This is a genomic window from Collinsella aerofaciens (genome assembly GCF_039836695.1).
Classification (GTDB): Bacteria; Actinomycetota; Coriobacteriia; order Coriobacteriales; family Coriobacteriaceae; genus Collinsella; species Collinsella aerofaciens_BD.
In genome coordinates, this window is the sequence record NZ_JBDPAC010000010.1 from 1 (window position 1) to 82,077 (window position 82,077).

Sequence of the window (82,077 nt, forward strand, 5' to 3'; positions counted from 1 at the left end):
TAAAGCCGTTTGTCTCCACCCGCGTAGCGGGTGGTTTAAAGCTGGCCGCTGCGCGGCCAGCAGACTAAAGTCTTGAATAAAAAGAGGGCCCCGAAGGACCCTCTCTTGGTAGCGTTATGTATGGTTGCCTTTGGCGGACTTTTCCGCTCTGAGGTCTGGCGCCGTTCTGCCTAGATCTTGCGCACGCTTTGGCGCTCGACAAAATAGGTCGACACGGCCGTTTTGCAGGTATAGCTCTTGGGATTGCGGATGTTGCCCACCAGACGGCGCACCGCGATCTCGCCCACCTCGTGTTTGGGAACATGCACCGTGGTGAGCGGCGGGTTGGAGAAGGCGCCCAAAGACAGGTCGTCAAAGCCGATGATCGAAACATCTTCGGGCACGCGAATACCGTGCTCGCTGAGCGCGCGCATGGCACCCACGGCGAGCACGTCGTTCTCGGCAAAGAAAGCCGTCGGCAGGTCGTCGCGCGAGACGCTGTCGAGCCACGCGCCCATGTCGCGATAGGCACCCTCGAGCGTGGTGCCCAGCGTGACGCGCCATGTCGGATTGGCCTCGAGGCCCGCATCCTCAAGCGCTTGGCGATAGCCGCGCTCGCGGTCCTTGAAGTTGCGGATACGAAGGTCGCCCGCCAGATAGCCGATTTGCTTGTGGCCTTTCTCGATAAGGTAGTCCACGGCACGCAGCACCGAATCGGTGTTGGCAATAACTACGGCATCAAAGTACTGACGATCGCTCCAGCCATCGAGCACGATCAGGTGGGCGGCGGCGTTAGCGAACAGGGCGTAGTCCTCCTCGCCCAGCTCCGTACCCATTAGTACAATGGCGGCGGCCGGATCAGCGATCAGGCCCTCGACCTGCGGACGTACGGCGTCCAAGTCGCTAAAGTCGAGCGAAACAAAGCTCGTGCTCATGCCGTGGCGACGCGCCTGGCGCTCCACACCCTCGATAACCGCGGGATGGAAGGTGCTCTCGTCCAAGATGGCGCCCGTCTTGCGCGCGAGCACAAACTGAATGCTCTCGAGCTGCGTCGACTGCTGGTAGCCGAGCGATTGCGCGCACTCCAGGATGACCTTGGCGGTCTCCTCGCTCACGCTGCGCTTGCGGTTGAGCGCGTTGGACACGGTCGCAGGCGAAAAACCGGTGATGCGGCTGATCTCGCGAACACTTGCTTTGGCCATTGTTCCCCCTAGCAACGGTCGCGGTCGAGCATCGTGGCCTGACCGCCCCGTGGCTCGGCAACTAAACGACCACAAATTCAATCTAAACAGAGTAGTAAATGTTTATGAACTAGTTTAGCCTGTTGTCAAGCGAAGTGGCACGACTATTCCCCCAACGGGCGCATTTACTCGGTAGCTAAAAGAGCCCCGTCCCAAATTGACTGCATGGGGCGGGGCGCGGAAATCATTTAGCCAAGAACACGGGCCATGCGCGTCTTGAACTCGGACAGGAAGCGCGGGGCGTCGACGGTCAGCGCCACGAGTGCGCCCTTGTCGGGGTCGGCCACACGGCGCTCATCGCAGATGGTGCGGCCGCGATACTCGCCGAGCAGATCAACACGCAGGTTGCAGCCGAGCGCACCCACGAGCGTGGGGTCGATCGCCACGGCAACGGCCAGCGGATCGTGCAGCGCACAACCACCCAGGTAGGGGGCGTTCATCTCGTACGAACCAATGTAGTGCTCGACCATGCTCGCAAACGCGCAACCGGCCATGGTGCCCGAGCCCGTCCAGCCGGCAATGTCGCGGCGCGTGAGCACCACGCGATGCGTCACATCCAGACCCACCATAGTGAGCTTGCGGCCCGAGCGCAGCACGGCATCGGCCGCCTCGGGATCGCTTGCCATGTTGGCCTCGGCGCCCGCGCTCACGTTTCCGGGCACGGTAAGCGCACCGCCCATCACGACCACGCGACCGATAGACATCATCGCCGCCGCATCGCGCTCCAAGGCAAGTGCCAGGTTGGAGAGCGGACCGGTCGCCACGTAGATTAGATCGGGGCCATAGGTGCGCGCGGCATCGATCAGATAATCGACCGCCGCGTTACCGTCGGCCGACGTCGCCCCCACCGGCTCGTACGGCGACGCGGGCACGCTCGCCCCGCCAATGCCGTTCTTGCCGTGGATGAGCGTGGTGGACGCCGGCGGTGTATAGGGCTCAGTCGCCTTAATTGGACGATCGGCGCCTAGGTACACCGGAACCTCGGGGCGACCCAGCAGATCGAGCACCGCCAGGCAGTTGTGCGCCGATTGCTCGACGCGCACGTTGCCAAAGCACGTGGTGATGCCCACCAGCTCCACCTCGGGGCTCGCGATGGCATAGGCAAGCGCCATCGCATCGTCCACACCCATATCCAGATCAAGGATCAGCTTCTTGGTTGCCATTGTTCTACTCCGCTTCTCCGTCTTGTACTAAATCGTCTAAATCAAACACGCGCTCAACTTCGGCATGCGTGGGAATCGACTGCTGAGCGCCCAGGCGCGACACCGTCACCGCCGAGGCGCGAGCACCCGCGGCCATGCACTCAAAGAGTGGCAAGCCCTCCAAACGAGCCGCCGCCAACGCGCCGATAAACGTATCGCCGGCGGCCGTGGTATCGACTACCGTGCTCGAAAGCGCCGGCATGCGCAGCAGCTCGCCGCCATCGCCGAGCGTAACCGAGCCGGCGCCGCCCAGTGTGATGACCGCAGCTCCGGCACCTTTGGCGAGCAGGGCATTGAGCGCCGCGACGCAGCTCGCATCATCCGCGGGCAAGATGCCCGTCAGCACCTGACATTCGGTCTCGTTGGGACAAACCAGGTCGACCGCAGGCCAGGCCTCCGCAGGCAACTCGCAGGCAGGCGCTGGATTAAAGACCGTATAGAATCCCAGCTCGTGAGCGCAAACAAGCGCCTCGGCCGTCGCTGCAAGGTCACATTCGCCCTGGGCGATAAAGACGCTTCCGGCAGCCGGGGCAATCTCGCTGGCGTCGCCGTCGAGCTCATCGGCCACCAGACGTCTCAGCGCGCAGGCAACGTCCTCGCTCGCAAGCGCATGGTTGGCGCCCGGTGACAGCACGATGCGGTTGTCGCTCTCGCAGCGAATGATAGTCGCGGTACCGGTCTCCACGTCATCGCGACGCGCCACGAACTCAACGCCCACGCCGGCATCCTGAAGCCCCGCCACGAGCGCATCGCCAAACGCATCGCGCCCGACCGCGCCAATCATGCACGTGCGCGCACCCATGCACGCGGCGGCGACGGCCTGGTTAGCGCCCTTGCCACCGGCGTTGGTGATAAAACCGCTACCACCGACGGTCTCGCCCGCGCGCGGCATGCGCTCGCACGCCACCGAAAGGTCCATGTTCATGCTGCCGAACACCGCAACGATGCCGCGATCTGCCATGGAAACCTCCTCATCTGCGGGCTTTGCACCCACCGTCGGCCGTCGATCGTGCGCTCTCGCACCTCTATAACTTTAGTTCACTTTGATGTGAACGCGCCCTTGAGGTTGCGCCAGCAGCAAGCATTCACAGGAGCAGGCAGCTACAATGAATATGTGCTGATTATTCTCGTCATTGGATGATGTTTTATGGAACAATTCCCGCAATCGAGCCCACGCGGCCCGCGCCGCGCGCCCGATAACCAGGCGCCGCACGAACGCCCGCGCGCCGACCGCCGCACCGGCGAGTCGCGCCACGCCGCAGGCTCCCATCGCGCGGCCGCCAATAAGGGCGCCCACACCAACAGTGCCGCAAAAGAACAGGCGCCCGCTCGCCCCAAATCTCGTTACATTCCTGCGCTCGACGGTCTGCGTACGCTCGCCGTCGTCGCGGTGGTACTCTATCACCTTAACCTTACGTGGGCTCAGGGCGGCCTGCTCGGCGTCACGATTTTCTTTGTGCTTTCGGGCTATCTGATTACGCGCTTGCTGCTCAACGAAGTCGCTAAGACCGGCCGCATCGACCTTAAGAGCTTCTGGATTCGCCGCATCCGTCGCCTGGTCCCCGCTGTGGTAACGGTAGTGTTCGTGACCTGCGCGCTGTGCACCATCTTTAACCACGTGATGCTCACCAAGATGCGCCCCGACATCCTGCCGTCGCTGCTGTTCTTCAACAACTGGTGGCAGATTGCCCAAAACGTCTCGTACTTCAATGCTCTGGGCGACCCCTCGCCGCTCACGCACTTTTGGTCGCTTGCCATCGAGGAACAGTTCTACCTGATTTGGCCGCCACTGCTGTTTGCCATGGTATCCATGCACGTGAGCAAGCCCAACACGCGCCGCGTGGTTCTGGGCCTTGCCGCGGTATCAGCCCTCGCCATGATGGTGCTTTACAACCCTGCCGCCGATCCCAGCCGCGTGTACTACGGCACCGACACCCGCGTGTTCTCGCTGCTGCTAGGTGCCTGGATGGCCTTTATCCCCGATCGCGACCTGGCGCCGGTGCGTCTCGCACATCGTTTGGGGCTCAATCGCCTGGCTGGCGCCGCCAAGCGCAGCAAGAGCGCCGAGGGCAAGCCTGGCGAGAAGGCCGACGAATCAACCGAGACCGCCCCGGCACAGCCGAGCGCCCTCGTGCGCTTTTGGTCCTCGCCCGCATCCATCGATGTGTTGGGCGTCGTGGGTCTGGTTGGCCTTGCCGCCATGGTCGCGCTCACCAACGGCTATACCGCGTTCCAGTATCGCGGCGGCACGCTGTTATGCTCCATCCTCACGCTCATGGTCATCGCGGCCTGCGTGCAGCCCCAGGGAATGGTTGCCCGCGTGCTGTCCGCCGAGCCGCTCGTGTGGGTTGGCAAGCGCTCGTACAGCATCTACCTGTGGCACTATCCGCTGCTGTTGCTCATGAACCCGGTCGCCAACATCAACGATACTCCGTGGTGGCAGTACATTTTGCAGGTGCTGCTGGTGGTCGCCGTAGCCGAGTGCTCCTATCGCTTTATCGAAACGCCGTTTAGAAGGGGCGCCTTCGGCCGCACCGTCACCGAATTCCGCGATGGCACCACCACGCCCGCCAACTGGGTGCGCGCGCACGTCCCTGTCTGTGCAGCCTGCGCTGTCGTGTTGGTCGTTGCGCTGGGCGGCCTGATCTTTGTGCCCGAGACGTCCGCGCTGAGCGGCGAGGGCGCTGAAGTTCTGAACAAGGAAGCCAAAAACACCGCGCCCACCGACCAGCAGGCGGCCGATGACACCGACAAGGATAACGACGGCTTCCCCGATGGCTCCTACGACCTGTTGATGATCGGTGACTCCGTGTCGCTGCGCGCCGTTGATTCCTTTGACGGCGTGTTCCCGCACAGCCATATCGATGCCGAAAAGGGCCGCCAGTTTGATGCGGGCCGCGCGACATTCGAGGGCTATATCCAGCAGAACCTTGCCGGCAAGATCGTGGTCTTTGCCCTGGGTACCAACGGTTTGGTAACGGACGCCCAGGTCGACGCGATCATGGCCGACGCCGGCGAGCAGCGTATTGTCGTGTTTGTAAACACGCGTAGCCCGCAGCCGTGGGTCGGGTCCACAAACCAGGCCATCGGCAACGCCGCCACGCGCTACAAGAATGTACGCGTTATCGACTGGTACGGGTACAGCGCCAACCGCAACGACCTGTTTGACGGCGACGGCACGCACCTGTCGGCCACCGGCGTGACCGAATACCTCAACCTGATCCACGATGCGGTCAAGAAAGACCTGCCCGTGCACCCCGAGGACCACGTCAACGATCCGCAGCCGGCAGCCGTCAAGTCCGCCACCGACGCACTCGTCAATGCCCTCGCCTACAAGCCACACAAGCTCGGCGGCGACAAGTAACGCGCAGTCAAATCCGCTTACAATCCGGCACTTGGGACCACTTCCGCGACTTATAAAGCCGCCTCTGGGCTGTTAATTCACCCCAGAGGCGGCTTTATAGCTGCACATCGGTATATAACTAGCACCCTATAGCAGACAAAAAACAGGCCGCAACCCATCGCTGCGGCCTGTTCGGAGGCAAAAGTGGGCGCTAAGCGCTGTAGCCCATTGCCTGTAGGACAAACATGACGACCGTCAACACCGTAATCACGCCGATAGTCGCCCACGTGAGCACGTTCCATACGCGGCCGTTGCGGTTGGCGCCCATAATGTGGCGATCCGCCGCGATAACCACCTGGAATACCAAGACTACGGGCAGCAGCACGCCGTTGATGACCTGCGAGGTCATCATAATCTGGAACAAATCGACGCCAGGCATGAGCACCAACACAGCAGAAATGCCGATGATGGCCGTAATGATGCCGCGGTAAACCGGGGCCTCGTCCCAGCTGCGATCGGCGCCGCGCTCCCAACCAAAAGCCTCGCAGATGGCACTCGACGTAACGCCCGGCAGCACGCAGGCAGCCAAAAAGCTCGCTGCGACCAGGCCCGAGGCAAACAGCACCGTGGACCACTGGCCCGCGATGGGCTCCAACGCGCGAGCGGCATCGGCGGCATCGCTAATCTGAATACCCGCCGGGAACAGCACCGTACCGGTCGTGATGATAATGAAGCCCGCAATGAAATCAGCAGCGATCGAGCCGCTCACGGTATCAATACGCTGCAGCACGATGTCGTCCTCGCCCGCATTCTTATCGACCACGTTGTTCTGAGCCAAGAAGATCATCCACGGCGCGATGGTAGTACCGATCGTTGCGACCACGAGCGACACGTAGCTGGGATCGTTCTGAATATTGGGGACGACCAAGTCGACCGCGACCTCGCCCCAGTTGGGGCCGGCCATAAACGCAGCGACGATGTAGGTCACGAACACGCAGCTTACCAGCAGCAGAATCTTCTCGATGCGCTGGAAACTGCCCGACATGGTAAGCATCCACACCAGCAGCGCCACGAGCGGCACCGAGATACTCGCCGGAACGCCAAACAGAGCAAGGCCGCTCGCGATACCCGCGAACTCCGAGATGGTCACCGCCGTGTTGGCGATCAACAGCGCCGCCATGGCCAGAACGCTCTTGCGCACGCCAAAGCGCTCGCGAATGAGCGACGCCAGGCCCTTACCCGTAACACATCCGCAGCGCGCCGCGGTCTCCTGCGTCACGATAAGCAGCACGGTCATGACGGGAAGCATCCAGAGCATCTTATAGCCGTAGCTGGCGCCCGCGCTGGAATACGTGGCGATGCCGCCGGCGTCATTGCCCGAAAGCGCTGCCAGAAGACCGGGGCCCATGGCGCCAAAGATAGCCGCGATGGTCAGCTTTTGCTTGGTGCTCGGCTTTTGCTTCGTATTTTGCACGCGACCACCTACCCCATGACCGACATGGTGAGCAGCACCGCAGCAGCACAGTACGCCACACACGAGATCATGACGGCGATGACGTTCATGGCGGTGCCCGACGTATTGAGGTCGTGCTCATCGCGCCAGAACAGCACCATCAGGTAAATCACGGCGCTCATGTTGCCCACCAGGCAGATGATGGCCGCGATGTTAAAGCAGCCGGTAAAGAGCTGCTCCTCAAGCATAGGGGCATCGAGGAACGCGGCGGTGCGCACCAGCTGCGCGCACAGGTAGGTCACGAGCGAAAGGATCAGGCCCATACCCGTGCTCTGGAAGAAGAATCCCAGGTACGGTTTGGGCTCGTCGTCGTGGCCGTCGTACTCGAGGAAGTAGTTCTTGACGAACGACACCATGCGCGAGGCCGCCAGCAGCACGAGCGGCATGGCGCACATGGGGAACACCACCAGATGCGCGGAGCCCAGTGCCGTCCCCAGCACCGTCGCCATAATGCACGAGGCGATGCCCCACACGACGACCCAGTACTGACGATGCACGAACCAGCTGAGCACGTTCGTCGAGTCGTCCGACGCGCTATCGCCCGAGCCGACACCGGCGATCTGCAGGTCCTCCTGATGCTCCTCGGCGATAACGTCCATAGCGTCGTCGAAGGTTACGATACCAAGGATATGACGGTTCTCATCGCAGACAGGGATGGCAACCAGGTCGTACTTGGTCATCTCGTCCGTCACGTCTTCCTGGTCCTCGTCGGGCGACACGTAGACCAGGTCGCGATAGGCGAGCTGGCCCAGCGTGGCGTCGCGGTCGGCCACGATCAGCGTGCGCAGCGAGAGCACGCCCGTCAGCATGCCGCTCGGATCCTCGGTATAGACGTAGTAGACGCTCTCGAAGTCCTCATCGAGTTTGCGAATCGCCTCGATGGCATCGCCGACCGTCGCCGTGGCGGGCAGCGAGACAAACTCCGAGGTCATGATGCGGCCGGCGGTGTTGTCCTCATAGCCCAGCAGGTTACGAATCGCCTTCTCCTCCTTGACGCCCATCAGGCGCAGGAGCTTCTCGGCCTTCTCGTAATCGAGCTCGTCGATCAGGTCGGCGGCGTCGTCCGGATCCATCATGGCCAGCATCGACGATGCGTCGGTATCGGACAGGCCCTCGAGCATCTCGGTCATGAGCTCGTCGTCATCGAACTCCGAGATGGCCTCGGCGGCCTGGGCGGTGTCGAGCTGCGCGAACACCTGCGCGCGCAGGCGCGGGTCGAGCTGCTCGATAATGTCGGCAATGTCGGCAGGGTGCAGCTCGCCAAGCGTCTTGTGCGACACCGAGAGCTGGATGTTCTTAGTCGAGCGATCGAGCAGGTCCATGTAAGACCAGGCGATAATGTCCTCACTGAGCGGCTTGCCCAGGTGCTTCATAAAGCCCTCGACGATATGCTCGAGTGCGGGGCTGATCGCGCGCAGCAGACCGCGGGCGCCCACTTCGGCGCCCAGCAGGCGCAGCTGGTTTTCGCCCGACATGGAAAACTTGATGTCGTTTACGCGCACGACCTTCATGCCCTGCGTGTCGACAATCTGCTTGTTGAGCACGTCGCGGGCAAGCAAGAGTTCGGTCGGCTGCAGGTACGAAAAACGGATTTCGGTGGCCGACGTCTTAAGGTGTACACCCGTCTCGTCGATACGGTCGACCCATTTGCGCCAGCTGATCATAAACGGCGTCTTGCCGGGTCCGCGGAACGCGAGCGACGTCACGTGCGGAAAAACTTCGCCGGTGGCAATGCCAAAATCGTTCACTACGCCGAGCTTTTCGCCATCGACGTCCAAGACCGGCAACTTGAGCATCTCACTCAGATAATTCAATGGTGCTCCCCATCATTATTCCTTCGGGCTGCGGCCGTGATGGCGCACGCTCCGTGGGCTTCTGGATATGTATACGCATGCGCGGGCGGCACGCCGCTCGACGCTTACACCCCGTGCATGCGCAAAAAGCACCTGCATGGGGTCATCGACTGTATGGTCGAGGTTTGGATTTCACCTGTAACCTTTCTCTTGACCCTCATTAACCGCAGTAACTATAGCATCAGCATCGCCCTGCGGCATCGAATTTATGCGCTGCACATTGCAGGCATACCAAACACTGACGCATCCGTGACATAGTCATTGGGGACGTTCTTAAATGACTACCCAATGACTACTCCGTGGTGTCGTCGTCCTCGGCAAGCTGGGGGAACACGGCGTCCTTGGGCATGGTGACCTTCGTCAGCGAGGTGAGCTTTTTGCTCAGCGACGTGTCCGTCTTGACCAGGTCGCTGAGCGTCACGATCTTGTAGCCGTCGGCAATGAGGCCGTCGATAATCTGCGGCAGCGCCTCGAGCGTCTGCTCGGCGCATTCGTCTCTATCGGTGAGCAGCACGATATTGCCCGGCGTCACCGAATCGAGCACCGTCGAGACCTGCTCGTCGGCACCGTTGAGCAGCCAGTCGCCCGAGTCAATATTCCACGAGACCACGGCGGAGACCAGGTCCATCGCATCAATCCAGTTTTGCTCGTCAAAGGCAGCGTAGGGAGCACGCAGCAGCATCGTCTTCACGCCGGTCGCCGACTTAATCGCATCGGTGCCTTTCGTGATCTGTTCGCGTACCGCCTCACGGTCCTGACCCTTGAGCGAATCGTCGCTGTAGCTGTTGGATCCGATCTCGCACCCGGCGTCGACAATCGCCTTGGCCGTGGCAGGCGAGGCCTCGGCCGCATCGCCCGAAAGGAAGAACGTCGCGGTGACGCCCTTTTCCTTGAGCACCTGCAAGATCTGTTTGGTGGCGCCGCTCGGACCCTCGTCAAACGTCAGTGCCACGTACTTTTTGTTGCCCTTGGGCGCCACGCTGGCGCACGCAACAACGCAATCGGTGGCGGGCACAACCTCGCCGCGGTCTTGCGTCTTGCCTGACTGCTCACCAACCCACACCTCGGATCGGCCCTGGACACCCCATGTCTGCACATACTCGATAGCGCCCGTGCCCTCGACCTTGAGCTTGGGCTCGATAACCGTAGCCTGAACCTCGTGCTTCTCGTAAGTGTTACGGCCATCCTTGACCGTCACCTTCTCGCCGCCCTCGAGTTCGCGGCTATCCCATTTGCCCTGCTTCACGCGCTTGCCGTCGACCTTCACCGACAGCTTTTCGCCCCCATGGCGCTTGAGCACGCTGTCATCGACGGCCAGCAGGTCGCCTGCGTCGTAGGTGTCAGTCAACTCCTGGTCGTCGATGAGGTTTTGTAGCGTAGAGCCCACGCGCACCGCGGTCTTCTGGCCGTTGAGCTCCACGTCCACGCTGCGGTTGACGTAGCCCACGACGGCAGCGATAAACAGCACGAGCGCGCAACCCACGGCGATGAGCGCGTAGGGCAGGCGAGACGAACGACGGGGCGTACGGCTGTTGCCGATGCGCGCACTGCGATCGCTAAACCCACGGCTATGGTTGAGGTACATCGCGCCGGGCTTACGGTGACGCTTGCGCTGACCGCTGGGCAGCTGCCCCAGATCGCGGCGCGCCGTCGGACGCGCACCCGAACGCCCGTTTAAGTTGGATCCGTTTTGGCGCATGTGCCCTCCCCCATAAACACAGCAAGCCGGAGCAACAGGTCTCCGGCTTGCCTCCCATCATTTGGTACGTCGCTATTTTGTAGCTTTTGACGAGCCTCCGCTCGCCTTTTGGTATTCGTCCTTAAAGGCCTTGAACATGCCGCGCGTCTTGCCGAGCTGCTTGCCCAGTGCGCGACTGCCCTTGTCCACGGCAACCGATCCCTTGTCGTCGAGCACCTTGGCGCCCTTTTTGACCTTGTCGCCCACCACGACGCTGGCCTCGGCGGCCTTGGCAGCCGCACCGCCCGAATACCCGAGCGACTTGACCTCGTCCGAGACGACCATCGCGCCGTTCTCGTAGCCGCGCAGCATCGTCGGCGGCACCTGCGTGTCACCAACCAAAATACTCGAAGCAGCACCGGCGGTCACATAGAATGCCTGCACGATGCCCGAGCGTGGCTTGAACTCAACGTCCGAGCAATAGCCCACGACGTCGCCCGATTCCGTGCGCACGTCCATACCGACCCAGATGATGCAATCGTCCAGGTTGATGTCGAGGCGCTTGGCAGCGGCGGCATCGTACGTGTCCTTGACGTCATCGACCGCAATGGCGCCCTCGTAGACACCAATGGCGTCGAGCGCTACGAATCGGTCGGGACGCTCGATCATGCCCGCGATATCGGACTGGCGGACCATAAAGCCGACCACGCGCGTACCGCCCGGGGTAAAGACCGGAAAGTGAATCTTTCCGAGCTTTTTAGGGCTGCGCGGCGTGCCGTCCTTTTTGGTGCGCTTGTCCTCGGTAGGCTTGCGATAGATCTTGGCGCCGACAAAATCCCCGGCGCGCATTATGCCTCGGTCGAGGGCTCCGCAGCCTCGGTATCAGCCTCGACGGCGTTTTCGACCACGACGTCGGCGGCAGGCGTCACGTTGCCGCCCGAAATGGCGTCGTTGAGCTGCTCGCGCAGCTGGTCCATGCGCTCGCGGGCCAGGTCGACCTTGGCGCGCAGGTCGTCGGTCTTGGCGTCGACCATCGGGCCAAAGTCATTCACCGCAGCACGGGCCTCCTCGGCGCTGTGCTCGTAGGTGTCGCGCATATTGTCCCAGGCGTCGTTGGCGATATCGGCAGCCATGGCGCGGGTCTCGGCGCCCGAGCGCGGGGCCAGAGCAACGCCGACAATAGCGCCGGCAGCGGCGCCAAAAAGTGCGCCGGAGACAAAGCTGAAAGTCTTACCCATGATCATTCCTCTCCTGCGGGCACGTCGGTGCCCACCGTTTGAATGCTGTCCATTATACCCGCAGCGCATCACTTGCCGCTCCGCTCATCTGCGTACGGCAAAGGCGCAGGTACGTGATGGTGATAAACGCGTAGGCCTACTCCTGAGGCATAGCCGGCATGGCCACCGTGGCACCCGGGTCCTCGCCGGCGCCGTCCACGAGCGGCAGGCCGCCCTCATGCGCAGGTCCTGCCGGAGCCGTCGCCGCACCGCCAAAGACGGCAGCGGAGGCCTCGTGGTTCTCGGCAACCGCACCCTCGGTATCAATCGCCACCTGGGGCTCGTCGTCAAAGTTGGGGACGCCCTGGGGCTCGGTGGGAACGGGCTCGGCGGTCGCATCGGCAACGGGCTCGGCGTCGACCGGCACATCGCCCTCGTCAGCGCCCTCGTCCTCGGCAGCATCTTCGCCGTTCGCAGCGGCGACGGCCTCGTGAGGATCCTTGCCCTCGGCCTCGGCGCGCATGCCCAGCACCAGGTTGCGCAGGCCCGCGACCGTGCCCTCCACGTCGGGGGCAGGCTGGTCGGCGTGCAGATAGGCCCAGTCCATCATAAAGGTGGCCGAAGACAGCGCACCGATGGCCAGCGCGTCGTCGGGGCACGAAAGCTCAACCTCAAAGACGCGCTCGTCATGCTCGCTTACGCGCGTGCGGCCGCACGAGATGCTACCGGCAAGACCGGTCTCGTTCATGAGCTCGACCGTCACATGCTCAAGCAGATGGCAAAGCTCGGTCTGGCCCATGCAGTCCTGGAACTCGCGACCGGAATCACCCAGGCACAGGTGCTTGGCAATCGCCGGCACCAGGTAATACACGCGCGCCGTAGCCTCGATATCCTCCGAGGTCATGAGCGGCATGCCGGGGTTCACCAGCACGTGCGCGCAAATCTTGTCCTCGCTGACGGTGACCTTAAGGATGTTGAACAGGCCTGCCATAACTCTCCCCTACTCTTCCTTGTCCTACTCGTCGCCGTCATGCGGATTCGCGGAACCCGCACCCGACGTCGTCGGCTCGTCTACCGAAGACTCGGAATCCTTCTGATCGGTTTCGGCCGGAGCGATCACGCGAATGAGCGAGATGCGCTGGCCACGCATCGACTGCACTTTAAACTTGTACCCCGCAACCTCAAACACCTCTCCGATGTCGGGCACCGAGTCGCAAAGCTCCAAAATCCAGCCGGCGATGGTCTCATAATCATCGCTTTCCTCGAGCGGCCAACCAAGCTCAATCGCGTCATCGCACGAAAAACGCCCATCAACGAGCCACTCGCGGCGCGAAAGGCGCGTGAGATACTTGTTGTCGGGGTCGAACTCGTCCTCGATCTCGCCGACGATCTCCTCGACGATATCCTCGATGGTGATAATGCCGGCCGTGCCGCCGTACTCGTCCACGACCACCACGATCTGGTCGTGCGAGGTCTGCATCTCGGACAGTAGCGGCAGGATGTCCTTGGTGTCGGGCACAAAGGTGGCGTCGCGCAAAAAGCCGGCGATGGGCTGGTCACCCTTGCCGTCGAGCGCGGGTTGGATCAGGTCCTTGATGTGCGCGATGCCGGCGACGTTGTCGGGGTCCTCGTGATAGACGGGGATGCGGCTGAAGCCGGTCTGGCGCATGGTGGACAGCACGTCGGCGACCGTCTCGTCGTCCTCGCACATGGTGGTGTCCACGCGCGGCACCATGACCTCGCGGGCAACGGTGTCGCCTAGGTCGAAGATCTCGTGGATCATGCGCTTTTCCTCGTCGAGCAGGTCGTCCTGCTCCGAGACCATGTACTTGATCTCTTCTTCCGAGACGTTTTGGCGGTCGTCGGCGCTCTTGATGCGCAGGATGCGGGCCAGGCCATCGGAGCAGGCGCCGGTCAGCCACACGAGCGGACGGGCGATCTTTTGGAAAAACGACAACGGTCCCACGACCTGCTTGGACACGCCCTCGGCATTGGCCAGGCCGATGCGCTTGGGGACGAGCTCGCCGATCACGATGGACACGAAGGCGACCGCGACGGTGATGATGACCGGCGCCAGGCCGCGCGCGATGGCGGAGAGCGGCGCGATGCCAAAGCTCATGAGCCACGTGGCGAGCGGGTCGGACAGACTCGTCGAGGCGACGGCGGACGAGGCGAAGCCCACGAGCGTAATGGCAACCTGGATGGTGGCGAGCAGCTGGTCGGAGTCGGCAGCCAGCTTAATGGCACGCTCGGCGCGCTTGTCGCCCTCCTCGGCCTCGTGCTCCAACACGGCGCGCTTGGCCGTGGTGAGCGCCATCTCGGACATAGAGAAGTAGCCGTTGATGAGGGTCAAAACGAGGGTGGTGATAAGGGAGATGGTTATGTCCATCGGGAGTTTCTCGAACCTCCAAGATTCGGGACGTCAGGTTAAAACGTTGATGGCGGATACGGCAATTGCACCGGCGCCCAAACGAGAACGCGGGCGCGCAGGCGTGGTCGCTAGATTACGAAGAGGATCACCGCCATGAACTGGAAGATGCTGCCGGCGAGCACCCACAGGTGAAACACGCTGTGCAGATAGCGCACGTTTTTGGCGATATAGAACGGCACGCCCGCGGTGTAGCACACGCCGCCGACGGCGAGCAGGGCAAGTGCCACGGGGTTGAGCAGCGCAACAAGTTCGGGCAGCTTAAAGACAACGAGCCAGCCCATCAGCAGGTAGACCAGGCCGCTTACCCAATGCGGCTGGCGCTCGCGTAGGAAGCACTCGAGGGCGATGCCGATGATGGCGATGGCCCATACGGCAAAGAACAGCACAGCGCCGCCGTCGTTTGCGAGCGTGATGAGGCAAAACGGCGTATAGCTGCCGGCTATGAGCAGGTAGATGCAGCTGTGGTCGATGATGCGAAACACGCGCTTGGCGCGCGCGGGCTGAATCGCGTGGTAGAGCGTGGAGGCTAGGTATTCGAGGATAATGCTGACGCCATAGACAATCGCCGCGGCCATATGGGCCGGGCCTCCGCCGCGCAGGGCGGCGAATACGATCAGGAGCACCAGGCCCGCGATACCCAGCAGGCAGCCGACACCATGGGTGACGGAGTTCATGATCTCCTCGCCCACTGTGTAGTGTGGAACGGCCGCGGTCTTGGGTCGCGGCTTAGAACTGTCGCTCGAATCGGACATGCCGGTTACATCCTCCAACGTAAAGAGTTCTCAACACTATATCAAAGCGTCTAGGTACGTGCGAAATTTGCACCATACGTGACCCTTTGTTTACCCATTCTTTGCCTGTTGACGCATCAACGGCGAACGTCCATAATGCGCTTGCATTAAATGTTGATTTATTAACATCTTATAGGAGAATACCGCATGGCTCAAAACGCACGTTCCCATCGAAAGCTCAAGATAGCCGGCGTCGTTGCGCTGGTGCTCGTTGTCGCGCTGCTGGGGTTTGCCGGCAACTTTTTGTTTGACTTTGCCCTGAACCCCCAAGCGCCGTACACCATGAAGATGATGCAGGATGGCAAGGACGCCGAAAAGGGCGAGCAGATGGACGCCGAGGAGGGCGAGGCACGGACGTGGTTTAAGGAAAACCGCGAGAGCAGCAGCCTCACCGCGAACGACGGGACCGAGCTTGCCGCCTGGTATTTTGCTGCGTCGGAGAGCACGCACGACTACGCCGTCTGCCTGCATGGATATACCAACGAGCCCATCGGTATGGCCCGATACGTCAAGCGATTCCACGACCGCGGCATGAACGTACTCGCACCCGCCGCACGCGCCCACGAGCGCTCCGGCGGCGACTATATCGGCATGGGCTGGCCCGAGCGGCTCGATGTCGTCGCATGGATCGAGCGAATCGTTCAGGCTGACCCCGAGGCGCGCATCCTGGTCTTTGGCGAGTCGATGGGTGCGGCAACCGCCATGAACGTCGCGGGGGAATCTCTGCCCGCAAACGTGAAATGCATTATCGAGGACTGCGGTTATACAAGTGTTTGGGACGAGTTTTCTCTGCAGCTCAAGGACGTGTTCGGCCTGCCCAGCTTTCCCTTGCTCGATATAGCAAACTTGGTGTGCAACGTGCGCGCGGGCTACGACTTTCATAAGGCGAGCAGTGTGGAGCAACTCAAACACGCGACGGTTCCCATGCTGTTTATCCACGGCGACCAGGACACCTTTGTACCGTACAGCATGCTCGACCAAAATTACGACGCGTGCGCCAGCAAGGTCAAGCAAAAGCTCACTATCCATGGCGCCACCCACGCCAAGAGCGCGCAGGTCGACCCCGAACTCTACTGGAACACGGTCGACAACTTCCTCGACAAGAATTTTTAGGCAAAAAGCAACGTCTGGGGTTTTGTTGCCAAAAATCGGTTTGTGGTCGGCGGTATTCGATTTTTCACCGCACTTCCGAAAAGCCGCCCGCGGGCACTGTGCTCACGGGCGGCTTTTGCTAACGTTGCGCTACAAAAACGCTTGATTTGTCCAATAGCTAGACGCTACTTGACCTCGATGAGCTCGTACTTGCTCGTGCCCAGGCCGATCTTTTCGGCGTGCGCGATGCACGCGCGCCAGTCGGTGTCGGGATGCGTGATGCAGAAGGGATCCTTGGCCTGCTCGCCCTCCAGATGCTCGTGATTGTGCTCCATCTTGGCCGCGCTATCGGTGAGCTCGGTGTTGGGCAGCGGCTCGGATGCCATGACGGCATCGGCGCAGGCCTGGTCGATGGCGACCGGGTCGAAGCTCGCGAACATGCCGATATCGTTGACGATAGGCGTGTCGTTTTCGGGATGGCAATCGCAGTTGGGGCTGATATCCATGGCGAGCGAGATGTGGAAGCTCGGGCGGCCGTCGACAACGGCCTTGGTGTACTCGGCGATCTTGCAGTTGAGCACGTCTGCCGCGGCCTCATAGCCGGGCTTGATGCAGTCCTGGTTGCATGCCGCAATGCAGCGTCCGCAGCCCACGCAGCGATCGTGGTCGATGGCAGCCACGTGCACCGTGCGAGTAGCGCCGCTGGCAAGCTCGCGCTCGCGGGTGTCGTCGAACGAGATAGCGTTGTGCGCGCAGATCTTTTCGCAGGCACGGCAGCCAACGCAGTGCTCGGGCGCGACGTTCGGCTTGCCGGCGGCATGCTGCTCCATCTTGCCGGCGCGACTGCCGCCGCCCATGCCCAGGTTCTTCATGGCACCGCCAAAGCCGGCCTGCTCATGACCCTTAAAGTGGGTGAGGCTGATCACGATATCGGCATCCATGAGCGCCTGACCGATCTTGGCCTCGTGCACGTACTCGCCGCCCTCGACCGGGACAAGCGCCTCGTCGGTGCCCTTGAGGCCGTCGGCGATGATGATCTGGCAACCCGTAGCATACGGGGTAAAGCCGTTCTGGTAGGCGGTATCAATGTGCTCGAGCGCGTTTTTGCGGCTACCCACATAGAGCGTGTTGCAGTCGGTGAGGAAGGGCTTGCCACCCAGCTCCTTCACGACATCCGCGACGGCGCGGGCGTAGTTGGGACGCAAAAAGCTCAGGTTGCCCAGCTCGCCAAAGTGAATCTTAATGGCGACGAACTTGTTCTCAAAGTCGATCTGCTCAATTCCGGCGTGACGGATGAGGCGCTTGAGCTTGTCGAGCTGGCTCTCGCGAGCATGCGTGCGCAGGTTGGTGAAGTACACCTTAGCGGGTGCTGCGGGTGCAGTTGCGGTCATAGATCTATCCCCTCGGTCTATATGGCGTTACAGACATAGAGGATGGTACCAGTTAAAGCAGAGTTAAAGTCAAGTACGGAACCTAGTCATTGGGGACGTTCTTAAATGACCAGTCGCAAGGGACACTCTTTCGCCGCCCGGCAGTTAGGGACAGTCCTTGCCAGCCGGCCGGCGAGCCGACGAATGGCAAGGACTGTCCCCGATGGCTACTCCTGCACTTTGAGGGCTTCGGCCAAGCTGACGCGCTTGATGGAGCTCGTGTGCAGCAGTGCCACGACCAGGTAGGTCGCAAAGCCGATTCCTGCGCACGCCGCCATGGACCAAGCGGGCACGTAGATCTCGATATTGCCGTTGTAGGCGAGCAACATCGAGCGGAAGATGGCCGTGAGCGAGCCAATAATGACCGGCAGGCTCAGCACGAGTGACGCTGCCACGCACAATGTGATCGAGCGGATGTACAGATGCGAAATCTCGCTATCGCGATAGCCAAAGACTTTCATGTAGCTGATCGAACGGGCGCTGTGGTCGATCACAGCCTTGGTCAGCAGGTACATAAACAGCAAGAAGATGAACACCGCAAGCCCAACCATCATGCCGATCATTTTGCTCATCATGCCGATGAACTGGTCGCCCACGGCGCGCATGTCGTCGGGCGTGGTGTCGCCGGCAAAGTAACGAGCATCGAGGTCGAGCTTCTTGTTGCTCGCATAGCCGTTAAAGTAGGTGGCGTCGTTGTCGAACAGCTCGTTAAAGTCGTCGATGCTCATATAGACATTCATATCCGACTTGGAGCCCCAGGCACAGTCCTTGCCCGCGTACTCAAAGGAATAATGCTCACCCTCGTACTTGTCGCTGAGCGTGACCTTCTGGCCCTCGCTCCAGCCGAACTTGTCGAGTAGGCCGCCGCCAAAGACGACACGGCCGTCGCCGACGTTGAGGTCTTTCCAATAGCGTGAATCGGATGAAATGCCGTAGACGGAAATCGTCTCCTCGCCATTTCCATCGCCGCGGTCGTATTGCAGCTGGTAGACGGCGTATTTCTCGGCTTGCGCAATTGCGCCTGCACCATTGTCGATCGTATTGACCGGGTGGATATCGTCGTTGTCGGTGTCAATCTTAGAGGCCTTATCGATCAGGTCGATGGCCTCATCGCAATCGCAGCCGAGGGCATCGGCAAGATCGTCAAGGCGCGCGTAGAGCGCATTCTTCTTGTCCTGGACCTTGGCGAGCGCGTCCTGCGCCGCGGCCAGGCTCTCGGCAGACGGAGATGCGGTCGCGGCATCGGCTGCCGCCCGCGCCGCATCGGCCGCGTCGTCAAGCTCGTCATCGGCATCCTGAGTGGCGGAAAGCAGCGCGCCGTCAACCGACTGCAAGCGCTCGAGTGCCGACCACTGCTCGCGCTCCTCGGCAGTGCCCTCGAGCTCCAACGGCGCCTTGAGCGTGTACTGGTGCTCGGCGACCAGGCTTGTCTCGAGGTTGTCCGCATAGTGCGTCATCGTGGGCAGAATCGCCAGGCCAAAGAGCAGCAGTAGCGACGCAAATGCAATGCCCACGAAGAGTGTGGCGAAGTTGCCCAGATTGCGCAGGAAGATACGCAAGCGGAAGCGCGAGACAAAGCCCATGCGCTCCGGCAGCCGCAGGCCGCGCTTGGTGCCCGATTTGCCGCTCGACTCGTGACGAAGGAACTGCAACGGCGTCTTGCCCATCTTGCGAAGCAGACCCACCAGCGTGATGAGGACGAGCGCGGCGGCGGGAACCACGGCGCACTTCACAAAGATCTCCCAGCTCCAGTACACCTGGAAGGGCGGCAGGCTGTACGAGCCGTAATAGAGGCTGCGCATGGGCTCGGTAAAGAACACGACGCCGAGCGCAGTGCCCAAAAGCGCCGCGACCACGCCCACGATGGCGGGAAGCGCAAGGTAGTGCAGCACGATCTCGCGTCGACGATAGCCGCTGGCGAGCAGCGTGCCGATGATGGCGCTCTCCTCCTCGATGGTGGCGTCGGTAAGGACCACAAAGACGAACGCCATGATCACGATGATGATGTCGAGCAGCGTCATCCACATCATGGAGTCGCCGTCTACGTCGTCGCGCGCGTAGCCAATGCCCTGGTTGGAATCGGCGTCGATGAGGTCATCCACGCGTGCATCGGCATCGGTCAGCGCCTCGACCATATCCTGCTCGGCATCGATGCGGTCTGCAGTGGAGAGATCGCGATCGGTAAAGGTAAAGGAATAGGTGTAGGCGGGTGCGCCGCCGGCGTCCTCGAGCGCGGCAAAGCCGGCGTCGCTGACCTCGGCCACGCCATAGGTGATGGTGTTCACCGTAAAGTCCGAATTGTTGAGGAACAGCGCCTGGCTATCGGGCTGGGTCATGATGCCGCAGATGGTGTAGGTGCGGCCCTCAAGCTCGACCTTATCGCCCACGGCGAGGTCGTTGTTGGTGGCAAAAACTCGATCGATGGCCACCTCGTCGTCCGCCTTGGGTTCCCTGCCCTCACAGTAGGACGCGATATCGACCTTGGTGCGGTGCGCATAGGTGCGCAGCGTGCGCTTGGTGCCGTCGTCGCCGGACACCTTTTTGCTGATGGCGTCGATGGAGAAATTCTTGTAGAGCGTGACGCCGCCGACGTCGTCTGCCGCGTCCTCGGCTGCCTTGAGCTGGTCTTTGGTGGCCTCGAAGGAGGTGGTCACGCGGCCGTCCTCAATCGTGTACGCATCGCGCATGTCGTCGATAAGGCAGCCGATGGAATGCGCCGCAAGCAAAAAGCCCGATGTAAGGGCAATGCTTCCGCACATAAGCAAAAAGATGCCCAGGTACTTACCGATATTGCGGCGCAGCTCGCGCGGGAGACGTTTTGCGAGAGGTGTCATGGCGCCGCCTACCAATCGAGCTCGGCGGCCGCAACGGGCGACTCGTTGAGCTCATCCTCGACGATGTGCCCGTCGCGCAGGCGCAGCACGCGATTGGCCATGCGCGCGATGGCGGCATTGTGGGTGACAATGATGATGGTGCAGCCGTAGGTGCGGTTGACATCCTCCATGAGCTGCAAGATTTCCTTGGACGTCTTATAGTCAAGCGCGCCCGTGGGCTCGTCGCACAGCAGCAGGCCCGGGTTTTTGACGAGTGCGCGGCCGATGGCACAGCGCTGCTGCTGGCCGCCCGAGACCTGGCGCGGGAACTTGTTGCGGTGCTCGTAAAGGCCCAGCGAACGCAGCAGGTTGTCGACATTGAGCGGGTTTTTGGACAGGTGCGCCGTGACCTCGATGTTCTCCTTGATGGTGAGGTCGGGCACCAGGTTGTAGAACTGGAAGACAAAGCCCAGCTCACGGCGGCGATACTCGCCCAGGTCGGCAGGCTTGAGCACTGTGAGGTCGCAGCCGTCCACCATGATGGAGCCGCCGTCGGCATCCTCCAGGCCGCCGATCAGGTTGAGAAAGGTCGACTTGCCCGAGCCCGAGGGCCCCAGCATGACGCAGATCTCGCCGCGGTTGATGGACGCGTCGATGCCATCGAGTACCGTCAGGCGCGCATCACCGTCGCCGTAATGCTTTTTGAGATCCTTAACCTGGACATAGGCTTCCTGCGTTGCCATGATATCCCCCGTTGTTAGCCTCGTACTACTTTATGAGCGTAATAGTAAACCATGGCCAACTATTTTGGAGCGAGGCCTGGATTTTATTTCAGGCTAGTCATTGGGGACGTTCTTAAATGACTAGCTGTTAGGGACACTCTTTCGCCACCCGGCAGTTGGGGACGTTCCCTTTCTGCCGGCAGCTGAGGACAGTCCTTGGCAACCCGGCCGGCAAGCCGGCGGTTCGGCAAAGACTGTCCCCAATGACTAGTCGTTTAAGCCTGTCCCCAATGACCACTCTTGGTCGTTTAAGTCTGTCCCCAATGAGTACCCGATGACTAGGTGGCTAGGCGTGGGATTTGGTGCGCACGAGGGCTAGGCCTACGGCGGCGATGGCCGCGGCAAAGAGCACGGTGACGCCCAGGTCGCAGGCGATGTCGCCCAACATGGCAGACGTCAGGTCCGACGCGAGCGCCTTGCCGATCGCGTCGTTCACCCAATATGTCGGCACAAAGTGCGCCACGGCCTGCACGGCCGAACCCATGAGCGACAGCGGCATCCAGGCGCCGCCCAAAAACGTCATGAGCATGCCGAGTAAGTTGCCCACGCCGTTGAGCAGCTCCTCGCGCGCGCCCAAGCTCGACAGCGTAAAGCCAACGGCCAGCGGCGTGCACGCCAGGGCAAACGTTGCCGCCAGCGCAAGGCACACGCGGCCCACGCCGACCTCGGCAACCGCGCTGGCAAAGCCCACGATGCCCATCATGCTCGACACGAGCCAGATGCAGACGGTGAGCACCGCGGCAGCCGCGAACACGGCAAGTGAACGCTGGCGCTCGGAGACCGGGCCGGCCTCCATGCGGCGCACGCGCTCGGGCTCGTTCATGCCCGAGAACACCAATCCCACCGATACGATGACCGACGAGATAATCGCGTACGCGCCAAAGTTGAAGTACGACTCGAGCGTGGCAGCAGCAGTCGAGTCGACCTTGACCTGCTCGATCTGGACCTCCGCGCGCTTTGCAGCGGCATGCTCGGCGGCCTTGGCGACGCTGCCGTTAGAAGCGGCGGGCTCAAGCGCCGCCGCAGCGCCCGCGAGCGAGATCCAACGCAAGGCTTCGGCAGACGAAAGCGCCGCCGCCATGGTGCCGGCACCGTAGGTCACATCGAGCTTGGGCAGGGACTCCCCCACGCGGGCGGCTGCAACGAGGTCGTCCTCAAACCCCTCCGGGATAAAGAACACGCAGTCGGCGCTGCCCTTGGCGCTGTTGCTCTTGGAGAGCGCGTCCGCAAGGTCGTACGTGTCGTCGCCGACGCCCGTGACCAGGTCAAACCGCGAACCTAGATGCTTGGTAAGCGCACGCGAAAGGTCGCTGTCGTCGCGGTCGACCACGATCACGTTGGCATCGTAGGGCTTGTACTCGGTGAGCTGCGACGAGTTCCAGCTCACCGATGCCGCGATAAATACGCCCATGAGCGAGATGAACACCGTATAGATGATCAGGTAGAACGGGTGCGCCAGCGCCATGCGAAGCGCGGTCTTAAAGGTGCTCATAGCGGCTCCTTCCAAAGATCAGCGTAGCGGCGGCAACGAACAGCAGCGCCATAAGGACCAGCGCGCCCGCACGGATGACAAAGGGACCCAGGTCCTCAAAGAAATACAGGCGGTTGAACATGTCGCAGATAAGCTTGACGGGGTTGAGCCAGCACTCGGCCGGACAGGCGCGGGCGACGTCGTCGGCAAGCGCCATCGCCGGCTCGCCGTAGAGGCCGGCGAACAAGGCGCACGTGGTAGCAAAGCCCGTGAGGATGCCGGACTTGGACGCCTTGCCGCCCTTAACGGGAAGCGTGCCCACAAAGAGCCCCAGGCCCGTGGCGGCAAGCGCGGAAGCGGCACCGCCCACCAGACACAGCCCCTCGCGCCCGCCAAAGTCGACGCTCACGACCAGGCGCACGTAGCCGATCGCGATCGTCATCGAGGCAAAGGAGACCAGCCACGAGCCGACAAAGATGCCGGCCAGCGACGCTGTCTTGGAAAGACCGCCCACGCAGCGACGTGCACCAAGGCCGGACAGATTGGGCTGCAGGTCGACGACGCTCAAGGCGGCAAACTCGGCAGACATCATCGCGACCAGGCCAAAGAGCGCGTAGTAGTAGATGACCGTGCCGTCGGGCGTGGTGCGTGTCAGGCTTACGCGGCGGGTGCCGCCCTCGAGCGACAGGGCGCGCGCAACCGCCTCCGGGTCGGCGAGCGCCGCCGGATTGTCCTGGGCAATCTGGCGCATGAGCTCGGCATTTTGCGTATACGAGCTTGCCACCGTCTCCAAAATGCTGCGATCGGTGAGCACCGACGATGCGCGCGAGCTGTCGTAGCTCGATAGCAGTGTGAGCTTGGGTACGCCCGCGTCGTCGACCGTATAGATGCCCGCAACCTCGCCGGCCTTAAGCGCACGGTTCGCATCGGCTGCGTCGTCGAGCTCGTAGATCTCGAGCAGCTGATCGTCGCCTTCCTTGGCAAGCGAAGCCGCCGCATCCTTAAAGGTCGAGGCGTCCCAGGCCTCATCCGCTACGACGGCCACTGGCACCGGGTCGATCTTGTCGTCGGAGCTGAGGTTCGCAAACATAAACATAAACATCGTGGAAAGCGCGATGGGAAAGAGAGCGCCCCAAACCCACGTGCTCGGCCGGCGCAGCAGCGTCTTGACCGTAATGATAATGGTGTTGAACATGGCCGCCCCCTAGTCGCGCAGCTCGCGGCCGGTGATCTCGAGGAACACGTCGTTGAGGGTCGGTGGCTCGCTCCACACGCGGCCGAGCGCAACGTCGGCAGCGCGCAGCGTGTCAAGGATGTCGACCAGGTTATGCGGGCTCGCCTCGCAGGCGCAGACGAGCTCGCCGCCGGACAGCTCAACCGAAAGCACGTGCTCAAGGGCGCGCAGCCGCTCGACCGTGGCGGCCTCGACGGCGCCGACCTCGACGGTCACGCGCTCGCCCATCTGAATCATGCGCTTGAGCTCGTCGTTGGTGCCCTGCGCCAGCACGCGGCCACCGTCCATGATCATGATGCGGCTGCAGATTTGCTCGACTTCCTCCATGTAATGGCTGGTATACACCACCGTGGCGCCTTCGTCGCGCAGGCGGCAGATGCCCTCCAGGATGGCGTTGCGGCTCTGCGGGTCGACCGCCACCGTGGGCTCGTCAAAAAAGATGAGCTCGGGTTTGTGCGCGATGCCGCAGGCAATGTTGAGGCGACGCGCTAGGCCGCCCGAAAGCTTACCGGGGCGAAACTTGGTAAAGTCGCCCAGCCCGACAAAGTCGATGGCCTCGTCGACCAGTGCGCGGCGACGCTTTCGATCGTTGACGTAAAGGCTGCAGAAATAGTCGATGTTCTCGCGCACGGTGAGCTCGTCGAATACCGCCACCTGCTGCGGCACCACGCCGATGCGGCGCTTGAGGTCGTAGCGGGCGGGCGTCATGGGCTCGCCGAACAGCTCGATAGTGCCTTTGTCGTAGGCGAGCAACTGCAGAATACAGTTGATGGACGTGGTCTTGCCCGAGCCGTTGGGGCCCAGCAGGCCAAAGATCTCGCCGGGGGCGATGCTCAGGTTAAAGTGGTCGAGCGCAATAAGGTCGTCATAGCGCTTGACGAGGTTTTCGACGTGGACGATGTCTGTCATGAGGCGGCCCTTCTGTTGATTGCGGCCCGGTACGATTGCATCATCGCAGGAGCCGCCGGCGCGCGCCAGTGAGCTTTGTCACGAGTGCGGAGCTTGGCCGTGCGGCCTGCCGATGTCCCCGCTTTGCCGCGTGGGAGGAATGTCACGGTTGCGCAGGCGGTCCCTCCACCACGCGCGGCTTCGCGTACAATACCCGTATGAACAGGCTTTTCGACAAATCAATCGTTCTGGCGTGCTGTATTGCGGCCGCCATGGGCCTTGCTGTGGACGCTCACCTGGTCGCGGCGTTTTGCCTTGGCGTTATTGCCACCTCACTGGCCGAGGTCGCACAGAGAAACCGCGCCCGCCGTGCGAGCGAGGCCGCGAGCTACGCTTACATCATCGCGGCTGTCTTCGTGCCGCCGTTTGTGCCGTTTGCGCCTCTCGCCTTCTATGACATCGCGCGGCGCGTGCGCCGTGAGCACGCCTGGGTCGTACTGGGCATTGGCTCCGTCTTTGCCTTTGCGCTCGTCGCGGACCTTCGCACCGACGCGCTTACCGTCCGAACGCTCCTGCTGACCTCCATCCTTTCGGTCGCCGCCGCCTTGTTATCGCTACGTACCGCCCAGTTGGAGCGCGAGCAGCAGCGCATGCGCCGTACCCGCGACGAGCTGCAGGAACGAGCCCTCGCGCTCGAGGCGCGCAACCGCGATCTTGCTGACCGCCAGGACTACGAAGTCGAACTCGCGACACTCGCCGAGCGAGCCCGTATCGCGCGCGAGATTCACGATAACGTCGGCCACCAGCTCACGCGCGCCTCGCTGCAGGCCGAGGCCCTGCGCGTCGTGCACGCCGACGAGCCCAGGGTTGCCGCCGATTTCACCGACGTCAAACGCACGGTTGACGAGGCGCTCCAACTCGTGCGCGCCAGCGTCCACGCGCTCAACGACAATGCGACTGACCTCTCCGTGCAGCTCGAGCGCATCGTTGAAGGCGCACGCTCGGACAGCGGTCCGCAGATTGAGCTTGAGGTTTTGGCCGAGCATACACCCGCCAACGTCGCCAACTGCTTTGCGGCAGTGCTACGCGAGGCGCTTTCCAACGCCATGCGCCACGCCCATGCCAAAACCATTACCGTGCGGTGCATGGAGCACCCATCGTTTTACCAGCTCATCGTTACCGATGATGGAACGGGCGGGGTTCGAACAGGCGCCCGCAGCGCCACAGGGGGTATGGGGCTCGCCTCCATGCGCGAGCGTGTCGAGGCACTTGGCGGCACTTTCACTGCCGGCTCGCGAGTCGGCGCCTCCGGATGGCGCGTGTTTGCCACCATTCCCAAGCAGCAAGGAGATGAGGGCCGATGAGGCTCATAGTTGTCGACGACGACCATCTGGTGGTCGATTCACTCAAGATTATCCTGGGCGCTCAGCCGCAGATAGAGGTGGTGGGCACCGGTGCCGACGGCGACGACGCGGTCGCGCTCTACGCCGAGCACGCACCCGACATCGCACTGCTCGACATCCAGATGCCGAAGCGCGACGGACTTTCGGCGGCACGCGAAATCCTTGAGCGCGATCCCGCGGCGCGCGTGGTGTTTCTGACGACGTTTTCGGATGACGAGTACATTGTGTCGGCGCTCAAGTTGGGCGCCCGCGGCTACCTGATTAAAACCGATGTCGCCGCCATTCCGCCAGCGTTGGCGCAGGTCATGGATGGCAAACGCGTGCTCGAGGGAAAGGCGATCGAGGACATCGATTTTGACGGAACGGGCGTCGAGGCGGGCACGACCCGCCGGCCCGCGGCCTTTGTCAGCCTGACCGACCGCGAGTTCGAAGTCGCAGAGCTCATCGCCCGCGGCCTCGACAACAAGGAGATTGCCGCCACCGCCTATATGGGCGAAGGCACCGTGCGCAACCACATCAGCTCAATCCTTGCCAAAATGGGCCTGCGCAACCGCACCCAAATCGCCATCGCCTATCTGCGAGGCTAGCCGCTGGCTGCCGCCAATTTGATGCCATTTCAAAACTATGCCGGTTTACTACGATGAACCGCATATCTCCGACCACGGCAAATTGCGCACTTACAAAACCGCAGGTAGAACACTTGCGATATTTGCAAAAATGCGGGTGTGGTCAGGAATCTCGGATTCATCGTAGTAAACCGGCATAGTTTTGTTCGGGCGGCCCTGCACGAGTGTCTCCGCCAGCCTCGCGGGACCAAAATGAGCCGTTTTCCTCCGTCCCCAATGGATCAGCCGAAACCGCCCGCCACGAAATCGGCCCATCTACTACGTTTGACTCGATACCCCTGACCATACCTTCGTTTTGAACAAAACCGCAGGCGTTCTACCTGCGGTTTTGTTTTTGCGCTTTTCGGCATGGTTGGGGGTAAGGGGCTAAACGTAGTAGATGGGCCGGTTTCGTGGCGCGCCCTCCTCCCCAACGCACAAAAGCGCCACCACGGAGGAGGGAGATGCCTCCGTGGCGGCTGGGGGTAGGAGTAGGTCGGGATTTAGCCCTGCCGGCCGCCCGGGGCCTTTTGGCCCCGGGCGCTGTCGACGTGCCTAGCGCTTACGGATACCCCAGACCAGGGCTCCGACGCCGGCCATGGCGATGACAAATGTCATAAGCAGAGCGGCGGCCTGCTGGTCACCCGTGGTGGGCAGGAAACCCTTGACCGTCTTGACGATATTCGTCACGGTCTTGGGCGTGCCGGGATCGGGCGTCGGCACGGGCGTCTCGGGCTTCTTGTACGTGTTGTTGAACACGATACCCTCGACGCTCTTGTCGCCCTTGGCAAAGGCGACGCTTGCCTTGAGGCTGCCCTCGCCGTCATCGACCACGTTGACGGTCGCGGTAAAGACGGACTTGTCATAAGTCATACCGGTCTCGTCGCCCTTGACCTCGCTGATGGTGTAGACGTACGTTCCGGGCTCGTCGTACTCGAACTTGTCGAAGTTGATCTTGCCGTCGGCATCGTTGGTAACCGTAGACTCGATGTCCTCGCCAACGAGCTTAAAGCTAAACTCGTCCTTCTTGAGCTCGCGTCCCTCGAGCACCTTGATGGCGCCGATGGAAACCTGCGTGGGCATGGCGTGATACTTGTTGGTAAAGCCAGCCGACTCGGTGGTTCCCTCGAGCTTGTGCGTCGCGGTCAGCGTGCCGTCGCCGTTGTCGGAGACGGTGGTCACGACGGTGTAGGTCGTGCCGTCATAGGTGACGCCCTTGTACAGGCCGAGCGCGTTGGGGCAAGCCTCGCGCAGCGTGTACGTGTGCGTACCGGGCGCCTCGTAGCGGATCGGGCTCAGCGTAACGTTACCGTTGGCGTCGTTGGTGCCACTAGCGACAGTCACGCCGTCCTCGAGCAGCTCAAACGTGAACTCGCCAGCTGCAAGGTCGCGGCCGGTCAGACGCTTAACCGTCTTGACCTGATCGGTCACGGAAGAATCGGTAGGTGCCACGCCGTACGTGTTGGTGAACGTAAAGGCCGCACCGTCGCCGCCGTCGCGCTTGACGATCAGATGTCCGGCACCGTCATCGGTCACGGTGTAGGAAACCTTGCGCGTGGCGTTGGTGTCGTTGGTCACGCCAGGGGCGCTACCGGACTCGGCCACCGTGTAGGTAAAGGTGTGCGAGCGCGGGGCAGCGGGATCTGCGGGCTCGGACTCGTCGCTGGGCTCGTCGGCGTTGGCATCAGCGTCGGCGTCGGCCTCTTCAGCCTCTGCCTCGTCGGCCTCAGCCTCGTCAGCTTCGTCTGCCTCGGCCTTATCGGTCGCATCGTCCGTCACGCCCAGGGCGCGGTTGAGGTCCTCGAGCGTAAAGTGGATCTTGCCAAAGTCCACGTTGCCGGCCGCGTCGTTGGTTGCGGTCGTGCGCTCGGGCATCGGGGCACCCGCCTCGTCAGCGGTCACGGTAAAGGTAAACTTACCCGCGATGTCGGCCGGGGCCAGGCCCTCGGCTGCCTGGAGCTTCTTGGTGCCGATGAGTGCGGCATCCACGGCCTCGGCGCCGTAGACGTTTTCGAACAAGGGCTCGACGCCACCGTAGTCGACCGTTGCCGTCAGGGTACCGTCACCGTTGTCGACAACGATAACCTTAAAGCCAAAGCTCCACGTTGTAGCGGAAACGCCATTCGGCAGCCCGAATAAATCTTCGTAGGCCGTGTAGTTAATGGTCCAAGCGAGCTTACCGTCCTTGTCGGTACGATGGGCAAGCCCAGCCGCCTCAAGATTGGCAAGCATCTCGGTGTCGTAGTGCAGCGCATCAAAGCTCACATGCCCGCCGATATTAGGCTTGAGGTTTTCGTAGCCCACAAGCTCGCCCTGATAGGCAATGCCGAACCAGAACTCGCCGTCGGCCATCGGACGACCGGTCAGGGTCTTGGTGGCGACAACCTGAGCAGCGGTACCACCAGGCGTATTGGTCGTAGCGCTGTAGCTGTTGTGGAACGGAACCAGGGCACTCTCGACCTTGTTCTCACCGCTCTTGTGGACCGTCGTATGCGTACCCTCGGGACCGCCGGAGACGGTCGTCGTGGCGGTAAGCGTACCGGCACCGTCATCGGCGACGGCGATCGTCACGGTACGCACGGCGTCGTCGTAGGTGTAACCGGGCTTGCCGTCATTCTTCTCGGCTACGGTGTACGTGAAGGTCTTGCCGGCGTCAGCCTGCGTAAACTTGACCTCATGGCCAGCCAGGATGTCGATCAGGCCGACCGTTGCCTCTGCCGTCGCAGGGGACTTGAAGTTGTTGGCTCCGGGCAGCAGGCCAAGCGCGTTGGCCGAGGCCTCGTCGGCAGGCGTCACGGTAAACGTGAACTGACCCTCGGTCATAGGACGTCCGGAGAGGCTCTTGCTGAGCTTGAGGCCGCCGGCCGCGGTGTAGTTAAGCTCAGTGCGGTACGTGTTGGTGAAGCGTCCGTTTTCCTTCTTGGTGACATTGGCGGTCAGCTTGCCCTCGCCGTCCTCAGTCACGGTCACTTCGGCGGTCGCGACATGCCCGTCATACGCCATGCCGGCCGCGTTACCCGCGTTCTCGCGGATCTCGTACGTGTAGGTTCCGGCAGCCGTGTAGCGGATCTTGCCGAACTTGACGGCAGCGATGCCATCCTTCGCATCGTGCTTGTTCACGGTCACGGTTGCAGGATCGGGCAGCGGGGTGCCCTCGGCGGCGGTGATGGTAAAGCTGAACTCGTCGGAGTCCGTCCAGTCGCGACCGTCGATAGCCTTACTCAGATCAAAGTCGAGCTCTGCGTCGAGCGGGGTCACGCTGTAGGTGTTCTTGAAGGTCGCAGCCGTGGCGTCCTTCAGGACATGCTCAGCCTTGAGCGTGCCATCGCCCTTGTCGGTAATGGTGGTCTCGATGGTGTACTTGGCGTCGCCGTACGTGATGCCCTTGCTGGTGGTTCCGCCGTTGACCTCGCGCAGCGTGTAAGTGTGCTTGCCGGGTATGTCGTAAGTGATTTTGTCCATGACAATCGTGCCGTCGGCAGCGTTAGTGCCCTTGGCGACGACCTTGTCGCCCTCGACCAGCTCAAAGGAGAACTCGCCGGCAGCAAGCTCACGCCCGGTCAGAACCTTGTTCGCGGTAATCTGGTCGGTGACGCTCGTCTCGACAGGCGTCGCGCTGTAGGTATTGGTGAACGTAAATGCCGCGTTGCCGTCCGGCTTGCGGGACACGCTCAAATTGCCCTTGCCGTCATCGGTCACGGTGAAGGAAACCTCGCGCGACGGCTTGGCGTCGTTGGTCACGCCAGCGACCTCGCCGGACTCGGTCACGGTGTAGGTAAAGGTGTGCTCGCGCTTCTCGGGCTTCTCGCCCAGAGCCTTGTTAAGGTCGTCGAGCGTAAAGGTGATCTTGCCAAAGTCGACCTTGCCCTTGGCATCATTGGTCACACTCGCGTTCGCGGGCATGGGCGTGCCCTCTTCACCGGTCACGGTAAAGGTGAACTTGCCGGCAATGTCAGCCGGGGTCAAGCCATCAGGAACCTGCAGGTTCTTGATGCCCGTAAGCGATGCCTCGGCAGCATTCGTGGTGTAGGCGTTCTTGAACTCGATGCTCTTGACGTCCTTGGCGCCCTTCAGCTCGTGCGTAGCGGCCAGCTGGCCCTTGCCGTTATCGGCAATGGTCGTCACGACAGTGTGGATCGTATCGTCATAGGTGATGCCGCCGGCGTCGCCCTTGACCTCGCGCAGCATGTAGGTGTGTTGGCCGATCTCGGTGTACTTGATGGTGCTGAACGTCACCTTGCCGTCGGCGGCGTTCGCAACGGTCTCGATAAGCTCAGAGTCCTCGCCCTTAACCTCACGCAGCTCAAAACTGAACTCGCCTTCCGTCAAGTCGCGCCCGGTCAGGGACTTGGCCACGGTAATCTGGTCGGTAACGCTGGACTCAACAGGATCCGCAGCGTAGACGTTCTTGAACTCGGTCACTTCGGCTTCACTCCAGGCCACCTTCACAGCGGCGCTGAGCTCACCCTTCTTGTTGGGCGTCACCGTCACGGTGATCTCCGCGACGCTACCGCTGTAGGCAATGCCGTCAATCGTGGTCCCGGCGTGCTTTTCGCTAACCTTGTAGACGTACGTGCCAGGCTCGGTGTATTCAATCGTGCCGAAGTCGATGGCAGCCTTGCCCTTGTCGTCCAGGTCGGCCCCGTGCACGATCGCAGTCGTAGTCGCAGGCATCGGAGCATTGCCCTCGGACGTCAGCCCAAACTCAAACGTGTCCGTATCCGTCCAGGCGCGGCCCTCGAGCACCTTGGTTAGACCAAAGCTGGCCTTGGTGTTCACCATTGCCGGCGTCATGTCATACGCAAAGCTGATCTTGCCGTTGTTGCCCAGGTAGGAGTTGACATGCGTCGCGGTCGCCTTGGCGGATATGTTGTTCCACTTGGGATTGAGTACGTCGGTCGCGGTATCGGTTTTGTTGCCGCCCACGCTCTCCTTGGTGGTGTGGAGCTCATCGATAAAGGCCAGGCGTGCGGTTCCGACGCTAAACGACAGGTTTCCGTCCTTGTCGGCAACTATAGCGCCGTCAAACTTGGCAGCGTCGCCACCGATGAACTCGATGACGGCAGTGGTGGGCTTGGCCTCGTTGTTCTCGCCCTGCTCCTCAAACTCATCCTTGTAGTAATAGGTACCGGTATCTGCCAGCGAATTCTTTGCAGGCTGCGTGCAGCCCTTGTCCGTGTAAATGGGAGTCTGCTTCTGGAAGTAGTAGTAGCGGTTGGTGTCGGCCGGCTCAAAGGTCGCGACCGTATCACCCAACGCACCACCGCTCCACTTGTTCGCGTAGAAACTCACGGTCTTGGTGCCGTCAACGACAGTCGTATTGTTCTCGATGTAGTCCTTGAGTCCCGTGACCTTCTCAGGCGTAAACAGGTTATCGAGGGCGTCCCTCTTCACGCTCGAGGCATACTTCACCTGAATGGGCTTAACGCTGTCGACCGAAAGCTTGCCGTCTACGGTCTTAAAGTGACTCAGCGGAATCAACGACGCAGGAATATTGACCGTTACGATATCGCCCTTCTGGGGATTGTCATCGCCGGCACGCTGCACGGTAATGAGCAGGTCTTTTGCCTTGCCGGCGAACTCGTAGGTGTCGGTATTGGTTTCTTTGTTGACCGTCTTGCTCGCCTCGGTAAACGGCGTGCCGTTGATGACGACTTCGGTAAATCCGTCGACCTGCATAAAGTCGCCCAGCTCGTCGGTAAACGTGATGTAGCCGGACTTGGTCTCGTCGTAGCCCTTATGGATTTCGGTCGGATAAGGCGGCTCCGATGTGATGGCCTGAGAGATGTCGTCGAAGACCTTCTTGAGCTCTTCAGCATTGGTCGCCGACTTATAGTAGTCGGAGTTTTCCGCGCGTGTGCCGTGAGCGTTCCATGCCGTGGCATTGGGATAGTTGCTCGAAACGGCCTGCATGAACTTGTTCTCTTTTTGGCTTTCCCCCGAATCCTGGATACCAGCGCTGGGATCCGCGCCATCAAAGATGCCGATAGTATAAACGGTGGCCTTGCTGTCCTTCATGTTCTTGGCAGCCGTCACGGCAGCGTTAGCAACCGTAGGATCAAACTTGTCAATTTTCGTTGGCGTGCCGTCGGTAAAGAACACAACAATCTTCTTGGCGTCCGCGCGACCAGAAGTGATACCCTCTGCCAGCTGCAGACCATTGTCGGCGCGCGTTGCACCAGCGGGTGTAATCTGGGCAATCCTATGCTTAAGAGCTTTCACGTTGCCGCCGGAGCAATCGGTCAGGTCTTTCATAACCTGTGTGTAATTGTAGGTGTATCCTCCGTCACGATACGTCTCGTTGCCGATATTGTTGGACGTCTTGCCCGCAAACTTAACGATAGCAACCTTATGCTGCCTATCCACGCCCTCGATGCCCTCGTTTTGTTTGGCAATGGCGTCGATGAAGCTGCTGGCAGCGCTCTCCAGCGCATCGATGCGCCTGGTGGGATCTCCACCGCCCATCTCATAATCCATCGAGCCAGAGGCATCCAGCACCATCACGATGTCGAGCGGCGTGGTAACCGTCACGGTTGAATTAGACGTCGAGGACATCGCCGAAAGCGTGGTCAAAAAGTCCGACTCTTCGTTTTCCTCGGTTGCCTTGACCGTCTTGTCGGTCCAGATTCGACCAACGTTTTGGGTCGTTACCTTATTGCCACCGTGGCCTGCCGCCCAGATTTCCCAGCGACCGCTGGTGTCGGGGTCGGCGACCTTTCCGGTCATTATCGGTCCGTCCATTCCTGTGCTGGACCTGGCGTTGGCCTCGGGCAGCATGGCGAATGCTGCGGCTGGCAACACCAGCACTACGGCCAGTATCACCGCCAAGAGACCCCTCGTGTACTTACCCATCGTGTCTCCCTTCTCGCGGTCTCAGACCTTGCATCAGCCTAAAGTTACGAAATGAGACACAATTAGGGCAGGTGACACACGTTCCAGATTTGATTTTGGGCGTGAGACAAATGTCTCACCAAAGTTGAGACACGAGAGTTTTCGCAGGAAAACGGATGCGGCTCGGAGCCAACAGGTCAAAATGATCCGTTTTCCTCCGTCCCCGGGGGATCAGTTGGTAACGCTCGCCACGAAATCGGGCCATCTACTACGTTTAACCCGATACCCCTGACCATAACCGTGTTTTACGAAAAACCGCAGGCTTTCTACCTGCGGTTTTCTTTTCGCATTTTTTGCCGTGGTTGAGGGACGCCGCCCAAACGTAGTAGATAGGCCCATTTCATGGCGAACGGGCCACACGGATGTCCTCGCGAGGCCAAAATGATCCGTTTCCCTCTGTCCACGGGAGATCAAGTGCTGTTACGAATATGGTGTCATTTCAAAACTATGCCGGTTTACTACGATAAAAACGAGATTCCCGACCACGCGTGATTTTTTCGCAAAACTACAAGCCGTCTACCTGCGGTTTTGATTTTGCCAAATGCGGTGTGGTTGGAGGTGGGCGATTTATCGTAGTAATCCGGCATAGTTTTGTTCGCGACGGCACAACCGCGCGTTTAAGCGCGGGGCCGGTGGGGCATTTTTGCCCCACCGGCCCCTATTCCAGCGCTATTCCGGCTTGGTTTCTACTGTGGGAGTCTTGTCCGCTGCGACTGGAGTGCGGGAGGTGTCCATAGTCAGGCAGTGTTTGGGGCAGCTCTCGATGCACTCGCCGCACACCACGCAAGCGTACGGATCAATCGACCAGGTACCACCCTTGCGATCGACCGCAAGCGCGCCCGCCGGGCAACGGCGCGCGCACATGCCGCAGCAGATGCACACGTCCATGTCGTTGACGATATGTCCGCGCAGGCGCGCAGGCGCCGCGAGCTTCTCCTGCGGATAGCACACCGTTACTGGCCGCTTGACCATAGAACCCAAGGCCGTCTTGGCAAATGTCAGCAAACTCATGCCGCGCCTACCTTTCCGTGCAGCTAATGCAGGGGTCGATGGTCAGGATAATCATGGGCACATTGGCAATGAGCACGCCCTGCAGCGCATGCGTCAGACCCGCCAGATTTTGCGACGTCGGCGTGCGCACGCGGAAACGGTCCAGATTTTTGGTGCCGTTGCCGCGCACATAGTAATACGCCTCGCCGCGCGGTTGCTCAATCACAACCTCGCCGCGCGCGCCGTCGGCCGGCGTGAGCTTGGTGCGCCCGCCGATACCGTCATGCGGGATCTTGCCCACAAGCTCCTTAATGATGTCCATGGCCTGCGTAACCTCGGCACAGCGCACCTGGCAGCGGGCATAGCAATCGCCATCGGTAGCAACGATGGGCTCAAACGCAGCCAGGTCCGCATAGGCACCGTCGTCAAACATGCGCACGTCGTAATCCACGCCCGATGCGCGCCCAAACGGACCGACCATCGAAAGCTCCAGCGCGTCTTTCTTGCTAATCATGCCCACGCCATGCAGGCGCTCGCCGCAGCTGTTGTCGTCCACAAACGTATGCACCAGGGCCTCGTAGTCAGGACGCATGGCATCGAGCGTCTGGACAATGCCCGCCAGCTCGGAGTCCTCGATATCGTGCTTAAGGCCGCCGATCTCGTTAATCGACAGAATCACGCGCCCGCCGCAAGTGCTCTCAAAAATCTTGAGTATCTGCTCGCGCAGGGTCCATGACCGATAGAACAGCGCCTCGAAGCCAAAGGCGTCGGCGAGCAGGCCCAGCCACAGCAGATGCGAGTGGATGCGCGAAAGCTCATGCAGAATGGTGCGGATATATTGCACGCGGCCGGGCACCTCGATACCGAGCATGCGCTCGCAGGCGCTGGCATAGCCGCAGCTATGGCCCACGGCGCAGATACCGCAAATGCGCTCGGCGATGTAGCCAAACTGATGCATATCGCGCTTTTCGGTGAGCTTCTCGAGTCCGCGGTGTACAAAGCCGATCTGCGGAATTGCCTCGATGACGCGGTCGTCCTCGATCACCAGGTCCAGGTGAAGCGGCTCGGGCAGCACTGGGTGCTGCGGGCCAAACGGAATAACGGAGCGATGTGCCATGGACCTTACGCCTCCTCTTTCTGCCTGTCGCGGGCGGCCTTGGCGGCAAGCGCCGCGCGGACCTTGGCCGCTTTCTCGGGATCCATGGCGGCGAGCTTTGCCTCCATCTCGGCAGCCTTGAGCGCGGCCTTCGCAGCAGTTTCATCGTGCTGAGCATCGGAGCCGGCAGCCGCAGCGGGCTGAGCAGCGGCGCCCGCGGCGTCGCCGGCGCTCGCAGCACCCTCCCCTGCAGCAGCCGCAGCCGCGGCGGCCTTTTCGGCCGCGGCTTTGCGCGCCTTGGCCTCGGCGGCGGCACGGACCTTCATGGCCTTCTCGCGTGCGGCCTTCACCTCGGGCGTGATAACGCTCATGGGTTCGGCAGTCGAGACCTGGTAGAAAAAGCCCTTAAAGTCGATCTGCATGTCGGTGATGGCAAGCCCAAACAGGTCGTGCGCTTCGTTCTCAAACGGAAATACCGCCGGATAGTACGAGCTGACGGACGGAATCTCCTGATACTGATCAATTCCCTCAACCACCAGGTTCTCGATCGCATAGCTGCCGTCCTGCGCAATATTCTCCTGAGCAGCGCGGACGTTGATAAACGTATAGACCAGGCGATACGATCCGTCGTCCACACAGCGCTCGGCATGCATCTGCACAAAGCGCGCGCCGACGCCCTTGAGCGCCTGGACATGCGACAGGAGCTCGTCAATCCCAACGGTGGCATAGATAGCCTTTTGCATTACTCGGCCTCCTTTGCAGCGGCGGGCGCGGCGGACCTGGTGGACACGTTGACCTCGACGCCGTCACCGGCGACGGCCCCGGCCCCCGCAGCCACAAACCCGTCCTCGCCCAGCTCAACGCCACCGTCCCAAGTAACGGCGCCGCCCACGGTAAGCGGATCGCCGCCGGCGCGCATCACGGCCTCCTTCTGGTCCAGAATGCCGCACGCCTCCACAATGGCATCGATCACGGTCTCGGGGCGAATGGCGCACCCGGGCGCGTACACGTCCACGGGAATCGCGCGGTCCACGCCGCCGATTACGTTATAGGCATCGCGGAACACGCCGCCCGAACACGCGCAGATACCGCAGGCCACCACACACTTGGGCTCGAGCATCTGGTTGTAAATCTGGCGCACGACGGGCAGATTCTGCGCGTTGACCGACCCCGTCACCAAAAAGATATCCGCATGCTTGGGGTTGCCGGTATTGACCACGCCAAAGCGCTCCGCATCGAACAGCGGCGTGAGCGAGGCCAGCACCTCGATATCGCATCCGTTGCAGCTCGAACCGTCGTAATGAATAACCCACGGCGAGCGCGACATTTTATGATCCATGGATGCCGCCTCCTAAATAAATACGTCGACGAGGATGGGCATAAGGTTGAGCAGGCCAAACACCAGCGCCACGCCCCATCCGAGCCTAAAGCAGCTGCGCCAGGTGCTGCGTGCGAAGGTGTTGTCGATCAGGACCTCGACAAAATACGTCGCGGCCATCACGACCAGGGCTACAACCCAGCTCACGGGGTTGTCCCAAACAAAGAACATGCCCACCCACATCAAAAACAGCACGGTCTCGCACCAGTGCATAAGGGTCATCTTGGCCAGCGTGCCGCCGCTCATCTCGGTGGCGACGCCCTGGACGATCTCCTGATGCGCGTGATGCGAGTACGAAAGGTCAAACGGCGACTTGCGCAGCTTGATGGTAAGCACCGCGAGCAACGCGAGGAAAATGGGTGCGCTGTACACGATGATGGGGACCGACTGCCCCGTCACGGCGATGGAATCGAAACTGTCGGTGGCAAGGTACAGGCCCACGCTCATCAGCAGAACGGCGGGCTCGTAACTCATGACCTGCAGCAGCTCGCGATCGGCGCCAACCTGGGCAAACGGGCTTTGCGTCGAGGCGGACGCCAGCACCACAAAGATCGCGGCGAGCGTCACCATAAAGGCGCACAGCAGTGTGTTGGAGCCCGACACAAAGATGCCGCCGCCCACCACGGTAAAGATGAGCGCGCACGCCATGTAGGTGTCGTCCATGGTGTTTACGCTGGCGGGGGCCTTGCGCAGGAGCTTGGCCACATCGTAGAAGGGTTGCAGCAGGCGCGGGCCCACGCGGCCCTGCATGCGAGCCGAAAGCTTACGGTCAAGACCGTCGATCAGGCCGCCCACAAGCGGCGCCAGCAGGGCAAACACCACGGTACCAATAAATATGCCCACGACGCCCGAGCCTTCGAAATACTTACCGCGCAGCACCGAGGGCGCACTCATGGCAAGCCGCTCGGGCCCAATCCACGCGCAACACAGCAGCGCAAACAAGATAATGCTGCAGCACACGACGCTGCCCGCGGGGCCAATACGCTTCTCGCCAAGGGCGTCCTCCGAGTACCAATTGCGCTTTTCGGCCTTCACCTCGTGTCCCATCGAGCCGCGGAAATGGCGATATTTGTCGGTTCCCACACCCGAAAGGTACACGTTGACGTGCGGCTTGTTGCTCACGCGGAATGAAGTCAGCAGCACCACGGCGATAAAAGCCACGATAACCACCATCAGATACATGGCGTCCTTGCCAATAACGTACGGCACGCGGCCAAACACCATGGCGAGGTAAGGCGACACCAGACCGCTCGAGATAACCGGGAACGCCACGCAGCACAGAATCAGCAGCGCGGCGATGGTGTTGAGGGCCATCCATTCGGTCTTATGGACATTGGCCTCAACGTTTTGAGCCGTGGGGTCGACGCCCGAAAGCTTGGCAAGCCACTTGCCCCAGAAGAAGAACGTCGCGGCCGAGCCAAAGGCAAGTACCATGATCATTAGCACGTTGCCGGTCTGCGCAAACGCCACCAGGGCGCCCCACTTGGACACGAGCATGCCAAACGGCGCCACAAACATGCCCATAATGCCCAGCATCATCAGACGCGTCAGGTGCGGCATGCGGCTGAACATGCCGTCCATGTCCTCGATATTGCGGCTGCCGATATGGTGCTCGGCGGTGCCTACGCACAGGAACAGCAGCGACTTAGCCACCGTGTGGAACAAGATCAGGAAGATGGCCGCCCATACGGCCTCGGGCGCGCCGACACCCAGGCAGGCACTGATGAGACCCAAGTTGGAAATGGTGGAGAATGCGAGCACGCGCTTGGCATTGCTCTGCGAGATGGCCATGAGGGCCGCGAGCAAAAACGTGATGGCACCCACACTCGTAACCATAAAGCCGGTCACGGGATAGATGGCATAGAGCGGGCTCAGCTTGACCATTAGGAACACGCCGGCTTTGACCATGGTGGACGAATGCAGCAGGGCGCTCGTGGGCGTGGGGGCAACCATGGCGCCGAGCAGCCAGGTATGGAACGGCATCTGCGCGGCCTTGGTAAGGGCGGCGAGCGACAGCAGAACGACCGGCATCACCAGCAGCGCGGATTGCGCGGTTCCGGCGCCGGAAAGCTCGATCATGCCCGAGATGGTCAGCGGCATGCCGTTAACGTGCAGGTACATGAGTCCGGCCAAAAACGCGATGCCGCCCAGCATGTTGAGGATGATCTGGGTGAAGGCGTTCTTGATGGCCTCGGGCGTGCGCGTGTAGCCAATCATGAGGAACGAGCACACGGTGGTGATTTCCCAGCCGCAGAACAGCCACTCAAGGTTATCGCTCGTCACGATGACGAACATGGCCGAGAGGAACAGGAACATAAGCGCCAGGAACTGCGGGCGACGGTCGGGCGCGGTCTGCCCGCGCAGCGCGGCCTCGTGCTCGTCATGGGCCTGGAAGTCCTTCATGTAACCCAGGGCATACACGCAGATTAGACTGCCGACGATACCGACGGCGAGGACCATGATCACGCTCATGTAGTCCAGGTAGAGCGGCGTCGCCGTGACGGCCTCGGCCACGGGCAGCGTCATGGCTGCAAAGGCGAGCGAGCCCACCAGCTGCACCACGCCGAGCACCGTGGTGAGCGTGCTCTTATATTTACGCGCGTTGTACAGGATGACGGCGCACAGAATCACGTCGATGGCGGAGCTGATGATCGAGAGCACATGCGAGGTGCCGGGGGCAACCTCAAAGCTCTGCGGACCCGTGCCAAAAAACATGACGGCGACTACAACTGTCACCGCCATAATAATGCCGGAACCTATGAGCCCCACCGCATCGCGGGCGCGGTCACCGCGCGCGAGCAGCATGCCCAGCGCCGGTACCAGCGGAAACAGGGTAAGGAAATACAGTAGCGTCATACCATCACTCCCCCATGCAAAAACGCTGCAATTGTTTAACGTTATAGCTCAATTGAGGAGCAGCGGCGGCAGGTTTTCGGTCAACTGGGGAGTTTTAGGCGTACGGGGCAAGGGCGCGTCCGCTTTGGAGCAGAGAGGCGGCAAGAAAAATGCGCCCCTGTGGGCGCACCATCCCGTTTGCTATTCCGCCTTTTTAACGCGCGGCTTGCGACCGCGCGGCTTATCGACCAGTGCGGACTCACCGCTCTCGCGGTACTGACGGCACCAAGCCTTGACCGAAGACTCGCTGGGAATCTTGTGCTTGATCATGGCCTCGCGAACCGTCAAGCCGTTTTCCAGACGGTCCTTAACCACAGCGAGCTTTACGTCGTACGAATAGGTGTGATGATGCGAACCGGCATTGAGAACGGCGTCGGCACCGCCCACGGCATACGCGCGGGCCCACTGACGAGCCGTGGCCTGGGGAATGCCAAGCTCCGCGGCGAGAGCGCGATGATCGACCCCCTCTTGGAGGATCTCGACGGCGCGCTGCCTAACCTCGGGCGCATGCGTGCGAGTCCTAGTTGCTTCCGACATACCTGCCACTTCTTAGCCTTAGCCGTTAATCTGCTTTCTTACGTGCAAGTTAGATAGTAGCATTTTACTGTTTGCTCAAAGCAGTTAATTAAAATAGACGCGGCGTTATCTGGGCATTTGGCACCAAATTACGACATTTCTTTATCGATTATTTACGCTGGTAGCTGACTCGCAGCTAATCGTCATTCGCTTGTCAACAAAATTGGCATCTCTTTATGTCCTTTGGTATAGAGGATATAGTTATTAACCCCTCCCCCAATAATTTTGAGTGATCTGCAAGGCAGTAGACGTCCTCACTCCTCATGATTACCGCGCATTGCCATCCACCGGAGCAAAACAAAAAGGGCGGGACCTGCTGCGCTTGCAGGCCCCGCACCGGTTGACACCCGACGGGACACAGCCGGGCGAGACGGATCCGTGCTACCGCCCCGCCTGGCCGCGATGCTCAACTACAGCTCGTTGGCCGCGTGATACGCCGTGCGAATGGCGCTCGCGATGTCGGCGGTGCGCTCGCCCGAGCAGTCGCCCACGCAGGTCACGGGCACCGTCACGCCGTCCAGGTCAAACGCGTTGGCCCTGGAGCCCACGGCCATCACCACGTAATCGCAGGCGATCTTCACCGGCTCCTCGGCGCCGTCCTCGGTGGTGCGCACGGCCTCCACGCCCTCGTCGGTAATGGCGGTCAGGCGGGTCTTAACATGCTGCTCCACGTTGTGCTCGGCAAAGTCGCTCATAATCAGCGGCAGAATGGTCTCGGACTCGCCCGCGGCAATCTTGTCGAGCATCTCCACGATCGCCACCTCGCAGCCGTGCTGCAGCAGGTACTCGGCAGTCTCGGTGCCCACCAGGCCGCCGCCAATGACGGCGACGCGGCCCGTAAGCTCCACCTTGCCGGCCAGCACGTCCCAGCTCGAGACGACCTTGTCCGAGTCGGCACCCGGAACGGGGATGACCACGTCGTGCGCGCCCACAGCCACAATCGCGGCGTCGGCGGCGTTGAGGTCCTCAGCGGTAGCGGCATGGCTGAGCTCAACCTTCACGCCCAGGCCAGGCAGAATCTTCTCGTAGTACTCGACCGAGCGCATAATCTCGTCCTTGCGCGGAGGCGCGGCCGCCAGCACAATCTGGCCGCCCAGATGATCGCTCGCCTCGTAGATGGTCACGTCGTAGCCGCGCTTGGCCGCCACGCGTGCGGCCTCCAGGCCGGCGATGCCGCCGCCCACCACGGCAATCTTCTTGTCGCCCTCGCCCGGCTTGATGGCGATGGTCGCCTCGTCGCCGTTCTCGGCATTGAGCACGCACGAGATGTACTTGCGATTTTGAATCGCGTCGACGCAGCCCTTGTTGCAGTTGAGGCACTCGCGGATGGGCTCACCCGTGGCGGCCTTCAGCGCAATGTCGGGGTCGCACATGAGCGAGCGGCCATAGGCGATGATGTCGGCCGCATCGTCTTCCAGGATCTTCTCGCCGGCCTCGACCGAGACAACACGGCCGACGGTTGCCACCGGCACGGAGACTAAGGCCTTGACGCGCTCGGCCACGGGCAGCGTCCAGTTGTAGGGCATGGCGCCCATGGGCGGAATGGTGTCGCCCATGTTGCCGGTGTGGTTGGCCTGCGCGACCTGGATCATATCGATGCCCGCGCCCTCGAGCAGCTTGGCGAACTCGCAGGCCTCATCGGGCAGCAGGCCGCCCTTGCCGCGCGGCGTGCCGTCGGGGTTCTCCATGATCACGGGGAGCTTGTACTCCACCATCAGCTCCGGCGCGGCTTCCTTAATGGCAGCGACAACCTCCAGCGCGTAGCGGACGCGGTTCTCGAACGAGCCACCGTACTCGTCGGTGCGCTGGTTGAGGATGGCCGAGCACAGCGAACCCACCAAGCGGTCGCCGTGGACCTCGATGGCGTCGATGCCGGCCTGCTGTGCGCGAGCGGCCGAGGCAGCGATGGCCTCCTTAATCTGGGTGAGCTGCTCTACGCTCGCCTCGTTCACAAAGTGCTGCATGTCGTGATGCAGCTTGGCGTAGGCCTGGTTGCGGATCTCGTTGGACTCGGCCATCTTGGCGGCAAAGGTCTCCTCGTCGCCGGCGGCCTTGGCCTCCCGCGCGGCCTTGGCGGCAACCATGGAGCCCATGACCATGCGGCCGACACCGGGCACGTCGTACTCGGGGTGGAACAGCTGCAGCGCAACCTTGGCGCCGTGCTTGTGGACGGCGTCGGCCAGCGCCTTAAACGTGGGGATCTGGGCGTCGGTTGCCAGCTTGGGCGTGGGGCTCGCGGTCATGACGGGAGCGACGTCGCCGATGACGATGTAGCTCACGCCGCCGCGGGCCAAGCGCTCGTAAAAAGCCAGGCTGCGCTCGCCGATGGAACCGTCGCGCTCCTCGTAGCCGGTGGTCAGTGGCGGGAACATAATGCGGTTCTTGAGCTCAAGGGGGCCAACCGTAATGGGCTGGAGCAGCTTGGATGCAGGTGCGGTCATAGACATTCCTCTCTTGTAGGCGCGGCGGCGATGATGCCGCGTAGTTGTCTAGAGGATATGGCATGGGGGCACAGCGGCACAACGGAAATCGGCGAATATCAGGTGGCGGCAGGTGGATGGGGCAGAGCGGCCCGTCGGATGGGATGAGCCTGGCCGCCGGTTTGTCTTGATCTGTAACAGTTACTCAGCAAAACCGGGTCTTACTGTTACAGATCGAGACATTCCTCTCGACCCAACCTCAACAATCTAGATCTGTAACATCTAGACCCACTTTTGACCCCTACCTGTTACAGATCGAGACAAACGGGACCCGCCTGCTAGAAAATCTCAATCTATAACAACAACTCGGCAAAATCCGTCCCTCGTGTTACAGATTTAGACAAACACGACCCAACCCACCGGTATATCTCGGTCTGTAACACCTAGTCGCCCAAATCGGGTCTAGATGTTACAGATCGAGATTTTGTTTGAGAGGCCAAGAATTGGACCGAAAACACAGTCCCGGGATAACAAAAAAGCTCGCCGGCTAGGCCGACGAGCTGCAAGTTCTTGGTCGCGGGGGCAGGATTTGAACCTACGACCTCCGGGTTATGAGCCCGGCGAGCTACCAGACTGCTCCACCCCGCAATGTCTGGGCGCCTCATGTGCGCAAGAAGGAATATTACGCGGGAGTTCGGTAAACGGCAAGGAAAATCTCGTAGAGCATAATTCCTTCATATTTAAACCCCTCAGCCCCTATCACCGTAAACGAATCGCAGCCGAGCGCCGTCGACGGCACGTATACAATGGTGCGCGTCCTTTTATGCCAACACCGGGAGTAGACATGCTGCTCGCTATCGATATGGGAAACACGCAGACGGCCATGGGCCTGTTTGACGGAGACGAGCTGGTGCAGTCGTGGCGTATGCCCACCGACCGCTCCTATACCGCCGACGAGATCCACGTGCGCCTGATGGGCTTCTTTAAGATGTACGACCTCTCGCTCGGCGCGGTCAACGCGATCGCCTTTGCCGGCGTGGTGCCGCAGCTCTCGCGCGAGTGGCACGCCGTGGCCGACCGCATTGCCGCGGACGCCATCGTCATCGGGCCGAAAACGGCCGCCGTAACCAAGCTGCGGGCGGCGCGCCCCCAAGCCGTAGGCGCCGATCGCGTCGCTAACGCCGTTGCGGCCGAAACTTTCTACGGCGCGCCGGCAATCGTGGTGGACTTTGGCACCGCAACCAATATCGACGTCATCGACGAGGACGGCTATTACATTGGCGGAGCGATCGCGCCGGGCATCCGCATCTCCATGGACGCGCTTGCCGCCCGTGCCGCCAAGCTCGCCAGCGTTCCGCTCGAGGCGCCCGAGCACGCCATCGGCCGCGATACCGAGGAGTGCATCAAGGTCGGCGCCGTGATGGGCGCCGCCGCCATGGCCGAGGGCCTGGTCGCGCGCATGAAGCGCGAGCTGGGCCGCGAGGATGCCACCGTTATCGCCACGGGCGGTCTCGCCGGCATCGTCGCCGATTCGACCGATGCCTTCGACGTGGTCGACGGACAGCTCACCATCAAGGGTATCTGCGAAATCTACCGCCGCATGCAGGAGCTAGGGTAGGACAGGGGCTTAAGTCGAGCACGCCCGATGCCACAGTCCCCGCAAATGCTCGCCAAGCCTATTCCTCAAAACTGAAAAATTTTCAATTTTGAGGAATAGGGCGCTGGCAACCCATTCCCCAGATAAGCGAAACCCTCCCCGGCACAGGCCAAGGAGGGTCTTGTTGTCATCGTTATCTTTGAGCGCTGGCGCCCCGCGCTACAGCCCGCGAATTCGTACAGCCTCGGGCGGAAACTCCTGCTCGCCGGCATCGGTCTTGATGGTCGCGCGGCCCCAGATGTCCAGGCCCGCAAACACACCGACCGCAAGCGGCAAGCCGTTGGGAGACACCGCCGCAACCTGGCGGCCCAGCAGCGGCACCATGTCGAAGTACTCGCCCAGCACGGGAGCCAGCGGCCCTGCGGCGCCTTGCGGCGTGTTGGCAACAACCGCCCAGGCGTCCACGCGGGCCAGCACGGCGGCGGCCAGCGTCTCGAGCAGCGCTTCGTCAGCCACGTCCACACCAAGCTCGCTCAGCGCCGAACGCTCAATATCCACCGTCACGGCACCGAACATGCCCGCAGCACCGGCACCGCCGTTCACGACAACACGCGCGAGCGACGTCTCAAACGCAGGCGCACCGCACACGATATCGCTCGGCCACTGGATACCCACCTTACCGGCAAGGCCCAGCCCCGGTGTCGACGCCGCGCCCACGAGCGCGTCCATCATGCCCATCGCGGCCACAAACGGCAGGCCGTGGAAGGCATGCATGTTCACATCCGGGCGCACGACCAGCGAAAACGTCAACGACGCCTCGCCCGCGCTCCAAGCGCACCAACCCGCGGACGCACCCTCGCGGCCCGCGTCGCGCGCCGCGTCGAGCTCGGTGCCGGCGGCAACAGCATTCATCTCGATCATCTACATACGCCCCAATTCGCCCACGATATGGCCCACGCGGTCCTCGGGCTCCTTGACCTCGACACCGTTGTAGCGGAAGAACCGCGCCGGGTCGTGCATCAGGTCCTCGAGCGGCACCAGCACAAAGTCGCGTTCGCCGATCAGCGGATGCGGCAGGCGCAGCTTTTTGCCGCCGTGGGTCTCGCCGTCCATCCACAGCAGGTCCAGGTCGATGGTACGCGGACCGTTGGCCTTGGCCTTTTTGGAACGGTCGCGGCCCAGCTCAGCCTCGATCTTCATGAGCTCGTCGAGCAGCACCAACGGCGCCAGCTCGGTCTTAATCTCGATGACAGCGTTGGCAAACGCGTCCTGGCGCGTCTCGTAGGCAGGCTCGCTCTCGTAAATCTTGGAGGAGTTAGACACGCAGGTGAGTGGGATCTCGGCGATCATCTCGCGTGCGGCGCGGATGTTGTCGCAGCGATGCCCCAGGTTGGAGCCCACGGCCACAAACGCGCGGCGCGGCTGTGGCTTGGCAACCGCCCAGTAGCCGTTCAGGAACTGCGCAAAACCCGCGGCGTCGTGCACGCGCACGATGTTGGCACCGGCCTGGATAGCGCCCAGGCACACGCCAAACGTAGCGGCATCGCGCTCGGCGGCCTCGGTCACGCCCGAGACGGCGCCCACAAAGCGCTTGCGCGACACGGCGCACATGAGCGGATAGCCCAGTGACGCCATCTTGGCAGTCTCGCGCTGGATGACGATGTCCTCGTTAGCCGACTTACCAAAGCCCGGACCAGGATCGATGCAGATGCGGTCGCGCGACACGCCGGCATGGATGAGCGTGCGGGCCTGGTCGGACAGAAAGCCCATGACGCGGCGCATGATGGGCGCCGAATCGGGCAGGGTGAAGCGGCGGAGCTGCGAGGTGGGCACGTAGGCTTCCTCGCGGCGGGCGCTGCGGCGCATCATGGCGGCCAGGCGGTCATTGGACTCCGATGCGGCCTCGGTGGCTGCGGGCGCGGCCTCGGGCGCGGGCGCGACGGTCTCGGCGGCAGCAGCCTGCTCGGCGGCCGGCGTCTCCTGCTCGCTTGAAGGCTCGGACGTGGGCTCCGGTTCGCCAAACGGCAACGAGGGCTGCACCACGCCGCCCGGAAGCTTGGCCTCCGGCTTAGGCTCGCCCAGCAACTTGCCGCGACGGCGGCGAGCCGGCTTCTCGGCCTCACGCGCGGCCTCGGCAGCCGCCTCGCGCGCCTTCTCGGCAACAAACGCCGCTGCCGAGGTATCGAGCTGCACCGTTGCGTGCGTGCGTGCGGGCGCGGCGACCTCGCCGGCATGCATCACGATGATGCCGCAGGTGCTCGTCTTAACAAACTCGACCATCTTGGGATCGGTGAAGCCGGTCACGTCGTTGACGATCGAGGCGCCGCAGCGCACGGCCGCCTTGGCAACCGCCACATGACGCGTGTCGATCGAGACGATGGCGCCCTCCTTGGCCAGCGCGCGCACCACGGGCAGCACGCGGCGAGCCTCCTCGTCGGGGTTGACCGGGGTAAAACCAGGGCGCGTGGACTCGCCGCCCACGTCGATGATGTCGGCGCCGGCGTCGAGCATCGCCAGGCCGTACTCGATGGCGGCATCGGGGTCGAAGTGCTCCCCGCCATCGCTAAACGAATCGGGCGTCACGTTGAGGACGCCCATGATGCGCGGACGGTCAAAGCTGAGCTCGTACTTTCCGCACCGCCATGTCTTGCTGTCGTTCGCCATGAACATCCTCCTAAAATGCCCACGCCGCCGAGCTTGGGGAGCTGGCGGCGGGGTCGCTTTGCACTCAGTCTTTTTATTGTATCCGCGCACGCGGGCTAGAACGCAAACGCGGCCGCGATGTCGCAAGAAATCAGCAGGTCGGCATTTGCATCCTGATCGGTAGGAGCAAGATTGCAAATAGCCAGCGTATCGCCGGTAAAGTATCGCGTAAGGCCTGCCGCCGGATACACCACGAGCGAGGTCCCGCCCACAATGAGGGCATCGGCCGCGACGATGGCGGCAACGGCACCGGTCAACACATGCTCGTCGAGCGGCTCTTCGTAGAGCACTACATCGGGCTTGATGCGGCCGCCGCACGCGGGGCACGCAGGCACGCCCGCGGCGTCCTCGTGCTCGCGCGAGCAAATCCACTCGGCGCTATAGACCGCGCCGCACGACTGGCAAATGTTGCGATGAACCGATCCGTGCAGCTCGAACACGCGCTGCGAGCCGGCCGCCTGGTGCAGACCGTCGATATTTTGCGTCACCACGGCGTCGAGCTTGCCGGCGCGCTCCAGCTCGGCCAGCTTGGTGTGGCAGCGGTTGGGCTTGGCGCCAAGCGCGATCATCTTGGCGCGGTAAAAGTCGAAGAACTCGGCAGGATGCGCCTCGTAAAAGCTATGCGACAGCATGGTCTCGGGCGGATAGGCAAACTGCTGGTGATACAGGCCGTCCACGCTGCGGAAATCGGGGATGCCACTTGCCGTGGAAACACCAGCGCCGCCAAAGAAGACCACGCGCTTGTGGGTGTCAAACAGATCCGCCAGGGCGGCGGAGGCCTGCCTGGGGTCCGATATTGCCTGAGTCATATGAGTCCTCCGTCCTTGTTAATCGGGCAGCGTTGAGCGACGTCCCAGCATGCAGCCTTTAAGTCAGCATGCACGGAGCCCACCCCGCCCTTATTGCGTTAATCTTAAGCCTGCCAACCCCGTCGAAAGGACACCATGCCTCAGACTTACACCTTTGCCTCGTGGAACGTTAACGGCCTGCGCGCCGTGCTCAAAAAGGACCCGAGCTTTATTCAGATCGCGCAAGAACTCGACGTCGATATCTTGGCGCTGCAAGAGACCAAGTTGCAAGAAGGCCAGGTGCAGGTCGACCTGCCCGGCTATCACCAAACCTGGAGCTACGCCGAGCGTAAAGGCTATTCGGGCACTGCGGTCTTTAGCCGCCAGGAACCGCTGCGCGTGCTGCACGCCGACGCGCTGCTACCCTACGCCGGCGAGGGCGAGGCGGCCGAGCTCGTCGCCCAAGCCGCAACCGAGGGCCGCGTCTGCACGCTGGAGTTCGACAAGTTTTGGTTTGTGGATGTCTACACGCCCAACGCGCAAAATGAGCTCGCGCGCATCGATGTGCGCATGGCCTGGGATGATGCCTATCGCGGCTTTTTGAGCGCGCTTGAGCGCGAGACCGGCAAGCCCGTCGTAACCTGCGGCGACTTTAACGTGGCACACGAGGAGATCGACCTTAAGAACCCCAAGTCCAACCGCGGCAACGCCGGCTTTTCGGACGAGGAGCGCGGCAAGTTTACCGAGCTGCTCAACGCCGGCTTTACCGATACCTGGCGCACGGCTAATCCAGACGTCGAGGGCGTCTACAGCTGGTGGAGCTATCGCTTTAATGCCCGCAAGAACAACGCCGGCTGGCGCATCGATTACTTCTTGGTAAGTGATTCAATCGCCAATACCGTGCGCGACACCGGTATCCGCGGCGATATCTTCGGCAGCGACCACTGCCCCGTCACCCTCACGCTAGAGCTCTAGCGCCAAGCAATTCCTGGGGGACAGAGGAAAACAGATCATGTGACCCCTCTCCCCCTATAAGTTGCGGTGGAATAGTTCCTGTTTGGGCAGCAAATAGCCAAAAACGAGAACTATTCCACCGCAAGTTCGTGAGGAAACGCGAAATGCCTTACAGCCCGTATTTCACGACGACACGGTTAATGCGACGGCACCAGGGCTTGTACAAGGCGGCCAAAAACACGCAGGTCGCGAGTCCGTGCGTGATATCGAACGGCACGGCGGTGGCAAGACGTGCCACGGCACCTGCCCAAGTAAGCGGCTGTACAAAACCAATGATGTCGTAGGCGTTGATCACAACGCCGTACAGCAAACCCGAAGCAAAGCCGTAGGTCAGCAGCGCCGGCATACGCACGGTGCCATCGGCGCGGTCGAATGCACCCGCATACGCCAGCGCACCGCCAACGTATCCCACGAGCCCCCAGGCATACATCTGCCACGGCGTCCACATGCCCTGCCCAAAAAAGAAATTGCTGGTCAGCGCCGCCAACGCACCGACCATAAAGCCGTTACGACGACCGAGTGTCGCCCCGGCGATAATGGCGATGGCACTCACGGGTTTAAAGTCGGGAATGGGTCCAAACAGGATGCGCCCCGCCGCCGCCAGCGCCGCCAGCACCAGCGTGGGCATAATCTGACGCAGGCCTGGACGCGATGCCTCATAGCCCGCAAAGAACAGCGCAAGCACCAACGCCACCACAACCAGCATGGCCAACGCTGCCTGCTCAACACCCGCCAGCAACGCGGCAGCCATCACCGCCGGCACCGCCAACAACAGCGGGATCTCCAGTTTTGCAAGCAAACGCGAGAAACGACAGTCCGTCATCCCATCACGCCCTATAGAACACGTTGTCGGCAAAGAAGTCGGCCGGGGACTCCATGCAGGCAATCTCGCCGTCAAACATCATGGCGACGTCGTCGGCTACCTGCTCGGCAAAGTCCAAATCGTGCGTAGCCATGATGACGGTGCCGCCAGCCTTCGCATGGTCACGCAGGGCGCGGGCGATGGTGCGGCGACTCTCCAGGTCCAAGCCCTTCGTGGGCTCGTCAAGCAGCAGCAGCTCGGGGCCGATCAGCAGCAGCTTTGCCAGTGCGAGCAGCTGGCGCTGTCCGCCCGAAAGATCGTACGGATGGCGTCCATCCAGACCCGACAACCCCAAGCTCGCCGCACGCTCCCGCGCCAAGTTCTCGTCATATCCGCAGGTCGAGGCCCATTCCATCAGCTCATCGCGAACCGTCTCGGCAACCAGCAATGCTTTGGGATTCTGAGGCAGCAGCGCCGCCGAGGCCGCTCCGCGCACCATGCGGCCGCGCTGCAGCTTGGCGGTCTTCGCCAGCACCGAGAGTATCGTCGACTTACCGCATCCGTTGCCGCCCACGATCGCATGCACCGCACCGGCCGAAAACGACGCATCGAGCCCGCGCAGCACCCAGCCGGACGCTCGATCGTAGCGAAACCAGCCTTCCGACAGGGTGGTAGCCGACCCGCCGTGCATTTTTTGGAGTATTCTGCTTCCATCCGTGCGCGAGAAGGCTTCCAAGCCGTTCTCGAGCGACGTTTGCGCCACAAATTCGGACGATTTGTCCAATTCCAAACTTTTTTTCGCGCTCGATACGTCCCCGGGCGGCTCCAGAGAGCCCAAATTGTCCTCACGCCTGCTGAATACTCCGTTTTTTGCACATCGGATGGCACCCCACCCCAACGTGTCATCGGAAAACAGCGATTCTCGGCATACCAAAGAAGCCATATCCGCCGCCTCGTGCACGCGGCCATCCTCAATCCGGTACGCACACGTCGCGTATTCGAGCATTGGGCGCGGCTGATGCGTCGCCACAACAACCGTGCAGCCCAGCTCGCGATTCACACGAAACAGCGCGTGCAGGAAATTCTTCTCGGCAACGGGATCGAGCTGAGACGTGGGCTCGTCGAGCAGCAGCACGCGCGGGCGCAGCGCCAGGACGGCGGCAAGCGACAGCAGCTGCTTGCGGCCACCCGAAAGCGTATCGGTATCACGATGAAGCCAGTCCTCCAGACCAAAGAAATAGCTGGTCTCGGCAACACGGCGGCGCATCTCGTCGCGCGACACACCCAGATTCTCTAGGCCAAACGCCATCTCGTGCCACACGGTCTCGCACACAATCTGGTTCTCGGGATCCTGAAACACATAACCCACGCGCTCTGCCGATGCCCGCACGTCCATGTCGGCAACGTTCTCGCCCAGCACGCGCGCATCGCCAGTGCGCTCGCCCGCTGGAGCGATCTCGGGCTTGAGCAGCGACAGCAGCGTCGACTTGCCCGAACCGGTACCGCCAACAAGCAGTGCAAACGCACCTTGGGAAACACGCCAATCAAGCCCCTCGAGCACCGGTGCCTTGACCCCGGGATAGGCAAAACTAAGGCCTCGCACCTCAATCGCCGGCGCGGCCGAGCCATATGCCACACCCGCCGCCGAGCTCCTATCAAACCGAGCCATCAGCCAAACCTCTTCTCATCAATCGCGTGCAACGCGCAAGGCAACACCATCCAGGCGGCGTACACGACATAGCCTGGCCACGGCGCCGGCACCGAGAGCTGCGGATAAAACGAATACTGCGTCGTCGCGGTCCACGCCACCGCCACCGCGGCGGCGCCAAACACTGCAAGTCCAACCAGCGCGGCAGCGTCGCCGCGCCCCAGTCGATACCGCGCATACGTCGTACGACGCGTCGCGGCACCCCACCCGCGCGAGCGCATCGCGTCCGCGCGCTCCAGCGAATCTTCCATGCCCCAGCCCATCAACACGCTCGACGCCCGCAGGCGCGAGCGCACGGGGTCGGCCGGCGCACGCCCCGGTACATCAAGCGCGTCCTGCACCGCCAGCACCGTGCGGCCGCGGCGCAAAAACTGCGGGATAAGCCTCATGCACATCGAGATCATGAGCGCAATCACCGGCGCGGCGTTGCCTAACAGTGCGAGTACCTTGTCGTATTCGAGCATCGACGCCGCGGCCTCAAACCACAGCACGCTCGCCACAAACAGCCCGCCCATGCACAGGCCGTAAACCATGCTTTCCAGATACACCGCGCGCGTGCCAATACGGAACAGCTCCGTCGAGCCCGAGGCGTTAAACAGCGGATTGACCAGCGCGATAATCAAAATCACCGGCAGCTGCCAGCGGAGTGCGCCCAACGTGCGGGCAGCCCCACGCGTCGCAAATCCATACGCCAGCCCGCCCGCAAGCGACAGCGCAATCAGTACCGGCTGCATCGAGAACATGGTGAGCCCCAGCGTCAACACTATATAGAGCGCCGGCACAGCCGGATGCGACATCGAGAATGCCGCGACGGGCTCGCCGCCAAACTCCTCTCGTATGTTGTCCACGGGCATCCCCGTCCCCTCGCTCAAACGACAGCTCCGCAGCACCGCCAACGCCGCACGCAAGCAGCGCAAACGCCACGCCGGCGGCGCAAGCCTCAACCGCCGCAAACCAATCGTTACGCGCTCAACATATGCCTGCGGTATCATATTGCGCCGTGTATCGTTTCCAAACACACGTCTCTATAACGTAACAGGAGATCACATGGACGCAACCGCAATTATCCTCGCTGCCGGCGAGGGCACCCGCATGAAGTCGAACCACTGCAAGGTTTCGCACAAGATCCTGGGCAAGCCTATGGTCCAGTGGATCGTCGACGCCACCATCAAGGCCGGCTGCAGCCGCGTCGTGGTCGTCATCGGCAGCCACGCCGACGAGATGCGCGCCCTCATCGACGGCGCCTACGCCAGCAGCGCCACCAAGGTCGAGTGCGTCGAGCAGACCGAGCGCCTGGGCACCGGTCACGCCGTGAAGGTCGCGCTCGAGGCCTGCGGCATCACGCAAGGCCCCGTCGTCGTGCTCAACGGCGACCTGCCGCTCATCACCGCCGACACCGTCGCCAAGTTCGCACAGACCGTCGCTACCGGCGAGCTCGCCTGCACCGTCATGACCATGACCCCGCCCGACCCCTTCGGCTACGGCCGCATCAAGCTGGGCGCCGACGGCCAGATCGAGCGCATCATCGAGCAGAAGGACTGCACGCCCGAGCAGGCCGCCACGCTGCTGGAGTGCAACGCCGGCTGCTACGCCTTTGACGGCGCGCAGCTCGCCGCCCACATTAACGAGATCGGCAACGACAACGCGCAGTCCGAGTACTACCTGCCCGACATGCTCGAAATCCTCAAGGGTCACGGCCAGGCGGTCTCCATCTTCCACTGCGATGACTACCGCGACGGCCTGGGCGTCAACAGCCGCATTCAGCTCGCGCAGCTCACCGCTATCGCGCGCGACCGCATCAACGAGCACTGGATGGCCGAGGGCGTCACGTTCATCGATCCCACGCAGGCCTGGATCGGCCCCGATGCCACCATCGGCCGCGACACCGTCGTGTGGCCGCAGACGCACCTGATCGGCCACGTCACCGTGGGCGAGGAGTGCCAGCTCGGCCCCAACAGCCGCCTCACCGACACCACCGTCGGCAGCGGCTGCACCATCGATGAGACTATCGCCATCGAGGCCGTCATCGAGAACGGCGTCGACTGCGGCCCGCGCGCCTACCTGCGCCCGGGTACCCACATGCTCGACGGATCCAAGGCCGGCACGCACGTGGAGATCAAGAAGTCCACGATCGGCGAGGGCTCCAAGGTGCCGCACCTGTCCTACATCGGCGACACCACCATGGGCTCCGGCGTCAACGTGGGCGCAGGCTCCATCACCTGCAACTACGACGGCGTGCACAAGCACAAGACCGTCATCGGCAAGGACGCCTTCATCGGTTCCGACACCATGATGGTCGCGCCCGCCCAGATCGGCGACGGCGCGCTCGTGGCCGCCGGCTCCGTCATCACCGAGCCGGTCCCGGCCGACGCACTTGGCCTGGGTCGTGCCCGTCAGGTAAACATTGAGGGCTGGGCCGCCGATTACCGCCGCCGTCTGCACGAGGACGACGAGGTATAACGTTTTACCAAGCATCTAAGGAGCTGTTCCCGTGGGGGGCGGCTCCTTTTTCTATCGTGACCTGCGCAACCGGATGAGTGGTCGGTTCGTGTCCGTTGACGGTAAAGACGTTATCAGGACTCGATAAACCCCGTCGCGCGGTTACAATGCAAAAAGGCATCTATATGGCATTCGATATAAAGGAGAAGGGTAATGCCGATTAATGATCCCGAGAAGTCGGAGAATATGCGCAAGTCCATCCGCGTGTATTCCGGTTCCTCCAACCGTCCCCTCGCTCAGAAGATTGCTGAGTACCTTGGGGTCGAGCTTTCGGGCCTTACGCTAAAGCAGTTCGCCAACGGTGAGATTTACGCCCGCTACGACGAGACCGTCCGCGGCGCCGACGTCTTCCTGATTCAGTCCGTGGCCGGCGGCAACGTCAACGACATGCTCATGGAGCTGCTCATCGCCACCGACGCTGCCAAGCGCGCATCCGCCCGCTCCATCACCGCCGTCATCACCCACTACGGCTATGCCCGCCAGGACCGCAAGGCCGGCCCGCGCGAGCCCATCACCGCCCGCCTCGTCGCCAACCTGCTCGAGCGCGCCGGCGTCAACCGCATCATCACCCTCGACCTGCACCAGGGCCAGATCCAGGGCTTCTTCGATATCCCGGTTAACCACCTGTCCGCACTGCCGCTGTTTGGCCAGTACTACAACGCAATGAACTTCGACACCGACAACCTGGTTGTCGTCTCCCCCGATGTGGGCCGCGCCAAAGCCGCCAAGAAGCTGTCCGACATGCTCGGCTGCGACCTGGCCATCGCCCACAAGGGTCGTCCGCGCCACAACGCCGCCGAGGTCATGGGCATCATCGGTGACATCAAGGGCAAGACCTGCATCATCAACGACGACATGATTGACACCGCTGGCACCCTGTGCGCCAACGTCAAGGAGCTCAAGGCCATGGGCGCCGGCGACATCTACGTGTGCGCCACCCACGGCATCTTCTCGGGCCCGGCTATCGAGCGCCTGAACGATGCCCCCATCGTCGAGTGCGTCGTCACCGATGCCATCCCCGTCGAGGTGGGCGGCAAGATCAAGACCATCTCGGTCGCCGAGGAGTTCGCTCAGGCCATCTCCGCCGTTTACCACGAGGAGCCCGTCTCCACGCTCGTCGGCGGCGACTTCGCGCTGTAATCCAGTGTGCAGCGCATCATCTTTGGTGTTTTTAAAGGGTCGGAGGCTCGCTTCCGACCCTTTTTCTACCCCTCGACAACCTGCCATGGACAGTTAGTTCAGATTTGTATTAATTTAGGCATTCGTTTGGGCCATTTAATACGTCGAAAGCGCTCTTGCCGGCATAATTCCGCTCGATCCCTCCGCCTATGGATCTCTTCACCATGCCGTTGGCCCCATTTTGCCCACCGATTCCTTCAACAACGGCAATACACCCCGGCCGCCTTATACAAATCTGAACTAACTGTCCAACACCCACCCCAGTAGATGCCTCCAAGGCCAGCCCATCGCTCCATTCTCCACTTTTTCAAGGCATTCCGCATGATCACGCTACCGCCCGCGGCGCGCGACACCCCTTTGAGCGAAAAGAACGATACTGCAGCATCATTTCGCCAACGGATTAGTACCTTATAGCTATGACGACCGTGATTTCACATCTCTCCGCCCTCCGCGCAATTCGCCGCGCTCGACGGGCGTACTCCGCGCTTCCCTGGGACGCCATCGATGACGAGCATCAGACACAAGCCCTCGAAGGTTGCGTCCCCAACAAGGACGCCATAGACTTTGCGGCCCTTGCAATACTTGACGCCTGGAGCGAAGACGACTCCGAGTGTCTAGATCTCTTTGTTGCGGGCGGCAACAACAGACGACCCGACGGACGGCTCCTCCAGCACACCATCACCGCCCCTCTTCCCCAAGGTGCAATCATGCACATCGAAGCCGACATCTACGCAACGTCTCCCGCCATGACGGCCATGCTTTGTTCCAAAAATGAATCAGTTGCCAAGACCTTGATGCTTCTCATGGAGCTGCTCGGAACCTACTCCCTTCCTCCCGGGGCAACATACCCCATTGCCCATGACGACATCTGGCCCAAGGGCGATGGCTGCGCAGCGACGGGCGATCTTGATTGCTTGGGCAACCAGTCGGTGGTCGAGCAACAGAACGAAACCCGCTATGAACAGGCACACTACAAATGCGAGCCCGCCACAACTATCGAAGAGCTTGAGGCGGTTGCACGCTTCGCCAAAAGTAGCTCATACACATCGTTTCGCACGGCAGTCAAACTTGCCCGACCCGGATCTGCATCCCCAGCCGAATCCCTAATGTTTGCCGTTCTCGGAGCGCCCATGCGCTTTGGAGGATTCGGATGTTGCAGTCTGCCCATGGGAGGCCTGCTACTCAACTATCGAATCGACTTCGACACTCTTGCGGTCAACATGTCCTCGGGCATCCCCTATGCCATCTGCGACCTATATTGCCCGGCAGCCGGAGTCGACAACGAATACAACGGAATTGGGCATGAGCTTCAAAACGCTCGCATCCACGATGGCAATCGAAATAATGGCCTCAAGGCAATGGGCATCCACGTCCTGGTTATCAATCGCGACCAAATGAAAGACCTTGTTGCACTCGAAGCCTTCGCCCAAACGATGCATCGACTCGCGGGAGTCCGATTCCGATACCGTATCAAGGGCTATCGCAAGCGTCAGGCCGCTTGGCTCAACGCTCTGCGGGCCGGAATCGGCCTTGCGCCGGTCTAAACGGCGAATCACCCGCGCGCCGCCGAACAGGACTGGACAGTTAGTTTAAATACGTATAAATGGACACATTGAATTAGGCTGTTTTGCAGCTATCTCTATACCATTCACCCTATTTGAAGGCAGGGTAGACTTCAAAACAGCGCCATATGGACTAACTAAAGCTCCAAAACAACGTATCGGCATTGAATTGAGCACTTCGAGTCCTCAGAACTTATACGTATCTGAACTAACTGTCCACCTCTGATTTCGACGGCCGTCCAAACGCCCCTAAACGCCCTCAATTACCCTCCATTTGACAGCGGCAACAGGGTCGCTCACCATAGCAGGCGACAAATCAACGAAAGGATAAACATGGCAGCTGCACAGCCGCTTAAGATTCGCATGGTTGCCGGGCTTGGCAACCCTGGCGAGGAATATGCCGAGACCCGCCACAACGCCGGCTTTAAGGCGATCGACGAGCTGGCCCGTCAGGCCGGCGTCACGTACTGGAAAAACCAGGCCGGCGCCGAGGTCGCGCTCATCAACATCAACGATCCCGAGGAAGAGGGCGGTAAGCGCCAGATTGTACTGGTCAAGCCGCAGTCGTATATGAATACCTCGGGTGGCCCCATCTCCAAGCTCTGCCGCGAGTACAAAATCAAGATCGAGGAGCTGCTCGTGATCCACGACGAGCTCGACATTCCCGCCGGCGACGTACGTGTTAAGGTGGGCGGCGGCCACGCCGGTCACAACGGCCTGCGCTCCATCATCGACAAGATGGGCAGCCGCGACTTCAGCCGCATCCGCACCGGCATCGGCAACCCTCCCGGCAAGATGGCCGTCGCCGACTACGTTCTTAAGCAGCTGCGCGCCCGCGAGGCCGAGGATTTCCAGGACACCTGCGCCCGCGCGGCCGACGCCGCCGGCCTGGCGATCGTGCACGGCGTGGTCTATGCCCGCGACCACGTCAACGGTGCCGCCTCCGCCAACGGCAAGCACTAAAACCTACCATTTAGGGACAGGTTTATTTTGGCAGGTTTTATATGCGGAAACGCCGCGGATGCCGCGTCGCAATAAACCCTGTGCCGCCATACATATGCAACGCTCCAAATGGGGCCGGCCTCACCGAAGCGCGAGGCCGGCCCCATTTGCCGTTTTACCTGATAAAACCGACCAAAATAAACCTCTCCCCCTTTGGTAGGCCAAAGTGGATAAACCCTGCTCCCAACAGCCGAAGACACACGTAAGTGACATGTCCATGAGGGTATAATTTGCACCGTATGTCTGCACAACGCCTGTGCGCGTACGGTTTTATTCGGGCTACCGTCCATTTCCGTGGAGGCACGGTTCGGCGGCCCTAACAAGAGAGGGGTTCTATGTATAAAATCCTGGAGAAGACGCAGTTCTCGGAGAAGGTGTTCAAGTTCCGCATCGAGGCGCCTGCAATCGCCAAGCATGCGCACGCTGGACAGTTCCTCATGGTTCGCGCCAACGAGACGGGCGAGCGCGTCCCGTTTACCCTGGCCGGCTGGAACGGTGACGAGGGCTGGGTCGAGTTCATCTTCATGGTGATCGGCAAGACCACCGAAATGCTTTCCACCTACGAGGCCGGCGAGTCGCTGCGCGACGTCGTGGGCCCGCTGGGCGTTCCCACCGAGATGGCCGAGGGCCCCTGCGCCGTCATTGGCGGCGGCGTCGGCCTGGCAATTGCCTTCCCGGTCGCCAAGCACCTGGTCGAGACCGGCCACAAGGTGCACGCCATCATGGGCGCCCGCACCAAGGACCTCCTGCTCATGGAGGACCAGTTCCGCGAGCTCCTCGACGAGGACCACATCCACATCACCACCGACGACGGCTCCTACGGCGAGCAGGGCGTTGTCACCGCTCCGCTGGAGCGCTTGCTGCAGGACAAGGCCGTGAGCCAGGTCTTCTGCGTCGGCCCCGTTCCGATGATGAAGTTCTCGACCCTCACCGCCCAGAAGTACGACACCCCCATCACCGCGTCGCTCAACCCCATCATGGTTGACGGCACCGGCATGTGCGGCTGCTGCCGCGTCGAGGTGGGCGGCGTGACCAAGTTCGCTTGCGTCGACGGCCCCGACTTCGATGCCACCCTGGTCGACTGGGATGACCTTCGTGCCCGCCAGGCCGCTTACCGTTCCGAAGAGGGCGAGTCCCTCAAGGCCTATGAGGAAAAGAGCTGCGCATGCCACTAGTTAACGGTCGTTTCGTTGCCGATATGAAGTCGCCCCGCACCCCCGATAACGAGGAGCCGGCTGCCGAGCGCGCCTGCGACTTCCGCCCCGTCGACAAGGGCTTCACCGAGGAGATGGCGCTGGCCGAGGCCGAGCGCTGCCTCAACTGCAAGAAGCCGTTCTGTGTTGAGGGCTGCCCCGTCAACATCAACATCCCCCGCTTTATCGAGCAGATCCGCGAGAAGGACTTCGGCGGCGCTCTCGATACCATCCGCGAGGACTCCATGCTTCCCGCCATCTGCGGCCGCGTCTGCCCGCAGGAGAATCAGTGCGAGGGCAAGTGCATCCGTGGTAAGAAGTCCGAGCCCGTGGCCATCGGCCAGCTCGAGCGCTTCCTGGGTGACCGCCCCGAGCTCGCCTCCACGCCCAAGATGGCCCCCAAGAACGGCAAGAAGGTCGCCGTCGTCGGCTCCGGCCCGTCCGGCATCACCTGCGCCGGCGAGCTCGCCCGCAACGGCTTTGACGTCACCGTCTTCGAGGCATTCTTCACCGGCGGCGGCGTGCTGGTCTACGGCATCCCCGAGTTCCGTCTGCCCAAGGCAGTCGTCAAGCGCGAGATTGACGGCCTGGAGGACATGGGCGTCAAGTTTGAGTACAACTCCGTCGTGGGCAACATGGCCACGGCCGAGGAGCTGTTCGAGCAGGGCTTCGACGCCATCTACGTGGCGACCGGCGCTGGCCTGCCCAAGTTCCTCAATGTCCCCGGCGAGAACCTGCCCAACGTCTTCTTCGCTAACGAGTACCTCACCCGCGTGAACCTGATGAAGGCCAACAAGTTCCCCGAGTACGACACCCCCACCAAGCACGGCAAGAACGTCGTCGTCTTTGGTGGCGGCAACGTGGCTATGGACGCCGTCCGTACTGCCAAGCGCCTGGGCGCCGAGCACGCCATCATCGCCTACCGTCGTACCGAGGACGAGATGCCTTGCCGTCGCGCCGAGCTGCACCATGCTAAGGCCGAGGGCGTCGAGGTTCTGCCGCTCGTCTCCCCGCTCGAGTTTGTCGCTGGCGAGGACGGCTCCGTGTGCGCCGTCAAGGTCCAGAAGATGGAGCTCGGCGAGCCCGACGAGTCCGGCCGCCGTCGTCCGGTGCCCATCGAGGGCGCCATCCAGGAGATCCCCTGCGACGTCGCGATCTCGGCTATCGGCACCAACGCCAACCCCTTCGCAAAGAAAATCGGCGGCAAGATGGAGCTCAACAAGTGGGGCTACATCGTCGCCGACGAGGAGACCGGCCAGACCACCGATCCCCGCATCTGGGCTGGCGGCGACATCGTCACCGGTGCCGCTACGGTCATTCTGGCGATGGGCGCCGGCAAGAAGGCCGCCGCTTCCATCACCAAGAGCCTGCTGGGCGAGTAATCACCCTCAACGCTAGCCATCAAACGGCAAAGTCCCCGTCGAGCACACGCCCGGCGGGGACTTTTTCTATGCCGATCGCCCTACCACCACAAAGGTGCCTGTCCCCTTTGTGGTGGTTTTGGTCGGTTAGCCTTCGAGCTGCGCCACTTTGTAGCGGTAGGCTGCAGCGATGACATCCTTGCAGCCTTCGCGGCCCAGCTTGGCGCGGTTGACGACGATGTCCTTGCCGCTCGTCATCTTCCACTTTCCGGCGCTGTAGCGCTTATAGAACGCCTCGCGCGCCTTCTGCTGCTGTTTGACCAGCTTGGCACCCTTCTTTTTGTTGAGGCCGCGCTTCTTGCGCACGATCTCGACGCGATCCTCAAAGGGAGCGGTCACCAACACGGCAATGTGGTTGGGGTTGTTACGCAACAGGTAATCGGACAGGCGGCCTTCGATAATGCAGCTCTCGGTCTCGCCCAGATCCAAAATCACCTGGCTCATCTTTTGGAATAACTTGTCCGAGTACGAACGGGCATCGTAGCGGTCGGGCAGAAACGCCATGTTCTCCACAGCCAGGCGCTCGTCGTAGGCTGCCATCTTATCGAGCGACTCGCCCGCGCGCAGCGACGCGCGCACCAGCAGCTCGTTATCGTACAGCGGAATCCCCAGCTCGTTGGCAAGCATGCGACCAATCTCGTGGCCCTCGGCGCCAAAGTCGCGCGCGATGGTAATGACCACAGGACTCTTCTTGTTCTCCAGATCGCTCATCGCGATTCCTTTCTCTATGTGACAAAGGGGCTGTCCCTTTGCCACATTCTACGCTGCCACCATTCGCCTCTGATACGCTCTCACCAGCAGCGAGATACCAAAGTTGAGCACAAAGTACATCGCAAACACCAGGCCGTAGAGCATAAGCACCTGCGACAGGTCGATCGCATGGGCCATCACGACGTTTGCCGTGTACATGAGCTCGGCCACGTTAATGCCCGAAAGATACGAGCTGTCCTTAATGACAGTCGTGCACTGGCTAAACAGCGCCGGAATGATCGTCTTAAACGTTTGCGGCAGAATGATGTAGCGCATGGTGGCAAAGAAGCCGAAGCCCTGGCTCTGCGCTGCCTCAAACTGGCCGCGCGGAATCGAGTTGAGGCCGCCGCGCACAATCTCGGCCATAACAGCGCTGGTAAACAGCGTAAAGGCGATGGTCGAAATCACAATGTCCAAACCCTGCACCGTAAAGTAGATAAACAGGATCCACAACAGGTTTGGCGTGCAGCGGAACAACTCGATATAGGCGCTCACCAAAATACGGAACGGGCGGGGCGCGTAGCTTTTAACGAGCGCCAGCACCGTGCCAAAGATGAGCGAGAAAAAGATCGACAGCGCCGAGATCTCGATCGTCTTAACAAAGCCGCCCCAAATGTAGAGCAGGTTGGTCGCGTTGAAGATTTCCATGCGCTAGGCCTCCTCTACGTTGTCGAGCCCCAGCTCGGCCAGGCTCACGCCGCGCGGACGCTCCTTGGAGCGGCGCTCGAGCCACTGCACCAGCATGGCGAGCGGAAAGCAGATGATAAAGTACATAAGGCAGCAGACGATGTATCCCTGCAGGTAACCGTACAGACTCACAAAGTTGTCGGAACGGTACATAAGGTCGCCGCCGGCCACAAGTGCCAGCACCGACGTGTTCTTGACCAGGTTGAGCGCCTGGTTACACAGCGGCGGCAGAATGATCTTGAATGTCTGGGGCAGCACGATGTACCAATACGCCTGCGCACGGGTGAAGCCCTGGCTCTGGGCCGCTTCCATCTGACCGCGCGGAACCGCCTCGATACCAGTGCGGATGACCTCCGAAATGTAGGCCGCGTGATACAGGCCCACACCCAAGAAGCCCAGCACGAACGGCGCGATGCGCACCGGCTGGTCGGCACCGGTTATGGCCTGCAAAAACTGCGGACCGGCCATGTACATAAAGAGCACCTGCACGGGCAACGGGGTGTTCTGGTAAAACTCCACGTACACGCGGCTTATGGCGCGCAGCACGCGTGAACGAGTGGTTGAGAACACGCCCAGCAGCGTGCCCAGCACCAGCGACAGCAGCAGACCGGCAACGACCACCTGTAGCGTCACGCCAAAGCCCTCCCAGAAGGGCCCCATGTTTTGAAATGTCGTCGACCAACGGTCGGCGTCAAATAATCCTTCGAGCATTCGATTCCTTCCTTGGACGATGCGCCTATACAAGACCCCAGGTCTTGACCTCTTGGTCGAGCCAGCCGTCGGCCAGGCGATCGCAAATCACCTGATTGACCACGGCCGAAAGGTCGCAGCCCTTCTTGGTCGCCACGCCGTAGCCCTGCTCGCCAAACTTGACCTCGGGCTGCAGCAGCTCAACGGTCTCGTTCATGTAACCGGCCAGCGTGGAGCGGTCCATGGCAAAGACATCGATATTGCCGGCGTCGAGCGAACTCTTGATGATGGGGTAGCCGCTAAAGGCCCTAAACTCGGGCTTGCAGCTAAAGCCGTTGTCCTTGATCATCTGCTCGATCAGGCCCTGCGTGGTAGCACCCTGGCTCACGCCGATGACCTTGCCGTCCAGGTCCTCAATCGAGGTAAAGCCCGAACGCTTCTTGACCATGAGTCCCACGTAGTCGGTGCGGTACGGCGTCGAGAAATCCCAGCTCTTCTTGCGCTCGTCGGTGATGGTGTAGGTCGCCGCGACCACGTCAAGCTGGCCGTTATCGATCAGCGGGCCGCGCGTCTTGGGCGTTACATCGGTAAACTCGACAAGCTCCTGGGCGCGGGCCTCCTTGTAACTCACGCCAAAGACGGCAGCAGCGATCTGGTAGCACAAATCAACTTCCATGCCCTCAAAGCGGCCCTTGGCGGTGTCGTAATAGCCATAGCCGGGAACGTCCTTCTTAACGCCGGCATTCAGATGGCCACGCGACTTGATGGCCGCAAGCTTGGACCCCTTGTCGGAGCCCTCGCTGCTGGTGGAGTTGCCGCAACCGGCAAGCGCGGTCCCCGTCAGCGCAAGCATGCCGGCGCCCGCCAGCTGCAAAAAGTGACGGCGCGACACGGCCGCCCTCGTCATATCCGTCATGTCCATCACCGCACCTAGTGCAGAATCTTGGACAGGAACTCGCGGCAGCGCGGGTTCTCGGGGTTATCGAAGAAGTGCTCGGGCGTGCCCTCCTCCAGGATGCGGCCGTCCTCCATAAAGATGACGCGGTCGGCCACCTGGCGCGCAAAGCCCATCTCGTGCGTCACGCAGATCATGGTGATGTCCTCCTGCGCGAGCTCAATCATAACGTCCAAGACTTCCTGGACCATCTCGGGGTCGAGCGCCGAGGTCGGCTCGTCAAACAGGATGATGGGCTGCTTGGTGCACAGGGCACGGGCGATGGCGATGCGCTGCTGCTGACCGCCCGAGAGATTCTGCGGATACTCGCCGGCCTTATGCGCCATGCCGACGCGCTTGAGCGCGGCAATGGCGATCTCGGTCGCCTCCTCCTTGCTCTTCTTTTGCAGCTTGATGGGCGCGAGCGTCAGGTTGCCCAGCACCGTCATGTTGGGATACAGGTTGAACTGCTGAAACACCATGGAACTATACTTGCGAGCCATCTCCAGGTGATTCTTTTTGGTGAGCGGCGTACCGTCGATGACGACCTCGCCCGAAGTGGGCTCCTCCAGATAATCGACGCAACGGATGAGCGTCGACTTACCCGAACCGGAAGGCCCGATCATTACGAGCTTCTCGCCGCGCTTGACGGTGAGATTGATATCTTTGAGCACATGCAGGTCGCCAAAGTACTTGTTGAGATGCTTGATCTCGATCATGTCTGCCATGAATGTCCCTTCCCTGCGTTTACACGAGTTGAACTATTGTACGGAAAGAACCACGTTTCCGCAGCCCACACTACATTCCCGTAAAGAACCCGCAACCTTTAACCCACTCATTGGGGACAGACTTAAATGAGTGCCCGCTCATTGGGTACTCATTTAAGTCTGTCCCCAATGAGTACCCAGCCCAGCAAAAAGGGGCGCGACCATGACGGCCACGCCCCCTCAACATCAACTATGTACCGCTAGGCCCCTATGCGAGTTTGGCGCCGACGATCTTTGCCGCTGCCGGCTTGTCGAAGTTGCCGCCGGTGGCCTTGCCGAGTGCTCCCATGACCTGACCCATCTGCTTCTTGGACGTGGCACCCAGCTCGGCGATGACCTGCTCAATCAGGGCCTCGAGTTCCTCGCCCGAAACCTGCGCGGGCAGCAGGCTCTCCAGAATCTTGACCTGCTCGGTCAGGTTGTCGGTACGCTCTTGGTCGGTGCCGGCCTTGATGGACATCTCCAGCGTCTCGCTCGTCTGCTTAATCAGACGCTTGATCATGTTGTTGACGTCTTCCTCGGTCACATCGCGACGCTCGTTGACCTCGATATTCTTCACCTCGGCCTTAACCTGGCGAATGATAGACAGGCGAACCTTGTCCTTGGCCTTCATGGCCGCAATCATTTCCTTCTGCAGCTCTTCGTTGGTCATCTGCATATCCTCCTCAATAGCGTGGGCGGTACTCACGCGGGCACCGCCCCATGATTACTTAGTCGTCGACGAATCGTCGGTCGAGCTCTTGGTGACGCCCTTCAGACTCACGTTATAGGGTACGTCCTTGGGCATGGGGTTAACGGTGATGTCGGCGTCCTTCTTGTACTGCTCCAGCCACTCGCTGTACGCAGTGCTGGCCGCTTGCGTCTTCACCACATTGGAGACGTACTTCTTGATGGCCTTGGGCACCTGGTTGATGTCATCGACCTGATTATCGACATGGAAGTAGTCGGTGCACTTGATGATGTGGTAACCATAGGTCGACTCGACGACGTCGCTCACATCGCCCTTGTTGAGCCCCTCGAGCGCCGTCTGGTAGCTGTCGACGAAGGTAGTGAGCTTATCCCAACCCACATCGCCCTTCTTCTCCTTGGAGCCGGTGTCGTCGGAGTACTGCTCCACGGCATCCTCAAAGCTCAGCTCGCCGGAGTTGATCTTGTCCAGGCACTCCTGTGCCTTGGCCTTGGCGGCAGCCTTGTCCTCGTCGGAAGCGTCGGAATCAACCTTGACCAGGATGTTCGACGAGCGGCGGGCATCGTTGTAGTTAGACAGGTTCTCGTTGATGTAATCGACGATCTCGCTGTCCTTGGGCTTGCTGGTGGGCGCCACGGCTTCCTTGAGCTTTTGCTGCGCCAGGCTCTCCTTGAGCGAGCTCTTATAGGTGTCCTCGGTGTAGCCGTAAGTCTTAAGGGTCTTCTTAAAGATCTTGGCGCCGCCCGCGCTCTTGCACGCGTCCTTCCAAGCCTTCTCGACTTCCTCATCCGACACCGTCACGCCGTTTTCCTTCTGCGCCTGCTGAAGCAGAATCTGCTGCGTGTAGGAATCGATGAGCTGCTTGCGGTACTTCTTGGGCGTAAGGTCGTTGTTGACCAGGTACTGCGCCCAATCCTTGTCCTTGGTATAACCATAGGACGTGCGCATGCTCATGATCTGCTTGGTCACGGTGTCCTCGGTGAGGTTGGTGCCGTTGATGGTGGCAGCCACGCCACCAGTGGGCTTATAGCCCGAGCTGGCGCTTTCGGTCTGCGACATCAGGCCGGAGCACGCCATGGCCGAGACGGAGAGCAGCATTGCCAGCACGCCGATGCCCACCAGGACAATCTTGACGGTCTTGGACACATAGGTCTTGCGCTGCTTCTTGCGAGAGCTGGAGGCGGCGCGGGACCGTTGCTCGGACGTCGGCGCGACCTCGGGGTTCTTTTTCTTGTTTGCCATGTTTGGCCTTTCACATCACGAATCGAACAAACGCCATTGTGTCACAACGCAGCCCCCGCGACACACCTGGTGCATGGGAGACGGGTTAATCTGCACCATTTTGGTGCAAAGGGGACAGGTCTGGCAGTTGGCAGCTAGGGACGTTCCTTTTCTGCCGGCAGATGGGGACTGTCCCTACCTGCCGGCAGCAAAGGAACGTCCCCGAGTGCCGCTTTAGAAGTGGCGGCGGATGGCGTCGACCATGCCCTGCGGCGTGGTCAGGCCGAGTACATCGGCTGCAGCGTCGGCATCCATAAAGATATTCATAAGCGCTTGCAGGGCCTCGACCTGGCCGCCCGGCTCGGCAATGCCCAGATTGATGATAATCTGCGCCGGCACCGGGGCGCCCATACCCGCCATCGCGTTGAACGTCACAGGTGCAGCGGGCTTTACCACCGCGATATAGGGCTTGGCCACAAATCCCGGATCGGTATGCGGAATGGCGATGTTTGCCGCCGGCATAGCGAGACCCGTGGGATAGGCGTCCTCGCGCGTGCGGACGGCGTCGAGCCAGCCGTCGGCAATGTAACCACGCGAAGCAAGCTCTCCCTCAAGCCGTGCAAACACCTCATCCGGTGTCGCACACTCCCAATCAAAAAACACCAGCTCGGGCGAGAATAGCATCTCGGCGTTATCCGCCATACCGTCCTCCAAAGTTGCATGAGGTTCACATTGCCCCATATGATAGCGAAACGAGACAGGCAAGGTTAGTCGAGGATCCCAATCATCTCGAGAGCGCGGGCAGGCGTCAGGCAAACTTCGGGCATCGCCTCCAGCATGCGCCGGTCGCTCGTGACCACATAGTCGACATCTGCCGTCTCGCCCGAAGCGATGATGAGGTTGTCTTCAAGATCCGGCATGCGCTTGCCAAGCATGCGCGCCATTTCGCACTCTGCCAACGAAAGCGGAGAGGCCGTCGCCACCTGCATCATGTGTTCAATGCAGGCCCACGACGCCGAGGCAAACGACACGTTAATCCCATTCGCATTCCGCCGGGCTAGGCGCCGAGGCAAAATGTAGAACACATCCTTTGACGTCGTCGGCGCGTACAGAAGGTCAATCTTTCCCGCCTCGGCAAGCTCCACCAGGCGCTTCGCTTCGTGGAATGCCCCCTCTTGCAGGTAATAATCAAGCCACACGTTCGTATCTACCAAGAGACGCTTTGCCTCAATCATCGGCAATTCGCCTCGATGTCGGCAATCATCGCATCATACATATCATCTCGTACGGCATCCCAGTCTTCCGCAGATGATCCACCTGGCGCAAAATCCGAAGGGCTTAGTCCCAACGAGGAAAAAGCTAGGCCACACCCCCGCTCGGCCAGGATCTCCGCACGGGGCGCCTCGCGCTTATCCGCCACCATAAATCCCGGCAGCGTTTGATGTTCGACGAGATAGGCCCAAAGCGCACGAATGGCATCGCTCGGCCCCAATCCATTGCGAGTTAGGACCGCATCGCCACCAGCTTTGAGCATAGGATCGATTCGTGTGTTGAGCTGCACCATTGCTGTACCCATAGCGGCTCCTTTCTACGTGCTAGCAGTATAGCAAACCTGTTAGGCCACACAAAAGGGCCCCGTCCACGTACGGACAAGGCCCTGTCAGATTGGTAGTCTCGAGAAAGTTGGTGTAGCGCCCGATCCGAAGCGAGTCGGCCTGGCGTCCAAGAACCTAGAATACGGTTGATGCCCTATGCCGCCGACCGGCATATGAAAGACTGCGGGCCAAAAGCCCCATGGCTTCTAGCCCGCAGAAACATCGATGTTTCCAAATGATCGCAGCTTGTGTTTCAAGCGCTTTTCTACGCTACCGGCGGATGCAAATCCCAATCGGGAAAGCAGTTTGCAAAGCCTGAGAGATTTTGAGTCAAAACATTGTTCTCAGCTTGCTTCAGTCGCTCGTCCTCTTCAAACAGACTATCGAGCTCGCTCAATGCATCGAAGTCCTGCATCGCAGCATCGTTATGGTCGAAATCAGTCACTTCATCAGTCATCTATTTCACTCCATTCATGGTTATCGAGTCAATCCTATCGGCTAGGCAACCTTATCGAGCTTAAGCAGGTCGCTGCGCTCGGCCGCCGCTTCCTTCGCGCTCTTCCACTGATTAAGCGCCAGATCGATCTCGGAACAGCCTTCCTGGATGCGTTTGGAGTATTTGGCCTCAATCTCTTCTGCCTCCGCAGCGCGCTGCTTGCTCGAGAGGCCCGTCTTTACTAGACAATAGCCAGCCCCCGCAAGAAGCAGAATGCCAATAACCTGGTTTACAAACGCAAAGAAAGCTACTCCCAAAACAGCGAGGACAACGGCCGCTATCTTGTGACTCTTGTTGCCCTTCGCAACCTTGACATCAAGCTCAGCGAGCTCCTTTTTCTTCTCTTCACCGACATAGCGAACATAATCGCCGCGCAGCGCATTGCCCTCATCGCCGGTGACCGCTCTGCTTGTCCATCCGTCGAAGTCAAGGGTAATCGCCTGCGGAAATTCGGGGACATCGCTCTTGCGATACCGGTTGAAACCACCGTTGATATAGGAACCCAAAAACTGAATCGCGGTCTTCTTCTTATGCACATCCACGGACGCGCTCTGGTCGCGCATCGAGCGTGTCATCTGGTCGATGATGTTCATCGTCTGCTGACGCTTCTCATCGCGGCGACGATTGACGAGCTCTCGGGCGCGCTCTACGTCTCCGCCAAATGCCTTGACCGCAAGAAGATACTCCTCCTGGCGGCGCAAATTTCGCTCCTTGGAGTCATCGGAGTTAACGAGCTCCATCAAATGCCTGTCAACCTGCTCGGCAAGCGTCCTCTCGTCAACATCAGAAGCCTTGAGGTCGGCGAAGTCATTGGAGATGCTCTCGATTGCCTCGACTTTTCCGAGATACTTATTTATGTAGTCAAACTCCTTGACCACCACCTTGAGCGCCGGATATCTCGAGCTCATATCCTCCTCGTAGCCGGTAAAGTACTCCGCCCATGACTCTGACTGCTCATTCTCGAACTCAGGGCTCTGATTTCTGATCTGCTCGATCCAGCCCGCCATATAGTCGTCGCACAGGTGCTTTTCGTCGGTTCCGAAGATGCCGTTGATATAGGCATCAATGTAGACCATCGCATCGGCATCAATACGGGCGGCGTTTTGCGTCGAGAAGTAGCGTGCGAGCCATTCGTAGCACGTGGCCGTGCGGTTATTACGTCTGCAGATCAGAGCCATCGCAAGCGACGTGTGCTCGTTGTCACGTTTGACAGCCTCGCGTATTGCGCGCTCTGCAAGATCTCGGTTGTTGTTGATCCATGCCGCAAGGGCAACCAGGACAGGCGCCAGCCAGTAGTCCGGGGTAGAAATCATTAACTCCTCGGAGACCGTCGAAATCGTCGCCTTGCGCACGAGCGCTGCATCGGTTGCCTGGAGAATACCGACCATGGTGTTTCGAACCACCGAGTAGTTGCCGAACTTCTTGTCCATCTCCTGCCGGACGCTCACGAGCTCCGTAGTCGCCTGCTCAAGTGCGGCGGTACGACGCTGTTCGAGCATCATCTCGAGAAAGTCCTTTCGGAGCTTTTTAAGGTCCTTCCGCACTTCCTCCATTTGGGATTCGACCTTATCGACCTTCGTGGTCATCTGGTCAACTTTTGTTCCAATAGCGGCGATCCTGCGCTCGATAAGGGCAGTATCTAATCCCGAATCACTCATCTGTACCACCTTTCAGTTTGAACTGTTTAGATCATCCAATAGCTTTAAGCGAGTAAGCACCCGCCATCCGCTTTATTGAGAGGCCATGCTTCGGTATTGCTCGGACACCTGCTGATAGGCCACGAGAAACTTCTGTTTGTATTGGCTTGCCTTCATCGAATTGACGATGCGCCCGACGGGCTCCACATAGTGTTCGAGAAAGTACGAGGTCCTTCTTCGTAACGCAAACGAACCAGTTTTATAGGGGGACCCGGGGTTCTCTCTAATGCCCTTGAGTAGTGCGAGACACGTCTTGGGTATGTTGCAGTTGGCGGCGATATCTTGATAGAAGCTCTCCCGCTCTGCGGTCATAAAGTCTTCCGAAGCATACCGCGCTATGCAGAACGGGCACACAGCATCGATAAAGCTCTCAAGCCGAGACCGATCCTCCATGCTCTGCATATTGGCGACCACGAGCGATACCATCTGAACCTCAAAGTCACGCATGTTGTAGAGCGTCGACTCAAACAAGTCGATCAAGTCACGCACTTCGTCATATTCGAGAGGGATATCTTCGGCCCTTTTAAAGAAAACCGTCATCGAACCCGAAAGACCTTCGCAAAACTCATCGCAGTACGCAACCATAAACTGTGCTGCCGCGTTGTCTTGCATCATATTGAGCACGTCCGCGGCAAATTTGCGGGCCTCCGGAAAGTTACCACCCTTAAAAAACTTGATGGCATTGTCCTTGGCAAACGCGATTTTGCCCGTGGCCCCCAGACGCGCCCGCGAATAGTACATCTCGCGACCGCACTGGTTGCAATGAACCTTTCGAGTTGCGGGGTCAAACTCGACATCGGTGCTGCCGCAGCCCTCACAAGTTATACCGTTGATTTCCAATAGCTTCCCCCACTTCAACCATCAAAGTGCCCTGGCAAAAAGCAGCGCGAGCCCTTATTTGACAGCGGTCAGCGCCGCATTGCGCTTTTTCCAGATATTGCGCGCATCATGGACAAGGCCAACCGTAACATCTGCCGGCTCATCGGCACTCATGGAATTCGAGACCGCCTCAAGCGCGGCGGAGAACTGTCGCTCGATCTCTTGAACATGGGGTTGCGACATGTTGGAACTAAAGGAGATGTCATCCTTAAGCGCTTTGAGTTCGGCTTTGACCTGAGCGTCCTGCGCCACGGCGAGGAGCTGTCCCACATACGATCCGAACTGCGCCGTTTGAACCGTCTTTGCGGCCACGGCAGCAACCTTTTGGTCAACCTGGCGGCCATTGAAGCCCAGACCCATCTGCACAAGGACAAGCACAGCAAGAAGGACAACGTTTACGACGACTGGAATCGTGCTGCCGCCCCACCCATATGCCGCAAACACAAAGTACGTGTTGGCCAGAAGGGCAACGACAAAGTAGGCACAGCTGGATGCGGCCGGCAAATAATGGATTTCGGTCGTGCTTTTGACCGTGGACTGCTTATCGGACATGGCAGCCGAAATCGAAGCCGCCGCAAAAGCCAAAACCCCAAAGCCAAGCGACATAGCAAAGACGATAGGGTTCATCAGCGCGTTTTTGCAGACAAACATGATTACAAGCCACGCCACCAAGACGATTGCCTCGCCCAAAATGACACGTTTAACAGAACCGTTCATCTTTGTTTCTCCTTATTGGATCTTAGTTCCACAATCGGGGCAGAATTTGGTCCCTTCGGGCAACTCGGCTCCGCAGCTCGGGCACCTTGGCGAGATCAACCGGTTCCCGCATTCCAGGCAGAACTTGGCACCGACCGGGTTAAGATGCCCACACGCCAAACACGCAACACCCTGCTCGAGCTTTTGTCCGCATTCCAGGCAGAACTTAGCACCCATCGGATTAACGTTTCCGCAACTGGGACACACGGGACCGTTTTGCATACCTGCGGACGCGGAAGCCGTTCCAACCATGGGAGCAACAGCGCCCATGGCCTGGTTGGCCAAGTTGGAGAAGCCAGCTCCAAATGCACCGCCCATGCCAACGCCCATGCCGAGTCCCATGCCGGCTCCCATGAGGCCCGATGCGGCACTCCCCTCATTGCCCGCAGCACTCTCCATTACGTCCATGCCGCGCTCCTGCTGATAGTTGTAGCCTTCGCGCGCACGCTTCCTGGCAAGTGCCTCGGACTCGATGTCCATCTGGGCAGCGTTACCCTGCGCCTCGAGAATGCTCCGCTTACGCTGGATCTTCATCTCGTTGATGGCAGCAAGATCCTCTTCGAAGGGCTTGATGCTGTTGAACGAGAAGTTATCGAGCGTGAGACCAAACTCATCGAAATAGTTAACGAGCTTGCCCTGCATCTGAGACGAGAAGTCGCTCAGATGCGTCGCAATTTTAAGAACGGAAACCTCCTGGTCAACAATCGCCTTGGCAAGCAGGTCAGGAACATACTCAAGGATTTTTGCCCGCATAAAGGAAGTAAGTTCTTCTCGCGTATAGCGATCTCGCGTGCCCACGACCTTAACGAGGAACTTCCTCACCTGAATGGGAACCAGGCTCGAGTCATTCTGCTCGATATGCGCGCCAAACAAACCGAAGGCGCGAACATGAACGTTGACGTCTTCCTCAGGGTCTTGGACGATGATGGGCTCGGTCGTGCCCCAGCGCAGCTCGTTCATGTAGTTAGTATTGATAAAGTACACAACGGAATGAAACGCCGAGCTACCGCCGGTAAGCGAATGGGCGGCATTGCGGAACGGGGCGAATCGGCTGTCTCCCGTGTCGAGCTTGATCTTGCACGGACCGACAAACACGCTTACCTGAGAATCGCCGGCACCCGTAGCGTCAGTAGAACTGCCCGCCCCCATATTGTTGGTAAAAACGGCAATCTGCGATTGCGCAACCTGAAGATAGGACCCGTTGGGAAAATCCTCGTAGGGATAGCGGAATGAGACAAGCGAGGCATCTTCGTCGTTGCCAGGCTCCCATTTGATATTGTCGACAGAAAAGGCACCGAGAATTCCGCTGTGCTTTTCTTCCTTTTCGTTATCGCTATGGAACAGTGACATGCTGATTCCTTTCGTTAATCCCAAACCACGCGTTCCGCGTGTCTAATAAATTGTGAACTGCCGAGTCGGCAGGCGCATCGAAAGCCTGTGCGCCTCAATCTGTCCCCAACTTAGCTTGGCTAATTATAGCCCTCAAGTCATCTCATTTAGCCACCCCCGATGAGCGGCAATAATGTCGCACCTTTGGTCAACTGACGAAGAACCGGGAGGGTTCGAACCCAGATGCCCTTTTGGGGCATACCCGCTGAGCGGGCGAGCGCGTTCGGCCTCTCGGTCAACTCTTCGTAACGTCCGTTTTAGCCGCAACTAAACTCGTCGGATGGAACAAGGGGAAAGGCATAAGAGCTGCGCGCGCTGTAATGCCAAAACGGCTCGGTTAAAGTTACTAGCTCTCGTGATAGGCCATAATCGACCGACATGGGTACCCTTCGGAGCCGCATTCCGCAGACGCTACGACCTTTCCGTCTTTATAAAACTCGACGTACCAAACGTACGTTGCCGCCCCCTCCCAATAGTTTGGCTTATCAGCGACCTTGAACGTAATAGAGGCGTCATCTGGCACAATCAACTCGCGCTTGGCGTTTGCAATGAACGCATCCATGTCGGCGATCACGCCATCGCCGCGCGCAGCGGCCTCCCCATCGTCACTGCTATCGGATGCCGCTTCAGATGGTGCTTGAGATGCGCCAGATCGATCGTCCGCAGTGCCAGAGCCGTCCTTCAAAGAGCCCTCCGAAGGCTCCACCCCTTTGAATGCCTTCCACATATCGCTGCTTGCGGACGGCATTTCAATGTCGGCCTCCGGATACTTCCCGGCAACCTCGTCAAGAATTCTGCACGCTTCCTCACGCCCCTGGACCATCGCCTCCTGCGGTTTGCCACCATCCTCAACGGTCCTCACCAAGTAGGCGCCATTCTGCCTATCGAATTCCTTTTTTTGAATTTGCACCGCGTCTACGACCTCAGGACCCTTTGCAGTAAGCGAAATATAGAAATCTACCTGGTTACAATCCTGACTACAAGTAAATTTAACGATGCCGTCCTTACAGACAGTAATGACTTGGCTCTCCCCCTGAGCAATAAAACCGTCATACTGATTCGTCATATTGCTGGAGCCTTCTACCATCTCTGACGAAGGCATAACCGAAACGGCCTCTCCATCAACAAAGCAGTAGGCACCCACAATCGCCGAAATATCGTTCTGCGCATCGACAAACCCAACAAGCAGCTCGTCAATTCCGTCGCCATTCAAATCATCGAAAGCATAGTAGTAGCTTAAAAAGCCGGGGGCAGTCTGGTTGTTATAAACGAATATCTGCCCCAGTCCAGAATCATCACCGCGTCCCTGGGCCCAGTCGTCGTAGCTGGCAGCACCAGCCCCCTTCCGCTCGCAATAGCTCGCAAAGTCCTCGTAACGCGCAACCACGCCCTCGTAAGCCCTGCGTGCTTTCTTGTTTGTTGCCGCGACCTTCTTTTTAGACGACTTCTCCTCGACTGCAGCCGGCTGCTCCTGCTGCTGCGCTTGAGGCAGCACAAAGGCTTCGTAAGCTTTGACCAGGGCGTAAGCGACACCAGCGGTAAAGATGATTGCTGCAAGAATGGTGACAAACGTAGGCACAGCAAAACGGCCGATCTGCCGACGCTGCATCATAAAGGCCGCAAAGGACATATGATCAGAGGGCGCCGGAGAAGGGCCCTCTGCGCGAGATACAGCAGGATCGCTTGTCGCTTTTCTATCAGCAGACGCCTTTGGTGTACCTGAAGGAAGCGGCTGCTGAGCATTCGCCGGCGTATCATCCACATCCAACGGTTTTCCGCATGCAGAACAGAATCGCGCCCCGTCTTTGATCTTTGCCCCGCAGCTTGCACAGTACATAAATCCCCCTAGAACTTCAGCATATCGAAACGATAGCCCACAGCCTGCAAACAGAAAAGGCCCAGGAGCAATTTGCTCGACTGTAAACCTTTTCTTTCACCTTTCAAATTCGCCTGACCCCACGCGGAAGGCATGCGACGGGCTACCTGCTAGGCGCGAGCCATGTGCAGCTTGATTGCCTTGAAGATGATGTTGGCAACCGAGACGATAGGCCAAAGTGCCACCATCGTCATCGGTGCTAATTCGGGAACAACCGGAACCGCCCCGTGAATCACGCTGCCCAACCAGTAAAAAAGCATCAGAACCACGACAGGAAGGCCCACGAGAACCACAAGCTCGATTAGCATAATCGTGATACCGATAATGCCGCTACCATAGACAAGGGGAAGCCTTACACCGCTGCGGTACAGCGAGATAATCACCTTCCAGGGACCAATCAGAAGCAGCGCCAGCGGAATCATATTGTTAAGTCCCAGCGAGCCACCTCCCAGCACGTAATTGAAAAAGAGCACATAGAGCAATGAAATCACCGCTGCTCGCCCAAGCGACCCGATGGACTCGTGAAGCGAATCCTGCAGGCAAGCAGCGGCCTCTGCATCCTCCGCCGCTTGAAACTGAGCCTCGACAGACTGGCTCTCAATCGGCTGGGCCTCGACGTAAATCGCATCCCCCACCGCGCTGGCCGCAGCCGCGACCGTAGGCGTTCCGCACACGCCGCAGAACTTGGCGCCGTCGTTAATCTCTGCTCCACACTGTTTGCAATGCATAATCGGGTCCTTTCTCGTTACCCCTTTTCTTGACGATCACAAGATACGATTTGTCGTTTATCCGATATAGAGATTTTGACCGGGTAATTTTCCTAAACGTGCTACGCTATTAAACCTGCAGCTAGAGACAGGGGTAACAATGTTTGAGTTCTCCCAAACACGCACCGTTGAAGGTTCGATTCCGTTTAAGACAGTCAACCTCATAGAGAACGAACCCAATAGGCCCGTTGGCGAGGCCCAGCTTGTCTTTGAACTCTACATGCCCACCGAGCTGGCCGGCAACAAAAGCAACGAAGGGCCCGCACACAGCGAGCGCCATGCCGATCTGATCAGGCTGGCATCATGCATCGAACCCACCGCCGTTAAAGAGCAGCCCTTCCGCGCAAGCCTCTTTAACGTACTTGATTACGCCGAACAGACCGGGCCGCTTTTTGGCAAGCACGCAATAGAATCCGTACGCGATTGGGCCAATGCCGCGATGGCAGCACTTATTGCCATGCGCATCCAGGAATACCTCAACGGGAGCTGCACCATCGCAAAGGTCTCCGCATTGGAAAGAATCGAGAAATCAGTGGTGACCTGCGCGGCAAACGGGTCATCCTTCAAGATCTACACCACTATCCTGAGGGCGGGCGGTGATTATACCGACTCATTCAAAAGCCTGCCCATCGTGCGCAAAATCGAATCCGATGCGGGATATTTCTACGCCTTTATGTTTATGATCGACGAGGAAGAATCCCTCGTTGCACTCAACGTGCTCTCTTTTGAACACGAGCTCACCGCCAATGACTTCAGTGTTTTGCAGGCGATGTTCTACATGGACGAAGACTCCAGCTCGGAGATTTCAGCGCGACTCAAGGTCAGCAATAGCGAGGAGAGCTTCTATGTAATCGACCCTCAAGCAGATATCCAGGAGCGCCGCGAAGAACTTGAAAATGATGACCGCGATGCACTCACCGCTTTGGTGCAGGCGCTCGTGATCTCGCATCTCTCGGGCGCGCACGTGGATGTGTTCCAGGGTAACGAGTCCACAGGGTTCCTCTCCTTTGACAGCTATCTCTCGTGGCTCTGGTTTGATTTTTCACGCAAGCTGAGCACCGTCAAAATTGGTTATTGCGAGCAGTGCGGACGCGCCTATTCACTTGCCGGGCATCGTGGCGTCAAACGGCACTACTGCAGCGATCGATGCAAGACCGATGCCAAAAATGAGCGCACGCGCAAGGAGACGGCAAAGATACGCGAGCTGTTTGGAACGGGCACCAGCGTACGCGACATCGCCAACGAGATAGAACGTCCCGCGGCCTACGTGCGCTCGCAGCTCAATAAATGGACCAAGCTCAAGCACGATCTGGATGAAGACATTGAGTCAAACGGCTTTGATAGCTCCGCGCTACTCAAACGCTGCACCGCTGAGAAGCTCGACCTCAACAACCTCCTCAACGCCAAGCGCAAAAAGCAAATTCAGGACTATGCCAAGCTCAAGCGCCTCGTTAAGTAGAAACGCTGTCATTTCCTCGCCATCCGATTGACGGGTGGAAAGTTGCTCATATACGTGTTAGTAATATATATGTTAGTAATACGTATATGAGCGAGGCACATCATGTTTGTTGGACGTCGGGAAGAGCTTGAATCCCTGGAAACCGCCTATCAAAAGAGTTCCTTTCAGTTTGCTGTAGTCTATGGAAGGCGTCGCGTAGGTAAAACCAGCCTGCTTCACGCCTTTACACAGGGCAAACCCCATGTGATCTTCTTTACTGGGCAGCAAACCGTTGCAAGCGAAAATCTCGCGCTGCTCAGCCGCGAGATACTTGGCGATAGCGCCGCAGGAGCAGCGTTCCCCTCTATCCAGGTTGCACTCGAATCCGTCTTCGAACACGCCAAGACAGAGCGAATCGTTCTGATTATTGATGAGTATCCCTACCTCGCCGAGAGCGATCCGGGCATCTCTTCGTGCCTGCAAACGCTTATCGATCGACATAAAGACACGAGCAAGCTGTTCCTCGTACTCTGCGGGTCGTCCATGAGCTTTATGGAACACCAGGTACTAGGACACCAAAGCCCTCTTTATGGACGCCGCACCATGCAGCTGCGCATTGACCCCTTCACCATCTTCGACGCGGCGCTCATGCTTCCCGATGCACCCATCGAAAGGGTAATCGAGCTGTATTCCGTTGTTGGCGGGATGCCGCTCTATCTATCACAGCTCGATGGCACGCGTTCCACTCAATGGAACCTTGAGCATGCGCTGTTGCGTCAAGATGCGTTTTTGTATGCCGAACCCCAGAACTATCTGCTGCAAGAGGTCCGCAGCCCGGCTATCTACAATGCCGTCATAACCGCCATTGCCAACGGCTATGTACGCTCCAAAGAGATTGCCGATGTTACCCACCTCGCAACGCCACAGGTCGCGCGACTGCTCGACGCATTGATCGAGCTGCGAATCGTTGAGCGCGTCACGCCTGTTGTAAAGGCAACAAAACGCCAGGTAGTCTATCGGATCTGCGATAACCTGTTTAGGTTTTGGTATCGTTTTGTTCCACAGTACGCAGGAACAATTGAGGAGGGGCTCGGAGCCGCTGTGGCCGCGCGTATCGCCAAGCATGATTTGTCCACCTTTGTAGGTCCTGCATTTGAAGAGGTATGCCGCCAGTGGTTGATGCGTCAGGTTGTTGAGAGCGAGCTGGATGTGCTGCCCAAGGCAATCGGCTCTTGGTGGGGCACGAACCCGAACACGCGCCGGCAAGAAGAGATTGACGTTGTGCTTGAGGACGCCGATGGGGAGCTCATCGTTGGCGAGTGCAAATGGAGAAACGAGCCCGCTGACGTCGATGTGCTTGAGACGCTCATGCGTCGCGGAACATTGTTGGGCAGGCCGATCCAACGATATTACCTGTTTAGCAAGGGTGGATTTACGGAGGCATGTCGAGAGAAAGCCGCCCAAGTGAACGACACAAGGCTTATTGACCTTGAGCAGCTGCTCTAAGAAAAGGGGCCTGGACGCAATTTCCAGGCCCCTTTTTCAACTTTTATTCAATCCCCAACTTTTTTAGTGTGCTATTGGTGCGGTCGGACATTTGGCTGCAACCAACAACGGGCACATCTGAAAATGATCCCTGACTTGAGCTTGAGAAGTCAACAAAATAATACGTGCAGTATTGATGATTGAAATCTGTGTAGGAATTTAACGCGTTGAAATCCTTCTCGGATATCTCCTTGCCGTTAGATGCGTAATACTCTCCAAGATTACCGCCAGAAACAGAGACGGACCAAGCTTCGCGATTTAACACCAACGAAAGCGAATCATCCTTTTTGCCGAATAAAGACCAGTTATCGCCATAGGTTATCTGTTTACCTGAGAGCTTTGCTTTGAGCGCATCGCACATTTCGTACGTACGCTTGCCAAGTAAGACGTTTTGCTCATCATCCTTAACAAGAGGCAGGTACATCGATCCTCCGTTAGAGTTGTCGAGCCATTTTTGGCTATATATCCTTTTGATACCGCCGTCTTCCGCCGACCAAACCTCTACGGTGTAGGACTTCTGAAGCTCTTCAATATTTCCGTCCCAGGCGCTTTTCATATCGTCCGCGCTCATATCGTTAACAACCGTCACGAGCTCAGAAACGCCGTCGTTGTCGAAATCAACCAAATCAGCCAAGCAAAAACCTCTAAGGGCTGACATATAGTCCTCAATCTCAACCATTTGAGGTTCACCATAACGCGCAAGATATTCCTGGCATTTTTGCTTATAGGCAGCGGATGCCGCAGCATTGTCCGCAGCGGCGTTTCCGTCCTTTTTGTCGCCCTCGTCCGCCTTTGCGTCTGCGCTGTCAGCCTTAGGCACCTCGAGCGAAACATCCTTCACGGCCTCATCGGACTTGGAATTGTCGACCACCTCGACAGGAACGCTCCACTCAACCTTGGTCTTGGAGTCCTTAACGGTAAGAGTATATTTTCCCGGTTTGATATCGGGAAGCTGGCTTACCGTGAAGCCCTCGTCACCCTTAACCTCAGCATTGGTGCTGTAGCCGTTGTCGCCGTTCAGGGTCACCGAGTACTTCTTGATCTTCTCGCCCTTTGCGTCGGTCGGGGTAATCTTGGATTCTTGGGCTACCACGATGGCCTTGTCCTGGCCGTAATGGGCAACGTCGTCGCTGGACTTGCTAAAGAACAGCAGGTAGCTAAAGATGGCAATGGCTGCCAGGCCAACGATGATACCGACGATATAGAGCGCCTTGGGGTCCTTTTTCTGTGCGGATACATTCGCCGCAGGCGCAGGGGCTGGCGCCGCGACGGGCTTGGCGACCGGATTGCTCGGCTTTGGCCGGTCGGCGCGCACGGCTGGAATCGAAGGCGTTGCATCGGACGACACGTCGTCCTTGGGCCGGTCGTCTTCTTCGTCCGCTACGGGCTCGCTCTCCACGGGCGACTTTTCCTCCCCCGCCTCGGCACCGGCGGAAGGCTCCTTCTCCGTTTCGTCACTAGCGAAAATCTCTTCCGCAGCCTCATTGATAACGGAAGGCTCTTCTGCCACTTCGTTGCTGGCAGAGTTCAGCACCGCCTTTGCATCTTCGAGTGCATAGCCACACTCGGTGCAGTATCGCAAATCTCCATCAAGCTCAAATCCACAGTTGGGACAGAACATGTTAGTCCTCCTTATCGACTTTCACCGTTGTACCGTCCTTGACCTCATCAGGGGTTACTTCGGACCCAACTTGAGACTCATCATCCCAGGACGCAACCAAAATCTCGCAATTGCCGTCCGCAAAAGTACCGAGCTCATAGTCTTCGGTGCGATACACCAGCCCCTTGGATGTCACATACAAGCATGTTGAACCCTTGATTGAATAGTCTGAAGAATTGCTCCGCATGAGCATAGAGTTGTAGTCAGACGGATACTCTCTGTCTCTGCCTATTTCCGTAAGATACGGCCAAACTGCCGAACTCATAGAACTGGCAAGATCCTCGGTATCAATGCCAAACATATCCTGAGGACTAACAGTATCACCCGTATGCAAATCAAAAATAACACCAGTCACAACCGTGCCGCCATGCGGGCCCCATCCCGTCGAATAGCGCTCGTCACGGATACAGAAATAGTTCTCATCCATGTACGTAACCGTCACGTTTCTCGATATGCAGGGAAATTCGCCGTCGGGGTACAACTCAGCATCTGATTGCTCATTATCTGATGCTCGATTCGTTCGCTCCGCATCAATTTGAAGGGGCTCGAGAATCGCCTTGTTAATTTTGTCTGCAACGTCGTCTTTGGTGGAGCTCTTAAGTTGCGGATAGGACCATTCCATGTCCCTCCGCTCGCCCTGTTCGAGCATAGGGTCGACCGGAGCAGACGCCGTCAATGACTTTGCCTCCAACGTATAGACAACTTCTTCGACCGCTCTCTCGTCCTTCTTGGGCCTTTCGGTCGCTTGCTCCTGTTGCACGGATTGCTGCTGGAGATTGGGCTCGATGACGTTCTTGTAGAGCATGAAAGCAGCGTAAGCGATGCCTGCAGCGGCGATAAATGCGGCGATCATGATAGCAAACTGCGGCACTAGGCGGTTGCCGACCTGACAGCGTTGCATAAAGAAGTTGTACATCTGGGAGTGACCGCTATTCGCGGTCTTCGAGACCGGCTCGGGGCTCGGTTCTGCTGTGGACTCGGCATTCGCGGATCCTATCGCAGAGTCCGTTTCGGTATCTGTGGGTTCCATTATGACTTCAGCGGACGATGATTCTCGCTCCGACGGCTCGGCCTTGGGCCCCTCCTCGGCCGCAGTCTTGCCCGAGAGCCCGCCCAAGGGCAGACCGCATTCGGTACAGAACCGCGCATCATCACCAATCTTGCTGCCACATTTGGGGCAAAACATGAACCTTCTTCTCCTATTCCTTTTACTCTCGCTGAGTCGTGAGTTACCCACGTGCCGTTTGTTTCGTAGTTTAACTATTTCTTAAACAAATCGACGGGTCACTTGAACAGACACATACCCGCTCAAGCGACTCTATACCGGCTAGTTATCCTTGCTCATGACATGGGTGTCAGTGCAAGAAAATCGTTGAACAGGGTTGCTACCTCGAAGTTCGAACCGATACTGAACTTGAAGCCATCTTTATTTACCGAGATGGAGAAATCGCCGCTGATATCCATATCATGCGCGCAGCCAACCGCCCCATTACAGTCTGAAGTGGGCCACCGATAAATTTCGATGGCGAGCATTCGGCGCATTGCCTACGATACGGGCAAGC

The 82,077-nt window shown here is 60.0% G+C and carries 64 protein-coding genes and 1 tRNA gene; 14 read left to right on the forward strand and 51 right to left on the reverse strand.

The genetic code is table 11. From position 1 onward, the window contains the following. Positions 1 to 170: 170 nt before the first annotated feature. The 3 genes from ABG996_RS06020 to ABG996_RS06030 all read right to left on the reverse strand — a co-directional run bounded on the left by ABG996_RS06020 (position 171) and on the right by ABG996_RS06030 (position 3,383). Positions 171 to 1,181 carry a LacI family DNA-binding transcriptional regulator gene (locus ABG996_RS06020; protein ID WP_347479005.1) on the reverse strand — a complete coding sequence of 337 codons (1,011 nt, stop codon included), beginning with the start codon at positions 1,179 to 1,181 and terminating at the stop codon, positions 171 to 173. Between the two features lie 227 nt (positions 1,182 to 1,408). After that, the gene (locus ABG996_RS06025) at positions 1,409 to 2,383 is read right to left on the reverse strand and encodes a nucleoside hydrolase (RefSeq protein ID WP_347479003.1); all 975 of its coding nucleotides are present in this window, start codon (positions 2,381 to 2,383) and stop codon (positions 1,409 to 1,411) included. 4 nt (positions 2,384 to 2,387) lie between these two features. Next, complete coding sequence (locus ABG996_RS06030) at positions 2,388 to 3,383, reverse strand: ribokinase (RefSeq protein ID WP_347479001.1); 996 nt, start codon at positions 3,381 to 3,383, stop codon at positions 2,388 to 2,390. A gap of 186 nt (positions 3,384 to 3,569) precedes the next feature. Here ABG996_RS06030 and ABG996_RS06035 point away from each other — a divergent pair, with 186 nt between their 5' ends. Next, positions 3,570 to 5,786 (forward strand): acyltransferase family protein, encoded by a 2,217-nt coding sequence (locus ABG996_RS06035; protein ID WP_347478999.1) that lies wholly within the window; start codon positions 3,570 to 3,572, stop codon positions 5,784 to 5,786. 190 nt (positions 5,787 to 5,976) lie between these two features. Here the strand turns inward: ABG996_RS06035 and ABG996_RS06040 are convergent, their stop codons facing one another. From ABG996_RS06040 to trhA, 8 genes are all read right to left on the reverse strand, one after another. Further along, positions 5,977 to 7,173: an Nramp family divalent metal transporter gene (locus ABG996_RS06040; protein WP_347479006.1), complete on the reverse strand. Its 1,197-nt coding sequence runs from the start codon at positions 7,171 to 7,173 to the stop codon at positions 5,977 to 5,979. Between the two features lie 74 nt (positions 7,174 to 7,247). Next, complete coding sequence (locus ABG996_RS06045) at positions 7,248 to 9,092, reverse strand: magnesium transporter (protein WP_347478997.1); 1,845 nt, start codon at positions 9,090 to 9,092, stop codon at positions 7,248 to 7,250. Positions 9,093 to 9,423: 331 nt separating this feature from the next. Continuing rightward, positions 9,424 to 10,830, reverse strand: coding sequence for a polysaccharide deacetylase family protein (locus ABG996_RS06050; RefSeq protein ID WP_226812408.1), 1,407 nt, complete (start codon positions 10,828 to 10,830; stop codon positions 9,424 to 9,426). A 72-nt stretch (positions 10,831 to 10,902) separates the two neighbouring features. Then, positions 10,903 to 11,658 (reverse strand): PRC-barrel domain-containing protein, encoded by a 756-nt coding sequence (locus tag ABG996_RS06055; protein ID WP_152067471.1) that lies wholly within the window; start codon positions 11,656 to 11,658, stop codon positions 10,903 to 10,905. Further along, positions 11,658 to 12,047 (reverse strand): YtxH domain-containing protein, encoded by a 390-nt coding sequence (locus ABG996_RS06060; RefSeq protein WP_035136593.1) that lies wholly within the window; start codon positions 12,045 to 12,047, stop codon positions 11,658 to 11,660. The genes ABG996_RS06055 and ABG996_RS06060 overlap by 1 nt, the downstream gene beginning before the upstream one ends. 136 nt (positions 12,048 to 12,183) lie before the next feature. Further along, entirely contained in the window at positions 12,184 to 13,017 is an 834-nt protein-coding gene (locus ABG996_RS06065; RefSeq protein ID WP_226812407.1) for a cyanophycin synthetase family protein, read from the reverse strand. A gap of 24 nt (positions 13,018 to 13,041) precedes the next feature. Beyond that, a complete protein-coding gene (locus tag ABG996_RS06070) occupies positions 13,042 to 14,415 on the reverse strand; it encodes a hemolysin family protein (protein ID WP_152067470.1) in 1,374 nt (457 codons plus the stop codon). A 110-nt stretch (positions 14,416 to 14,525) separates the two neighbouring features. Further along, positions 14,526 to 15,209, reverse strand: a complete 684-nt coding sequence (gene trhA / locus ABG996_RS06075) for a PAQR family membrane homeostasis protein TrhA (RefSeq protein ID WP_172676303.1) — start codon at positions 15,207 to 15,209, stop codon at positions 14,526 to 14,528. A 186-nt stretch (positions 15,210 to 15,395) separates the two neighbouring features. On the opposite strand from trhA, the gene ABG996_RS06080 reads away from it, so the two are divergent. After that, complete coding sequence (locus ABG996_RS06080; protein ID WP_347478994.1) at positions 15,396 to 16,361, forward strand: alpha/beta hydrolase; 966 nt, start codon at positions 15,396 to 15,398, stop codon at positions 16,359 to 16,361. Between the two features lie 164 nt (positions 16,362 to 16,525). On the opposite strand, the gene ABG996_RS06085 is transcribed toward ABG996_RS06080, so the two are convergent. The 6 genes from ABG996_RS06085 to ABG996_RS06110 form a co-directional block, all read right to left on the reverse strand. Further along, positions 16,526 to 17,731, reverse strand: coding sequence for a DUF362 domain-containing protein (locus tag ABG996_RS06085; RefSeq protein WP_347478992.1), 1,206 nt, complete (start codon positions 17,729 to 17,731; stop codon positions 16,526 to 16,528). 206 nt (positions 17,732 to 17,937) lie between these two features. Then, on the reverse strand, positions 17,938 to 20,604 hold the full coding sequence (locus tag ABG996_RS06090) for an ABC transporter permease (RefSeq protein ID WP_347483836.1): 2,667 nt from the start codon (positions 20,602 to 20,604) through the stop codon (positions 17,938 to 17,940). A gap of 8 nt (positions 20,605 to 20,612) precedes the next feature. Then, positions 20,613 to 21,326, reverse strand: a complete 714-nt coding sequence (locus tag ABG996_RS06095; protein ID WP_347478989.1) for an ABC transporter ATP-binding protein — start codon at positions 21,324 to 21,326, stop codon at positions 20,613 to 20,615. A gap of 325 nt (positions 21,327 to 21,651) precedes the next feature. After that, positions 21,652 to 22,857 carry an ABC transporter permease gene (locus tag ABG996_RS06100; RefSeq protein ID WP_347478987.1) on the reverse strand — a complete coding sequence of 402 codons (1,206 nt, stop codon included), beginning with the start codon at positions 22,855 to 22,857 and terminating at the stop codon, positions 21,652 to 21,654. After that, positions 22,844 to 24,031: an ABC transporter permease gene (locus ABG996_RS06105; protein ID WP_347478985.1), complete on the reverse strand. Its 1,188-nt coding sequence runs from the start codon at positions 24,029 to 24,031 to the stop codon at positions 22,844 to 22,846. Before ABG996_RS06105 ends, ABG996_RS06100 begins: the two co-directional genes overlap by 14 nt. Before the next feature lie 9 nt (positions 24,032 to 24,040). Beyond that, positions 24,041 to 24,979 (reverse strand): ABC transporter ATP-binding protein, encoded by a 939-nt coding sequence (locus ABG996_RS06110; protein ID WP_346979182.1) that lies wholly within the window; start codon positions 24,977 to 24,979, stop codon positions 24,041 to 24,043. A gap of 197 nt (positions 24,980 to 25,176) precedes the next feature. On the opposite strand from ABG996_RS06110, the gene ABG996_RS06115 reads away from it, so the two are divergent. Together ABG996_RS06115 and ABG996_RS06120 are read left to right on the forward strand one after the other, a co-directional pair. Continuing rightward, positions 25,177 to 26,322: a sensor histidine kinase gene (locus ABG996_RS06115; protein WP_152067462.1), complete on the forward strand. Its 1,146-nt coding sequence runs from the start codon at positions 25,177 to 25,179 to the stop codon at positions 26,320 to 26,322. After that, a complete protein-coding gene (locus ABG996_RS06120) occupies positions 26,319 to 26,948 on the forward strand; it encodes a response regulator (protein WP_347478983.1) in 630 nt (209 codons plus the stop codon). The genes ABG996_RS06115 and ABG996_RS06120 overlap by 4 nt, the downstream gene beginning before the upstream one ends. Before the next feature lie 573 nt (positions 26,949 to 27,521). Here the strand turns inward: ABG996_RS06120 and ABG996_RS06125 are convergent. From ABG996_RS06125 to ABG996_RS06165, 9 genes are all read right to left on the reverse strand, one after another. Then, positions 27,522 to 33,818 (reverse strand): Spy0128 family protein, encoded by a 6,297-nt coding sequence (locus tag ABG996_RS06125; protein WP_347478981.1) that lies wholly within the window; start codon positions 33,816 to 33,818, stop codon positions 27,522 to 27,524. Between the two features lie 708 nt (positions 33,819 to 34,526). Further along, entirely contained in the window at positions 34,527 to 34,868 is a 342-nt protein-coding gene (locus ABG996_RS06130) for a 4Fe-4S dicluster domain-containing protein (RefSeq protein WP_347478980.1), read from the reverse strand. 7 nt (positions 34,869 to 34,875) lie between these two features. Beyond that, positions 34,876 to 35,964 carry a hydrogenase large subunit gene (locus tag ABG996_RS06135; RefSeq protein ID WP_347478978.1) on the reverse strand — a complete coding sequence of 363 codons (1,089 nt, stop codon included), beginning with the start codon at positions 35,962 to 35,964 and terminating at the stop codon, positions 34,876 to 34,878. 5 nt (positions 35,965 to 35,969) lie between these two features. Continuing rightward, complete coding sequence (locus ABG996_RS06140; protein WP_347478977.1) at positions 35,970 to 36,686, reverse strand: NADH-quinone oxidoreductase subunit C; 717 nt, start codon at positions 36,684 to 36,686, stop codon at positions 35,970 to 35,972. After that, positions 36,686 to 37,282, reverse strand: a complete 597-nt coding sequence (locus ABG996_RS06145; RefSeq protein WP_347478976.1) for an NADH-quinone oxidoreductase subunit B family protein — start codon at positions 37,280 to 37,282, stop codon at positions 36,686 to 36,688. Before ABG996_RS06145 ends, ABG996_RS06140 begins: the two co-directional genes overlap by 1 nt. Before the next feature lie 12 nt (positions 37,283 to 37,294). Continuing rightward, on the reverse strand, positions 37,295 to 40,177 hold the full coding sequence (locus ABG996_RS06150) for a proton-conducting transporter transmembrane domain-containing protein (protein ID WP_347478974.1): 2,883 nt from the start codon (positions 40,175 to 40,177) through the stop codon (positions 37,295 to 37,297). 180 nt (positions 40,178 to 40,357) lie between these two features. Beyond that, positions 40,358 to 40,753 carry a helix-turn-helix domain-containing protein gene (locus ABG996_RS06155; protein ID WP_347478972.1) on the reverse strand — a complete coding sequence of 132 codons (396 nt, stop codon included), beginning with the start codon at positions 40,751 to 40,753 and terminating at the stop codon, positions 40,358 to 40,360. 449 nt (positions 40,754 to 41,202) lie between these two features. Beyond that, entirely contained in the window at positions 41,203 to 43,233 is a 2,031-nt protein-coding gene (bilR, locus tag ABG996_RS06160; protein WP_347478970.1) for a bilirubin reductase, long form, read from the reverse strand. Between the two features lie 550 nt (positions 43,234 to 43,783). Further along, positions 43,784 to 43,860: transfer RNA gene (locus ABG996_RS06165), tRNA-Met, on the reverse strand. 196 nt (positions 43,861 to 44,056) lie between these two features. On the opposite strand from ABG996_RS06165, the gene ABG996_RS06170 reads away from it, so the two are divergent. Then, positions 44,057 to 44,830 (forward strand): type III pantothenate kinase, encoded by a 774-nt coding sequence (locus ABG996_RS06170; RefSeq protein WP_347478968.1) that lies wholly within the window; start codon positions 44,057 to 44,059, stop codon positions 44,828 to 44,830. A gap of 198 nt (positions 44,831 to 45,028) precedes the next feature. On the opposite strand, the gene ABG996_RS06175 is transcribed toward ABG996_RS06170, so the two are convergent. The 3 genes from ABG996_RS06175 to ABG996_RS06185 all read right to left on the reverse strand — a co-directional run bounded on the left by ABG996_RS06175 (position 45,029) and on the right by ABG996_RS06185 (position 48,321). After that, entirely contained in the window at positions 45,029 to 45,730 is a 702-nt protein-coding gene (locus tag ABG996_RS06175; protein ID WP_347478966.1) for a hypothetical protein, read from the reverse strand. Then, on the reverse strand, positions 45,731 to 47,473 hold the full coding sequence (gene folP, locus ABG996_RS06180) for a dihydropteroate synthase (RefSeq protein ID WP_347478964.1): 1,743 nt from the start codon (positions 47,471 to 47,473) through the stop codon (positions 45,731 to 45,733). Positions 47,474 to 47,568: 95 nt separating this feature from the next. Further along, a complete protein-coding gene (locus tag ABG996_RS06185; protein WP_347478962.1) occupies positions 47,569 to 48,321 on the reverse strand; it encodes an NAD-dependent protein deacylase in 753 nt (250 codons plus the stop codon). Between the two features lie 135 nt (positions 48,322 to 48,456). Here ABG996_RS06185 and ABG996_RS06190 point away from each other — a divergent pair, with 135 nt between their 5' ends. Then, the gene (locus ABG996_RS06190; RefSeq protein WP_195521590.1) at positions 48,457 to 49,275 is read left to right on the forward strand and encodes an exodeoxyribonuclease III; all 819 of its coding nucleotides are present in this window, start codon (positions 48,457 to 48,459) and stop codon (positions 49,273 to 49,275) included. Between the two features lie 148 nt (positions 49,276 to 49,423). Here ABG996_RS06190 and ABG996_RS06195 read toward each other — a convergent pair whose 3' ends face one another. From ABG996_RS06195 to ABG996_RS06205, 3 genes are read right to left on the reverse strand one after another with little or no spacing between them, the layout of a single operon-like run. After that, positions 49,424 to 50,137 (reverse strand): DUF6580 family putative transport protein, encoded by a 714-nt coding sequence (locus ABG996_RS06195; RefSeq protein ID WP_195239926.1) that lies wholly within the window; start codon positions 50,135 to 50,137, stop codon positions 49,424 to 49,426. A gap of 4 nt (positions 50,138 to 50,141) precedes the next feature. Next, positions 50,142 to 51,785, reverse strand: coding sequence for an ABC transporter ATP-binding protein (locus tag ABG996_RS06200; RefSeq protein WP_195521589.1), 1,644 nt, complete (start codon positions 51,783 to 51,785; stop codon positions 50,142 to 50,144). Continuing rightward, on the reverse strand, positions 51,785 to 52,678 hold the full coding sequence (locus ABG996_RS06205; protein WP_347478959.1) for an energy-coupling factor transporter transmembrane component T: 894 nt from the start codon (positions 52,676 to 52,678) through the stop codon (positions 51,785 to 51,787). The genes ABG996_RS06200 and ABG996_RS06205 overlap by 1 nt, the downstream gene beginning before the upstream one ends. A gap of 193 nt (positions 52,679 to 52,871) precedes the next feature. On the opposite strand from ABG996_RS06205, the gene glmU reads away from it, so the two are divergent. The 6 genes from glmU to gltA all read left to right on the forward strand — a co-directional run bounded on the left by glmU (position 52,872) and on the right by gltA (position 60,641). Then, a complete protein-coding gene (gene glmU / locus ABG996_RS06210) occupies positions 52,872 to 54,284 on the forward strand; it encodes a bifunctional UDP-N-acetylglucosamine diphosphorylase/glucosamine-1-phosphate N-acetyltransferase GlmU (RefSeq protein WP_347478957.1) in 1,413 nt (470 codons plus the stop codon). A 192-nt stretch (positions 54,285 to 54,476) separates the two neighbouring features. Further along, positions 54,477 to 55,463: a ribose-phosphate diphosphokinase gene (locus tag ABG996_RS06215; RefSeq protein ID WP_117776597.1), complete on the forward strand. Its 987-nt coding sequence runs from the start codon at positions 54,477 to 54,479 to the stop codon at positions 55,461 to 55,463. A 746-nt stretch (positions 55,464 to 56,209) separates the two neighbouring features. Continuing rightward, complete coding sequence (locus ABG996_RS06220) at positions 56,210 to 57,046, forward strand: hypothetical protein (RefSeq protein WP_347478955.1); 837 nt, start codon at positions 56,210 to 56,212, stop codon at positions 57,044 to 57,046. A gap of 351 nt (positions 57,047 to 57,397) precedes the next feature. Beyond that, positions 57,398 to 58,027 carry an aminoacyl-tRNA hydrolase gene (gene pth, locus ABG996_RS06225; protein WP_347478953.1) on the forward strand — a complete coding sequence of 210 codons (630 nt, stop codon included), beginning with the start codon at positions 57,398 to 57,400 and terminating at the stop codon, positions 58,025 to 58,027. A gap of 374 nt (positions 58,028 to 58,401) precedes the next feature. After that, positions 58,402 to 59,241: a sulfide/dihydroorotate dehydrogenase-like FAD/NAD-binding protein gene (locus ABG996_RS06230; protein ID WP_347478952.1), complete on the forward strand. Its 840-nt coding sequence runs from the start codon at positions 58,402 to 58,404 to the stop codon at positions 59,239 to 59,241. After that, positions 59,232 to 60,641, forward strand: coding sequence for an NADPH-dependent glutamate synthase (gltA, locus tag ABG996_RS06235; protein ID WP_347478950.1), 1,410 nt, complete (start codon positions 59,232 to 59,234; stop codon positions 60,639 to 60,641). Before ABG996_RS06230 ends, gltA begins: the two co-directional genes overlap by 10 nt. 126 nt (positions 60,642 to 60,767) lie before the next feature. Here the strand turns inward: gltA and ABG996_RS06240 are convergent, their stop codons facing one another. From ABG996_RS06240 to ABG996_RS06320, 17 genes are all read right to left on the reverse strand, one after another. After that, positions 60,768 to 61,391: a cytidylate kinase-like family protein gene (locus tag ABG996_RS06240; RefSeq protein ID WP_347478948.1), complete on the reverse strand. Its 624-nt coding sequence runs from the start codon at positions 61,389 to 61,391 to the stop codon at positions 60,768 to 60,770. A gap of 48 nt (positions 61,392 to 61,439) precedes the next feature. Beyond that, positions 61,440 to 62,078: an amino acid ABC transporter permease gene (locus ABG996_RS06245; RefSeq protein WP_006235796.1), complete on the reverse strand. Its 639-nt coding sequence runs from the start codon at positions 62,076 to 62,078 to the stop codon at positions 61,440 to 61,442. Positions 62,079 to 62,081: 3 nt separating this feature from the next. Continuing rightward, positions 62,082 to 62,828: an amino acid ABC transporter permease gene (locus ABG996_RS06250; protein WP_035136546.1), complete on the reverse strand. Its 747-nt coding sequence runs from the start codon at positions 62,826 to 62,828 to the stop codon at positions 62,082 to 62,084. 25 nt (positions 62,829 to 62,853) lie between these two features. Further along, the gene (locus ABG996_RS06255; protein ID WP_347478946.1) at positions 62,854 to 63,729 is read right to left on the reverse strand and encodes a transporter substrate-binding domain-containing protein; all 876 of its coding nucleotides are present in this window, start codon (positions 63,727 to 63,729) and stop codon (positions 62,854 to 62,856) included. A gap of 8 nt (positions 63,730 to 63,737) precedes the next feature. Beyond that, positions 63,738 to 64,469 carry an amino acid ABC transporter ATP-binding protein gene (locus ABG996_RS06260; protein ID WP_022094215.1) on the reverse strand — a complete coding sequence of 244 codons (732 nt, stop codon included), beginning with the start codon at positions 64,467 to 64,469 and terminating at the stop codon, positions 63,738 to 63,740. A gap of 247 nt (positions 64,470 to 64,716) precedes the next feature. After that, on the reverse strand, positions 64,717 to 65,160 hold the full coding sequence (locus ABG996_RS06265) for a GatB/YqeY domain-containing protein (protein ID WP_117769746.1): 444 nt from the start codon (positions 65,158 to 65,160) through the stop codon (positions 64,717 to 64,719). 54 nt (positions 65,161 to 65,214) lie between these two features. Beyond that, positions 65,215 to 66,438: a peptidylprolyl isomerase gene (locus tag ABG996_RS06270; protein ID WP_347478944.1), complete on the reverse strand. Its 1,224-nt coding sequence runs from the start codon at positions 66,436 to 66,438 to the stop codon at positions 65,215 to 65,217. Between the two features lie 213 nt (positions 66,439 to 66,651). Next, positions 66,652 to 67,119, reverse strand: a complete 468-nt coding sequence (locus ABG996_RS06275; protein WP_347478942.1) for a PTS sugar transporter subunit IIA — start codon at positions 67,117 to 67,119, stop codon at positions 66,652 to 66,654. Between the two features lie 65 nt (positions 67,120 to 67,184). Then, positions 67,185 to 67,652: a PIN domain-containing protein gene (locus ABG996_RS06280; protein ID WP_347478940.1), complete on the reverse strand. Its 468-nt coding sequence runs from the start codon at positions 67,650 to 67,652 to the stop codon at positions 67,185 to 67,187. Then, entirely contained in the window at positions 67,649 to 67,993 is a 345-nt protein-coding gene (locus ABG996_RS06285) for a type II toxin-antitoxin system RelB/DinJ family antitoxin (protein ID WP_347478939.1), read from the reverse strand. The genes ABG996_RS06280 and ABG996_RS06285 overlap by 4 nt, the downstream gene beginning before the upstream one ends. Before the next feature lie 284 nt (positions 67,994 to 68,277). Then, entirely contained in the window at positions 68,278 to 68,469 is a 192-nt protein-coding gene (locus tag ABG996_RS06290; protein WP_089572626.1) for a hypothetical protein, read from the reverse strand. Positions 68,470 to 68,510: 41 nt separating this feature from the next. Next, the gene (locus tag ABG996_RS06295) at positions 68,511 to 70,166 is read right to left on the reverse strand and encodes a hypothetical protein (protein ID WP_347478938.1); all 1,656 of its coding nucleotides are present in this window, start codon (positions 70,164 to 70,166) and stop codon (positions 68,511 to 68,513) included. 72 nt (positions 70,167 to 70,238) lie between these two features. Next, positions 70,239 to 71,045 (reverse strand): hypothetical protein, encoded by an 807-nt coding sequence (locus ABG996_RS06300; RefSeq protein WP_118258817.1) that lies wholly within the window; start codon positions 71,043 to 71,045, stop codon positions 70,239 to 70,241. Positions 71,046 to 71,099: 54 nt separating this feature from the next. Further along, positions 71,100 to 71,801 (reverse strand): hypothetical protein, encoded by a 702-nt coding sequence (locus ABG996_RS06305; RefSeq protein WP_347478936.1) that lies wholly within the window; start codon positions 71,799 to 71,801, stop codon positions 71,100 to 71,102. Positions 71,802 to 71,813: 12 nt separating this feature from the next. Beyond that, positions 71,814 to 73,190, reverse strand: a complete 1,377-nt coding sequence (locus ABG996_RS06310; RefSeq protein WP_138374303.1) for an SPFH domain-containing protein — start codon at positions 73,188 to 73,190, stop codon at positions 71,814 to 71,816. A 385-nt stretch (positions 73,191 to 73,575) separates the two neighbouring features. After that, entirely contained in the window at positions 73,576 to 75,066 is a 1,491-nt protein-coding gene (locus ABG996_RS06315; protein WP_347478935.1) for a zinc ribbon domain-containing protein, read from the reverse strand. A gap of 149 nt (positions 75,067 to 75,215) precedes the next feature. Continuing rightward, the gene (locus tag ABG996_RS06320; protein WP_347478934.1) at positions 75,216 to 75,833 is read right to left on the reverse strand and encodes a zinc ribbon domain-containing protein; all 618 of its coding nucleotides are present in this window, start codon (positions 75,831 to 75,833) and stop codon (positions 75,216 to 75,218) included. Between the two features lie 139 nt (positions 75,834 to 75,972). Here ABG996_RS06320 and ABG996_RS06325 point away from each other — a divergent pair, with 139 nt between their 5' ends. Both ABG996_RS06325 and ABG996_RS06330 read left to right on the forward strand, forming a co-directional pair. Then, a complete protein-coding gene (locus tag ABG996_RS06325; protein ID WP_347478933.1) occupies positions 75,973 to 77,331 on the forward strand; it encodes a hypothetical protein in 1,359 nt (452 codons plus the stop codon). Positions 77,332 to 77,433: 102 nt separating this feature from the next. Continuing rightward, positions 77,434 to 78,816, forward strand: a complete 1,383-nt coding sequence (locus ABG996_RS06330; RefSeq protein ID WP_347478931.1) for an ATP-binding protein — start codon at positions 77,434 to 77,436, stop codon at positions 78,814 to 78,816. A gap of 43 nt (positions 78,817 to 78,859) precedes the next feature. Here the strand turns inward: ABG996_RS06330 and ABG996_RS06335 are convergent, their stop codons facing one another. Together ABG996_RS06335 and ABG996_RS06340 are read right to left on the reverse strand one after the other, a co-directional pair. After that, complete coding sequence (locus ABG996_RS06335) at positions 78,860 to 80,476, reverse strand: zinc ribbon domain-containing protein (RefSeq protein WP_347478929.1); 1,617 nt, start codon at positions 80,474 to 80,476, stop codon at positions 78,860 to 78,862. A gap of 1 nt (position 80,477) precedes the next feature. Further along, complete coding sequence (locus tag ABG996_RS06340; RefSeq protein ID WP_117855486.1) at positions 80,478 to 81,701, reverse strand: zinc-ribbon domain-containing protein; 1,224 nt, start codon at positions 81,699 to 81,701, stop codon at positions 80,478 to 80,480. Positions 81,702 to 82,077 lie beyond the last annotated feature (376 nt).

What these genes read in the sequence shown, in the direction of transcription:
- ABG996_RS06310 (WP_138374303.1), bottom strand. Translation starts at nt 73,190, where the DNA reads ATGTCACTGTTCCATAGCGATAACGAAAAGGAAGAAAAGCACAGCGGA.
- ABG996_RS06270 (WP_347478944.1), bottom strand. Translation starts at nt 66,438, where the DNA reads ATGGCAAACAAGAAAAAGAACCCCGAGGTCGCGCCGACGTCCGAGCAA.
- ABG996_RS06295 (WP_347478938.1), bottom strand. Translation starts at nt 70,166, where the DNA reads ATGAGTGATTCGGGATTAGATACTGCCCTTATCGAGCGCAGGATCGCC.
- ABG996_RS06280 (WP_347478940.1), bottom strand. Translation starts at nt 67,652, where the DNA reads ATGATTGAGGCAAAGCGTCTCTTGGTAGATACGAACGTGTGGCTTGAT.
- ABG996_RS06145 (WP_347478976.1), bottom strand. Translation starts at nt 37,282, where the DNA reads ATGGATCATAAAATGTCGCGCTCGCCGTGGGTTATTCATTACGACGGT.
- ABG996_RS06155 (WP_347478972.1), bottom strand. Translation starts at nt 40,753, where the DNA reads ATGTCGGAAGCAACTAGGACTCGCACGCATGCGCCCGAGGTTAGGCAG.
- pth (WP_347478953.1), top strand. Translation starts at nt 57,398, where the DNA reads ATGGCAGCTGCACAGCCGCTTAAGATTCGCATGGTTGCCGGGCTTGGC.
- ABG996_RS06190 (WP_195521590.1), top strand. Translation starts at nt 48,457, where the DNA reads ATGCCTCAGACTTACACCTTTGCCTCGTGGAACGTTAACGGCCTGCGC.
- ABG996_RS06195 (WP_195239926.1), bottom strand. Translation starts at nt 50,137, where the DNA reads ATGACGGACTGTCGTTTCTCGCGTTTGCTTGCAAAACTGGAGATCCCG.
- ABG996_RS06185 (WP_347478962.1), bottom strand. Translation starts at nt 48,321, where the DNA reads ATGACTCAGGCAATATCGGACCCCAGGCAGGCCTCCGCCGCCCTGGCG.
- ABG996_RS06230 (WP_347478952.1), top strand. Translation starts at nt 58,402, where the DNA reads ATGTATAAAATCCTGGAGAAGACGCAGTTCTCGGAGAAGGTGTTCAAG.
- ABG996_RS06170 (WP_347478968.1), top strand. Translation starts at nt 44,057, where the DNA reads ATGCTGCTCGCTATCGATATGGGAAACACGCAGACGGCCATGGGCCTG.
- ABG996_RS06240 (WP_347478948.1), bottom strand. Translation starts at nt 61,391, where the DNA reads ATGAGCGATCTGGAGAACAAGAAGAGTCCTGTGGTCATTACCATCGCG.
- ABG996_RS06325 (WP_347478933.1), top strand. Translation starts at nt 75,973, where the DNA reads ATGTTTGAGTTCTCCCAAACACGCACCGTTGAAGGTTCGATTCCGTTT.
- ABG996_RS06025 (WP_347479003.1), bottom strand. Translation starts at nt 2,383, where the DNA reads ATGGCAACCAAGAAGCTGATCCTTGATCTGGATATGGGTGTGGACGAT.
- ABG996_RS06245 (WP_006235796.1), bottom strand. Translation starts at nt 62,078, where the DNA reads ATGGAAATCTTCAACGCGACCAACCTGCTCTACATTTGGGGCGGCTTT.
- ABG996_RS06315 (WP_347478935.1), bottom strand. Translation starts at nt 75,066, where the DNA reads ATGTACTGTGCAAGCTGCGGGGCAAAGATCAAAGACGGGGCGCGATTC.
- ABG996_RS06305 (WP_347478936.1), bottom strand. Translation starts at nt 71,801, where the DNA reads ATGAACGGTTCTGTTAAACGTGTCATTTTGGGCGAGGCAATCGTCTTG.
- ABG996_RS06030 (WP_347479001.1), bottom strand. Translation starts at nt 3,383, where the DNA reads ATGGCAGATCGCGGCATCGTTGCGGTGTTCGGCAGCATGAACATGGAC.
- ABG996_RS06125 (WP_347478981.1), bottom strand. Translation starts at nt 33,818, where the DNA reads ATGGGTAAGTACACGAGGGGTCTCTTGGCGGTGATACTGGCCGTAGTG.
- ABG996_RS06150 (WP_347478974.1), bottom strand. Translation starts at nt 40,177, where the DNA reads ATGACGCTACTGTATTTCCTTACCCTGTTTCCGCTGGTACCGGCGCTG.
- ABG996_RS06215 (WP_117776597.1), top strand. Translation starts at nt 54,477, where the DNA reads ATGCCGATTAATGATCCCGAGAAGTCGGAGAATATGCGCAAGTCCATC.
- ABG996_RS06200 (WP_195521589.1), bottom strand. Translation starts at nt 51,785, where the DNA reads ATGGCTCGGTTTGATAGGAGCTCGGCGGCGGGTGTGGCATATGGCTCG.
- ABG996_RS06095 (WP_347478989.1), bottom strand. Translation starts at nt 21,326, where the DNA reads ATGGCAACGCAGGAAGCCTATGTCCAGGTTAAGGATCTCAAAAAGCAT.
- gltA (WP_347478950.1), top strand. Translation starts at nt 59,232, where the DNA reads ATGCCACTAGTTAACGGTCGTTTCGTTGCCGATATGAAGTCGCCCCGC.
- ABG996_RS06255 (WP_347478946.1), bottom strand. Translation starts at nt 63,729, where the DNA reads ATGGACATGACGGATATGACGAGGGCGGCCGTGTCGCGCCGTCACTTT.
- ABG996_RS06085 (WP_347478992.1), bottom strand. Translation starts at nt 17,731, where the DNA reads ATGACCGCAACTGCACCCGCAGCACCCGCTAAGGTGTACTTCACCAAC.
- folP (WP_347478964.1), bottom strand. Translation starts at nt 47,473, where the DNA reads ATGGCGAACGACAGCAAGACATGGCGGTGCGGAAAGTACGAGCTCAGC.
- bilR (WP_347478970.1), bottom strand. Translation starts at nt 43,233, where the DNA reads ATGACCGCACCTGCATCCAAGCTGCTCCAGCCCATTACGGTTGGCCCC.
- ABG996_RS06040 (WP_347479006.1), bottom strand. Translation starts at nt 7,173, where the DNA reads ATGGGCCCCGGTCTTCTGGCAGCGCTTTCGGGCAATGACGCCGGCGGC.
- ABG996_RS06275 (WP_347478942.1), bottom strand. Translation starts at nt 67,119, where the DNA reads ATGGCGGATAACGCCGAGATGCTATTCTCGCCCGAGCTGGTGTTTTTT.
- ABG996_RS06290 (WP_089572626.1), bottom strand. Translation starts at nt 68,469, where the DNA reads ATGACTGATGAAGTGACTGATTTCGACCATAACGATGCTGCGATGCAG.
- ABG996_RS06060 (WP_035136593.1), bottom strand. Translation starts at nt 12,047, where the DNA reads ATGGGTAAGACTTTCAGCTTTGTCTCCGGCGCACTTTTTGGCGCCGCT.
- ABG996_RS06105 (WP_347478985.1), bottom strand. Translation starts at nt 24,031, where the DNA reads ATGTTCAACACCATTATCATTACGGTCAAGACGCTGCTGCGCCGGCCG.
- ABG996_RS06110 (WP_346979182.1), bottom strand. Translation starts at nt 24,979, where the DNA reads ATGACAGACATCGTCCACGTCGAAAACCTCGTCAAGCGCTATGACGAC.
- ABG996_RS06115 (WP_152067462.1), top strand. Translation starts at nt 25,177, where the DNA reads ATGAACAGGCTTTTCGACAAATCAATCGTTCTGGCGTGCTGTATTGCG.
- ABG996_RS06140 (WP_347478977.1), bottom strand. Translation starts at nt 36,686, where the DNA reads ATGCAAAAGGCTATCTATGCCACCGTTGGGATTGACGAGCTCCTGTCG.
- ABG996_RS06035 (WP_347478999.1), top strand. Translation starts at nt 3,570, where the DNA reads ATGGAACAATTCCCGCAATCGAGCCCACGCGGCCCGCGCCGCGCGCCC.
- ABG996_RS06220 (WP_347478955.1), top strand. Translation starts at nt 56,210, where the DNA reads ATGCACATCGAAGCCGACATCTACGCAACGTCTCCCGCCATGACGGCC.
- ABG996_RS06175 (WP_347478966.1), bottom strand. Translation starts at nt 45,730, where the DNA reads ATGATCGAGATGAATGCTGTTGCCGCCGGCACCGAGCTCGACGCGGCG.
- glmU (WP_347478957.1), top strand. Translation starts at nt 52,872, where the DNA reads ATGGACGCAACCGCAATTATCCTCGCTGCCGGCGAGGGCACCCGCATG.
- ABG996_RS06055 (WP_152067471.1), bottom strand. Translation starts at nt 11,658, where the DNA reads ATGCGCGCCGGGGATTTTGTCGGCGCCAAGATCTATCGCAAGCCTACC.
- ABG996_RS06100 (WP_347478987.1), bottom strand. Translation starts at nt 22,857, where the DNA reads ATGAGCACCTTTAAGACCGCGCTTCGCATGGCGCTGGCGCACCCGTTC.
- trhA (WP_172676303.1), bottom strand. Translation starts at nt 15,209, where the DNA reads ATGTCCGATTCGAGCGACAGTTCTAAGCCGCGACCCAAGACCGCGGCC.
- ABG996_RS06080 (WP_347478994.1), top strand. Translation starts at nt 15,396, where the DNA reads ATGGCTCAAAACGCACGTTCCCATCGAAAGCTCAAGATAGCCGGCGTC.
- ABG996_RS06285 (WP_347478939.1), bottom strand. Translation starts at nt 67,993, where the DNA reads ATGGGTACAGCAATGGTGCAGCTCAACACACGAATCGATCCTATGCTC.
- ABG996_RS06090 (WP_347483836.1), bottom strand. Translation starts at nt 20,604, where the DNA reads ATGACACCTCTCGCAAAACGTCTCCCGCGCGAGCTGCGCCGCAATATC.
- ABG996_RS06135 (WP_347478978.1), bottom strand. Translation starts at nt 35,964, where the DNA reads ATGGCACATCGCTCCGTTATTCCGTTTGGCCCGCAGCACCCAGTGCTG.
- ABG996_RS06330 (WP_347478931.1), top strand. Translation starts at nt 77,434, where the DNA reads ATGTTTGTTGGACGTCGGGAAGAGCTTGAATCCCTGGAAACCGCCTAT.
- ABG996_RS06205 (WP_347478959.1), bottom strand. Translation starts at nt 52,678, where the DNA reads ATGCCCGTGGACAACATACGAGAGGAGTTTGGCGGCGAGCCCGTCGCG.
- ABG996_RS06130 (WP_347478980.1), bottom strand. Translation starts at nt 34,868, where the DNA reads ATGAGTTTGCTGACATTTGCCAAGACGGCCTTGGGTTCTATGGTCAAG.
- ABG996_RS06070 (WP_152067470.1), bottom strand. Translation starts at nt 14,415, where the DNA reads ATGGACATAACCATCTCCCTTATCACCACCCTCGTTTTGACCCTCATC.
- ABG996_RS06335 (WP_347478929.1), bottom strand. Translation starts at nt 80,476, where the DNA reads ATGTTCTGTCCCAACTGTGGATTTGAGCTTGATGGAGATTTGCGATAC.
- ABG996_RS06265 (WP_117769746.1), bottom strand. Translation starts at nt 65,160, where the DNA reads ATGACCAACGAAGAGCTGCAGAAGGAAATGATTGCGGCCATGAAGGCC.
- ABG996_RS06120 (WP_347478983.1), top strand. Translation starts at nt 26,319, where the DNA reads ATGAGGCTCATAGTTGTCGACGACGACCATCTGGTGGTCGATTCACTC.
- ABG996_RS06065 (WP_226812407.1), bottom strand. Translation starts at nt 13,017, where the DNA reads ATGGCAGGCCTGTTCAACATCCTTAAGGTCACCGTCAGCGAGGACAAG.
- ABG996_RS06260 (WP_022094215.1), bottom strand. Translation starts at nt 64,469, where the DNA reads ATGGCAGACATGATCGAGATCAAGCATCTCAACAAGTACTTTGGCGAC.
- ABG996_RS06250 (WP_035136546.1), bottom strand. Translation starts at nt 62,828, where the DNA reads ATGCTCGAAGGATTATTTGACGCCGACCGTTGGTCGACGACATTTCAA.
- ABG996_RS06050 (WP_226812408.1), bottom strand. Translation starts at nt 10,830, where the DNA reads ATGCGCCAAAACGGATCCAACTTAAACGGGCGTTCGGGTGCGCGTCCG.
- ABG996_RS06020 (WP_347479005.1), bottom strand. Translation starts at nt 1,181, where the DNA reads ATGGCCAAAGCAAGTGTTCGCGAGATCAGCCGCATCACCGGTTTTTCG.
- ABG996_RS06340 (WP_117855486.1), bottom strand. Translation starts at nt 81,701, where the DNA reads ATGTTTTGCCCCAAATGTGGCAGCAAGATTGGTGATGATGCGCGGTTC.
- ABG996_RS06320 (WP_347478934.1), bottom strand. Translation starts at nt 75,833, where the DNA reads ATGCATTGCAAACAGTGTGGAGCAGAGATTAACGACGGCGCCAAGTTC.